This window comes from Sphingomonas sp. C3-2, assembly GCF_033025475.1.
Taxonomy (GTDB): Bacteria; Pseudomonadota; Alphaproteobacteria; order Sphingomonadales; family Sphingomonadaceae; genus Sphingobium_A.
In genome coordinates, this window is the sequence record NZ_CP130322.1 from 626,940 (window position 1) to 739,217 (window position 112,278).

General features: G+C 63.8%; 112 protein-coding genes and 4 tRNA genes (2 of these 116 running past the window's edge). 57 read left to right on the top strand and 59 right to left on the bottom strand.

Annotated elements, in window-relative coordinates; translation table 11 throughout:
- From QYC26_RS02995 to tkt, 5 genes are all read right to left on the bottom strand, one after another.
- Window positions 1-125, bottom strand: partial view of a class I fructose-bisphosphate aldolase gene (locus QYC26_RS02995; protein WP_317513919.1) — the 5' end (the start) only. 790 nt of this gene lie to the left of the window's left edge; the window shows 125 of its 915 coding nt (coding positions 1-125); its start codon is at window positions 123-125; its stop codon lies beyond the left edge, outside the window.
- Between the two features lie 133 nt (window positions 126-258).
- Window positions 259-681 (bottom strand): VOC family protein, encoded by a 423-nt coding sequence (locus QYC26_RS03000; RefSeq protein WP_317513920.1) that lies wholly within the window; start codon window positions 679-681, stop codon window positions 259-261.
- A gap of 1 nt (window position 682) precedes the next feature.
- Complete coding sequence (locus tag QYC26_RS03005; protein WP_317513921.1) at window positions 683-1,852, bottom strand: phosphoglycerate kinase; 1,170 nt, start codon at window positions 1,850-1,852, stop codon at window positions 683-685.
- 44 nt (window positions 1,853-1,896) lie between these two features.
- On the bottom strand, window positions 1,897-2,904 hold the full coding sequence (gene gap, locus QYC26_RS03010; protein ID WP_317513922.1) for a type I glyceraldehyde-3-phosphate dehydrogenase: 1,008 nt from the start codon (window positions 2,902-2,904) through the stop codon (window positions 1,897-1,899).
- 16 nt (window positions 2,905-2,920) lie between these two features.
- A complete protein-coding gene (gene tkt, locus QYC26_RS03015; RefSeq protein ID WP_317513923.1) occupies window positions 2,921-4,888 on the bottom strand; it encodes a transketolase in 1,968 nt (655 codons plus the stop codon).
- A gap of 156 nt (window positions 4,889-5,044) precedes the next feature.
- On the opposite strand from tkt, the gene QYC26_RS03020 reads away from it, so the two are divergent.
- The 4 genes from QYC26_RS03020 to QYC26_RS03035 all read left to right on the top strand — a co-directional run bounded on the left by QYC26_RS03020 (window position 5,045) and on the right by QYC26_RS03035 (window position 6,587).
- Entirely contained in the window at window positions 5,045-5,260 is a 216-nt protein-coding gene (locus QYC26_RS03020; protein ID WP_317513924.1) for a hypothetical protein, read from the top strand.
- A gap of 4 nt (window positions 5,261-5,264) precedes the next feature.
- Window positions 5,265-5,615 carry a cell division protein ZapA gene (locus QYC26_RS03025; protein WP_317513925.1) on the top strand — a complete coding sequence of 117 codons (351 nt, stop codon included), beginning with the start codon at window positions 5,265-5,267 and terminating at the stop codon, window positions 5,613-5,615.
- A 193-nt stretch (window positions 5,616-5,808) separates the two neighbouring features.
- Window positions 5,809-6,381 carry a 5-formyltetrahydrofolate cyclo-ligase gene (locus QYC26_RS03030; RefSeq protein WP_317513926.1) on the top strand — a complete coding sequence of 191 codons (573 nt, stop codon included), beginning with the start codon at window positions 5,809-5,811 and terminating at the stop codon, window positions 6,379-6,381.
- Window positions 6,378-6,587, top strand: coding sequence for a DUF2842 domain-containing protein (locus tag QYC26_RS03035; protein ID WP_317513927.1), 210 nt, complete (start codon window positions 6,378-6,380; stop codon window positions 6,585-6,587). The genes QYC26_RS03030 and QYC26_RS03035 overlap by 4 nt, the downstream gene beginning before the upstream one ends.
- On the opposite strand, the gene QYC26_RS03040 is transcribed toward QYC26_RS03035, so the two are convergent.
- The 11 genes from QYC26_RS03040 to QYC26_RS03090 all read right to left on the bottom strand — a co-directional run bounded on the left by QYC26_RS03040 (window position 6,576) and on the right by QYC26_RS03090 (window position 16,159).
- Window positions 6,576-6,652: transfer RNA gene (locus QYC26_RS03040), tRNA-Asp, on the bottom strand. The genes QYC26_RS03035 and QYC26_RS03040 overlap by 12 nt on opposite strands.
- A 106-nt stretch (window positions 6,653-6,758) precedes the next feature.
- Window positions 6,759-6,835 (bottom strand) — tRNA-Asp (locus tag QYC26_RS03045).
- A 125-nt stretch (window positions 6,836-6,960) separates the two neighbouring features.
- Window positions 6,961-8,370 (bottom strand): coniferyl aldehyde dehydrogenase, encoded by a 1,410-nt coding sequence (locus tag QYC26_RS03050; protein ID WP_317514986.1) that lies wholly within the window; start codon window positions 8,368-8,370, stop codon window positions 6,961-6,963.
- An 87-nt stretch (window positions 8,371-8,457) separates the two neighbouring features.
- Window positions 8,458-9,225: an A24 family peptidase gene (locus QYC26_RS03055; protein ID WP_317513928.1), complete on the bottom strand. Its 768-nt coding sequence runs from the start codon at window positions 9,223-9,225 to the stop codon at window positions 8,458-8,460.
- On the bottom strand, window positions 9,218-10,063 hold the full coding sequence (locus QYC26_RS03060) for a CoA ester lyase (protein ID WP_317513929.1): 846 nt from the start codon (window positions 10,061-10,063) through the stop codon (window positions 9,218-9,220). Before QYC26_RS03060 ends, QYC26_RS03055 begins: the two co-directional genes overlap by 8 nt.
- 1 nt (window position 10,064) lies before the next feature.
- Window positions 10,065-10,514 (bottom strand): MaoC family dehydratase, encoded by a 450-nt coding sequence (locus tag QYC26_RS03065; protein WP_317513930.1) that lies wholly within the window; start codon window positions 10,512-10,514, stop codon window positions 10,065-10,067.
- Window positions 10,515-11,297 (bottom strand): SDR family oxidoreductase, encoded by a 783-nt coding sequence (locus tag QYC26_RS03070; RefSeq protein WP_317513931.1) that lies wholly within the window; start codon window positions 11,295-11,297, stop codon window positions 10,515-10,517.
- The gene (locus tag QYC26_RS03075; RefSeq protein ID WP_317513932.1) at window positions 11,294-13,150 is read right to left on the bottom strand and encodes an acetyl/propionyl/methylcrotonyl-CoA carboxylase subunit alpha; all 1,857 of its coding nucleotides are present in this window, start codon (window positions 13,148-13,150) and stop codon (window positions 11,294-11,296) included. The genes QYC26_RS03070 and QYC26_RS03075 overlap by 4 nt, the downstream gene beginning before the upstream one ends.
- Before the next feature lie 5 nt (window positions 13,151-13,155).
- The gene (locus QYC26_RS03080; RefSeq protein ID WP_317513933.1) at window positions 13,156-14,757 is read right to left on the bottom strand and encodes a carboxyl transferase domain-containing protein; all 1,602 of its coding nucleotides are present in this window, start codon (window positions 14,755-14,757) and stop codon (window positions 13,156-13,158) included.
- Window positions 14,757-15,002, bottom strand: coding sequence for a hypothetical protein (locus tag QYC26_RS03085; protein ID WP_317513934.1), 246 nt, complete (start codon window positions 15,000-15,002; stop codon window positions 14,757-14,759). The genes QYC26_RS03080 and QYC26_RS03085 overlap by 1 nt, the downstream gene beginning before the upstream one ends.
- Entirely contained in the window at window positions 14,999-16,159 is a 1,161-nt protein-coding gene (locus QYC26_RS03090) for an isovaleryl-CoA dehydrogenase (protein WP_317513935.1), read from the bottom strand. The genes QYC26_RS03085 and QYC26_RS03090 overlap by 4 nt, the downstream gene beginning before the upstream one ends.
- 88 nt (window positions 16,160-16,247) lie before the next feature.
- On the opposite strand from QYC26_RS03090, the gene QYC26_RS03095 reads away from it, so the two are divergent.
- Window positions 16,248-17,141 carry a LysR family transcriptional regulator gene (locus tag QYC26_RS03095; RefSeq protein ID WP_317513936.1) on the top strand — a complete coding sequence of 298 codons (894 nt, stop codon included), beginning with the start codon at window positions 16,248-16,250 and terminating at the stop codon, window positions 17,139-17,141.
- 45 nt (window positions 17,142-17,186) lie between these two features.
- Window positions 17,187-18,374: an acetyl-CoA C-acyltransferase gene (locus QYC26_RS03100; protein WP_317513937.1), complete on the top strand. Its 1,188-nt coding sequence runs from the start codon at window positions 17,187-17,189 to the stop codon at window positions 18,372-18,374.
- Window positions 18,375-18,430: 56 nt separating this feature from the next.
- On the opposite strand, the gene QYC26_RS03105 is transcribed toward QYC26_RS03100, so the two are convergent.
- Window positions 18,431-18,916, bottom strand: a complete 486-nt coding sequence (locus QYC26_RS03105; protein ID WP_317513938.1) for an SH3 domain-containing protein — start codon at window positions 18,914-18,916, stop codon at window positions 18,431-18,433.
- 116 nt (window positions 18,917-19,032) lie between these two features.
- Between QYC26_RS03105 and QYC26_RS03110 the strand changes: the two genes are divergently transcribed.
- Complete coding sequence (locus QYC26_RS03110; protein WP_317513939.1) at window positions 19,033-20,031, top strand: D-glycerate dehydrogenase; 999 nt, start codon at window positions 19,033-19,035, stop codon at window positions 20,029-20,031.
- Window positions 20,032-20,090: 59 nt separating this feature from the next.
- Here the strand turns inward: QYC26_RS03110 and QYC26_RS03115 are convergent, their stop codons facing one another.
- The 4 genes from QYC26_RS03115 to QYC26_RS03130 all read right to left on the bottom strand — a co-directional run bounded on the left by QYC26_RS03115 (window position 20,091) and on the right by QYC26_RS03130 (window position 24,667).
- Window positions 20,091-20,591: a hypothetical protein gene (locus QYC26_RS03115; RefSeq protein WP_317513940.1), complete on the bottom strand. Its 501-nt coding sequence runs from the start codon at window positions 20,589-20,591 to the stop codon at window positions 20,091-20,093.
- A 31-nt stretch (window positions 20,592-20,622) separates the two neighbouring features.
- On the bottom strand, window positions 20,623-21,471 hold the full coding sequence (locus QYC26_RS03120; RefSeq protein ID WP_411197620.1) for an HpcH/HpaI aldolase/citrate lyase family protein: 849 nt from the start codon (window positions 21,469-21,471) through the stop codon (window positions 20,623-20,625).
- Between the two features lie 130 nt (window positions 21,472-21,601).
- Window positions 21,602-23,044, bottom strand: a complete 1,443-nt coding sequence (locus tag QYC26_RS03125; protein ID WP_317513942.1) for a globin-coupled sensor protein — start codon at window positions 23,042-23,044, stop codon at window positions 21,602-21,604.
- A 102-nt stretch (window positions 23,045-23,146) separates the two neighbouring features.
- On the bottom strand, window positions 23,147-24,667 hold the full coding sequence (locus QYC26_RS03130) for a flavin-containing monooxygenase (RefSeq protein ID WP_411197621.1): 1,521 nt from the start codon (window positions 24,665-24,667) through the stop codon (window positions 23,147-23,149).
- Between the two features lie 313 nt (window positions 24,668-24,980).
- On the opposite strand from QYC26_RS03130, the gene QYC26_RS03135 reads away from it, so the two are divergent.
- A complete protein-coding gene (locus tag QYC26_RS03135) occupies window positions 24,981-25,256 on the top strand; it encodes an HU family DNA-binding protein (protein ID WP_317513944.1) in 276 nt (91 codons plus the stop codon).
- A 156-nt stretch (window positions 25,257-25,412) separates the two neighbouring features.
- Here QYC26_RS03135 and QYC26_RS03140 read toward each other — a convergent pair whose 3' ends face one another.
- The 3 genes from QYC26_RS03140 to QYC26_RS03150 form a co-directional block, all read right to left on the bottom strand.
- Window positions 25,413-26,594 carry a GGDEF domain-containing protein gene (locus QYC26_RS03140; RefSeq protein ID WP_317513945.1) on the bottom strand — a complete coding sequence of 394 codons (1,182 nt, stop codon included), beginning with the start codon at window positions 26,592-26,594 and terminating at the stop codon, window positions 25,413-25,415.
- A gap of 90 nt (window positions 26,595-26,684) precedes the next feature.
- A complete protein-coding gene (locus QYC26_RS03145) occupies window positions 26,685-27,539 on the bottom strand; it encodes an SDR family oxidoreductase (protein ID WP_317513946.1) in 855 nt (284 codons plus the stop codon).
- A gap of 28 nt (window positions 27,540-27,567) precedes the next feature.
- The gene (locus QYC26_RS03150; protein WP_317513947.1) at window positions 27,568-27,987 is read right to left on the bottom strand and encodes a nuclear transport factor 2 family protein; all 420 of its coding nucleotides are present in this window, start codon (window positions 27,985-27,987) and stop codon (window positions 27,568-27,570) included.
- A gap of 169 nt (window positions 27,988-28,156) precedes the next feature.
- Between QYC26_RS03150 and QYC26_RS03155 the strand changes: the two genes are divergently transcribed.
- On the top strand, window positions 28,157-28,546 hold the full coding sequence (locus QYC26_RS03155; protein ID WP_317513948.1) for a VOC family protein: 390 nt from the start codon (window positions 28,157-28,159) through the stop codon (window positions 28,544-28,546).
- Window positions 28,547-28,576: 30 nt separating this feature from the next.
- Here QYC26_RS03155 and QYC26_RS03160 read toward each other — a convergent pair whose 3' ends face one another.
- On the bottom strand, window positions 28,577-30,316 hold the full coding sequence (locus QYC26_RS03160; RefSeq protein WP_317513949.1) for an N-acyl-D-amino-acid deacylase family protein: 1,740 nt from the start codon (window positions 30,314-30,316) through the stop codon (window positions 28,577-28,579).
- A gap of 169 nt (window positions 30,317-30,485) precedes the next feature.
- On the opposite strand from QYC26_RS03160, the gene QYC26_RS03165 reads away from it, so the two are divergent.
- On the top strand, window positions 30,486-31,244 hold the full coding sequence (locus QYC26_RS03165) for an XRE family transcriptional regulator (RefSeq protein WP_317513950.1): 759 nt from the start codon (window positions 30,486-30,488) through the stop codon (window positions 31,242-31,244).
- Window positions 31,245-31,304: 60 nt separating this feature from the next.
- Here QYC26_RS03165 and QYC26_RS03170 read toward each other — a convergent pair whose 3' ends face one another.
- From QYC26_RS03170 to QYC26_RS03185, 4 genes are all read right to left on the bottom strand, one after another.
- A complete protein-coding gene (locus QYC26_RS03170) occupies window positions 31,305-33,659 on the bottom strand; it encodes a TonB-dependent receptor (RefSeq protein ID WP_317513951.1) in 2,355 nt (784 codons plus the stop codon).
- 273 nt (window positions 33,660-33,932) lie between these two features.
- The gene (locus QYC26_RS03175) at window positions 33,933-34,694 is read right to left on the bottom strand and encodes an SDR family NAD(P)-dependent oxidoreductase (RefSeq protein ID WP_317513952.1); all 762 of its coding nucleotides are present in this window, start codon (window positions 34,692-34,694) and stop codon (window positions 33,933-33,935) included.
- 52 nt (window positions 34,695-34,746) lie between these two features.
- Window positions 34,747-36,198, bottom strand: a complete 1,452-nt coding sequence (locus QYC26_RS03180; protein WP_317513953.1) for an aldehyde dehydrogenase family protein — start codon at window positions 36,196-36,198, stop codon at window positions 34,747-34,749.
- Window positions 36,195-37,451, bottom strand: a complete 1,257-nt coding sequence (locus QYC26_RS03185; RefSeq protein ID WP_317513954.1) for a CaiB/BaiF CoA-transferase family protein — start codon at window positions 37,449-37,451, stop codon at window positions 36,195-36,197. The genes QYC26_RS03180 and QYC26_RS03185 overlap by 4 nt, the downstream gene beginning before the upstream one ends.
- Window positions 37,452-37,661: 210 nt before the next feature.
- On the opposite strand from QYC26_RS03185, the gene QYC26_RS03190 reads away from it, so the two are divergent.
- From QYC26_RS03190 to QYC26_RS03215, 6 genes are all read left to right on the top strand, one after another.
- The gene (locus QYC26_RS03190; protein WP_317513955.1) at window positions 37,662-38,432 is read left to right on the top strand and encodes a helix-turn-helix domain-containing protein; all 771 of its coding nucleotides are present in this window, start codon (window positions 37,662-37,664) and stop codon (window positions 38,430-38,432) included.
- Window positions 38,433-38,905: 473 nt separating this feature from the next.
- A complete protein-coding gene (locus QYC26_RS03195; RefSeq protein ID WP_317513956.1) occupies window positions 38,906-41,263 on the top strand; it encodes a TonB-dependent receptor in 2,358 nt (785 codons plus the stop codon).
- Window positions 41,264-41,270: 7 nt separating this feature from the next.
- Window positions 41,271-42,692, top strand: a complete 1,422-nt coding sequence (locus tag QYC26_RS03200; RefSeq protein WP_317513957.1) for an MFS transporter — start codon at window positions 41,271-41,273, stop codon at window positions 42,690-42,692.
- A 13-nt stretch (window positions 42,693-42,705) separates the two neighbouring features.
- Window positions 42,706-43,581 (top strand): TauD/TfdA dioxygenase family protein, encoded by an 876-nt coding sequence (locus QYC26_RS03205; protein ID WP_317513958.1) that lies wholly within the window; start codon window positions 42,706-42,708, stop codon window positions 43,579-43,581.
- A gap of 25 nt (window positions 43,582-43,606) precedes the next feature.
- The gene (locus QYC26_RS03210) at window positions 43,607-44,548 is read left to right on the top strand and encodes a TauD/TfdA family dioxygenase (protein ID WP_317513959.1); all 942 of its coding nucleotides are present in this window, start codon (window positions 43,607-43,609) and stop codon (window positions 44,546-44,548) included.
- Between the two features lie 148 nt (window positions 44,549-44,696).
- On the top strand, window positions 44,697-46,790 hold the full coding sequence (locus QYC26_RS03215; RefSeq protein WP_317513960.1) for a PQQ-dependent dehydrogenase, methanol/ethanol family: 2,094 nt from the start codon (window positions 44,697-44,699) through the stop codon (window positions 46,788-46,790).
- 19 nt (window positions 46,791-46,809) lie between these two features.
- Here the strand turns inward: QYC26_RS03215 and QYC26_RS03220 are convergent, their stop codons facing one another.
- Window positions 46,810-46,992 (bottom strand): YbdD/YjiX family protein, encoded by a 183-nt coding sequence (locus QYC26_RS03220; RefSeq protein ID WP_317513961.1) that lies wholly within the window; start codon window positions 46,990-46,992, stop codon window positions 46,810-46,812.
- Window positions 46,992-49,040: a carbon starvation CstA family protein gene (locus QYC26_RS03225; RefSeq protein ID WP_317513962.1), complete on the bottom strand. Its 2,049-nt coding sequence runs from the start codon at window positions 49,038-49,040 to the stop codon at window positions 46,992-46,994. The genes QYC26_RS03220 and QYC26_RS03225 overlap by 1 nt, the downstream gene beginning before the upstream one ends.
- Window positions 49,041-49,162: 122 nt before the next feature.
- On the opposite strand from QYC26_RS03225, the gene QYC26_RS03230 reads away from it, so the two are divergent.
- The 7 genes from QYC26_RS03230 to QYC26_RS03260 all read left to right on the top strand — a co-directional run bounded on the left by QYC26_RS03230 (window position 49,163) and on the right by QYC26_RS03260 (window position 55,290).
- A complete protein-coding gene (locus tag QYC26_RS03230; protein ID WP_317513963.1) occupies window positions 49,163-49,393 on the top strand; it encodes a hypothetical protein in 231 nt (76 codons plus the stop codon).
- Window positions 49,394-49,761: 368 nt separating this feature from the next.
- Window positions 49,762-52,044 (top strand): TonB-dependent hemoglobin/transferrin/lactoferrin family receptor, encoded by a 2,283-nt coding sequence (locus tag QYC26_RS03235; RefSeq protein WP_317513964.1) that lies wholly within the window; start codon window positions 49,762-49,764, stop codon window positions 52,042-52,044.
- Between the two features lie 21 nt (window positions 52,045-52,065).
- Window positions 52,066-53,043: a DUF6607 family protein gene (locus QYC26_RS03240; RefSeq protein WP_317513965.1), complete on the top strand. Its 978-nt coding sequence runs from the start codon at window positions 52,066-52,068 to the stop codon at window positions 53,041-53,043.
- Window positions 53,044-53,153: 110 nt separating this feature from the next.
- On the top strand, window positions 53,154-53,333 hold the full coding sequence (locus QYC26_RS03245) for a hypothetical protein (RefSeq protein ID WP_317513966.1): 180 nt from the start codon (window positions 53,154-53,156) through the stop codon (window positions 53,331-53,333).
- A 106-nt stretch (window positions 53,334-53,439) separates the two neighbouring features.
- A complete protein-coding gene (locus QYC26_RS03250) occupies window positions 53,440-54,402 on the top strand; it encodes a patatin-like phospholipase family protein (protein ID WP_317513967.1) in 963 nt (320 codons plus the stop codon).
- Between the two features lie 156 nt (window positions 54,403-54,558).
- Complete coding sequence (locus QYC26_RS03255) at window positions 54,559-54,927, top strand: hypothetical protein (protein WP_317513968.1); 369 nt, start codon at window positions 54,559-54,561, stop codon at window positions 54,925-54,927.
- A gap of 9 nt (window positions 54,928-54,936) precedes the next feature.
- Entirely contained in the window at window positions 54,937-55,290 is a 354-nt protein-coding gene (locus QYC26_RS03260; protein ID WP_317513969.1) for a DUF2200 domain-containing protein, read from the top strand.
- 69 nt (window positions 55,291-55,359) lie between these two features.
- Here the strand turns inward: QYC26_RS03260 and QYC26_RS03265 are convergent, their stop codons facing one another.
- From QYC26_RS03265 to QYC26_RS03295, 7 genes are all read right to left on the bottom strand, one after another.
- On the bottom strand, window positions 55,360-56,235 hold the full coding sequence (locus QYC26_RS03265) for a hypothetical protein (RefSeq protein WP_317513970.1): 876 nt from the start codon (window positions 56,233-56,235) through the stop codon (window positions 55,360-55,362).
- A 102-nt stretch (window positions 56,236-56,337) separates the two neighbouring features.
- Entirely contained in the window at window positions 56,338-57,531 is a 1,194-nt protein-coding gene (locus tag QYC26_RS03270) for an aromatic ring-hydroxylating dioxygenase subunit alpha (protein WP_317513971.1), read from the bottom strand.
- 129 nt (window positions 57,532-57,660) lie between these two features.
- Window positions 57,661-58,260: a TetR/AcrR family transcriptional regulator gene (locus QYC26_RS03275; protein WP_317513972.1), complete on the bottom strand. Its 600-nt coding sequence runs from the start codon at window positions 58,258-58,260 to the stop codon at window positions 57,661-57,663.
- 276 nt (window positions 58,261-58,536) lie between these two features.
- Window positions 58,537-60,273: an amidohydrolase gene (locus tag QYC26_RS03280; protein ID WP_317513973.1), complete on the bottom strand. Its 1,737-nt coding sequence runs from the start codon at window positions 60,271-60,273 to the stop codon at window positions 58,537-58,539.
- Window positions 60,274-60,332: 59 nt separating this feature from the next.
- The gene (locus tag QYC26_RS03285; RefSeq protein ID WP_317513974.1) at window positions 60,333-61,103 is read right to left on the bottom strand and encodes a class II aldolase/adducin family protein; all 771 of its coding nucleotides are present in this window, start codon (window positions 61,101-61,103) and stop codon (window positions 60,333-60,335) included.
- 19 nt (window positions 61,104-61,122) lie between these two features.
- Window positions 61,123-61,929 (bottom strand): hypothetical protein, encoded by an 807-nt coding sequence (locus tag QYC26_RS03290; RefSeq protein WP_317513975.1) that lies wholly within the window; start codon window positions 61,927-61,929, stop codon window positions 61,123-61,125.
- Window positions 61,922-63,739, bottom strand: a complete 1,818-nt coding sequence (locus QYC26_RS03295; protein ID WP_317513976.1) for an acyclic terpene utilization AtuA family protein — start codon at window positions 63,737-63,739, stop codon at window positions 61,922-61,924. Before QYC26_RS03295 ends, QYC26_RS03290 begins: the two co-directional genes overlap by 8 nt.
- Before the next feature lie 108 nt (window positions 63,740-63,847).
- Between QYC26_RS03295 and QYC26_RS03300 the strand changes: the two genes are divergently transcribed.
- On the top strand, window positions 63,848-64,546 hold the full coding sequence (locus QYC26_RS03300) for a Crp/Fnr family transcriptional regulator (protein WP_317513977.1): 699 nt from the start codon (window positions 63,848-63,850) through the stop codon (window positions 64,544-64,546).
- A 30-nt stretch (window positions 64,547-64,576) separates the two neighbouring features.
- Here QYC26_RS03300 and QYC26_RS03305 read toward each other — a convergent pair whose 3' ends face one another.
- The 3 genes from QYC26_RS03305 to QYC26_RS03315 all read right to left on the bottom strand — a co-directional run bounded on the left by QYC26_RS03305 (window position 64,577) and on the right by QYC26_RS03315 (window position 67,088).
- Window positions 64,577-65,158, bottom strand: a complete 582-nt coding sequence (locus tag QYC26_RS03305; RefSeq protein ID WP_317513978.1) for a cupin domain-containing protein — start codon at window positions 65,156-65,158, stop codon at window positions 64,577-64,579.
- Between the two features lie 259 nt (window positions 65,159-65,417).
- Window positions 65,418-65,502 (bottom strand) — tRNA-Leu (locus QYC26_RS03310).
- Between the two features lie 77 nt (window positions 65,503-65,579).
- Window positions 65,580-67,088, bottom strand: coding sequence for a YifB family Mg chelatase-like AAA ATPase (locus QYC26_RS03315; RefSeq protein WP_317513979.1), 1,509 nt, complete (start codon window positions 67,086-67,088; stop codon window positions 65,580-65,582).
- Window positions 67,089-67,210: 122 nt separating this feature from the next.
- Here QYC26_RS03315 and QYC26_RS03320 point away from each other — a divergent pair, with 122 nt between their 5' ends.
- From QYC26_RS03320 to QYC26_RS03350, 7 genes are all read left to right on the top strand, one after another.
- Window positions 67,211-67,519, top strand: a complete 309-nt coding sequence (locus QYC26_RS03320; RefSeq protein ID WP_317513980.1) for a hypothetical protein — start codon at window positions 67,211-67,213, stop codon at window positions 67,517-67,519.
- 90 nt (window positions 67,520-67,609) lie between these two features.
- A complete protein-coding gene (gene rpmH, locus QYC26_RS03325) occupies window positions 67,610-67,744 on the top strand; it encodes a 50S ribosomal protein L34 (protein ID WP_119763803.1) in 135 nt (44 codons plus the stop codon).
- Entirely contained in the window at window positions 67,744-68,067 is a 324-nt protein-coding gene (rnpA, locus tag QYC26_RS03330; RefSeq protein ID WP_317514987.1) for a ribonuclease P protein component, read from the top strand. The genes rpmH and rnpA overlap by 1 nt, the downstream gene beginning before the upstream one ends.
- Window positions 68,064-68,276: a membrane protein insertion efficiency factor YidD gene (gene yidD, locus QYC26_RS03335; RefSeq protein ID WP_317513981.1), complete on the top strand. Its 213-nt coding sequence runs from the start codon at window positions 68,064-68,066 to the stop codon at window positions 68,274-68,276. The genes rnpA and yidD overlap by 4 nt, the downstream gene beginning before the upstream one ends.
- A gap of 52 nt (window positions 68,277-68,328) precedes the next feature.
- The gene (gene yidC / locus QYC26_RS03340) at window positions 68,329-70,038 is read left to right on the top strand and encodes a membrane protein insertase YidC (protein WP_317514988.1); all 1,710 of its coding nucleotides are present in this window, start codon (window positions 68,329-68,331) and stop codon (window positions 70,036-70,038) included.
- 23 nt (window positions 70,039-70,061) lie between these two features.
- Window positions 70,062-70,679 (top strand): ribosome biogenesis GTP-binding protein YihA/YsxC, encoded by a 618-nt coding sequence (gene yihA, locus QYC26_RS03345; protein WP_317514989.1) that lies wholly within the window; start codon window positions 70,062-70,064, stop codon window positions 70,677-70,679.
- 120 nt (window positions 70,680-70,799) lie between these two features.
- Window positions 70,800-71,477, top strand: a complete 678-nt coding sequence (locus tag QYC26_RS03350; protein WP_317513982.1) for a glutathione S-transferase family protein — start codon at window positions 70,800-70,802, stop codon at window positions 71,475-71,477.
- Window positions 71,478-71,525: 48 nt separating this feature from the next.
- On the opposite strand, the gene QYC26_RS03355 is transcribed toward QYC26_RS03350, so the two are convergent.
- Both QYC26_RS03355 and QYC26_RS03360 read right to left on the bottom strand, forming a co-directional pair.
- Entirely contained in the window at window positions 71,526-72,233 is a 708-nt protein-coding gene (locus tag QYC26_RS03355; protein WP_317513983.1) for a response regulator transcription factor, read from the bottom strand.
- Window positions 72,234-72,365: 132 nt separating this feature from the next.
- Window positions 72,366-72,815 (bottom strand): cupin domain-containing protein, encoded by a 450-nt coding sequence (locus QYC26_RS03360; RefSeq protein ID WP_317513984.1) that lies wholly within the window; start codon window positions 72,813-72,815, stop codon window positions 72,366-72,368.
- A 155-nt stretch (window positions 72,816-72,970) separates the two neighbouring features.
- Here QYC26_RS03360 and dapE point away from each other — a divergent pair, with 155 nt between their 5' ends.
- Window positions 72,971-74,107 (top strand): succinyl-diaminopimelate desuccinylase, encoded by a 1,137-nt coding sequence (gene dapE / locus QYC26_RS03365; RefSeq protein ID WP_317513985.1) that lies wholly within the window; start codon window positions 72,971-72,973, stop codon window positions 74,105-74,107.
- A gap of 127 nt (window positions 74,108-74,234) precedes the next feature.
- Window positions 74,235-74,435, top strand: coding sequence for a hypothetical protein (locus tag QYC26_RS03370; protein WP_317513986.1), 201 nt, complete (start codon window positions 74,235-74,237; stop codon window positions 74,433-74,435).
- A gap of 81 nt (window positions 74,436-74,516) precedes the next feature.
- Here QYC26_RS03370 and QYC26_RS03375 read toward each other — a convergent pair whose 3' ends face one another.
- The 3 genes from QYC26_RS03375 to QYC26_RS03385 are packed head-to-tail and all read right to left on the bottom strand — an operon-like array spanning window position 74,517 to window position 76,937.
- Window positions 74,517-75,077: a Smr/MutS family protein gene (locus tag QYC26_RS03375; protein ID WP_317513987.1), complete on the bottom strand. Its 561-nt coding sequence runs from the start codon at window positions 75,075-75,077 to the stop codon at window positions 74,517-74,519.
- Window positions 75,052-76,281 (bottom strand): murein transglycosylase A, encoded by a 1,230-nt coding sequence (locus tag QYC26_RS03380; RefSeq protein WP_317513988.1) that lies wholly within the window; start codon window positions 76,279-76,281, stop codon window positions 75,052-75,054. The genes QYC26_RS03375 and QYC26_RS03380 overlap by 26 nt, the downstream gene beginning before the upstream one ends.
- Before the next feature lie 2 nt (window positions 76,282-76,283).
- A complete protein-coding gene (locus QYC26_RS03385; protein WP_317513989.1) occupies window positions 76,284-76,937 on the bottom strand; it encodes a Tim44/TimA family putative adaptor protein in 654 nt (217 codons plus the stop codon).
- A gap of 203 nt (window positions 76,938-77,140) precedes the next feature.
- Between QYC26_RS03385 and secB the strand changes: the two genes are divergently transcribed.
- From secB to QYC26_RS03405, 4 genes are all read left to right on the top strand, one after another.
- Window positions 77,141-77,647 carry a protein-export chaperone SecB gene (gene secB, locus QYC26_RS03390; RefSeq protein WP_317513990.1) on the top strand — a complete coding sequence of 169 codons (507 nt, stop codon included), beginning with the start codon at window positions 77,141-77,143 and terminating at the stop codon, window positions 77,645-77,647.
- A gap of 35 nt (window positions 77,648-77,682) precedes the next feature.
- Window positions 77,683-79,239, top strand: a complete 1,557-nt coding sequence (gene murJ / locus QYC26_RS03395) for a murein biosynthesis integral membrane protein MurJ (protein ID WP_317513991.1) — start codon at window positions 77,683-77,685, stop codon at window positions 79,237-79,239.
- Entirely contained in the window at window positions 79,239-80,249 is a 1,011-nt protein-coding gene (trpS, locus tag QYC26_RS03400) for a tryptophan--tRNA ligase (RefSeq protein ID WP_317513992.1), read from the top strand. Before murJ ends, trpS begins: the two co-directional genes overlap by 1 nt.
- 83 nt (window positions 80,250-80,332) lie before the next feature.
- Complete coding sequence (locus QYC26_RS03405) at window positions 80,333-80,986, top strand: DUF4136 domain-containing protein (protein WP_317513993.1); 654 nt, start codon at window positions 80,333-80,335, stop codon at window positions 80,984-80,986.
- A 96-nt stretch (window positions 80,987-81,082) separates the two neighbouring features.
- On the opposite strand, the gene dnaA is transcribed toward QYC26_RS03405, so the two are convergent.
- From dnaA to mutM, 3 genes are all read right to left on the bottom strand, one after another.
- Window positions 81,083-82,492: a chromosomal replication initiator protein DnaA gene (gene dnaA / locus QYC26_RS03410; protein ID WP_317513994.1), complete on the bottom strand. Its 1,410-nt coding sequence runs from the start codon at window positions 82,490-82,492 to the stop codon at window positions 81,083-81,085.
- Between the two features lie 416 nt (window positions 82,493-82,908).
- A complete protein-coding gene (rpsT, locus tag QYC26_RS03415; protein ID WP_317513995.1) occupies window positions 82,909-83,172 on the bottom strand; it encodes a 30S ribosomal protein S20 in 264 nt (87 codons plus the stop codon).
- Between the two features lie 96 nt (window positions 83,173-83,268).
- Entirely contained in the window at window positions 83,269-84,084 is an 816-nt protein-coding gene (gene mutM / locus QYC26_RS03420) for a bifunctional DNA-formamidopyrimidine glycosylase/DNA-(apurinic or apyrimidinic site) lyase (RefSeq protein ID WP_317513996.1), read from the bottom strand.
- Between the two features lie 147 nt (window positions 84,085-84,231).
- On the opposite strand from mutM, the gene QYC26_RS03425 reads away from it, so the two are divergent.
- The 6 genes from QYC26_RS03425 (at window position 84,232) to QYC26_RS03450 (ending at window position 89,360) form a co-directional block, all read left to right on the top strand.
- Window positions 84,232-84,963, top strand: coding sequence for a class I SAM-dependent methyltransferase (locus QYC26_RS03425; RefSeq protein ID WP_317513997.1), 732 nt, complete (start codon window positions 84,232-84,234; stop codon window positions 84,961-84,963).
- Window positions 84,960-86,492, top strand: coding sequence for a 2-polyprenylphenol 6-hydroxylase (gene ubiB, locus QYC26_RS03430; RefSeq protein WP_317513998.1), 1,533 nt, complete (start codon window positions 84,960-84,962; stop codon window positions 86,490-86,492). The genes QYC26_RS03425 and ubiB overlap by 4 nt, the downstream gene beginning before the upstream one ends.
- Window positions 86,493-86,496: 4 nt before the next feature.
- On the top strand, window positions 86,497-87,714 hold the full coding sequence (gene coaBC / locus QYC26_RS03435) for a bifunctional phosphopantothenoylcysteine decarboxylase/phosphopantothenate--cysteine ligase CoaBC (RefSeq protein WP_317513999.1): 1,218 nt from the start codon (window positions 86,497-86,499) through the stop codon (window positions 87,712-87,714).
- A 69-nt stretch (window positions 87,715-87,783) separates the two neighbouring features.
- On the top strand, window positions 87,784-88,233 hold the full coding sequence (dut, locus tag QYC26_RS03440; RefSeq protein ID WP_317514000.1) for a dUTP diphosphatase: 450 nt from the start codon (window positions 87,784-87,786) through the stop codon (window positions 88,231-88,233).
- A 9-nt stretch (window positions 88,234-88,242) separates the two neighbouring features.
- Complete coding sequence (locus tag QYC26_RS03445; protein ID WP_317514001.1) at window positions 88,243-88,998, top strand: HesA/MoeB/ThiF family protein; 756 nt, start codon at window positions 88,243-88,245, stop codon at window positions 88,996-88,998.
- Window positions 88,998-89,360, top strand: coding sequence for a DsrE family protein (locus QYC26_RS03450; RefSeq protein WP_317514002.1), 363 nt, complete (start codon window positions 88,998-89,000; stop codon window positions 89,358-89,360). Before QYC26_RS03445 ends, QYC26_RS03450 begins: the two co-directional genes overlap by 1 nt.
- A 124-nt stretch (window positions 89,361-89,484) precedes the next feature.
- Here the strand turns inward: QYC26_RS03450 and topA are convergent, their stop codons facing one another.
- From topA to plsY, 3 genes are all read right to left on the bottom strand, one after another.
- Window positions 89,485-92,133 (bottom strand): type I DNA topoisomerase, encoded by a 2,649-nt coding sequence (topA, locus tag QYC26_RS03455; protein ID WP_317514003.1) that lies wholly within the window; start codon window positions 92,131-92,133, stop codon window positions 89,485-89,487.
- A gap of 78 nt (window positions 92,134-92,211) precedes the next feature.
- Window positions 92,212-93,339: a DNA-processing protein DprA gene (dprA, locus tag QYC26_RS03460; RefSeq protein ID WP_317514004.1), complete on the bottom strand. Its 1,128-nt coding sequence runs from the start codon at window positions 93,337-93,339 to the stop codon at window positions 92,212-92,214.
- Entirely contained in the window at window positions 93,332-93,991 is a 660-nt protein-coding gene (plsY, locus tag QYC26_RS03465; protein ID WP_411197622.1) for a glycerol-3-phosphate 1-O-acyltransferase PlsY, read from the bottom strand. Before plsY ends, dprA begins: the two co-directional genes overlap by 8 nt.
- 110 nt (window positions 93,992-94,101) lie before the next feature.
- Between plsY and murI the strand changes: the two genes are divergently transcribed.
- The 4 genes from murI to QYC26_RS03485 all read left to right on the top strand — a co-directional run bounded on the left by murI (window position 94,102) and on the right by QYC26_RS03485 (window position 98,703).
- Window positions 94,102-94,899, top strand: coding sequence for a glutamate racemase (gene murI, locus QYC26_RS03470; RefSeq protein WP_317514990.1), 798 nt, complete (start codon window positions 94,102-94,104; stop codon window positions 94,897-94,899).
- A 137-nt stretch (window positions 94,900-95,036) separates the two neighbouring features.
- Window positions 95,037-96,251, top strand: coding sequence for a 5-aminolevulinate synthase (hemA, locus tag QYC26_RS03475; RefSeq protein WP_317514006.1), 1,215 nt, complete (start codon window positions 95,037-95,039; stop codon window positions 96,249-96,251).
- A gap of 230 nt (window positions 96,252-96,481) precedes the next feature.
- The gene (locus QYC26_RS03480; protein ID WP_317514007.1) at window positions 96,482-98,014 is read left to right on the top strand and encodes a catalase; all 1,533 of its coding nucleotides are present in this window, start codon (window positions 96,482-96,484) and stop codon (window positions 98,012-98,014) included.
- Between the two features lie 125 nt (window positions 98,015-98,139).
- Window positions 98,140-98,703, top strand: coding sequence for an ankyrin repeat domain-containing protein (locus QYC26_RS03485; RefSeq protein WP_317514008.1), 564 nt, complete (start codon window positions 98,140-98,142; stop codon window positions 98,701-98,703).
- Window positions 98,704-98,759: 56 nt separating this feature from the next.
- Here the strand turns inward: QYC26_RS03485 and QYC26_RS03490 are convergent, their stop codons facing one another.
- Both QYC26_RS03490 and QYC26_RS03495 read right to left on the bottom strand, forming a co-directional pair.
- Entirely contained in the window at window positions 98,760-99,986 is a 1,227-nt protein-coding gene (locus QYC26_RS03490; RefSeq protein ID WP_317514009.1) for an NAD(P)/FAD-dependent oxidoreductase, read from the bottom strand.
- A gap of 124 nt (window positions 99,987-100,110) precedes the next feature.
- Window positions 100,111-100,569, bottom strand: coding sequence for a hypothetical protein (locus QYC26_RS03495; RefSeq protein ID WP_317514010.1), 459 nt, complete (start codon window positions 100,567-100,569; stop codon window positions 100,111-100,113).
- A 169-nt stretch (window positions 100,570-100,738) separates the two neighbouring features.
- Between QYC26_RS03495 and QYC26_RS03500 the strand changes: the two genes are divergently transcribed.
- Genes QYC26_RS03500 through QYC26_RS03515 form a run of 4 tightly spaced genes read left to right on the top strand, consistent with a single transcriptional unit; the run spans window position 100,739 to window position 103,703 of the window.
- Complete coding sequence (locus QYC26_RS03500) at window positions 100,739-101,191, top strand: RpiB/LacA/LacB family sugar-phosphate isomerase (protein WP_317514011.1); 453 nt, start codon at window positions 100,739-100,741, stop codon at window positions 101,189-101,191.
- Window positions 101,188-102,501 (top strand): serine hydroxymethyltransferase, encoded by a 1,314-nt coding sequence (gene glyA, locus QYC26_RS03505; RefSeq protein ID WP_317514012.1) that lies wholly within the window; start codon window positions 101,188-101,190, stop codon window positions 102,499-102,501. The genes QYC26_RS03500 and glyA overlap by 4 nt, the downstream gene beginning before the upstream one ends.
- 3 nt (window positions 102,502-102,504) lie before the next feature.
- A complete protein-coding gene (gene nrdR / locus QYC26_RS03510) occupies window positions 102,505-102,966 on the top strand; it encodes a transcriptional regulator NrdR (protein WP_317514013.1) in 462 nt (153 codons plus the stop codon).
- Between the two features lie 2 nt (window positions 102,967-102,968).
- Window positions 102,969-103,703: an RNA methyltransferase gene (locus QYC26_RS03515; protein WP_317514014.1), complete on the top strand. Its 735-nt coding sequence runs from the start codon at window positions 102,969-102,971 to the stop codon at window positions 103,701-103,703.
- Here the strand turns inward: QYC26_RS03515 and QYC26_RS03520 are convergent.
- Both QYC26_RS03520 and QYC26_RS03525 read right to left on the bottom strand, forming a co-directional pair.
- On the bottom strand, window positions 103,700-103,843 hold the full coding sequence (locus QYC26_RS03520; RefSeq protein WP_317514015.1) for a hypothetical protein: 144 nt from the start codon (window positions 103,841-103,843) through the stop codon (window positions 103,700-103,702). The genes QYC26_RS03515 and QYC26_RS03520 overlap by 4 nt on opposite strands.
- Window positions 103,830-104,138, bottom strand: a complete 309-nt coding sequence (locus QYC26_RS03525) for a chorismate mutase (protein WP_317514016.1) — start codon at window positions 104,136-104,138, stop codon at window positions 103,830-103,832. The genes QYC26_RS03520 and QYC26_RS03525 overlap by 14 nt, the downstream gene beginning before the upstream one ends.
- A gap of 180 nt (window positions 104,139-104,318) precedes the next feature.
- Here QYC26_RS03525 and rpsD point away from each other — a divergent pair, with 180 nt between their 5' ends.
- The 4 genes from rpsD to QYC26_RS03545 all read left to right on the top strand — a co-directional run bounded on the left by rpsD (window position 104,319) and on the right by QYC26_RS03545 (window position 107,333).
- On the top strand, window positions 104,319-104,933 hold the full coding sequence (rpsD, locus tag QYC26_RS03530) for a 30S ribosomal protein S4 (protein ID WP_317514017.1): 615 nt from the start codon (window positions 104,319-104,321) through the stop codon (window positions 104,931-104,933).
- Window positions 104,934-105,130: 197 nt separating this feature from the next.
- Window positions 105,131-106,111, top strand: a complete 981-nt coding sequence (locus tag QYC26_RS03535; protein WP_317514018.1) for an agmatine deiminase family protein — start codon at window positions 105,131-105,133, stop codon at window positions 106,109-106,111.
- On the top strand, window positions 106,108-106,956 hold the full coding sequence (aguB, locus tag QYC26_RS03540) for an N-carbamoylputrescine amidase (protein ID WP_317514019.1): 849 nt from the start codon (window positions 106,108-106,110) through the stop codon (window positions 106,954-106,956). The genes QYC26_RS03535 and aguB overlap by 4 nt, the downstream gene beginning before the upstream one ends.
- A gap of 83 nt (window positions 106,957-107,039) precedes the next feature.
- On the top strand, window positions 107,040-107,333 hold the full coding sequence (locus QYC26_RS03545) for an antibiotic biosynthesis monooxygenase family protein (RefSeq protein WP_317514020.1): 294 nt from the start codon (window positions 107,040-107,042) through the stop codon (window positions 107,331-107,333).
- On the opposite strand, the gene QYC26_RS03550 is transcribed toward QYC26_RS03545, so the two are convergent.
- Window positions 107,320-107,979 (bottom strand): uracil-DNA glycosylase, encoded by a 660-nt coding sequence (locus QYC26_RS03550; RefSeq protein ID WP_411197623.1) that lies wholly within the window; start codon window positions 107,977-107,979, stop codon window positions 107,320-107,322. The two genes, QYC26_RS03545 and QYC26_RS03550, sit on opposite strands and share 14 nt — an antisense overlap.
- 14 nt (window positions 107,980-107,993) lie before the next feature.
- On the opposite strand from QYC26_RS03550, the gene folK reads away from it, so the two are divergent.
- Window positions 107,994-108,509 (top strand): 2-amino-4-hydroxy-6-hydroxymethyldihydropteridine diphosphokinase, encoded by a 516-nt coding sequence (gene folK / locus QYC26_RS03555; protein ID WP_317514021.1) that lies wholly within the window; start codon window positions 107,994-107,996, stop codon window positions 108,507-108,509.
- Between the two features lie 18 nt (window positions 108,510-108,527).
- Window positions 108,528-108,603, top strand: a tRNA-Lys gene (locus tag QYC26_RS03560).
- A 486-nt stretch (window positions 108,604-109,089) separates the two neighbouring features.
- Here QYC26_RS03560 and QYC26_RS03565 read toward each other — a convergent pair.
- Entirely contained in the window at window positions 109,090-110,700 is a 1,611-nt protein-coding gene (locus QYC26_RS03565) for an NAD(P)/FAD-dependent oxidoreductase (RefSeq protein WP_317514022.1), read from the bottom strand.
- A gap of 226 nt (window positions 110,701-110,926) precedes the next feature.
- Window positions 110,927-112,278: the 3' portion of an arylsulfatase gene (locus tag QYC26_RS03570; RefSeq protein ID WP_317514023.1), read on the bottom strand. Its footprint extends 991 nt past the window's final position; the window shows 1,352 of its 2,343 coding nt (coding positions 992-2,343); its start codon lies beyond the right edge, outside the window — the gene reads right to left on this strand; the stop codon is at window positions 110,927-110,929.

The window sequence follows — 112,278 nt, forward strand, 5'->3', positions numbered from 1 at the left end:
ATGATGAGCTTGCCCGTGCCGCCGAGGCGGCCCTGCATCAGGATGCGGGCCAGATTGGCCTTCACACCCGGATTGTCGCTTTCATATTTCGACAGAATGTCCCGTACGACAGGCGTCATGCTCATTTTTCCTCCAATCGGATGATAGCCTTGTTTCTCGCGCGCGCTGTTAGGCCAAGGACGTTCCAAGGGCAACTCTTGCGCGGCGGGAAGTGGATGCAAATCGGTCAAGCGCCGCGGCGGTTTTTACGCAAGTGTTTCAAACCGCGCGGCTGGGCGGCCATGGCGGGCCTTTCAGCTCCAGATGATTTCCCTCCGGGTCGGTCAGATAGATGCTCGGCCCCTCGCCTTCCGCGCCGTAGCGCGAAACAATCTCGACCTCGGTTATACCGTGGCGGGCAAGATGCGCGCGGATCGCCTGCTCGTCCCAGGGCAGTACGCGAAAACAGACATGGTCGATATTATGGCCTTCGCGGCCCGGCGCCGCGCCGCCCATCCGGCCAAGCTTGCCGGAAACGGGGATAAGGTCGATCAGCGCATTGCCGATGCGCAGCTGATACAGATCGACCGCTTCCTGATATTTCTCGAAACGCGCGCCCAACACATCGGTGTAGAAGCGCGCCATCGTCTCGAGATCATGGACCCGGAACACGACATGATCGATGTCCCGGATCGTGATCATCTTACTTCTCCAGCGCCGTCACGCCGGGCAGTTCCTTGCCTTCCATCCATTCAAGGAAGGCGCCGCCCGCGGTGGAGACAAAGGTGAAATCCCCCGCAACACCCGCATGGTTGAGCGCGGCCACGGTATCGCCGCCGCCTGCGACGGAAACCAGCGAACCTTCTTTGGTGAGCGCAGCCGCCGTCTTGGCCAGCGCCACGGTCGCCGCATCGAAGGGCTCGATTTCGAAGGCGCCCATCGGGCCGTTCCACACCAGCGTGCGGCAGGTCTTGAGCACATCGCCCAGTGCTTCGGCCGCCGCCGGGCCGACGTCGAGGATCATCTCGTCGGCGGCCACCTCGTGGACGTTCACGGTGCGCGTCGGCGGGTTCGCGGCGAATTCCTTCGAAACCACGACGTCATAGGGAAGGTGCACGGTGCAATCCGCCGCATCGGCCGCGTCCAGAATGGCTTCGGCGGTATCCTTCAGATCATGCTCGCACAGCGACTTGCCCACATCCACTCCGCGCGCGGCAAGGAAAGTGTTGGCCATGCCGCCGCCGATGATCAGGTGATCGACCTTGGCCACCATCTGCTTCAGCACGTCGAGCTTGGTCGATACCTTGGCGCCGCCAACCACGGCCGCAACCGGGCTCTCGGGCGTGCCCAGCGCCTTTTCCAGCGCATCCAGCTCGGCCTGCATCGAGCGGCCGGCAAAGGCGGGCAGACGATGCGCGAGGCCTTCGGTCGACACATGCGCGCGGTGCGCAGCCGAGAAGGCATCGTTCACATACAGATCGCCCAGCTTCGCCATCGCATCGGCAAGCGCGGGGTCGTTCTTTTCCTCACCCGCATGGAAACGGGTATTTTCGAGGATGGCGATATCGCCGCCCTTGAGGGCGGCAACCGCCGCCTCGGCCTCAGCCCCCTGGCAGTCCGCAATGAACTGCACCGGGCGGCCGAGAACCGCGGCATAGGGTTCGGTGAGCATCGCGAGCGACATGTCGTCGCGACGTTCCCCCTTCGGTCGTCCGAAATGCGCGAGGATCAGGACGATCGCGCCCTTGTCCGCAAGTTCGGTGACGGTGGCGAGCGTGGCACGCAGCCGCGTATCGTCGGTCACCTTGCCATCGGCCATCGGTACATTGAGATCCTCGCGAACAAGCACGCGCTTGCCGGCGATGTCACCCATGTCGTCGAGAGTCCTGAAATTCCTCACGCTTTATCCTCCGACGCTCAGATCAGCTTGCCGATTGCGCCGGCCGTGTCGACCATGCGGTTCGAGAAGCCCCATTCGTTGTCGTACCACGAAACCACGCGGACGAGCTTGCCTTCGAGAACAGCGGTTTCAAGGCTGTCCACGGTCGACGACGCCGGGTTGTGGTTGAGGTCGATCGAAACCAGCGGCTCGTCGGTATAGGCGAGCACGCCCTTGAGCGCGCCTTCCGAAGCGGCCTTCAGGAGCTGGTTGACTTCTTCCTTCGTGGTGTCGCGCTTCGGCGTGAAGGTCAGGTCGACGAGCGAGACGTTCGGGGTCGGCACGCGGATGGCTGAACCATCGAGCTTGCCCTTCAGTTCGGGAAGCACTTCGCCAACCGCACGGGCGGCACCGGTGGTCGTCGGGATCATCGACATGCCGGCAGCGCGCGCGCGGCGCGGATCGCTGTGGATCTGGTCGAGGATCTTCTGATCGTTGGTGTAAGCGTGCACGGTGGTCATCAGGCCGCGTTCGATGCCGATCGCGTCGTTCAGAACCTTGGCAACCGGTGCAAGGCAGTTAGTGGTGCACGACGCGTTCGAAACGATCGTGTGCTCGGCGGTCAGCTTGTCATGGTTGACGCCGTACACGACGGTCAGGTCGACACCCTTGGCCGGTGCCGAAATCAGGACGCGCTTCGCGCCTGCGTCGAGATGCTTCTGCGCCGAGTCACGGTCGGTGAAGAAACCGGTGCATTCCAGAGCGATGTCAACGCCCAGATCCTTGTGCGGCAGCTTCGCGGGATCGCGTTCTGCGGTCACACGGATGCGCTTGCCGTCAACCAGGATGTCGTTGCCGTCGACTTCGACGGTGCCGGGATAGGCGCCGTGGATCGAGTCGCGCTTGAACAGCATCGCGTTGAAGTTTGCGTCGGCCAGATCGTTGATCGCGACCAGCTCGAGGCCGCTATCGGCGCGCTCGAGGATCGCGCGTGCCACCAGACGGCCAATGCGGCCAAAACCGTTGATCGCGACTTTCACTGCCATGTGCGTAGCTCCTTGCTTATTTGCCGAGTGCCGCAACGATCTGCGGCGTGATCTTGTCGGCGGTCAGACCGAAATGGTCGTAAAGTTGTTCTGCGGGGGCCGACGCGCCAAAGCCCGTCATGCCGAAATTCAGGCCCTTGCGGCCGGTATAGCGTTCCCAGCCCATGGTCGTGCCGGCTTCGATCGAAACCAGCAGCGCGTCGTCGGGCATGATGTCCGCCTGATAGGCGTCGGACTGCGCGTCGAACAGCGACCAGCAGGGCATCGAGACGACATCGGCACCAATGCCCTGGGCTTCCAGTGTGTCGGCCACGCCCAGCGCAATCTCGACTTCCGAACCGCTGGCCATCAGCACGACCTTGCGGCCGCCCTGTGCGGCGCGCAGGCGGTAAGCGCCCTTGGCCGACAGGTTTTCACCCGCATCGGCGCGAACCTGCGGCAGGTTCTGACGGGTCAGCGCCAGCAGCGACGGGCCGTCCGCACGGCGGAGCGCCAGTTCCCAGCACTCGGCCGTTTCGATCGTGTCGGCGGGGCGATAGGTGTCGAGCCCAGGGATCAGGCGCAGCGACATCACATGCTCGATCGGCTGGTGGGTCGGGCCATCTTCGCCAAGCCCGATCGAATCGTGCGTCATGACATAGACGGCGCGCGTCTGCTGCAGCGCCGACAGGCGGATCGCGGCGCGGCAATAGTCGGAGAAGACAAGGAAGGTGCCGCCATAAGGAATGACGCCGCCGTGCAGCGCCATGCCGTTCATCGCAGCCGCCATGCCGAACTCGCGAATGCCGTAATAGACATAACGGCCCGAATAATCGGCGCTGGTGAGCGGGCCGGTGGCCTTGGTCTTGGTGTTGTTCGAACCGGTAAGGTCGGCCGAACCGCCAATGGTTTCGGGAAGCTGATCGTTGATCGCTTCCAGCACCATTTCCGATGCCTTGCGCGTCGCCACCTTCTTGGGGTCGGCGATCAGCGCGGCCTTATAAGCGTCGAGCGAGAAATCGGCGGGCAGGTCGCCGGCCATGCGGCGATTGAATTCGGCGCCCTTGTCGCTTGCAGCAACGCGCGCAGCCCAGGCGGCGTGCGTTTCGGCACCGCGCGCACCGGCCTTTTCCCATTCGGCGCGGATATCGGCGGGCACGTCGAAGGGGGCGTGCGTCCAGCCAAGCTCGGCGCGGGCGGCGGCGATTTCGTCGGCGCCCAGCGGGCTGCCATGCGTGGCCGAGGTGCCCTGCTTGTTGGGCGCCCCCTTGCCGATGATCGTGCGGCACGCAACGAGCGTCGGACGCGTATCGGCAACGGCTTCATCAAGCGCGCGGGCGATGTCGGCAAAGTCATGGCCGTCGCACGAAACGACATGCCAGCCAGTGGCTGCATAACGCGCCTTCACGTCTTCGCTGGTCGACAGATCGGTCGCGCCGTCGATGGTGATGCGGTTGTCGTCCCACAGAACGATCAGGCGGCCGAGGCCCAGATGGCCGGCCAGGCCGATCGCTTCGTGGTTGATGCCTTCCATGAGGCAGCCGTCACCGGCAATCACCCAGGTGCGGTGGTCGACGATATCGTCACCGAACACGGCGTTCAGGTGACGCTCGGCAACCGCCATGCCCACTGCGGTGGCAAGCCCCTGCCCCAGCGGACCGGTGGTGGTTTCAATGCCGGCCAGTTCGAAATTCTCGGGGTGCCCGGCGCAGGGGCTGCCCAGCTGACGGAAGTTGCGAATGTCTTCCATCGTCGGGCGCTCATAACCGGTCAGGTTGAGCAGCGCATAAATCAGCATCGAGCCATGGCCGGCCGACAGCACAAACCGGTCGCGGTCGTGCCACTTCGGCGCCTTTGCGTCGAACTTCAGATAGTTGGTGAAAAGGACGGTCGCCACATCGGCCATGCCCATCGGCATGCCGGGGTGTCCCGAGTTCGCAGCCTGAACGGCATCCATCGACAGCGCCCGAATGGCGTTGGCGAGATCATTGGGCGTTACGGTCATCGTTTTCCCCGGTAGTACGGCAATATTCGGCAAGCGCGAACGCGAGTCGCGAACGCGCGCGTTCCTTTGTCCCGTGGGGGACATAACGTCAACCTTGGCGGGGAAAACCACCGCTTCGGGGTTGCCCGCCGCGCCATCCATGCTATTCCGCCCCTTATGTCAGAAGAGGGACTTGTCCTCGCCATCGAGCGGCTTGAACGCGCCTTGTCGAGAGTGGAAGCAGCAGCCGATCGCCCCGCGCCAGTGACAGACAACAATGGCGCGCACGCAGCGGAAGAAGCACTGCTTTCGCTCCAGCATCGTCACGACCATCTTAAACAACAGGTGGATAACGTGATCGGCGCGCTGGACCGGCTGATCGAAAAGGGCTGAAACCATGGCGGAAGTAACCATCCAAATCGCAGGGCGCGATCATACGGTGTGGTGCCGCGATGGCGGCGAAGAGCATCTGCGCGATATTGCTCGCCTGGTCGATGCCAAGGCGCAGGACGTCCAGCGCGCCGTGGGCGGCGTCAACGAAACGCGCCAGTTCCTGCTGGCCGCAATCCTGCTGGCTGACGAACTGAACGACCTCAAGAAAAAAGCCGCCGCCGCCGAGGCCCCGCCCCAGGAGAGCGGCATTACGCATCAGGCGCTGCTCGAGGAATTGCCCCCGATCATCGAAAAACTCGCCGAACGGCTCGAATCCGTCGCTGAAAGGCTTGAGCAGGACGCGCCGAGCGCCTAAATTGTGTCTCGACGGGCACTGCCCGGTGCGAGCCGCATGAACATCCCTGAGGCTTTCATCATCCAAGGGGGCTGTCCCTGGTTGGGCTCTGGCCTGACACACATGGTCCCCACCTGACGTTACCGGCGTCAGAGGATATTCCGGCAAACGGCCATGGCGGTCCCGTCACCGCCGCATGAACAGAGCGGCACCCATGGACAAGAAGGCCCTGCGCAGCGAACTCAAAGCCCGGCGGGGCGCGTTCGCCGCCGCGCAGCCGGCCTTTCTACCCGCCGCAGCGCCCTTCGCCCTTCCCGCCCAATTCGCGGCATGGCTCGAAACCGCGCGCTGCATCGCCGGCTATATTCCGATCCAGAATGAGGCAGACCCCTTGCCGCTGCTCGCCTGCGCCGCAGCACAGGGGCACGCGACCGCCCTGCCCCATATCACCACGCGCACCGCCCCGATGCGCTTCCTATATTGGAAACCCGGAACCGCGCTTGCCACCGGCCCAATGGGGCTCAGCCAACCCGCAGAAGGTACGGCCGAGACTGCGCCCGACATCATCATCACCCCGCTCGTCGGATTCGACCGGCGCCTCCACAGAATCGGGTACGGCGCCGGTTTCTACGACCGCGCCTTTGCAGAATTTCCGCACGCGAAGCGGATCGGGCTTGCATGGTCGGTTCAGGAAGTGGATGCGGTGCCCAACGATCCCTGGGACATGCAGCTCGATGCGGTGTGGACCGAAAGGGAATGGATCTACAACGGAGACGGAAAAGCATGACGCCCAGTTGGCGCAAACCCTTCGGTACTTTCATGATGCTCGCGCTGATCGCGCTCTGGGCTGTGCTGATCGCCAGCCTGTCAGGCTGGATCGGCAAGGCACATATTCTGGTGCAAGCCGTTTTCTACATGATCGCTGGGATTGCCTGGATATTTCCGGTGCGGCCACTCCTGCAGTGGATGGAAACAGGAAAGTGGCGCGAGTGACGGGGCTCGAACCCGCGACCTCCGGCGTGACAGGCCGGCGCTCTAACCAACTGAGCTACACCCGCGTATAGCGGTGATGCGATCAACAACAGGCACCGGAAAGAGCATGTTGTCAAACAATCCACAGATCGTTTGTGCGACCAACTTTCCCACTGCATCGAGGCAGGAAAGTGGCGCGAGTGACGGGGCTCGAACCCGCGACCTCCGGCGTGACAGGCCGGCGCTCTAACCAACTGAGCTACACCCGCGTTCTGCGGTGAAGCGGGCTCCTAAGGTAGGGTCGGAGCACTGTCAAGCGATGGAGAAGAGGTTTTTGCAACTTATTCCGCCCCACCCCCTCTAAACCCAGAAAAATGGCACTTTTCTGCGCGCTTCATGATTTCAGATCCCGGGCGATCGCCTTGCGCGTCGCGGCACCATAAGGCGGTTTGAATCCCGCCAGCTTCGCCACATCTATCTTTGGCTGCCGATAAACCGCCTTGGCGTGGCTGAATGTGCGAAATCCATCGAATCCGTGATAGCTTCCCATCCCCGACGGCCCGATCCCGCCAAAGGGCAGGTCCTCCATGGAAACATGGAACACCACGTCATTGACCGTCACCCCACCCGAGATGGTCCGATCCAGCACCATCCGCTCCTCCGCCGGATCGGTGCCGAAATAATATAGGCCAAGTGGCCGGTCATGCGCGTTCACATGCTCGACTACATCGTCGATGCGCGCATAACGCTTCACCGGCAGCAGCGGCCCGAAAATCTCCTCCTGCATCACCCGCATGTCGTCGGTGACGTTCCGGAGGATATGGAGCGGCATCTTCCGCCCGTTATAGCTCCCGAAATCCTCCCCCGCCGGATTGACGATCGTCACCTCCGCCCCCTTGGCGCGCGCATCGTCGAGATAAGCGTTCAGCCGCGCGAGATGGCGGTCGTTCACAACCGATGTGTAATCGGGATTGTCGATGATCGATGGGTACAGCGCCGAGGCCGCGCCCGTCAGTTCGCGGACGACGTCGGCCTCCTTCTCCTCGGGAACCATCAGATAATCAGGCGCGAGGCAGATCTGCCCCGCATTCAGCATCTTTCCCAATGCGATTCGCTCGGATGCCTGGGCAAGGTTCGCACTGCGCCCGATGATCGTCGGCGATTTGCCACCCAGTTCCAGCGTCACCGGCGTCAGATTATCCGCCGCCGCATGCAGGATATGCCGCCCGATCGCGGTGGCGCCGGTGAAAAGCAGATGATCGAAGGGCAGCTCGGAAAACGCCTTGCCCGCTTCCGCGCCTCCGCTGAAACAGGCCAGCTCGCTCGCATCGAAATAGCGGGGCGTCACGGTTTCGAACAAGGTCGATACGCTGGGCGTATATTCGGATGATTTCACCATCACGCGGTTGCCCGCCGCAAAGGCGCCCGCCACAGGCCCCATTGTCAGCTGCACGGGAAAATTCCACGGCACGATCACGCCCACCACGCCCTTGGGCTGATATTCCACGGCCGCCCGGGCCCCCAGCAACCCCAGCGGAAAATCCAGCCGCCGCTTTTCGGGGCGAGCCCAGTGCTCGACCTGCTTCAGCGTCGATTTGAGCGTCCGGATCGATGCGGTGATGTCGGTCATCATCGATTGTTCGCGGCTGCGGTGGCCAAAATCCTCGGACATCGCGTCGCAAAAGGCCTCGGCATTGTCGACAAGCATCGCGACCGCGCGTTTCAGCCGGTCCTTGCGGATCGAGGTTCCAACGGGCAGCTCCGCCATGAAGGCGGCGCGCTGCGTCTCCAGCACCGTCCGCATGTCCAAAAGGCTCGCATCCGTCACTGCGCCGTCTCCCGCAATTCGCTTTGCGGCGAAACCTATCCGTAATGATCGCGGCTTGTCGACTCAGATGTAAGCAAGGCCGATCACGCCGCCTGCCGACAATATCCAGAGCGGCCAGGCCGCAACAGCCATCATCGCGCCCAGCGGCACCTGCGCGTCGGCCGCAAGCGCCACCCCGCGCGCGCGGGTGGCCAGCGCGTATAACAGCCCGATCAGGCTCGCGACGAGGAGCACCATGGGCAGCAATTGCCAACCCAGCCATGCGCCAATGGCGCCCAGCATCTTGGGATCGCCGCCCCCCAGCCCTTCGCGTCCGCGCAGGCGCCTATAGGCCCATGCAAGAAGCGCCAGCACGCCATAGCCGGCCGCAGCCCCGATCACACTGTCGGCTAGCGCAGGGCCATGCCCCATCAGCGCGACGAGGAGCCCCACGGCCAGCAGCGGCAGGGTCAGCAAATCCGGCACCCAGAAATGGCGCATGTCGAGCGCCGCGAGTGCAATCAGGACAAGGCCAAACGCCATGCCCGCCACCCCGCCCCATCCGGGAACCACAAAAAGCGCCGTGGCGCCGACCAGCGTGGCCGCCAACTCAATCAGGAAATGCGCGGGGTCGATGGCCGTGCTGCAACGGCGGCACCGGCCGCGCTGGACGATGAAGCTCATGAGCGGTACCAGCTCACCCACGCCCAAAATATGGCCGCACTGCTCGCAGACCGAGCGCCCCCTGACAACCGACCGCCCCTGCGGCCAGCGCATCACCAGATTGGCGACGAAGCTTCCCAACACCGCGCCCGCCCCTGCGCCCAGAAGCGGGAGGATCAGCTCATTCACCGGCGCTCGCCAGTATCCGTTCTGCCTGTTTCACATGCGGCCGGTCGATCATCTTGCCGTCCAATGACAGCGCCCCGGCATCAGGATTTTCGGCAAAGGCCGCGATCACCGCACGGGCATGTGCGATCTCGTCCGCGCTCGGGGTAAAGGCCGTGTTGATCACCGGCACCTGCGCCGGATGGATCGCCATCATGCCGGTAAATCCATCCCGGCGCGCCCGGGCGGCATAAGCGCCCAGTCCCTCCAGATCGCGAAACGCCGGATAGACCGTTTCGATCGGTGCCACGCCCGCCGCCGCCGCGCCGAATAACGTGAGCGACCGCGCCAGCGCATAGGGCGCGGTATAGCTGCCATCTTCCTCGCGCGAGGTCGCGGCGCCGATCGCCGCAGGCAGATCCTCCGCACCCCAGGTCAGCCCGATCAGCCGGTTGGTCACGCCGCCATAGGTGCCAAGCTGGAACATCGCTGCGGGCGTTTCGGTGGCGATGGGCAGGATGCCCGTATCCCTTGCCCCCGCCCAGTCGAGCTTCGCATCGAGCGCTTTGAGCGATGCCCTCCCTTCCGCCTTGGGCAGCATGATCGCATCGGGAAGCCCCGGCAGCACCGCCGCCAGATCCTCGTCGATCATCCCGCTGTCGAGCGGATTGACGCGCACGACCAAAGGCACCTCGCGGGGCTGCGTCAGAAAATCGGCCACAGCGCTGCGCGCCCCCGCCTTTTGCGACAGCGCAACCGCATCCTCAAGGTCGAGGATCAACGCATCAGCACCTGTCGTCAGCGCCTTTGCCATGCGATCGGGGCGATCGCCGGGGACGAACAACAGTGAACGCAACCGCATCTCAGGGCCTTTTCTTCAACAGCGCCATGCGCAGGCACGAACAGACATCCTGATCGCGCTGGTTGCGCATCACATGGCGGAAGGTGACGATGCCCGCATCGGGCCGCGACCGGCTTTCGCGCAGTTCGACGATCTCGGTCTCGGCGCGCAGCGTGTCGCCGATGAAGACTGGGTTGGGCATCACCGTCTTGTCGTAGCCAAGATTGGCAATGAGCGTCCCCAGCGTCGTATCCCCCACCGAAATGCCGATCATCAGCGAAAAGGTGAAGGTGCCATTGACGAGGATACGGCCGAATTCGCTGGCCTTCGCGGCCTCCGCATCCAGGTGCAGCGGCTGCGGATTATGCGTCATCGTCGAGAACAGCAGATTGTCCGTCTCGGTAACGGTGCGCCGCAGTTCATGCTCGATCCGGTCGCCCAACCGCCATTCGTCGAAAAACCGCCCTGCCATTTACCCAAGCCCTCCGAAACCACGGCCCACCGTCCAGCCGCCATCGGCGGGCAGGACGACGCCTGACACATAACGCGCCGCATCCGACGCCAGGAAAAGGCACACATCGGCCACATCGTCCACCGTGCCCAGCCGCCCCAGCGGCACCGCCCGGGCGGATCGCGCCTTGTCCTCGGGCGTGGGTGCCAGCCGTTCCATCCCCTCGGTCCCGTCGATCGGGCCGGGCGATACCGAATTGACGCGCACACCTTCCGCCCCCCATTCCATCGCAAGCGTCCTGGTCAGCATGTCGACGCCGGCCTTCGCCGCGCAGACATGCGCCTGAAACGCCATCGGGATAAAGGCTTGGGGCGCCGAAATATTGATCACCGACGCTCCGGGCTTTGCCAGCGCCTCATGCGCCGCGCGCATCACGTGAAAGGTACCGATACAGTCGATATCGACCACCGATTTGAAGCCATTGGGGCTGAGCGCGGCCGCTGCCGCGGGGAAATTGCCCGCCGCCCCCGATATCAGCACATCGATCTTGCCGCGCTTCGTAACATGGTCATCCACCGCCGCCTTCACCGCGTCGAAATCACGCACGTCGAGCACATAGCCCAGCGCCTCATGGGTATGGGACAAGGCAGACCGCGCCGCCTCTACCTTTTCGGGTTTCCGGCTGGCCACCGCCAGTTGCGCCCCGCACCGGGCAAAGGCGTGCGCGATGCCCAGATTGATCCCGCTCGTCCCGCCAAAGACGAAGACATTCTTTCCCGAGAAATCGAAAACCGGCATCGTCATCGCGTCTCTCCCTGTTCGGCCCGCGCGATGCGCACGAGCAGCGCGCCTTCGGACACCTGCCCGCCGGACACGGCGTTCAGTTCCTCGACGATGCCATCAAATGGGGCGACGAGGCTATGCTCCATCTTCATCGCCTCGAGCGTGACGAGCTTCTGCCCCTTGGTCACACTCGCCCCTGCCGCAACATCCACGGCGATGATACGGCCGGGCATGGGGGACAATATCGTGCCATCGGCCACGCCGCCTGCTCCCGCGCCATCGGCGCGGAATGGCCGCAACTGCCACACCGTGCCGCTCTCGGCGAACAGCATTGAGGAAACCGGCGCATCCGCGCCAACACCTTCCAGCGTAACCTCCACCGCGTTCCCATCAAGCAGAAACGCCGCCTGCCGCCGCGCTGGCGCGTTGAGACGGAAACCGGAGAAGGGCGAACGGGGCACGATCTGCATCGCCGCGCGCGTCAACGCCTCTCCCGAAGGCTGCGGCGCAACCGTCATCTCATCGCCCTCGCGCGCGATCAGCCCGGTGTCGACGGTCCCGGCCGCGAAATCAGGGTGTGCCAGCGCCTGGATCAGAAACGCGGCGTTGGTGCGTACGGGCCACACCGCGCTATCCTCCAGCATATCCGACAGCAGTTCGCGCGCCTCGTCGCGGTTATCGCCATGCGCGATCAGCTTGGCGATCATCGGATCGTAAAAGGGCGAAACCTCGGCGCCCTCATACACGCCGGTATCGATCCGCCCGCCCAGCCCTTCACCCAGCTGGAACAGCTCGAGCCGGCCGATGCTCGGCAGGAACCCCTTGGCCGGATCTTCGGCATAAAGCCGCGCTTCCATCGCCCAGCCCTCGATCGAAAGCTCGTCCTGCTGGCAGGGAAGCGGTTCGCCAGCGGCCACGCGCAGCTGCCATTCAACCAGATCCTGCCCGGTGATTTCCTCGGTCACGGGATGCTCGACCTGAAGCCGCGTGTTCATTTCCATGAACCAGATGCGGTCGGCCCGCAGCCCGTCCGACGCATCCGCGATGAACTCGATCGTCCCCGCACCGACATAGTCGACGGCTTTCGCCGCGCGGACGGCCGCCGCGCAGATCGCCTGCCGCGTCGCCTCATCCATGCCCGGCGCGGGCGCCTCCTCGATCACCTTCTGGTGGCGCCGCTGGAGCGAGCAATCCCGCTCGAACAGGTGGGCGATATTGCCGTGCGTATCGCCGAAAACCTGCACCTCGATATGGCGCGGGCTGAGGATGTATTTCTCGATCAGCACGCGGTCATCGCCAAAGGACGAAGCCGCCTCGCGCTTGCAGGAGATGAGCGCGTCCGCAAAATCCTCGGGCGCATCCACGCGGCGCATGCCCTTGCCGCCGCCGCCCGCCACCGCCTTGATCAGCACGGGATAGCCGATCGCATCGGCTTCGGTCTTCAGTCGCTCGGGGTTCTGGTCCTCGCCCAGATAGCCGGGGGTCACCGGAACGCCGGCATCCGCCATCAGCTTCTTGGCCGCGTCCTTCAGCCCCATCGCGGTGATGCTCGACGGCTTGGGGCCAACCCAGATCAGGCCGGCGTCGATCACCGCCTGCGCGAATGTCGCATTTTCCGACAGGAAACCGTAACCGGGGTGGATCGCCTCGGCGCCGGTCGCCTTGGCGGCGGCAATGATGTTTTCGCCGATCAGATAGGATTCGCGCGCCGGCGACGGGCCGATATGCACGGCCTCATCGGCTTCACGGACATGGAGCGCCCTCGCGTCGGCGTCCGAATAAACCGCAACCGTACGGATACCCATGTCGCGGGCGGTACGAATGATGCGGCAGGCGATCTCGCCACGATTGGCGATGAGGAGGGATTGGATCATCGCAATTACATCCTGAATACGCCGAACGCCGGGCGTTCGGAGATCGGGGCTTCAAGCGTGGCGGCAAAGGCAAGGCCAAGGACGTCGCGGGTCTGTGCGGGGTCGATGATGCCATCGTCCCAAAGCCGCGCGGTCGCATGCCAGGGATTACCCTCATCCTCATAACGTTGGCGGATCGGCGCCTTGAAATGCTCGGCCTCTTCGGGCGTCCATTTCTCGGCATCGCGGTGCACGGTCGCCAGCACCGACGCAGCCTGCTCCCCGCCCATCACCGAAATGCGGCTATTGGGCCAGCTGAACAGGAAGCGGGGGCTATAGGCGCGGCCACACATGCCGTAATTGCCCGCGCCAAAGCTGCCGCCGATCAGTACCGTCACCTTGGGCACGGTCGCGGTGGCAACCGCCGTCACCAGCTTGGCGCCGTGCTTGGCGATCCCCTCGGCCTCATATTTGCCGCCGACCATGAAGCCCGAGATGTTCTGGAGGAACAAGAGCGGAATGCGGCGCTGGCAGGCGAGTTCGATGAAATGTGCGCCCTTCACCGCGCTCTCGCTGAACAGCACGCCGTTATTGGCAAGGATCGCCACCGGCATGCCCCAGATATGCGCAAAGCCGCAGACGAGCGTGGTGCCATAGAGCGCCTTGAACTCGTGAAATTCACTACCGTCGACAATCCGCGCGATCACTTCGCGCACGTCATAGGGGGCACGCACATCCTGCGGGATGATGCCGTAAAGTTCCTGCGGATCATATTTGGGCGGGCGTGGATCGATGCGCTTCACGCCCGGATCATGCGGATCGTTGAGCGTCGAGATGATGTCGCGCACGATGGTGAGCGCATGCTCATCATTCTCGGCGACATGATCGACTACGCCCGATTTGCGGCCATGCAGATCGCCGCCCCCCAGATCCTCGGCAGAGATCACCTCGCCCGTCGCCGCCTTCACCAGCGGCGGGCCGGCAAGGAAGATCGTGCCCTGATTGCGTACGATCACCGTCTCGTCGGACATGGCGGGCACATAGGCGCCGCCTGCGGTGCAACTGCCCATCACACAGGCAATTTGCGGGATGCCCTTTGCCGACATGTTGGCCTGGTTGAAAAATATCCGCCCGAAATGTTCGCGGTCAGGAAACACTTCGGCCTGATGCGGCAGGTTCGCGCCACCGGAATCGACCAGATAGATGCAGGGCAGATGGTTCTGCTCGGCAATCTCCTGCGCGCGGAGATGCTTCTTCACCGTCATCGGGTAATAGGTGCCGCCCTTCACCGTTGCGTCATTCGCCACGATCATGCACTGGCGCCCCGAAACGCGCCCGATACCCGCGATCATGCCCGCGCCCGGCACTTCGCCATGATACATGTCGCACGCGGCCAGTTGCCCCATCTCGAGGAAGGGCGACCCCGGATCGAGCAGATGCTCAACCCGGTCGCGCGGCAACAACTTGCCGCGCGCCACATGCTTGGCGCGCGCCGCCTCGCTGCCGCCCAGCGCGGCCGTCGCAACATCGGTATAAAGCTTGTCGACCAGCGCGCGATTATGATCGGCATTGGCGCGAAAGGCCTCGCTCTCGGGAGAGACCTTGGTGTCAAGAACAGGAGCGCTCATTAAGCCTCGGCTTTCTTGCGGATGAGATAGCGATAAACGCCGAACAGATTGATCGCGAGCAGGACAAGGTTCTGCACCGCAAGCGGCGGGGTGCCGTTGACGACACCCGAAATGATCCACGCACAGGATGCGAAAACGAACAGTACGAAGCCCCAGCCGGTAACCCGGCGGCTATGATCCCAGGCGATCATCATCGCCGCGATCATGCCGCTGATGCTTGCGAACCATTCGATCGCGCCGTTCATGCGCCGATCAGTTCCCGGCCGATCAGCATACGGCGAATTTCATTGGTGCCGGCGCCGATGTCGAGCAGCTTGGCATCGCGCAGATAGCGTTCGACCGGCCAGTCCTTGGTGTAGCCCGCACCGCCCAGCGCCTGAATCGCCTCGAGCGCGGCCTTCACCGCATTCTCGCTGGCCAGCAGGATCGCGCCCGCCGCGTCAAACCGCGTCGTCCGGCCGGCATCGCACGCCTTCGCCACCGCATAGACATAGGCCCGCGCCGATTGCAGCGCGACATACATGTCCGCCACCTTGGCCTGCATCAGCTGGAACGAACCGATCGCCTTGCCGAACTGCTTGCGCTCGCGAACATAGGGAATGACGACGTCGAGACAGGCCTGCATGATCCCGAGCTGGACGCCCGAAAGCACCGCGCGTTCGTAATCCAGCCCCGACATCAGCACGCCGACGCCACCGTGCAGCGGCCCCATCACCGCGCTTTCGGGCAAGAAACAATCGTCGAACACCAGTTCGGCGGTCGGGCTGCCGCGCATCCCCATCTTGTCGATCTTCTGACCGATTGAAAAACCGGGCATGTCCTTTTCGATGAGGAATGCGGTGATCGCCTTCGATCCCTCCCCGCCGGTCTTGGCATAGACGACCAGCGTGTCGGCATAGGCCGCGTTGGTGATCCAGAATTTGGTGCCATTGAGCACATAGCCGCCGTCACGCGGCTCGGCGCGCAGCTTCATCCCCACCACGTCCGATCCGGCACCCGTTTCCGACATGGCGAGCGAACCGACATGCTCGCCGGAAATCAGCCCGGGAAGATATTTCGCCTTCTGCTCGGCCGTGCCCCAGCGGCGGATCTGGTTCACGCACAGGTTGGAATGCGCGCCGTAGGAAAGGCCGATCGATGCCGATGCGCGGCTGACTTCCTCCACCGCGAGGACATGTTCGAGATAGCCAAGGCCAAGCCCGCCATCCTCTGGCTCGACAGTGATTCCGTGCAGGCCAAGCGCCCCCATTTCGGGCCACAGGTCGCGCGGAAACCAGTCTTCGGCGTCGATCTTCGCGGCCAGCGGGGCAATGCGGTCATCGGCGAAGCGGCGCGTCGTATCGCGGATCATTTCCGCATTTTCGCCCAGCGCAAAATCAAAATCGGGGGTGGCTATGACCATGTCTCGTCTCTCCTTGGGACAAAGGCATAACGCCGTTTCAGCCATCGCAAAAATTGAAATCCATCCAATTTATCCATAGATTTTACCTATGATAAACCGGACGCACCTTCGTCAGTTCCTTGCCGTTGTCGATACAGGCAATTTCACCCGTGCCGCCAATCGCATCCATGTCGCCCAGCCCACTTTGTCCGCCGGCATCAGCGAACTGGAAAAACGCTTGGGCGCGAAATTGTTCACCCGCAGCAATCGGCGTGTCCAATTGACCGAGGCCGGAAACCGGCTGCTCGCCCATGCAAGATCGATCGAGCGTGAATTTCAATTGGCCGAACAGGGCATCACCGGAATTGCGGCGCCCCGCCGCCCGATCAAGCTGGGTCTGCTCGCCTCGCTCCCCACCGAAATGATCGCACATACAGTGCAGGCCTATCACGCCCCCGATCCGCTCGAGCTGATGGAGGGCAGCGAACGCGAACTGGCCACCGCGCTTTCCGCCGGCCGGATCGATATCGCCCTCACCTTGCTCCGTCCCGGCGACACCAGGCTGACGCGCGAGCATCTGTTCGACGAAGGCTATCGCCTCGCGCTCTCCGATCGCCACCCGCTGGCCGGGCGGGCCGAGATCGACCCGGCGGAGGTCGCGGGCGAAACGATGATCGCGCGGCGCGCGTGCGAGATGCTGGCCGACACCAGCCGCTTCTTCACCGAACGCGGCGTCCGTCCGCCCTTCGCCATGCGCACCGCGAATGACGACCGCGCACTGGCGATGGTCCGCGCCGGGCTTGGCATCACCGTCACCCCGGAATCGCTGGCGCGCGAGGGCATCATCCTGTCGCGGCTCACCGGTTTCGACGGCCGGCGCGAAATCGGGCTTGTGTTCGGCCCGCATTGGACCGAGCATTATGGGCAGGACCATGCGCTGATCGCCGCGATCCGCAGCGGCATTGCCGTTCGCACGGAAAGCGAGGCGCACAGGGTTGATTAGGGATGCCCCGGATCGGCCTGAACTGAACAACAAGGATATCGTAATATGACCGCAGATCCCGTCGTCATCATTTCCTATGCGCGCACCCCGATGGGCAGTTTCCAGGGCAGCCTGGCGGGTGCCAGCGCCACCGAACTCGGCGCCGCGGCGGTGAAGGCAGCCGTCGAGCGCGCCGGGGTTTCGGGCGACAAGGTGGAACGGATCTATATGGGCTGCGTGCTTCCCGCCGGGCTCGGCCAGGCGCCCGCGCGGCAAGCCGCGATCAAGGCGGGCCTGCCGAAGTCTGTCGAGGCGACCACCGTCAACAAGATGTGCGGTTCGGGCATGCAGGCCGCGATCATGGCGGCGGACGCGCTGGCCGCCGGATCGGTCGACCTGCTCATCGCCGGGGGCATGGAAAGCATGACCAATGCCCCCTATCTGCTCCAGAAGCATCGCGGCGGCGCCCGCCTCGGGCATGACCGGGTATTCGATCACATGTTCCTCGACGGGCTTGAAGACGCCTATGAACCCGGCCGCGCGATGGGCAGCTTTGCCGAGGAAACGGCGACCGAATATCAGTTCACCCGCGCCGCGCAGGACGATTTCGCAATCGCCTCGCTCACCCGCGCACAGACCGCCCAGCAAAGCGGCGCGTTCGACCGCGAAATTGTCGCCGTCGAGATTTCAGGGCGCAAGGGCACGGTCACCGTCGACAAGGACGAACAGCCTTTGAAGGGCGATGCGTCGAAGATCCCCAATCTGAAGCCCGCTTTCGCCAAGGACGGCACGATCACCGCCGCCAACGCCTCGTCGATCTCGGACGGCGCAGCCGCCCTGGTGATGACGCGTCAAAGCGTGGCCGATGCGCTTGGGCTGAAGCCGGTAGCCCGCGTCGTTTCCACCGCCGCGCATGCCCATGAACCCGCGCGCTTCACCACCGCCCCCGTCGGCGCAATGCAAAAGGCGCTCGACAAGGCCGGCTGGGCGGTCGGCGATGTTGATCTGTTCGAGGTGAACGAAGCCTTTGCCTGCGTTTCGATGATCGCGATGCACGATCTCGGCATCCCGCACGACAAGGTGAACGTGAACGGTGGCGCTACCGCGCTGGGTCATCCCATCGGCGCGTCGGGCGCACGGATCATGGCCACGCTCATTGCCGCGCTTCAGAACCGCGGCGGCAAGAAGGGGCTCGCCTCGCTCTGCATCGGCGGCGGCGAAGCCACGGCCGTCGCGCTCGAACTCATCGACTGAAAATGAAAAAGGGGAGCCGCAAGGTTCCCCTTTTCAATCCATACAGTGCTGCCGGTTCAGTTGCCGGGGTCTTCGTCACCCCAGATATGACTGGTCTCGATATAGCCAGCCTTGCCGCCCACGCGCAGCAGGCACCAGCCATTGGCGCATTCCTCGATCTTGCCGATCACGCCCGGTTCCGCTCGCCAGCTCACCTTGGCTGAGCCATCGGGGGATGCCCGCATCGGCCGCACGCCGCCCTGCACGATTGCGCTGCGCTCCTCGCTCAGCAGGTTGGCCTGCATCCAGCCGGTAGCACCCTCAGGGTCCTGCACCTTGCGCCAGTTCGGAAAGGTCTCGACCACCTTCACGGGTAGGCCGGCGCGCTGGTACAGCCAGCTTGCCGGGAATTGCCGTCCGGGTCCGGTGCGCGTGCGCGCCTTGCCCGCCGAAATCGAGGCCCAATAGGGCGGCGCCTTCTGGGCTTGGGCCGGGGCACCGGCTCCCGAAGCAACCATAACCGCCATAGCCAGCACAACGGCCAGCGACTTTCCTGCGCGCATGATTCCCCCCATGGTCGAAACAGTTACCCTTTTCGCAAATGCAGCAGGCACCTTCAAGCCGCTCCGGCATCGCTTCGTCTTGACGGATCGCCCCCGCCGCGCCTAGCGCAGGGGACATGACACGGATCGAACGCCCCCAGCAGCCGAAAATCGTGGTCACGCGCCGCCTCCCCGCGCCCATCGAGGCGCGGATGACGGAGCTGTTCGATACCACGCTGAACCCCGGTGATACGCAGATGGGGCGCAGCGATCTGATTCGCGCCGTCGCCGAATGCGATGTGCTGGTCCCCACGCTCACCGACGCGATCGATGCAGAGGTAATCAATGCCGCAGGCCCGCGCCTCAAACTGATCGCGAATTTCGGCAACGGCATCGATCATATCGATCTCAAAGCCGCGCGCGCACGCGGCATCATCGTCACCAACACCCCCGGCGTGCTGACCGAGGATGCCGCCGACATGGCAATGGCGCTGCTGCTCTCGGTTCCGCGCAGGCTGGCCGAGGGCGAACGGCTCGTACGCTCGGATCGCTGGACCGGCTGGACCCCCACCGGCATGCTCGGCCGCCGGATCAACGGCAAGACGCTGGGCATTGTCGGCATGGGGCGGATCGGTCAGGCGATCGCGCTGCGCGCGCGCGGCTTTGGGCTGTCGATCATCTATCATAATCGCCGCCGCCTGCCCGATGTGGTGGAACGCGCCGTCGGTGCCCGCTGGCATGCCGAACTGGACGAGATGCTGGCCGAGGCGGATTTCGTCTCGATCAACTGTCCGCACAATGCGGAAACGACCAAATTGATCGATGCCCGGCGCATCGCGCTGATGCGCCCCGATGCCGCGCTCATCAACATCGCCCGCGGAGAGATCGTCGACGAAGCCGCGCTGATCGACGCACTCGAAAGCGGCCGGATCGGCGGCGCGGGGCTGGACGTCTTCACCAACGAACCCGGCATTTCCCCGCGCCTGCGCGCGCTCGATAATGTCGTGCTACTGCCGCACATGGCGTCCGCTACGATCGAGGCGCGCGAGGACACCGGCAACAAGGTGATCGCCAACATCCGCATGTGGGCCGACGGGCACCGTCCGCCCGATCAGGTGCTCGAAGGCTGGGCCTGACCGGATTCAGCCTCTGGTCAGCGGGTGCACGGCGCTCAAACGCCCGCACAATAGCGCGCTCAATTCCAGCTGCTCCGCGCAAGCCAGGTCGTCAGCTTGCGCTTGAGGCTGCGGATCACCAGCCCGATATGCAGCGCATAAATCGCGGCAAAGCCGCCAGCCCATGGCAGCCAGCTGCTCCGGTCGAATAGCGCCAGCTTGGCGCAGACCAGCAGCACCAGCCAGAAGATGATGATAACGCGCATGTTGAGCGTGAAGCGGATCGCGCGATACCCCGCCGGCAGAACGACAATATTGTCGGCGGGTTCATCCAGCTCGGCGGTGCTGGCGCGCAACCGCTCCACCGTTCCGCCGTCGACATAGCCAAAGGCGTCCCAGCGCTCGAGGCGCGTATACCCCTCGCCGCGCCGAAAGGCGAAACCATCGGGGGACAGCCATTCCACCTCGTAATGCGTGCCAAACCCCGAGACGATCCGACGAAACCGCTCATCGTCCAGCGCCGGCCACGGCATTTCATAGCTCAGCGTCCCATCCGCCAGCCGCCGCCAGTCAATTTCCACACCGCCGCGAATCTTCGCCTGTCTCCGCAGATCAGCGCGCGGCAATGGCCGCGGCAACCGCCACGGCCTGCTCGGCCTGCACCAGATGAAGCCGCTCGGTCATCTTGCCATTCACACGGATCGCGCCCTTGCCCGCGTTTTCGGGATCGGCAAAGGCCGCTATGATCGCCTGTGCCTCAGCCAGTTCGGCTTCGCTCGGGGCAAAGGCGGCATTGGCAATCGCGATCTGCGCCGGGTGGATCAGCGTCTTGCCGTCAAAGCCAAAGGCGACTCCTTCCGCGCACGCTGCCTGCAATTGCGCCACATCCTCGATCGCGTTGCACACACCGTCGAGCACCGCGATCCCTGCCATGCGCGCCGCCGCAACCGACATTGACAGAAAGGGGTGAAAGGGCGTGCGATCGGCCGTGAGGCGGATCCGCATTTCCTTGGCGAGATCGTTGGTCCCCATCACGAAGCATTCAAGCCTGGCGGCGCGTGCGGCAGAGGCAATCGGCGCCAGCTGGAACATGGCAGCGCACGTCTCGATCATCGCCCAGAGCGGCTTGCCACCCAGCCCGGCAGCATAGCGTGCCACATCCTCGGCGGAGCTGACCTTGGGGGCAAGCACGGCATCCGCATTCGAATGCGCCACGGCGGCAAGGTCATCCCGCCCCCATTCGGTATCGAGCCCGTTCACGCGGATCACCAGTTCGCGGTTTCCAAAACCGCCTTCGCGCGCGGCCGCCACCGCAGCATCGCGCGCCGCCAGCTTCATTTCCGGCGCCACCGCATCTTCCAGATCGAGGATGACGACGTCGGCATCAAGCGTGCGCGCCTTTTCAATCGCGCGGGCGTTGGAAGCGGGCAGATACAGGGCGCTGCGGCGGGGGCGGATCATGGTCATGGATCGCTAAAAGCCCGAATTGGCGCGCGGTGACAATGAAAATGTCTCCCGCCCCACCGAATAAAAAAACCGCCCGGGCATTGCCCGGGCGGTGCAGTTTTCCCTCCACAGGGCAAAAGGTTGATCAGGCTGCCCTGCGTGCGCGAATTGCGGCAGCTTGCTCGTCCGTACGGAACTGGTTGGTCTGCGATGCCAGTACGCTCACCTCATCGGAAAGGTTGCGCGCGGCGGCCGAAGTTTCTTCCACCATCGCCGCGTTCTGCTGGGTCGAACGATCCATCACGCCGATCGTCTCGGTGATTTCGGAAATCGCGTTGGACTGGGCGGTATTGTCGCTCGACATCTGGCCCAAAAGCCCGTGCACCTTGCCCACTTCGGACGAAATCCCCTCAAGCGCGCGGTCGACCCGCGTCACCGCATCCACCGCCGAAGCGATCTCGGCCTGGGTTGCCGTCAGGCCACCGCGCGCACGACGAGCTTCCTCTTCCGAACGCATGGCAAGCGAGCTGACCAGATCGGCTACCACGGCGAAACCGCGCCCGGCCTCACCTGCACGGCCCGCCTCGACTGCCGCGTTCATGGCCAGAACCCGCGTCTGGAACGCGATCTTGTCGACACCCTCGATCACCTGATCGATCCCGCGTGCGCTTTCGCTCACCCGCGCCATTGCCTGCACTGCGGTTTCCGCGATCGAACGGCCTTCCTCCACGGCATTGATCGCAAGATCGGCGCCCTCGGCGGTCGAGCGCGCATTGGCGGCAGTCACCTTCACCCGCTCCTCAACCTGAACCAGCGTCGCGCTCGCCTGCTCAAGGCTCGCGGCGTTGCTTTCGGTGCGGCGCGCCAGATCTTCCGATGCCTGCGCAATCTCGCGCGATCCCGTCTGGATGCCCTCGGCGCTGCGCGACACCGTGTGGATCGTCTGGCGCAGCTTGGCGATCGCATCGTTATAAGATGCCGAAAGTGCCGCGAAATTGGTCGGCAGCCCGTCCAGCGCATCGACAAGATTACCGTCAGCAAGACCGGCAAGCGCCCGCCCCGCGCGGCTGATTGCCTCCTGCCGCTCATTGTCCGCAACCTCGAAATAGATCGAGATCGACAGTTCCATATCGAGCAGCGCCGCCTTGACGACGGCGGCCGCCACAGTCGCCGGACCGGGGCCACGCCCCAGCCGGAAAAGCTGGCGCAGCGGCGAATAGCCCCGCTCGATCCCCTTGATCAATTCCTCGACGATCAGCGAATATCCACCAATATACCAGCGCGGCGACAAGCCGATGCGCGCATGGACCGATCCGATGCGGCGCACGCTCTCATAATATTCCTCGTCGAAGCGGCCGCTCAGAATCGTCTGCCAATGTCCCACCTGCGCCGATTTGGCGCGGCTCATATGATTGTGGTCCTTGAAGAACTTCGCAGTTTCTGGCGTCCGTGCGGCGCGCGCATAGAAACGATCGAGCGCCGGACCGATGCATTTTTCCAGTACCGGCTTCGCAGTCGCCAGAATGGCACGCTGGCCCTCGCCCATTTCGCAAAATTCAAGGCGATCGGCCACTTCCCGCGTGCTCATAACATTCCTTTCATAAGCCACACCCTCAGCCTCAGCGAGGGAATACTACTGCGCTTATTCTAGGAATTTTTTCCCGCTGATCCGTAATTTCCCGAGGTTTTTTTACTGTGCGACAAGGTTCACCGGCTCGCCGGTGCTCAGGGTGCGAACAGCCCCCTTTCTTACATCGGCGTCGCGGTTGGAAAACACCATCGTGCCGTCATCCACCTTGCCCCATTTGAGCGCGAACACATCGAGCACATAATTCTGGTACAGCTTCCACGGCTTTTTCGATCCCTGCCGCGGGAATTTCTCGAGCGCGCGCTGGACATAGCCCGAGGTGAAATCGAGGAACGGCTCCTCGGTCACGCTCGGATCATCAAGCATCGGCGTGCATTGCCGCCAGCCGCTGCGATCCATGTGCTGGAGCAAGCGGCAGACATAAAGCGCGGTCAGATCCGCCTTCAACGTCCAGGACGCATTGGTATAGCCAAAAGTCGATGCCAGATTGGGAATACCGCTGAACATCATTCCTTTGTAGTTCAATGCCTTCGACGCATCGACCGGCTTGCCGTCGACGCTCAGCGCGATATCGCTCATCAACTGAAGGCTCAGCCCCGTCGCGGTCACGACAAGGTCAGCGGGCAATTCTTTTCCCGATTCCAGCAGGATACCATTTTCGGTAAAACGCGCGATCCGATCGGTCACCACCGATGCCTGACCGTCGCGAATGGCGTGAAACAGATCGCCATCGGGAACCAGGCAGACACGCTGGTCCCACGGGTTGTAGCGCGGCGTGAAATGCGTCTCGACATCGTAATCGGGCCCAAGCGCACCGCGCGCGGCCTCGACGATCTTGCCCTTCACCTTTTCGGGCCGCGACCGCGCCAATTTGTAAAGCGCCATGCCCAGCAGCACATTCTTCCAGCGGGTTATGCCATATGCCAGCTTCGCCGGAAGGTGCCGCCTCAGGCTGTTTGCGATCTTGTCCTCGGCCGGGCGCGAAACGACATAGGTGGGCGATCGCTGCAGCATCGTGACATGCCCGGCCTGTTTGGCCATTTCGGGTACCAGCGTCACCGCCGTCGCGCCGCTGCCGATCACGACGACGCGCTTGCCCGAATAATCGATATCGTCGGTCCATTTCTGGGGATGGACGATCCGCCCGCGAAACGCCTCCACACCTTCGAATTCGGGCGTATAGCCCGCCTCGTAATTATAATATCCGCTGCACATGAAAAGGAAGTTGCAGGTCACCCGCTCGACGGCGCCGGTATCGCGGCAGGCGATCTCCACCGTCCAGCGCGCCTCGGCGGTGGACCAACTCGCGGCCTTGGCCTGCCGCTGGTAACGAATATGCGGCGCAAGGCCATTTTCATCAACGGTTTCATGCAGATAGTTGAGGATCGCTGGCCCATCGGCAATCGCCTTGGCGTTGGTCCATGGTTTGAACGCATAGCCAAGCGTGTACATGTCGGAATCCGAACGGATGCCGGGATAGCGGAACAGATCCCAGGTCCCCCCCAGATTGGGCCGGCCTTCAAGGATCAGGAAACTCTTGTCGGGGCAGTTCGCGCGCAGGTGGCAGGCGGCGCCAATACCGGAAATGCCGGCGCCGACGATCAGGACGTCGAAATGCTCCACAGGCTTCATCCTTTCCCGAACCAAGGCTCTCACCGCGCCTATTATTTACACATGTGTAAATATAATATCCCTTGCCCCAATGCAATCGAGCGTGGCGCGTCGGTCATGCTGAAGCGTTATTCCGGCGCGATCAAGGCCATCGCCGCCCCCTGTCCCCCGTCACAACGCCTGCTAACATGGTAAAATTCATGGTCAAATGCGCTGGATCGCGATCAAAGGCGCAAAAATCCGGCATTCGGGGCTTCGTAGAGGCTGGACCAGCGCCCCGACACACCGCTAGAGAGCGCCCACAATTAATGAGAAAGGACCTTTCGTGAACAACAGCGACCTCGCCGAGAAAATTGCAGCCGACAACGGCCTGACCAAGGCTGATGCCCGCAAGGTTGTCGACGCTGTCTTCGCCGCGATCACCGATGCAGCTGCCGCTGGCGAAGAAATCGCCATCAACGGCTTCGGCAAGTTCAAGGTCAAGGAAAGCGCCGCCCGCGAAGGCCGCAATCCCGCGACCGGCGAAACCATCCAGATCGCCGCTTCGAAGAAGCTGGGCTTCACGGCTGCCAAGGCCGTCAAGGACAAGCTGAACGGCTGATCCCGTCCGGGTCGGATCGGGCTTCCTGAACGCAGGGGGCCCGCCGATACCCGCAGATAGTATTGCCAAATAGATTGCGCGGCATCGGCCGCCATCCGGCCCACCGGCCTTTTCGCGCCACCCGAACGGGCAGTGCGCGCCCCGAAAAACGGATCGTCAGGCCGCGCGTGAGGCGAGGTGCGGATCATGCTCAAAGGTGCGGTTGCGCCCTTGGGCCTTGCCGCGGTAAAGCGCGAGATCGGCATGGCGGACGAGCTTGTCTAGCGTCATACCCGGCTCGTGCACGGCGATCCCAAGCGTCACCGATACGCGAATTCCGCTCCTGTCACCCCAGCAGCCATGCGTCGCAACCCGTTGCCGCACCCGCTCCGCCAGCGCGCGCGCGCTGGCACGGTCGCTTGCGCGCAGCAGGATCGCGAATTCATCGCCGCCCAGCCGCCAGAAATAGTCAGGCTCGTCTAGTTCCGCCGCGATGATGGCAACCAGCCCGATCAGCAACTGGTCTCCCGCCTCATGGCCGTGCCGGTCGTTCACCGCCTTGAACCCGTCCACATCGAGCAACAGCAACACTACGGGCGCAGCCTTCTCATCCGCCAATATCGCGGGGGCGACGCTGTTGAAATCGCGCCGGTTGGCAATGCCGGTCAGCGCGTCGGTCGCCGCCAGCCGCCGTGCGGCAAGCCCCGCGCGCTCGCGCGCCATCGCAAAGACGAGCATCGCGAGCGCGCCTGCGAACAGGATCGCCTCGAACGCCATGATCGCGCCCCACAGGCTCAGCGCATTCTCGTTCCACCTTATGCCCAGCCCGAAATGCGGGCCGAAAAGCGCGCGGCCGATATAAAAGCCGCCATGCGCCAGGCACAGCCACATCGCGACGCGACGCGCAGGCTCATCGGGGTCCGCTCCCCGACGGAATTCCGCCGCGATCCCGAATGCGTAAAGCGCGATGATCGCGGATGCGATCGGCATGCGCAGCGCCGGATCGATATCAATGCCCCAGCTCAGCACGGCCCAGATCACGCCACCCGCAACCGCAACGCCGGGCTGCGGTGCCCGTCCCGCCATACGCCGCGCGGCGGCATGCCCCATGCCATAAGCCAGCAGAAAAAGGATGTTGGAACAGACCCGCCCAATCGCCCGCGATTCCGCCGGCGCCACCAGCAACAGCACAAAGCCGAGCGCGGCCAGCAGGAACGTCCCGCTCCACAAGAGATGGTCGATCAGCCGGCGATCGCGCATCCGCGCGACAATGCTCACCAGCGCAAACATCAGCAGCGCGCCCGCAGCCGCCGTCAGCAAGGTGGCAGGATCGAACTGCATTGCCTGCAATATCGGCACGGGGGAACTCATACGCCGGACAATAAGGCGTCAGGGTTAAGAATTCTCAAAACCCTGACGCAGTTTGATCAGTTGACCGACGGTAACGGCTTATTGCGCGTCGGGCGACTGACCCGCCAGAACCTGTTTGAAAGCGTCTTCGCCGAACACATGCGCGACCATGGGGCTCAGGTCGGGATTGCGGCGCAGTTCATGCCCGCCATCGACGGCAAAGCTCTGCCCGGTCATCCAGCCCGATTCCGGGCCTGCCAGGAAACGCACCGCCTGCCCGATGTCAGACGGTACGCCCGTGCGCTGAAGCGGGATCTGCTCGATAAAGCCGTCAATCACGTCCTTGGCGTCGAACATGCCCGCCGTCGCGTTGCTCTTGGTCATGCCCGGCCGCACGGCATTCACGCGGATGCCCGCATAGGAAAGCTCGTCCGCAGCGGTGCGGATCAGCCCCTCAAGCCCGGCCTTGCCCGCGCAATAGGCCGAAAGCCACGGGAATGCGGTAACCCCGGCGGTCGACGAAATGCACACGATGCTCCCGCCGCGCGGCATGTGCGGCGCGCTGTAGCGCATCGCGATGAATGCCGAGGTGATGTTGAGGTCCAGTTCGTTTCGCAGGCCATCCACGTCCTGCATCAACAGCGGCTTGAAACCACCGCCGCCAATGGTGCTGACGACGATATCGATCGTCCCCGTGATGCCGCGCGCAACGTCCACCGCCCGTTCGAAATCGGGCACGCTCAGCGCATCGCCCGTCACCATTTCCACCCGAGCACCGGGAACGGCGGCTTCCAGCCCGGCCTTCGCCCTGGCCAGCGCATCCGCCGTTCGCCCCATCAGCACAACGGCAGCGCCGTCGCGCACCAGTTCCAGGGCCGACGCCTCACCGATACCATGGCTGGCGCCCGTGACGAGCGCGACCTTGCCTGCAAGCTTTGCGGATTTTTCCGTCATCTGTGCATCCTCTCCTATGAATCGCGCCTTAGAGCGCGCGTTTTTCCTCCCAGTCGACAATCAGTTCGCGGCGGCTGAAGCGCCACGCCCCGTCCACCTTGCGCCACTGATCCTGATAGCGGATCGACCAGCAAAGCAGTTCACCCTTGCCGTCGGTGATGGTGAGGTGATCGGCGGTGCTATAGGTTTCGCCCGTCGCGCTATCGCCATCGATCGACACGATCTGGTTGTGCACGCGGTGCTGCGTCTTGGCATAGAATTGCGCGAGATAGTCGAGGCTCTTCAGCACATCCTCGATCCCCTTCGAGCCGAAGCCGGGACCGGTAATCTCGATATCGTCGGTCAGCACCTGCGACCAGATCGCCTTGTCGCGGCGATCCGCGCCAACCGCATAAAGCTCGGCGGTCTGCCGCAGCGCGAGATGATCGGCGACTTCATTGGGAGACATTGGCATCCTCTTCCGTTCCCTGGTTTCGTTTCGTGACCTTGGTGCGATAAGCGACCACCCGATGCAATCAGGCACTTGCGGGTGTGGAGGGCACTTTAAGGAAACCTCTGTGCACTCGCCCGCGTTCCGGGGCAGGATGGATACCGACCCTGCTCGAAAGGAAATCGATATGCCGGTCTTGGGAATAGGTGGCCTGTTCTTCCGCGCCCGCGATCCAAAGGCGCTGGCGGCCTGGTACCGCGAACATCTGGGCGTCGGTGGCGGTTGCGTTGCTGAGGGTTCGGATGGCGAAGCCAATGAATGGATCTGGCAGACGCTGGGCGGCCCGGTGGTCTTCTCCCCCTTCCCGCACAACTCCGATTATTTCGCCGCGGACAAGCCGTTCATGGTCAATTTTCGTGTGTCGGGGCTTGATGCGATGCTGACGGCGCTGAACGCGGCGGGGATCGAAGCGATCACCAAACCCGAATGGGACGATCCCGTCGTCGGCCGCTTTGCGCGGATCCACGATCCGGAGGGTAATGCGATCGAGCTATGGGAACAGGCCGGGCAGTCCTGAACCACCCGGCCCCGATCCTCGAACCGCGCCTTATTCGGCGGCGATCCGCATCGCTTCGTCTTCGGCGGCCGGGGAAAGGAACTCGCCTGCCATCGCGCCGGTGAAGCGGCCATCGATAAAGGTAGGCACACCGTTCACCATCGTCATCCGCATGGGCGCGGCGTCGCGGGTGTAGCGCCAGCTGACCTTGTAATCGCCCATCGGCACATCGAACCGCTTATATTCCTCGCGGCGGTCGATTTCATCGAGGTGGAAGACGGTGATGTCGGCGCGCTTGCCCACCGCGATCACGCCGCGATCGGCAAGGCCGAAGAAATTGGCGAGCTTGCCCGTCATCACATGGATCGCCTGCTCCAGCGAAATGCGGCCCTCGGCCACATATTTCGTCAGCAGCAGGATATTCTCGCCCGCACCACAGAACATCTGGAGATGCGCGCCCGCGTCGGAGATATTGCCCACCGTCTGCGGATGGTTGAGCAACGCAACGGTCACATCCTCGTCCTTGGCGAACGGCGCCATGTGCACGGTCGATCCGAGCCCGTTGTTGAGGATCCATTCGGCCATCGCGTCCGATGCATGCAGCCCACGGCTCGCGGCATATGCCTCAAGCGTCAGGTTGATCGGGCCATAGCCGTTTTCCGAGTTGCGCAGGTGCAGCGACTGCGGATTCGCGAAGGGCGAATGCTTCCACACTTCATTGTCCCAGCTTACCCGGGCCCGCGCGCGCCAGTCGGCATCGTTCAGCAAACGGGTCTTTTCGGCCGGATCCTTGGCCAGCACCACTTCATGCCAGACATAGTCGTTCGACTGGGCAAAGATCAGCGAACGGTCGATCGAGATCGTCTGCGTGGGCGACACGTGCGAGTAACCGGGCCAGATGTCATAGCCTTCGGCCTGCAGGCGATCGACCTGCGCCTGCATGACGGGCAGCACATCCTTCTGGAATTCGAGCGTCGGGATCGCGCCGGCCACCTGCATGCGGATCTTGCGGCCCTTGGTCAGGCGGGCCAGGCGGTCGATCGATTCCGGGCCGGTCTTGCGCATGAAGATGTCGACGATCACCTGGTAGGTGGTGCCGGGATAGCGCTCGATCACCTCGAACAGCGCCTCGAACTCGGCGTCGTCGGCCACCAGCGTCGGGATCGGTCGGCCTTCGCCGTCATAATCGAGCAGATTGTCCGACAGCCCCAGCGCACCGGCGGCCAGCGCGTCATCGAGCAGCTCGGCCATCTTGGCAATTTCGTCGGGCGTGGCCACGCGTTCCCAGGCATCGAGCCCCATCACCGCCAGGCGGATTGCGATATGACCGACAAAGGCCGCGTAATTGGCCGGAACGCGGACATGCTTCTGCATCGACTGCTTATATTCAGACCATTTGCGCCAGTCCCAGGGCATGTTCTTGATGAACAGCTGCTCGGGGATATCCTCGAAGAACGAGAAGATCTTGATCATTTCCAGCTGGGCGGCCTGGTCGTTGGAGATCGGCGCCGGGCTAAAGCCGCAATTGCCCAGGATCACGGTCGTCGCGCCATAGCTCGGCAATGGCTCAAGGTCGGGTTGCCACCACATGGTGCCGTCATAATGGGTGTGGCTTTCGATGAAGCCGGGGGTGACCTGGCACCCATCGGCCTCGATCACGCGGTTGCCATTTACATCGAGATTGGCGCCGATTTCGGCGATCAGGCCGTCAACCACGCGGACATCGGCCTTATAGGCCGGCGCGCCGGTGCCATCGACCACGGTTCCGTTGCGAATAAGAATGGACGGCATTTCGCTCTCCTCTTCACTGGGGTTTCACAGTGCGCCGCCGTTCAACCGGCCGGCGCCTGCCCTTCGCCGTCAAATTTACCAGCGGCGCTTGACCGAACAATCGAGGCCATGGGAACAAGGCTGCCAGACGGGCCACAGAAGCCCGCAGTACGGACCAATGGAGATTTGCATGAGCGCCCGCCAGAAACGCCAGCTTCCTGCCCTGCTTTCGCAGCTGAAAAGCGATCTGAAGGTGGCGGGCCACGGAATACGCTCGATCGCGCAAGCGCTGGATGTCGGCGAAACCAGCGTCAAGCGCTGGCTCGCGGGCGACGGGCTGTCCGCTGACCGGCTGGAGGATCTCTGCCTGCTGGCCGGCACCAGCCTCAGCGAGCTTGCCGAACGCGCCTGCCGTCCCCCTGCCGATCTGTCCGAACAGCTTACGCTCGCACAGGAACAGGCGCTCACCGAAGATGCCTTCCTGTCCTTCATCTTCTTCCACATATTGGGTGGCGGCGCGCCCGAGGATGCGATTGTCGATTTCGGCATCCCGCGCCGGGCGGTCGAGGAAAAGCTCGAACGGCTCGAACGGCTCGCCCTCATCGATCGGCTGCCGAGCGGACGCACCCGCGCGCTCATCCATCGCCAGGCGGCATGGCGGCGCGGCCCGATGCGCGCGCATTTCGACCGCCATCTGAAACGGCAGTTCGTCGAGATGGACTATATTTCGGCCGATGCGATGTACACGTCGAACACCTTCAAGCTGTCCCCGGTCGGCCTGTCGCGGCTCGACGAGCTGATGGAATATGTCCGGCTCGAACTCTTGGCGCTGGTCGAAGAGGATCGTCCCAATTCACGCCTTTCGGGCAAATGGTACACCAGCCTGTTCGCCGCGCGCGAAATGGATACCAGCCCGCTGCGCAACATCGCCCGGCCGCGAACGACATAAAAAAGGCCGGAAGCGGAACCGAACTCCGCTCCCGGCCGATTTGACCACCCTTCCGAAGGGTTAGAAGGCGGCGGTCAATTCAATTCCATAGCTGCGGTCGCGGTCGTAAATGCCGGTCAGGCCGATCGCGGGCGCGCCAAAAGAATAATATTTCTTGTTGAACAGGTTCTGCCCGAATGCGGATACATCGACCTTGATGTTGCCGAGCGGGATGGACGAAACCCCAACGCGCCCATCGACCAGCCAATAGGCCTTGGTGATCGCAATATCGGCAAGCACCGGATCGGCGGGCAGCGGGTTGACGAGCCGCGAGTCCGAGCGCCATTTCGCATCGATGCGTGCAAACGGGCTGGCACCGCCGTCCATCTCGGGCAGCGTCACCTGGCCGTAAAGCCGGGTGGTCCATTTCGACAGGTAAACCGGCTTGGAAATATCGGCGATATCCACGCCGCCGATCACATATTCCTTATATTTGAAGTCGGCATAGCCGACGCTGGCACCGACCGAGAGCCATTCCGTGGGCAGTGCATCCAGTTCCATTTCAAACCCGGGGATCTCCGCCTTGCCTGCATTCAGGAGCGACTGGACACCATCGATGAAGTTCGTAACCTGGATATCCTTGTAATCACTGTAGAAGAACGCCGCATTGGCGCGCAGGCGATTGTTCAGCCACTGCGATTTCACGCCGACTTCATAGGACGTTACCGATTCCGGGCCGAATGGGATCGCGTTCATGATGCCACCCGCCGCATAGGCCGTCGAAACACGCCCATAGGCGGTCAGCGCGTCGTTCGGCTTCCAGGTCAGGATCGCGGCATAGTTCAGCCGCTGATACGAACTCTTATAAGTGCCCGGCTTGAGGTTTCCGCCCTGTGCGCCCGACACCGAAATCAGGTTGGTCTGGCGATCGTCGGTGGTGAAGCGAAGGCCCGCAGCGAAGTCGAGCGTATCGCTGAGATGCAGCGTGCCTTGCCCATAAAAAGCGAGCGAATCGTTGATCGCCACGGTGCGTGTCGTGCCGCTTCCAAACGCCATGTCCAACCCGGCATTGGGGATCACGACACCATCGGTGACCGGCTGAAAAACACCAAGAACGTCCACCGCCGGCGCTTTCTCATGGAAATAAAATGCGCCCGCCACCAGGTCGAACGCTTCCTGCGTCACCACGAACTGCAGTTCCTGCGTGAACTGCTTCTGCGAGGCCGAACGCCCGGTCAGCAGCGAATAGAAGGTATCATCCTCGCCAACCGGAAGCCCGGCAATCGCGCCGACCTGTCCGCCCAGCAGCGCTCCCCACTGCGCCGCCGAAAAACGCAACCCACCGGTTGCCGCCAGATCGTGCATCACCGGGCGCTGCTTGAACTTGCGGAACGCGGTGATGCTCTTCACGCTCACCGCATCGCTCTGATCCCAGGTGACTGTGAGGTTATGGCCCTGCACCGTCAGATGATCGACGCTGGTACCGTTGGCGACTGCATCAAGGCGATCATGCGACAGGTTGGTGGTGCCGCCGGTGATGGGCTGAAACCCCAGAACAGCATCGTGCAGCGCTTTCGTGGTCCCCATCGTGCCGAACAGCTGCACCGCGCGGCCACTGGTGCGGGAATCGGTATAATCGTAATTATAATCGATGGTCACATTATCCGCCGCCTTCAGCCGTGCGGCAACCTGCAGCGCGTCGGTGTTCTTGGCGCCCAGCGTATCGGCAAAGCGCAGCGTTCCGAATTCCGGCGCGCGCAGGCTGAGATCGATGGTCTTGCCGCCGATCAGGTTCTTCACATCGCCGTCGATCTCGTCGTGCAGATAGGCGATCTTGAGGCTCAGCGCGCCCAGTTCGGGCAGGTTCAGCACCGTGCGGGCGCGGAACGCATTGTCGTTGCCGTAAGATACAAGCTGCTTCACGCCGAATTCGCCGGTCGGCGGCGCAGTGACGATGCTGATCGCGCCTGCGGTCGCGTTGCGGCCGAACAGCGTGCCCTGCGGACCGCGCAGCACTTCGACGCGCTCGATATCCGCGAGGTCGAAAATCGCACCCACCGAACGGCCGACATAGACGCCGTTCAGATACATGCCCGCCTTCGGGTCGACCGAGTTGGTGGATGATCCCGAGGTGATGCCGCGAATGCTGATCAGCGGAATCGTCTGCTGGCCCTGCGCGGTCACCTGCAAATTGGGGGCGATACTTGCTAGGTTGCGGACGTTGGTGACGCGCAGCGTGTCGAGCGTGTCCGCCGAAAGCGCGGTCACCGCGACGGGAACCGACTGCAGCCCTTCTTCACGCCGCTGCGCGGTCACAACGATATCCTCGAAACCGACCGAAGACGCATTGTCCTGCCCTTCGACCTCCTGCGCCAGAACCGGCATGGTCCAGGCAAGCGCCGTCGTGGCAAGAACGAACTTGCATACATTCTTCACTGAAAATCCCCTCACAACTTTTTGTTTTAAATTATGTTTTTAATTGGCGTTGACGCTCCGAGTGCCTCGTCACCGAGGCACTCGGGTAAAATCTATCCGCCACGCCAGAGCAGACAATCGAATTCATGGAGGAAAGGCCGCGATGCGGACCATGAAGGCCCATGTGACGGCCCATCAAGGAATTGAAACGCGCCTGACTACCGCAGGAACGAACAATTAATTCAATGCAGTAGATGCGTTTCCGTCATCCTCCCCAGCCTTTCCCCTCATGGCTTATTTGCAGGTAAACCCGCCATCCACCGGCAAGGCGACACCGGTGATGTACGATGCCTCGTCGGACACGAGGAACAGCGCGGCATTCGCCACCTCGATCGCCTCGCCGGGGCGCGCCAGCGGGATCGATTCCAGATAACGGCGCTGGAATGCGGCGGCCTCTTCGGCATTGCCGCGCGACGAGAAGAAATGCGGCATCATCGGCGTGGCGGTGATGCCGGGGCACACCGCGTTGACGCGAATATTGTCCGCCGCCACGCGCTGCGCCATACCCTTGGTATAGCCGACGATCGCGAATTTCTGGGCCGAATAGAGCGGGCTCCCCATCGAACCGACAAGCCCTGCGGTCGATGCCGTGAACAGGATCGAACCGCCGCCGCGCTTGCGGATATATTCGGTCGCCTCGGCCGCGATCAGGATGCTCGACGTCATGTTGAGCTCGATCGTCTTGTCATAGGCATCAAGGTTGATCTGCTCGACCGCGCCGGGCGCGGGCATGCCTGCGTGGCTCCACAGGATATCGATCCCGCCCAGCATTTCGGCTGCCTTGTGGACAAGGTCTATGCACTGCTGGCGGTCGGTCAGGTCGGCGGTGATCGTCTGCACGGCGGGGCCGACAGAGGCCGCGAGATCGGCCAGCGCCGCCTCATCGATATCGACGGCGACGACGCGCGCGCCCTCGCGCACGAAGACCTCTACTCCCGCACGCCCCATGCCCGAGGCGGCGGCGGTCACCACCACCAGCTTGTCCTTCAATCGCATCGCATCGTCCCCTTCATCTGTTCAATATCTTGCAGGGAGGTCGAACGGCCGTTCAGCGGCCCAGCCCGATCACCCCGTGGTTGAGATAGGTCGTCTTCATTTCGGTGAAGAATTCGGCGGCGCCCGTGCCCTGCTCGCGCCCGCCATAGCCAGACGGGCGGCGCCCGCCGAAGGGCGCGTGATAATCGACCCCGGCGGTCGGCGCGTTGATCATCACCATGCCTGCGGGCGATGCGCGGCGGAACCGCTCGGCAGACCCCAAATTCTGCGTGCAGATGCCCGAAGACAGCGCCAGTTCGCAGTCAGATGCCACCGCAATCGCCTCGTCCAGATCGGCCACGCGGATCACCGAGGCGACCGGCCCGAACACTTCCTCGCGGTTGATGTGCATCGCATTGTGCGTGCCGGCGAACAGCACGGGCGCCATGTAATTGCCTTCATGCGCCCAGTCGGTCGCATCCTGACCGGTCAGCGCCTCGGCCCCTTCCGCCTTGGCGGACTGTACGAAACCCTGATTGCGCGTCAGCTGCGCTGCGGTTGCCACCGGCCCCATCTGCGACTGCGGATCAAGCGAATGGCCAACGCGCAGCGCGCGCACCTTCGCGGCAAGCCCCTCGACAAAGGCGTCATGGATGCCCTCGGCCACGATCAACCGGCTCGAGGCGGTGCAACGCTGGCCGGTCTGGGCAAAGGCCCCTTGCAACGCAACGTCGATCGCCAGATCGAGATCGGCGTCATCGAGCACGACAAGCGGGTTCTTGCCGCCCAGCTCAAGCTGCACCTTGGTCATGTACGGCGCCGCCTGCTGCAACAGGATCTGCCCGACAGTGGTCGAGCCGGTAAAGCTCAGCGCGTCGACATCCTTCACCAGCGGTTCGGCCATCACGCGGCCATCGCCGACGATCAGGTTGAACACGCCCTCGGGCACGCCCGCCTCGGCCAGAATTTCGGCCAGCAGCACACCGCATCCCGGAACGGCTTCGGAAACCTTCAGCACAACCGTATTGCCATAAGCCAGCGCCGCCGCCGTCTTCCACGCCGGGATTGCGATCGGGAAATTCCACGGCGTGATCAGCGAGACAACGCCCACCGGCTCATAGCTCACCGTCACGTCCATGCCGTCGCGCACGCTCGGCAGCCATTGTCCCGGATGGCGCAACACCTCGCCCGCATAATAATGGAAGGACTGTGCCGCGCGCACGGCCTCGCCAATGCCCTCGGAAAGCAGCTTGCCTTCCTCGCGCGCCAGCAGCGTGCCGATCTCGGTGGACCGCGCCAGCAGCGCATCGCCTGCGCGGCGAATGATATCGGATCGCTTCTGGATGTTGCCGCCCGCCCAGTCACCAAAGGCCTTGCGTGCGGCGGCTACGGCCTCTTCCGCGTCGGCGCGGCTGGCGTTCACATATTCGCCCACCACATCGTTGCGGTCGGCCGGGCTGCGGGTCTCGAACCTGTCCGCGCCGTCGCGCCACTGCCCCGCGATGAAATTCGTTCCGCGCTTCACGATGCCTTCTCCACCTGCGATCCTCCAATCACGCCCGCTTGCCGCAGGCTTTCCATATCCCCGGCGCCAAGCCCCAGCCGCTCGGCAAGCACCGTCTCGGTATCCGCGCCCAGCCGCGGCGGCGCGGTGCGGTAGCTTGCCGGCGAAGCCGACAAGCGCGGCGGAAAACCTGGCACCTGCACGCGCACGCCGGTATCGCGCGTCATCGTCTGCACCACGCCGCGCGCGGCGATCTGCGGGTCGGCGAATATCTGCGGAATGGTGTTCACCGGGCCACCCGGCAGCCCCTCCGCCTCCATCGCGGCGATGAGCTCGGCCGAGGTCCAGTGAACAATCGTCTCTTCAAGCGCGGCCATCAGCGCGGGGCGGTTCGCCGCGCGCGCCGCATTGCTGCCAAAGCGGGCATCCTCCGCCAGATCGTCGCGGCCGATCAGCTTGCAGAAGCGGAAAAACTGCCGGTCATTGCCCAGCGCCACCAGCACATTGCCATCGGCGGTCCGGAAATCGCGGTACGGGATCACATTGGGATGGTCGTTGCCCAGCCGCCCGGGCGTGACGCCGCCGTTCAGCCAGTTCGACGCCTGATTGGCGAGCATCGCCACCTGGCTGTCAAGCAGCGCGCAATCGATATGCTGCCCCTGCCCCGTCGCGTCGCGGTGCCGCAGCGCCGCGAGGATCGCGATCGTCGCGTTCAAGCCGGTGAACAGATCCGCCACCGGAACGCCCACTTTCATCGGCCCCGCACCCGGCTCGCCGTCCGGCCGTCCGGTCACGCTCATCAACCCGCTCATCCCCTGAACAAGGAAGTCGTAACCGCCGCGGTCCGCATAGGGCCCGTCCTGCCCAAATCCGGTGACCGAACAATAGATGAGGTCGGGCTTCAGCCGCGCAAGGCTGGCATAATCCAGCCCATATTTGGCCAGCCCACCAACGCGGAAATTCTCGACGACGATGTCGCTTTCCAGCGCCAGCTTGCGGATGATCTCGGCGCCTTCGGGCTTGGCGATATCGATTTCCAGCGAGCGCTTGTTGCGGTTGATCGCCAGATAATAGGCCGCATCGCCCGAGCCATCGTCCAGAAAGGGCGGGCCCCAATGGCGCGTATCGTCGCCCTTGCCCGGCTGCTCGATCTTGAGCACTTCCGCCCCCAGATCGCCCAGCACCTGCGTCGCCCATGGGCCCGCGAGCACGCGCGACAGGTCGAGCACGCGAATACCGGCCAGCGGTCCGCAAGCACCAACCGATTCGTTCATCCGATCACCATTGTCTGAGAGCCTTTGAAACGGGGCGCCGATTCATGGGGATTGAGTGGAGCCCGGTAGGAAGGCCCCAATTTCTCCCGATTTTCGACGAGGCGGCAATCCATCACCTAAAAGACCGTTTCATCTGTTGAAATCTTATTTCATTTGTTATGGAGCAATTGACGGGCTTGTCCATCGCTAATTTCGAAACGGGGTTCCCAAATGCCATCCTATCAGCCGGTTGAAGCGTTTCTGCGGGGGCTTTCGGTGCTTCGGCACATAAGCATGAACGGTCCGTGCTCCGTTGGAGACGTTCACCGCGCGCTGGGGCTGAACAAGGCGACGATCGTGCGGATGCTCGAAACACTGGTCGCAGCCGGCTATGTCGTGCGCGACGAGCGCAGCGTCAGCTATGCAGTCACCGGCAAGGTGCTCGAGCTCAGTTCCGGCTACAGCGCGACGCGGGCGATGGAACGCGTCGCCGCCCCGATCTTGGCGACGCTGCAAAAACAGATCGGCTGGCCGTCCGATGTTGCCGTGCTCGACGGCTGCGACATGATCGTCGCGGTCACCAGCCGCGGCCAGGGCCAGTTGTTCTTCAACCGCAAGCCCGGTTACCGCGCGCCTTTGATGGGCACATCGCTTGGCCGCGCCTATCTCGCCTTCGCCCGCCCCGCCGAACGGACCCGGCTGCTCCAACAGGTGTCCGATCTCTCCGAAAGCTGGAACCAGCCCGCGCGCGACGGGCGCGGTGAAGAGGTTCTGGCACAGGTTCGCGCCCAGCATTTCGCAACGATCGACCCTGCCTATGCCGGCCGCGAATATGACAATACCGTCGCAACACTCGGCGTTCCGATAGTGAAGGACGGCCACTCGATCGGCGCGCTCAACGTGATGTATCTGCGCGATGCGATGGAGCAGGACGAGGCCGTCACCCGGCTATTGCCTCCATTACGCGATGCCGCAGATCGGATCGCAGACGCGCTGCGCTAACCCCAAAAAGCGCGTATCCCCCTACCCCTTCTTTGCCCCGGTTTAGCAAAACTTGGATTGACCGACTCATTCTCTACCATTTAAGTTGATTATATCGAGAGACGGTCTGGCCGGCCGTCCTGCAAAGGGCTTTCAGCCCCCAATCCGGCCCGCGGCTTTTGAAGGGATGCAGCTTGCTCCGCGTCATCAACGGCTAAAGCGCGATGCAGGGTCAGCGTGACACCCGGCTTCGTGATCCCCCCAGAAACAAGGGGCAAGGACGAATGCAGAACAGCGTTTGCACAACAGACTGACGAACCGGCCCGTCTTGCGGGGCTGAACGACGCACCTTCGCACTGAAGGGCGCGCGTCCCCGCACGCCTGCCGACATTCAAACGACATTTTCGACGGCGCGAAACGCGTCGGCGTCCGGGCCACGCATGCCCGACGATGGGGGATTTTGACCGACAATGACCAGGAAAAGTAGAGGGTTCGTGATCTGGCGTACGGGCACCGCGCTCGCCACAGCACTTCTTGCAGGGACCGCGCAGGCGGAAACGCCTGCCCCCGCCCCGGCCGAAGCGGCGGTGGATTCCGCCGATGCGGCGGAAATCACCGTCACCGCGCGCCGCCGAGAGGAAAGCGCACAGGATGTACCGATCGCGCTCAGCGTGGTCGACGCCGCCACGCTCGAGGCGACGGGCAATTTCTCGATCGGCCATATCCAGCAGCTGGTGCCCAGCCTTCAGGTGTTCAGCTTCAATCCGCGCAACACCAACATCAACATTCGCGGGCTCGGCTCGAACGTCGCGCTCACCAATGACGGGCTCGAAAACGGCGTCGGCGTCTATGTCGACAATGTCTATTACGGCCGCGTCGGCCAGTCGCAGTTCGATCTCGTCGATCTGCAGCAGATCGAGGTGCTGCGCGGGCCCCAGGGCACGCTCTTCGGCAAGAACACGACCGCCGGCGCCATCAATATCAGTTCGCGCGCGCCCAGCTTCGAACCCGAATTTTCGGGCGAGGCGACGATCGGCGACTATGGCTACCACCAGCTGCGCGGCTCGGTCTCCGCCCCGCTGATCGGCGACAGCGTCGCCTTTCGCCTCAGCCTTGCCGACACGCACCGCGACGGCTTCCTCACCAACATCACCACCGGCGCCAAGGCGCAGGATTACGACAATTTCACCGCGCGCGGCCAGTTGCTGATCGTGCCCGATGATCGGGTCACGGTCCGGCTGATCGGCGATTACTCCCGGCAGAAACAGCACCATGTGCTCAATATCTTCGCCAATTATTTCGGCACCTACGAAAACGGCGCGCCGATCGCGAACAACTTCTACGATCGCGCGGCCCGCGCCGGATATACGCCGCCCGCCATCGATCCCTTTGCGCGGATCGGCGATTCCGACGCGCATTATCAGGCCGAGATGCAGGGCTACGGCGTCTCGGGCCAGCTCGACTGGGATTTCGGGGGCGCTGCGCTGACCGCGATCACCGCCTACCGCTGGTGGGATTGGGATCCCGCCAATGACGGGGACTCGACCGCGCTTCCCATCGTCACCAAGGCCGAACAGGCGAACCGCCAACGCCAGTTCAGCCAGGAAATCCGCCTGGGCTCCACCGGTGCAAACCATTTCGACTATGTCGTCGGCGCCTATTATTTCTGGCAGCGCGTCCGCGGCTATGGCACCACGGCCTACGGCGCAGCCGCGGCAGACTGGAACCTGCCGACCGTCCCCGCGGCCATCGGCAATGCCGCGCTCAACGGGTTCGAGGCGGATTCGATCTCGACCCCCGAAACCAAAAGCTACGCACTGTTCGGGCAGACCGACTGGAAGATCAGCGACGCCCTGAAACTCACCACCGGGCTGCGATTTACGCATGAGGTGAAATCGGGCGCGTACAGCCAGTTCCATGTCGCGGGTGTCGATCTGTCGACGCTGGCACCGGCACAGGCCGCCATCGCCGCCGCGATCCGCAACCAGTTCAACCCGGTGACCGATTATCGCACGCGTTTCAGCGACGACAGTCTCTCCGGGCTGATCAGCCTTTCCTACAAGGCCGCCGATAGCGCGCTCCTCTACGCCACCTATTCGCGCGGCAGCAAATCGGGCGGGCTCAACCTCGCCGCATTGCCCGCGGGCGTCGCTCCCGATGTGAAGCCCGAAAAGGTCGATCATTTCGAACTGGGGCTGAAATCCAATCCGTTCGACGGGTTCACCGCCAACCTTGTCGGCTATTGGACCGAGGTCAGCGACTATCAGACGGCGGTCACCGAACAGGTCGAAAACACCGTCAGCTACCGCCAATATATCGCCAACATCCCCAAGGTGCGTTCACGCGGGTTCGAGGCGGATCTCGTCTATGCGCCCAGCCGCCAGATCAGCCTGTCGGCATCGGCCGCCTATAACGACGCCACCTATCGCAGCTATGCGAACGCCCCGCAGGCGCCCGAGCGCGCAAATATCGGCGGCGTGCAGGATCTGTCGGGCGCCCAGCTCGCCGGTGCCCCCAAATTCACCTACACGCTGGGCGCCGATCTCTCCCAGCCCGTGGGCGACTGGGACGGCCGCGGGGTCGAGATCTATGGCCACGGCGATTTCGCGCATCGCTCCTCGTTCAATTCCTCGTCCAGCAATTCGGCCTATGCGCAGGTCCCCGCTTACGGCGTGCTCAATATTCGCTTCGGGCTGCGCACCGACGATGGCCGCTGGGACCTCTCGGTCTGGGCCCGCAACCTCACCGACGAACAGTATTTCCAGACGCTCAGCCCCGGCAACACCGGGCTCGTCACCGGCCTGATCGGCGACCCGCGCACCGTCGGTGCAACCCTCCGGACCAAATTGTGAGGCGCTCATGGCAACCGTGATCCCCATCCACAGCCCCCTGCCCGCCCCTGCCGAACCGGCGCGGGCCCGGCCGGCCGAACAACCCGCTCGGCTGAGCGGCTGGCGGCTCGCGGCCTTTTCCTCCTTCGCGGTTCCGGTGGCGGCCGCCCAGATGCCGGTCGGTGTCTATCTGCCCGCCATCTATGCCCAGCATTACGGCATTCCGCTCGCCACGCTCGGGCTGCTTTTCCTCGCCGAACGGCTGTGGGGGGCGGCCGCCGATCCGGTGATCGGGATCCTGAGCGATCGTACGCGTAGCCGCTTCGGCCGACGCCGCCCCTGGATCGCGGCGGGCGGGCTCCTTTTCGGGCTTTCGGCGATCGCCCTCTTCTTTCCCGGCGACGCCGTCTCCGCCTGGTCGCTCGGGCTCACGCTCTTCGTCTTCTATCTCGGCTGGTCGATGATGCAGATCCCCTATCTCGCCTGGAGCGGGGAGATTTCGGGCCAGTATCACGAGCGCACCCGCATCGCGACCTATGGCACGGTCGCCGGCTCCTCCGCGCTGCTCCTCGTCCTCATCCTCCCCACAATCGCCGACCAGCTGCGCCCCGGCGACGGCCCGCTGAAACTGGCGGCCATGGGCACGGTCGTGCTCGTCACGCTCGCCATCGCGCTTGTGCTCACGCTGCGCGCCTTTCCCGAAGCGCCCGCCCCGGCAACGGCGCCCCGGCCCGTTCCCTTTGCAGAGGCGCTCCGCGTCATCCTGCGCGATCGGCTGTTGCTGCGCGTCATGGGATCTGACTTCGCCGTCACCTTCGGCCAGCTCGTCCGCAGCACGCTCTTCGTCTTCTTCGTCAGCAGCTATATGGGCCTGCAGCACTGGGCGAGCGGCCTCTTCCTGCTCCAGTTCGTCTTCGGCATCGCGGCGGGTCCGATCTGGATGAAGGTGGCGCTCAAATTCGGCAAGCACCGCACCGCCGTGCTGGGCGAGGGGCTTCAGGTCGCGATCAACCTCGGGCTGCTGCTCGTCACCCCCAGCGCCTTTCCCCTGCTGATCGCGCTCACCGTGGCGCAGGGACTGGCGCAGGGATCGGGCAATCTCATGCTCCGCGCCATCGTCGCCGATGTCGCCGACCAGCACCGGCTCGATACCGGCGTCGATCGCACTGCGCTCTTCTTCTCGGTGTTCAGCCTCACCACCAAGGCCGGGATGGCCGCCGCCGTCGGCGTCGCCCTGCCGCTCGTCGCCTGGCTCGGCTTCAACCCGCAAGGACACAATACGCCCGAAGCCCTGACCGGCCTCCTCCTCGTCTTCGCGCTTGGCCCGGCCATCGCCCATGCAGTGTCCGCCTGGCTGATCCACGGCTTTCCGATCGACGAGGCACGCCACGCCGAAATCCGCCGTGCGCTCCATGCGCGCGACGCCGCCCCCTCATCCCCCGCAGAATGAATGGAGACCAGCCATGACCGCCTATGACCGTCATCTTGAAATTGACGACACCCTGTTCGACATCACCCCGCTCCAGCCCAGCCTCGGCGCGCTGATCACCGGGATCGATCTCACCCAGCCGCTCAGCGATGCGCAGCGCAACGCGCTTCACGCCACGCTCCTCAACTACCGGGTGCTCTTCTTCCGCGATCAGCATCTCAGCCGCGAACAGCATGTCGCCCTCGGCCGCGCCTTCGGGGATCTGGAGGTGCACCCCGTCTTCTCGCATCCCGATCATCCGGAAATCCTGCCGCTCGTCGCCCGCGACCTTGCCGAACGCTATCGCCGCACCACCGACAGCAACTGGCATGCCGACACCACCTTCCGCGAGGAACCGTCCGCCGCCTCGATCCTGCTCGCGCACGTCTCTCCGTCGCTGGGCGGTGACACGGTCTTCGCCAATGCCGTCGCGGCCTATGAAACGCTCGACGAAGACACCAAAAACCAGATCGACGGGCTGACCGCGATCCATGATCCCAGCGTCTTCATCCAGTTCCTCAATACCGAGGAAAAGAAGGAAGCGCTGCTCGCCCAATACCCCCCGGTCGAACATCCGGTGGTGCGCATCCATCCCGAAACCGGCGAAAAGCTACTCTACGTCAATTCGGTCTTCACGCGGCGGATCGTCGGGTTCGATGCCGCCGAAAGCGATGCCCTGCTCGCGCGGCTCTTCGATCAGGTGAAGCGCCCCGAATTCCAGGTGCGCTGGAGCTGGCGCCCCGGCTCGATCGCCTTCTGGGATAACCGCGCCACCCAGCACTACGCCGTGCCCGACTTCAACGAACCCCGCCACATGGAACGCGTCACCGTCATCGGCGACCGCCCGTTCGGCCCTGCCTCCGTCAACTGAACCTCAAGCGCAAAAGGAAAACGCCATGACTGCACTCAATCAGCACTTCGTGAATGCCCGTGATCCCCAAAGCCCGCTCGATATCGTTCCCGTGGGCGGCCGCATCGGCGCCGAGATCCGCGGCGTCGCGCTGTCGGGCGATCTTGACGACGCAACCATCGCCGCCATCCGCGCCGCCGTCGTCCGCCACAAGGTCGTCTTCTTCCGCGATCAGGACACGCTCGACGACGCCCGGCAGGAAGGCTTTGCCGAACGCTTCGGCAAGCCCGTCGCGCACCCGACCGTGCCCGTCGCATCCGGCTCCAAATATCTGCTCGAGCTGGACTCGCGCGAAGGCTATGCCGCCGCCAGCTGGCACACCGACGTCACCTTCGTCGATGCCTATCCCGAGGCCTCGATCCTGCGCGCAATCACCATTCCCGAAGCGGGCGGCGACACGCTCTGGGCCAACGGCGTCACCGCCTATGAAGAACTGCCCGACGCGCTGAAGACATTGGTCGACGGGCTCTGGGCGCTCCACACCAACGCCTATGACTATGCCGCCACCTTCTCGGGCGTCAGCCGCGCCCAGCTGGATCAGCACCGCAATGTCTTTGCCTCCACCGTCTATGAAACCGAGCATCCGGTCGTCCGCGTCCATCCCGAAAGCGGCGAACGCGCGCTGCTCGTCGGCCATTTCGTCAAGCAGTTCGTCGGCCTGAACGGGCAGGATTCGCAGCGCCTCTTCGCGATCCTGCAGGATCACATCACCAGGCCGGAAAACACCGTGCGCTGGCGCTGGCGCGCGGGCGACGTCGCGATCTGGGACAACCGCTCGACCCAGCACCGCGCCATCGCCGATTTCGGTTTGCAGCGCCGCACGCTGCGCCGCGCCACCATCGCGGGTGATGTGCCGATCGCGATCGACGGCACCCGCAGCCGCGTGATCAAGCCCGAACCGGCCCCGCTGCTCGAAGCCGCCGAATAACGTCTCGTCCCGCATTCTCTCCGCGGGCCAAACTCGACCACGCCCCTGTTCCTCCGGGGGGCGTGGTCGCTTTTCGTTCGACTTTTCGCTTTTCGGCCCCGGCCAAAAGATTATCGTCCTGCCCAAATTATAAGATTTGGGGAGAAGGATGGGGGCAAGGTTTCCGGGCGCAGGATCGTTTCGCGCCATCATTCTGGCGGCCGGCTGCGGGTTGCTGCTGGCCAGTTGCTCGAACAACGCCAACCCGGCGGCGCACGACGCCACCGCATCGGACAATCCGGATAATTGGACCGGCTATGGCCGCACTGCGGGCGAACAGCATTTCAGCCCGCTTACCGATATCAACGACGGCAATGTCGGTCGATTGGGGCTTGCCTGGTCCTTCGATCTCGATCCCGGCAACGCCGTCTCCGCCCCCGTCGCGGCGGATGGCATCCTCTATATCGCCACCGGCTACAGCGTCGTGCGCGCGTTCGAGGCGGCCACCGGCAAGCTGCTCTGGGAACATGATCCCAAGGCCGCGCGCGCGGCGGGGCGCAAGCTGCGTCAGGGCTGGGGCATTCGCGGCCTCGCCTATTCCGACGGCGCGGTCTTTGTCGGCACGCATGACGGCCGCCTGCTCGCGCTCGACGCCAAAACCGGCAAGGAACGCTGGAGCGCGATGACCGTCAGCGCCGATGATGGGCGCTATATCACTGGCGCACCGCGCGTCTTCGATGGCAAGGTCATTATCGGCCACGGCGGCGCCGACGTCGCCGATATTCGCGGTTATGTCACCGCCTATGACGCGCGCACCGGGCGCCAGCTCTGGCGCTTCCACACCGTGCCCGGAAACCCCGCCGACGGGTTCGAGAACAAGGCCATGGAAATGGCCGCCAAGACATGGTCCGGCGACTGGTGGAAATATGGCGGCGGCGGCACCGTCTGGAACGCCATGACCTATGATCCGGGGCAAAAGCTCATCATTCTGGGCACCGGCAACGGCGCGCCGTGGAACCACAAGATCCGCAGCAAGGGCGAAGGCGACAACCTCTTCCTCGCCTCGATCGTCGCGCTCGATGCCGCCACCGGCGCATATCGCTGGCATTATCAGGTCAATCCGGGCGAAAGCTGGGATTATAACGCAGCGATGGACATGCAGCTCGCCGATCTCGAAATCGGCGGCGCACGGCGCCAGGTGCTGATGACCGCGCCCAAGAACGGCTTTTTCTATGTCATCGACCGGACGAACGGAAAGCTGATCTCGGCCGAGCCTTATGCCCATGTCAGCTGGGCCAGCCGGATCGACACCAAGACCGGCCGTCCCGTCGAAACGCCGGGCGCGCGCTATCCCGATGGCCAGCGTTTCACCATGTGGCCCGGCCCGATTGGCGCGCACAGCTGGCTGCCCATGGCGTTCAGCCCGCGCGCCGGGCTTGCCTTTATCCCCGCCATCGAAATGGGCGCCACCTATAGCGATGCCGGGATCGAAAAAATCGACTGGAAACGCACCCCCGGCATGGTGATGGACGGCGGCACCTTTCCCGATTTCGCGGTCAACGATCCCGCCCGCCGCCACGGCAGCAGCGAGTTGGTGGCCTGGGATCCCGTCCGCCAAAAGGCCGTCTGGAAGGTCCGCACGCTTGGCCCATGGGGCGGCGGCGTGATGGCAACGGGGGGCAATCTCGTCTTCCAGGGGCAGATCGACGGCAAGTTCACCGCCTATGCGGCTGACAGCGGCAAGCCGCTGTGGCGCTTCGACGCGCAGGCCCCCGTCCTCGCCCCGCCGATCAGCTACCGCTCAAAGGGCCGGCAATATGTCACCGTGCTGACCGGTCTCGGCACCAGCGGCGCCTCCTACGGCGCACTCATTCCGGTCCGCGCGGATTACCGCACACAGGCGCGCCGCGTGCTGACCTTCGTGATCGACGGCACGGCCAAGCTGCCGCCCGCCGAAAAGGCCGATCTCACGCCGTTCGACGATCCCGATTTCCGCGCCGATCCGGCGCTTGCGCAGTTCGGCGCGCTCCAGTTCGCCAATCATTGCGGCATCTGCCATGGCGGCGGCGCGGTGGGCGCGGGTCAGGCGCCCGATCTGCGGATGTCGGCCATCGTGCCGGTGGGCGAAGCCTTCACCGATATCGTGCGGGGCGGCGCGCTGGTCGATAACGGCATGCCCCGGTTCGAGGAACTGGACGACCGCACGATCGAAGCCATCCGCCACTATGTTCGCAGCGAGGCCGCGGTCGCGCGCGGCAAATAATCAGGATGCGCGGACGCGCCTAGCAGCAGCGCCCGCCATTCTTCCCGCCATAACGGGCTTCCTGCCGGTTGCGGAAAAACTCGGTCCGATCCATCGGGCGCGCATCGGGATGATGCTCGCCCATATGCTTCAGATAGGCGTCATAACTGGGCAGGCCGACCATCAGCCCGCCCATTTCGCGCAGCTTTGCCCAGACGCCCATCACTCGGCCGCCACCAGTTCGGCAGGCGTCTCGCTCACCGTGGGGTGACTGATCTTGCGCGCGGCGAGGCAGCTACGCACCGCAAAGACGAAGATCGAGATCACGACGAACAGGAACAGGCCGCACAGCGCCGCATCGATGCGGTCGTTGAAGATGATCTGCTCCATCTCCGCCATCGATTTGGCGGGCGCCAAGATCTCGCCCCGTGCCTCGGCAGCGGCGAACTTGCTTGCATGCGCAAGGAAGCCGATCGCCGGATCGGGCGAAAACAGCTTCAACCAGCCCGCGCTCACCGTGCAGACGAGCAACCAGGCGGTGGGCAGCATCGTCACCCAGGCAAAGCGATCACGCTTCATGCGGAACAGCACGACCGTTGCCAGCATCAGCGCGATCGCGGCGAGCATCTGGTTCGAAATGCCAAAGATCGGCCAGAGCGTGTTCACCCCGCCCAGCGGATCGGTCACGCCCTGATAAAGGAAGAACCCCCAGGCCGAAACGCACAGCGCCGTCGCGATGAACCCCGGCAGAAATGATGCCGTGTCGCGGAATTTGGGCACCGCAAGGCCCAGCAGATCCTGCAGCATGAAGCGCCCGGCCCGCGTGCCCGCATCCACCGCCGTCAGGATGAACAGCGCCTCGAACAGGATCGCGAAGTGATACCAGAAGGCCTTCATCGCCGGTCCGCCCAGCACATGGCTGAAGATTTCGGCCATGGCGACGGCCAGTGTCGGCGCGCCGCCGGTACGCGAGATGATGCTCGCCTCGCCCACATCCTTTGCCGTCTGCGTCAGCAATTCGGGCGTCACGGGAAAGCCCATGGCGGTCACTGCCGCCGCCGCGCTCGCCGGGTCGGTCCCCAGCACCGCCGCCGGGCTGTTCATCGCGAAATAGATGCCGGGATCGAGGATCGAGGCACCCACCAGCGCCATGATCGCAACGAACGCTTCCATCAGCATCGCGCCGTAACCAATCAGCGGCGCGTCCCCCTCGCTGGCGATCAGCTTGGGCGTGGTGCCGCTGGCGATCAGCGCGTGGAAACCCGAAACCGCACCGCATGCGATGGTGATGAACAGGAAGGGGAAAAGCCCGCCCGACCACACCGGTCCGCCGCCGTCCACGAACTGGGTGAGCGCGGGCATCTTGAGCGGCGGCGCCATGATGACGATGCCGATCGCCAGCGCCATGATCGCGCCGATCTTGAGGAAGGTCGAAAGATAGTCGCGCGGCGCCAGCAGCAGCCACACCGGCAGGATGGAGGCCACCCCGCCATACAGGATCAGGATCCAGCAAAGCTGTTCGGGCGTCAGCGTAAAGATCGGGCCCCATACCGCCGATTCAGCGATATTCTGGCCATAGACGATCGCCAGCAGCAACCCGATCAGCCCAAGGATGGAAACCTCCCCCACCCGTCCCGGTCGGATCCAGCGCGAATAGGCGCCCATCACCATGGCAAGCGGTATCGTCGCGGCCACGGTGAACAGCCCCCATGGGCTTTCCGCGAGCGCGCGCACCACGATGAGCGCGAGCACGGCCAGGATGATCACCATGATCATGAACGCGCCGAAAAGCGCGATCGTCCCGGCCACCGCGCCCATTTCCATGCGCACAAGTTCGCCCAGCGAGCGCCCGTCGCGCCGCATGGAAATGAACAGCACCATGAAGTCCTGCACCGCGCCCGCCAGCACAACGCCCGCAAGTATCCAGAGCGTTCCGGGCAGATACCCCATCTGCGCTGCCAGAACCGGGCCCACGAGCGGCCCTGCACCCGCAATCGCGGCGAAGTGATGGCCGAACAGCACGGTCCGGTCGGTCGCCACATAATCCAGCCCGTCGGCGCGGCGCACTGCGGGCGTCGCGCGGCGCGGGTCCAGCCCCATCACCTGCCGCGCGATGAACAGCGCGTAAAACCGGTAAGCGACCAGGAAAATGCAGACCGCCGCGATGACGATCCACAAGGCGTTGATCGGCTCGCCGCGCGCCGTGGCGATGACGCCAAGCGCCAGTGCGCCCACCGCGCTGAAGCCGGCCCAGGGTAGATATTTTGTCATGCATCCTCCGGTCTCGTGGCCAATCCCGGCCCGGACTATCGCGGTCCTTGCTAATCCCGGCGGCTCCCCTCCTGCAAGTCGGGAAACTTGCGAAAATCGCAAAGGCACGCAAAAGGCGGTGCATGACGTCAAGCGAACTGCAGGAACTGATCATCGCCACGCTGCTGCGCGAACGCGGCGGCACCCGGCGGCGCTGGCGCACGGCGCTGGGCGCGGTGCGCGTCTATTCGGTGTCCACCCACCCGCATTGCAACTGGACGGTCACGCCCTCGGGCAGCGCGCATGACATGGCGGTGATCGAGGAAATGCTCGATACGATGCGCGCACGCCACCCGCTCGTGTCGGGGCGCTGACCCGCGACGCCTCTGCCAACGCTCAGGCGCGCCAGCGGCAATATGTCCAGCACTGCCGTCACCCCGAGCATCGACGCCGTATCGAACCATTTGGCGATCTGACGCTTCGCCCATCGCACGCATATAGTTCCCCCAGTCCCGTCGGCTAGGCGCCCATTCTCTCTGGCCATCCGTTCCGCTCCCCCCGCTCTGGGGACGCCATCCCCTGCGCTGCACGGATCGCCCTGATCGAAAGTGGCCACGCGGCACCTCCCCTATCGCTTCCGCTCCGGTTTCACCCCTGTCTCGCGTCAACCCTGTTGACCTTCCCGCTAGTCCGCATGATACTCGCTACTGAGAATCAGTCGCATGATCAAAAGGGGGTTTTAATGAGTGATGGCATAAGGTGCGGATCGACGGTCGGGATCCGCCCTGCAATACAAAGCGCAGGCGGGCCGGAGGGCGTACGCAACAGGGCGCGGCGTCATGCCCGCCCCGCCTGCGCGTCGCTCGCGCTCGCCTTCGCGCTGCTGCCCGTGGCGGGCCATGCGCAGGATAATGACGGCCAGTTCTGGCTCGAACGGAAGAACCAGATCGTCGTCTCGGCCACGCGCACCCCGCTCAAGGTGGAGGATGTTCCGCTCACCATCTCGGTGAAAACCGCCGAAGATATCGCCGACGAACTGGTGACCGACATCCGTGATCTCGTACGCTTCGAACCCGGCGTCAGCGTCCAGCGCCAGCCCGCGCGCTTCAACGCGGCGGGCAGCGGCACGGGCCGCGCGGGCAATGAAGGCTTCAACATCCGCGGTATCGGCGGCAACCGCGTCCTCATCCAGGTAGACGGCGTGCGCGTTCCCGACGGCTTCAGCTTTGGCGCACAGGCGGTCGGGCGCGGCGACTATGTCGATCTCGGGCTGGTCAAATCGGTCGAGATCCTGCGCGGCCCGGCCTCGGCGCTCTATGGCAGCGACGGCCTTTCGGGCGCGGTCAGCTTCGTCACCGCCGACCCGGCGGACTTCCTCGAAGGCGGCAAGAATTTCGGCGGCCTCGTCCGCGCCGGCTATGCCAGCGCCGACAATGAATTCAGCGAAACCGCCATCCTCGCCGGGCGCAGCGGCGATTGGTCGGCCATGCTCGCCTATACGCGGCGCGATCATGAGGAACTGGACAATAAGGGCGATGTTGGCGGTCTCGGCGCGGAACGGACGAAACCCAACCCGCAAGACGGCCGTTCGAACGCCGTGCTTGGCCGCATCGTCTATGAGCCCGCCGGTGGCCACAAGTTGCGGCTGACCGGCGAATATCTCGACACGCGCCTGTCCACCGAGGGGCTCACCGGGCGTAGCGCAACCGTCGAGTTGCTCGAAGCAGTCGATACCGGCGAACGCAAGCGCCTTGGTCTCGACTGGAGCTGGGAAGGCAATGGCACGATCGATTTCGCGCGGGCCGCCATCTATTGGCAGAACGGCGAAGACGTCCAGTTTACCGATGAGGATCGTACCCCTGCGGTCGACCGTGAACGGCTCAACACCTTTGAAAACCGCGTATTCGGCGCCGCCGCCGATGCGCGGGCCGATTTCATCACCGGCGCGATCGGCCACCGCCTCGTCTTTGGCGCCGATGCCAGCATCACACGTCAACGGGGCCTGCGCGACGGCACCGTGCCACCGATGGGCGAGGTCTTCCCCACCCGCGCCTTCCCCTCCACCGATTTCACCCGCGCGGGCGCTTTCGTGGCCGACGAGATCAGCATCGCGGGCGGGCAATTGATGCTCTACCCCGCGCTCCGCTTCGATTATTACAAGCTGTCGCCCGATAATGATCCCCTGCTCCCCGCCTTTTCCGGCGCGGGTCAGGATGGATCGCGCGTCTCGCCCAAAATGGGCGTGGTGTGGAAAATCAACGACACCATCCGCCTGTTCGGCAATTACGCCACCGGCTTCAAGGCGCCCGAACCCGGCCAGGTGAACCAGTTCTTCGAAAACCTCGCCTTTGGCTACACCTCGGCGCCCAATCCCGATCTCGGCCCCGAACGCAGCGAAAGCTTCGAGGGCGGCATCCGCATCGCCTCGAACGCGGTCAGCCTCGAAATGACCGCCTTCACCTCGCGCTACAAGGATTTCATCAGCCAGGAAGTCGTTGGCGGCTCGTTCACCCCGGCCGATCCCGCGATCTACCAGTTCGTCAACCTCGATCGCGTCCGCGTGAAAGGCGCCGAAGCCCGGTTCGAAGCGCGCGCCGACAATGGCCTCTCGGGTACGCTCGCGCTTTCCTATGCGAAGGGCAACGAGATCGATCCGGACGGCAATCGTCGCCCGCTCTCGACGGTCGATCCGCTCAAGCTGGTCATGGGCGTCGGCTACCGGGATCGCGCCGGCCGGTTTGGCGGCCAGCTGATCGCGACGCACAGCGCGCAAAAGGAACTCGGCCGCACCACGGGTATCTGCACCCCGGCCTGCTACCGCCCCGGCGCGTTCACCATCCTCGATGCCACCGCCTTTCTGAAACTCGACAAGGCGCTCACGCTGCGCGCGGGCATCTTCAACATTCTCGACAAGAAATATGCGTGGTGGAGCGACGTTCGCGGCCTCTCCAGCACCTCCACTGTCACCGATGCCTATACCCAGCCCGGCCGCAACGCGAGCGTGTCCGCCAGCTATCGCTTCTGACGTATTCAAGGGAAACCCATCATGAAATCCATTCACACGCTGTTTTCCGCCGGGCTCTTGGCACTGGCGATGACGATGTCCCCCGCCCTCGCCCACCCGCCGATTTCGGCGACAAAGGCCGCCGCCGGGTTCGAGCAGGATCGCGCCGACATTCTCGCCATGGCGGGCAATTACCGCGTCCATTTCGACATGCAGGAAACCACGCGCTGGGATCCGGCCTATACCCCGCTCGAAAAAAAGCGTTCGGGCGGCAATGAAGTCGTCCGCGTGATCGAGGATACCGGCAAAAAGATCGCGCTCCAGCATATGCTCGTGATCGAGGGAGACGACGGCAAGGCGCATATCATCAAGCATTGGCGTCAGGATTGGGAATATGAGCCTGCCCGCGTGCTCGTCTTTGCCGATCGCAACAGCTGGAAATGGGAAGATGTGCCCGAAAAGATGCGCACCGGCCGCTGGTCGCAAACCGTCTATCAGGTCGACGATTCCCCGCGCTATGGCGGCTGGGGCCAGTTCGAAACGCAGGGCGGCGTCCGCCGCTGGCGCTCCAACTGGACCTGGCGTCCGCTCGCCCGCCGCGATGCCGTGCGCAACCCCGTCTATGACCGCTATCTCGGCATCAACCGCCACCAGAACGGTCCCGATGGCTGGGTCCACTGGCAGGACAATACCAAGATGGGCACCAAGGACGGCAAGCTCGTTCCCATCGTCCAGGAATATGTCCTCAACAGCTATACCCGCTACGATGATTACGACGTGAAGGCGGCCGACGCCTATTGGGATGCCACCAGCCGTTACTGGGCCGCCGTCCGCACCGCATGGGACCGCGTCGCCGCCACCAAGAACGGCATCGGTATCACCGAAAATGCCGAGACGGGAACCGTCATCAGCGCCCGCCTGCTCGAACTCGCCGACGAGATCATGGAGGGCAAGGTCAAGGAAGCGCAGGCCATCGCCGAAGCGCGCAAGCTGATCGATACCAACACCCGCCCGCTCTGACGCTCCTGCACCACGATCGGGGATAGGCGCCCCGCGCCCTTTCCCCGATCGTGGATGCTGCCTGAACGAAGCCTCGTCACCAGAGCGCCAATGCGCTAAAGGCTAGCGCCATGGCAGAACGATTTGAACGACACCGGCAGCCTTGGACCTCCGCCGAAATCCAGAAGCTGCATACGCTGGCGAAGAAGGGGATGGCGCTCAAGGCGATCGCCAAAGCGCTCACCCGCAGCGAGGAATCGGTGAAGGACCGTGCCAAGGCTGACGGACTGACCATCGCAAAGCTGCGCTAAAACAGGCGCCCAGCCGCGCGAGATCATGCCATTGGGCATAGCCGCATGCGCATCTGACTCACTGCCTAAGTCTTCGTAAAATCTCTCCTTCTGAAGGAGGAATGATATGGCAGGCGGGTTAGCCATGGTGTTGAGCGGCGGCGGCGCCAAGGGCGCCTTTCAGGTCGGCGTTGTCCACGAACTTGTCGTCAATCGCGGCGTCCGGATCGACATCGTCGCTGGCGTTTCAACGGGCGCAATCCAGGCACTGGGCGTCGCGCAAGACGATGTTCCCGGCCTGCTGGATGCATGGCTCGGCCTCAAGGGCAACGGCTCGATCTACAAGGAACGCCCGCTGGGTGTCGTCGGCGGGATTCTCGGCGAGGATGCGATCTACGACGCTGCCCCGCTCAAGCGACTGCTCAAGGGCTTCGCCAATGAAGAGAAGCTCATGAGCAGCGGCCGCAAGCTGCGGCTGGGCGTCGTCAATCTTGGCACTGGAGCCTATCGCAGCATCGACGAAAGCGTGCCTGGTATTCACAATTGGGTTTATGCCAGCTGTGCCATGCCGCTCTTCTTCGATCCCCTAAAGACGCGCGCCCGCGACGGGGTCGAGGAACAATGGGTCGATGGCGGCGTACGCGACGTGACGCCGCTTGGCGCCGCGCTCGACCTGAACCCGCGCGGCGTGATCGCCGTGCGTGCGTCCCCCGCCCCACAACTCGGCCGGGTGCGAACCTATGGCAATCTGATCAAGATCGGGTTGCGCGCGGTCGACATCCTGCAGTCCGAAGTATCGGTCAACGATCTGGCCGGCGCGGCGCTGATCAACGATATGATCGCCGCCCGCGAGGCGCAGCTTTGGGCGCTGCAAGCCGAAGGCATTGGCGGCACGCAAGCCGCAAGGATCCTTCGGCCGCTCGACGTGCAGATCGCCCGCTATCGTTTCGCGCCGATCCGGATCATCGAGCCCGAACAGGAATATTCCGAAACGCTTGAATTCGATCCTGCGAAAATCCGCACGGCGATCGACGCCGGACGCCGCGCCGTCGAGCATGAATGGGACGCGCTCGAACCGCTGCTCAGCTGAGGTGCGTTGGTCGTCGGGGCAAGCTACATCGTCTGCAAGACCGTCATTTACCCGCGCTTCCCACGGCTCCATATTAAACTGCCGCTCCAATGGCCCGGCGCGCAACCCGCCCGGGGACCAATTGAGCGCACCTTCCTGTTGAGCGGAGGCATATGAATGAGCGCGAATGACAAGTATCTCGCGGTTTTCACCAGCAACAAGGCCAGCGCGCGATGGCAGGCCTGGTATGCGATGTCAGACGCAGAACGCGACGCCCGCGACGAGGCCGGGCTTGCCGCGCTCAAAGCCTGGGACGAGACGCACAGGGATGCCATCGTTTATGCAGGCGGACCGCTCGGCCCAACCAAACGGACATCGCCGGATGGCGTGGCGGACGTCGTCAATGAACTGACCGTTTTCGTCGTCGTGCGCGCGCCCTCGCACGAGGCTGCGGCAAAGCTGTTCGAAGGCCATCCGCACTTCACCATCTTCCCGTGCGATTCTGTCGACGTGATGCCGCTTCTCGGCCCCGAACCGGGTGCATGAGGGGCGATCATGACACAGCATCGTATCTTTTCCATGAGCTTCGCCAGCGTCTATCCGCACTATGTCGCCAAGGCGGAAAAGAAAGGCCGCACCAGGGCCGAGGTTGACGAGATCATCCGCTGGCTGACGGGTTACACCCAAAAGGGGCTTGAGGCCGAGCTGGAAAAGAAATCCAGCTTCGAGGATTTTCTGAGGCGGGCGCCCCGGCCAAACCCTTCACGCAATCTGATCACCGGGCTAGTCTGCGGTGTCCGCGTCGAGGATATCGAAGACCCGCTGATGCAGGACATCCGCTATCTCGACAAACTGATCGACGAACTCGCTAGGGGCAAGGCTATGGAGAAAATCCTGCGTGCCCATTAAAGCCATTTAGCCGGTAGGCGCGCGCGCGACGCACCAGTCCACACCGCGACGCGCGCCATATTCAAAGTGTTATTCGGCCGCTTCGGCCTGAACCAGCTGCGCCGACTGCGCGCCTTCGCTCCACACATCCGACGCGGCAGTGGTGTCGACTTCCTCGACCCCTTTCATCCCGATATAGGCCCGCGCATCCGCCTTGGTCATCCCCAGGATCGGCTCCATCTTGCGCAGGAACCAGGGGTCGGATTCGCGGCCCACGCGCATGCCGTTGGTGATGTGACGCGACATCGCCGGCCAGGTCGACGGGTAATGGATGATCGTGCGCATCAGCGTGGGCAGCGCCATGATCGCCAGCAGCGTGCTGAGCTCACCTGCCAGTTCCGGATCGTCGAAATAGGCGAAATAGCCTTCGATCCGCATGAACAGCGGCGTCGTTTCGCCAAGGAAATCGAACCCTGCACCTCCCAGAAGGTGATCGAAGTCATGCGTCTGGCCTGTGCGCAGATCCCAATAATCAAGCATGGTCTGCGGCTGCCAACCGGGGTTCATCTCGATGCGCGGGTCGAGCACGATCTCGAAATTGTTCGCGGTCAGATAGTGGTAATATTCCCCGCCCGCAGTGTCCGGCGCATAGGCCTTCAGGTCTTCGCGGGTGTAGGTCGAAATGAAGCGTTCCTCGAAATAGTCGCCCAGTTCGGTCTTGGTCTTGCACTGATCGGCCAGCATCTCGTTGATCCGCTTTTCATCGCGGATTTCATAAAGCGCCTGGAACAGCCGCGGCAGCGCATAGGTCATCGGCATATCGCGGCCGTTCCGCCGCAGCGATTCCTGCATCACATATTCACGGACCACGGGGTGGTTGAGGAATTTCGACGAGCTGACGAGGCGCGACGATTCCGTCGGAATCTCCTGCAGCCCGCGCATGAAATAGGGAACATTATCGTTCATTTCAGACCTCTCCATTCTACGCTTTAACTGTGCCCCGGGGACTTTCCTGTTCGGGTTTTTGGAAAAAGGCGCCGGGGCCCAGCGCCTTTTTCGTCCCGGTCCTTATTCGGCCGCCTGCGGCAGCGTGCGCCCCCGCTCCGCCGCCAGCGCGGCTTCAACATCATGGCCGATCAGGCGATCATAATTGCGGTGCATCCGCGAGACATTCTGTTCGCGGCGGCCAAAGAGCAGCGACGGCACCGCCCCCGCTTCCATCATGACCTGCGAATTGGATTGCACCTTCATATCCTCGTCCATCGCCACGCGGATGAGCAGGTCGGCGACATAATCATCGCGCTGGCGCTCTTCCTCGGTCGGGTTGTGCCCCCAGCCATAGACGCGGAAGATGTAGTCGCATTCGCCCGGTTCGTTGCCCGGATCGCTGCGCTGGAAGAAGGCGATCATCTCGCCCACGCCAACCACGGTGTTGGGGAAGATCGCGTTGGTGGTCGAGAAATTGCAATATTCCGGCCACTCGTCTTCCGGCAGGTCCTTCAGCTTCACGATATCGGGCTGGGTCGTGATCAGCGTGTGGTGCAGCCCGCAATCGAGATGGAGGAATTGCGGCAGCGTCATCGGCCCCACCGTTTTCGGGTGCAGGAACGGGACGTGATAGCCTTCCACCCCGCCATCAACCGCGTGTTTCCAGTTGATCCGGGCCTTGGTGCGGAATTCCTTGATGAAGCGCAGGTTCTCATAATGATACCCCGCCATCACATCCTTCATCGGCCCCATGAATGCGTCGAAATCGAGCGCGCCATCGGGCTGTGGATGGATGAGGATCAGGCCGATTTCCTCGTGCACCGGCAGCGCGACCAGCCCGCGATCGTTCAGCACGCCTTCGAACGCGTCGCGGCTCGGCACCCCGATCAGGTCGCCATGCGAATTGAAGGTCCAGGCGTGATAGGGACAGGTAAAGGTGTGGCCATGGCCGCAGCCTTCGGCCAGTTGCACCCCGCGGTGCCGGCAGGCGTTGAGAAACGCCCGCGCCTTGCCGTCCTTGCCGCGCGTCAACAGGATCGGCTTGCCCGCCAGTTCCGTCGCGTAATAATCGCCATTATTGGGGATGTCCGCCGTGTACGCGATGACTTGCGGGCGGTTATGAAAGAACTCTTCCTTTTCCTTCAGGAAACGCGCCTTGTCGGTGAAGCGGCCGATATCCGCTTCCCAGGCCGGCTCTTCGCCATATTCGGTTACATCCCGGTCAATCATGTCGAGCAATTGCTTCGCTATCGCGATCCGCCGCGCACGTTCCATGGCATCCTCTCCTCCGGACAGCGCGATTCTTGTCGGCGCTTGCCTCTGCCCGCCATTATCCCGGCGGGACGCGCAGCGGTCAATAATTTATACCATAGAATAATTCAAAAATGCCGAAAACACGGGCTTTCACGGCCGTTTTGCAATCGCCCTAAGCGCGTCGAGCAAGCGCTCGACATGATAGGCAAAGAAACTGTCGAAATGGTCGGGCTGCTCGGCGAGCATGAGCATGTCGCGCACCGGCTTGTGCAGCCGCGGATCAAGGCTTTCAACCTGCGCCGGGCTCAGGCTGTGCGGGGCCGTTCGGTTGCGGATCTCTTCGCTGATCGCGCCCATCACCGAAGTCCATATCCAGATAATCGCGCGCGAAAGCTCCGCGTCCTTGAACCCCAATTCCTGCAACGCTTCGATCAGCACCACCGAACGATCGAACCAGGCGACCGATGTGTTGCCGCCTTCCCAGGTCAACAGGCCAAGCAGTTGCGGATATCCCAGGAAAAACCGCCGCGCCGCAAAGCACCAGGCCTCGACCCGCCGGATCGCCGGCATATCCCCGTCCACCACAGTGACGAAACCGCTGAGCAGCCTTTCAGTCAGCGCCTGAAGCAGATCATCGCGGCTGCCGAAATAGGTATAGAGCGCCATCGGCGTCACCTTCAGCGCGCGCGCCAGCCCGTTCAGCGAAAAGGCAAGGTCCGGCTCGCGCTCCAGCATATCGAGCGCGGCCATCAGGATCGCGTCCCGCGAAAGGCGCGGCGGGCGCCCCCGGCGCACTTCTTTTCCAACTAGCGTCATCGTCGCGCGGCCCCGGCGCTTGCATTACCGACCTCACACCTCATCAAGGACCACCCTCGCCACGCCGCCCGCAGAATCCCCTGATACCCCGCAGCGACGAAATTACCATGCTCAGGGTGCGCTCGGCGTTTCGCGCTCATACTCATCGGTCGCCGGCGCCCCCGGCGTCATCCCGGACAGCGCCCCCGTAAGGACAGGGGCGCTCCATTTTCAATGTGTTGCGGTGTAAATTTCTGTGCCGTCGCTAATCGTGCGATCGATCTTGATGCCGTCCAGATTCTTTACGCTTATCTTTAACGGATCCGCGTCGAGTACGACGAGATCGGCCTGTTTACCGACAGCGATCGTCCCCTTTTCCTTCTCCTCGTGGATTTGCCAGGCGGCATTGCGCGTCGCCATCAGCACGGCCTCATACGGCGTGGCCGCCTCGGCTGCTCCAAGCGTAACGCCCGACCGCGTCGTCCGCGTGACCGCCGCCCAGATCAGGCGCATCATGTCCGGTGGCACCACGGGCGCGTCGTTGTGTATCGATGGCACAAGCCCGCGGTCGATTGCGTCGCGCATCGGTGAAATCTGGGCCGCGCGGGTTTCACCAAGTGTCACATCACGGTGCCAGTCCCCCCAGTAAAAGGCGTGGGTCGCAAAAAAGCTCGGCTGGATATCGAGGTCTTTCATCCGCGCCAGCTGCCCTGCCCCAACCACCTGGCTGTGGATCGCGATCGTGCGCTCTACCGGCTTTGGCCGCGCGGCATCAGCAGCAGCCGTCACATCGATCAGCTGCTGCATCGCCGCGTCACCGTTGACGTGTGCGAAGAGCTGCCAGCGATGATCCGCCGCACGGTCGATCCAGCCGCGAAGCTCGGCATCCTCTATCTGGCGATAGCCGTGATAATCAGCCGCAAGGCCATCCGGAACGCGATGATAGGGCTCCTTCAGCCAGGCCGTCCGTCCTTGCGGCGATCCGTCGAGCATCAGCTTGATGCCCAGAATCCGCAAGCGCGCCTGCGTCTGCCGTGGCGCGCCGATGGGCATGGCCTCAAGGTTCTGCCAGGGCGCTCGGAAAAACAGCAACGCCCCCACGTCGATCTTAAGCGCGCCCCGTTCGTCTGCCGCCTTGAGCAAGGCATAGTCATCCGGCGAAGCGGCGCCATCCTGCGCGGTCGTGATACCGTAGCGGGCATACACGTCCTGCGCCTTCTTCAGGGCAGCCAGACGCTGCTCAAAGGTCAGTTTCGGCAGCAAGGCCATCAGCCGGTACATCCCGGCTTCTTCCAAAACGCCGGATGCGGTTTTTCCGTCCGCCTCGCGCCGGATCACGCCCCCGGCCGGGTTCGGCGCGTCGCGCAGCAGGCCCGCCAGTTCGAGCGCGCGGGTATTGGCCGCCGCGATATGACCAGATGCATGCAGCAGCATGATCGGCCGATCGCTTGAAACGGCATCGAGTTCCTGGCGGGTCGGATGACGCCGCTCGGAAAGCACGGCATCGTCATAGCCAAAGCCCTGCACCCATTGCCCCGCAGGAATTTTTCGCTGGGCGATGTAACCCCGCAGGGTCGACTGGAGCGAGGCGATATCGCGGACGCCAGCAACCGGCGGCGGCGACAAATTAGCAAAATCGATCATCCCCGCCAGCATCGAAAGATGCCCATGCGCGTCGATGAAGCCCGGAAGCATCGTCTTGCCCTTGAGATCGACGATGCGGGTTCCCGATCCACGGTGCGCGAGCACCGCCTGCGTCGGCCCGACCGCCACGATCCGCCCCTGTCGGATCGCCACCGCCTGAGCAACATCCTCCGGCGCTTCCATCGTTCGGATCACGCCATTGGTGTAGATCGCATCCGCAACCTGTGCGAGCGCGGGTGCCGCCGATGTCAGCAGCATGGCCGTGACGGCGCCCATACCCAGCCATCGTAGCCGATTTTCCGAAGCAGCCTTTGGTGCGAACATAATGTTCTTTCCCTTGATCAGAGCACGCACACAGGAACGGCCTTACCGCCGTGAACTGGTCAGTCGAGCACCGACGGATCCAGGCGAATCTCGCGCCGTGCCATCGCCTCCCACAGGAACGGAAACCCCATCGGATCAGACATTTGGACGACGCGCAAGGCCTCCGGATTGGTGATCGGCTGCCCTCCCCCCAGCATCTCGACCTGCCAGGCCAGACGGCAACGATGCTCCAGCGTGATCGCGCGCAAATGCGCCTGGCGGATATTGTCGGCGACAATGAACACGCCGTGATTTTTCAGCAGCGCCCATTTTCCCTGGCCAAGCGCATCGGCGGCGGCCTGCGCCTCTTCGGCGCCATCGACGGTCCCGGCATATTCATCGTACAATACCGGATCCTCATCGACCTGACCGGATGTCTGGTCATAGACCGGCGGCACCCGCCCGGATGCCGCCCAGACCGACCCCAAGCGCGAATGATTGTGGATCACGACGCGCAGACTATGGCGACGCTGGTGCACGGCCAGATGGAGCCCGATGGCCGGCGTCACGTTCCATGCGCCTTCAATAACCCGCCCACTGGCATCCACGCGGATGATGTCGGATGCGGTCAGTTCGTCCCAGGCGAGTTCCCAGGGATTGACCAGAAAGCTGCCATCCGGCTCGGCCAGCGTGATGTGCCCGGCAATATGATCGTCATAGCCTTCGCGGTGCAGCGCGCGGCATAGCAAGGCCACTTCCTGACGGGGCGTCAGATCCGGGATCAGCGGGTAACGGCCCGGCATCGGCGCCAGTTCTTCAAGTGTCGGGATGCGCCGCTTCGACATTTCCATTTCACCCTCTCCTAAACGCTTAACACCACTGGGCCGATGCCGCAGCCGTATCGGCAAGCTGGACGCCCTTGATGCCCAGTGCTTCGCGCGCGGCTTCGGGGGTTAGCCCAAGCACGTCTTCGTAACGCATCATGTATAGCGGTGCCGATTCACGACCCACCTTCGCACCGCGCTCGACGGCGTTCTGGGTGATCAGCCAGGTCTGCGGGTAATGCAGCACCGCGCGCGTGATGATCCGCGTCGATCCGAGGATGGAAAAAGCCGACAGCTCGCCCGCCAGCTCAGGGCTCATATGGACGAACAAATTGGTCAGCCGCATATAATAGGGCACGAGTTCGCCGATGAAATCGAACCCGCCGCCGCCAAGGATATGCTCCAGATCATGCGTCTGCCCGGCGCGCAGCTGGAAATATTCATAATCGTTGCGCGGCGTGAACGGCGGGACGATATCGACCTGCAGATCATTGTCGGTCAGCTGCGCGTAGAAGATGCCCCCAACCGTCTCGGGGCCGTACCCCTTCAGGTCATCAAGGCCGAAGGTTGAGATAAAGCCTTCCTTGAACCACGCGTCGAGCGCGGGATTCTGTTGGCGCTCGGCTGCGAACAGCGCGTTGATATGGTCGATGTCCTGCACCTCGCGCAGGATCTGGACGAGCTGGATCGAATCCGATGGCGTCGGAATATCGGGGCCGTTCCGGCGCAACAAATGCGTGGCCACCCAATCGCGCACCCGCGCGTCATTCAAATAGCGGGATGAACTGACCAGCACGCTGCTGTCGGTCGAAACCGTCTCGATGCCTTTCATCAGGTACGAATAATCAGCCATGTCCATTTCCTTTGTCGGATGAAGCGGCAGCGCCCAGTTCGGCGGCCAGTGCAGCGGGAACAGGTATTGGGAAGCGCAGCAGCATCTGCGCCATCCCCTTGGCGGCAGGGTCGAGCCGCGTGCTCGCATTGATCCCGCCGGCAAGCGCGTCGCGGACCACGAAGTTGAGCGCGTGAAAACCGGGCACGTCATAGCGATCGACACGCGGACGCTGCCCGTCCGGCCCGAGATGGCGATACCATTCGGCCACCGCCTCCGGCGTCAGCGCGGCGCGCAGATAGGGCAGATATTCGGGCTGACGCGCGATGACGGCGACGTTGAACAAATGGCCCTTGTCGCCGCTGCGCGCCCAGGCCAGCCGGACCAGATCGACAGCAACACTGCCCGGTTCGGCCGGGGTCATCGGTGCCCGCTCCGCGGCCGGGGCACCTGTCGCAATCGGCACGCCCGCTGCCACCGCCACATCCTGCGTGACGCCCGCAAAGGTCATGCGCGAGGGCACGGTCTGCTTGTCCAGAAGGAACAGGAAAGTCCCCGTCATCGGCAACACATGCGTGGCCAGATTGATCGAAGTGCCGACCGACATCCCCGAAATCCCCGCCCATTGTTCGCGCGCGAAGATTTGCGCCCCCTGCTGGTCGGGATGGTCCACCACCAGCTTGCAGATCAGTTCGCGCGTCTGCCCTTGTTGGCCGTGCGCGCCAAAGCTGGCTTCGCCACCGATCATCACCGTGTCGGTCAACGAAAAGTCGGGCAGGTTGCGCGCGCGCAGCAAAGCCCGCCCGCGCGCAAACAGCGCCTCGGCCTGGCGCGCCGCCTTTTCGGCCGCATCCTCGCCGATGATCGGCTGATAGGCGATGCTGCGCCAGCCCCCGTCAAAGGTGACGCAGACCTTGTAGCTGTCGGTCGGTGCCCGCCCGCGCGCACCGGTCACGCGCACCCGGTCCTTGCCGATCTGCTCCAGCTTCACGTCGCTGAAGTCGCAGCGCACGTCGGCGACGATATAATCGGCAGGGTCGCTGACTTCGTAAAGCAGCTGCTCGGCCACCGTGCCGACCGACACCAGGCCACCCGTGCCTTCGGGCTTGGTGATCACCACGCTGCCATCGGCATGGCATTCGCCGATCGGGAAACCGATATTCGCCCAGTCAGGCACATCGCGCCAATCGGTAAACGTCCCGCCGCTAACCTGCGCGCCACATTCGAGCAGATGGCCGGCCAGTGTCCCGGCCGCCAGCAGGTCGAGATCATCAGGCCCCCAGCCGAATTCATGCACCAGCGGCCCCAGCACCACCGCGCTGTCGACCACCCGTCCGGTGACGACGATATCCGCGCCCCTGGCCAGCGCCGCTGCGATCGGGAATGCACCGAGATAGGCGTTGGCGCTGATGATGTTTTCGGGAAAGGGCGCGTCCGTGAACATGTCGCGGTGGCCGGCCGCGCGCAGTTCCTCCAGCCTTGGGCGCAGGTCGTCCCCGTCGACATAGGCCACGGTGAGCGACAAGCCCGCTTCAGCGATCATCCGCTCGAGCGCCGCCGCCAGCCCGGCCGGATTGACGCCCCCGGCATTGGCAACGACCTTCAGGCCCTGCGCCGCAATCTCATTGAGATAGGGGCCGACATGCACGGTCAGAAAATCGGTCCCATAGCCTGCTGCGGGATCGGCGGCCTGCATCCGGCCGAATATCCCCATCGACCCTTCGGCGAGATAGTCGAAGATCAGATAATCAAGCCGTCCATCAGCCAATAATTGGGGTACCGAGAGCGCAGTGTCGGAAAAAGATGCCGTCGCCCCACCAATACGTATCACCCTGCCTTCGCCAGCAGCTGCCATGTCCCATCCGCTCCCATATTTTATATGGCGCTATGGGTAACAATTTTGCTGGCGGCAGACTGTCACACAAGTTACAATCCAAGCATGAAAAAAGAAGAGCGAGCCTTGGCCCTTCATGTGCTGCGACAGGTTGGATGGCTAAAGGATTACTCCTCCGCGCTCGCTGAGAATTTAGTCGCAGAAGGCAGCCTCGTGCGGCTCAACACCGGGGAATGGGCCCAAGCCGAAGGAGACGACCGGAGCGGCCTGTTCGTGGTGATCGAAGGCGTGCTCCATTCCTATTGCGCGGCACCAGGCGACAAGGAGGTCATGATCGGCCTTGCCGGGGCGGGATCGGTGCTCGGTCATGCCACGCGCTTCAGTGGCGGCCCCCGCCTTGTCACAGCCGTTTGTGTGGAACCCTGCATCCTCTTGGAAATATCGGAAGCGGCGCTCGAACGGGTTGCCGAATGCCAGCCCGAAATCTGGCGCGCCATCGCCGGCTTCGCCTACGCCAATATGCGCAGCGCCGTCCGCATGGCGGCGGAAGTGATTTCGCTGCGCCCACGCGAACGCATCGCCGCGCGCCTGCTGGCCGCCGCCGACGGCCATCGCGCAACAGTCATGGAGCCGACCCCGATTATCCGCCTTAGCCAGGAATTGCTGGGCGAAATGACCGGCCTCACCCGCAAGACGGTGAATGTCCATCTGTCGGCATTCGAACGGGATGGGCTGATCGAGGTCGGCTATGGCCAGATCAGCCTGTGCGATTTGGAACGCTTGCGCGCCGTCGCCAACGGTTAGATTCCGCAAGCAAAATACCGAGACCGGCGATTAGCGCTGCGACGGTGGTCTCTCGTTTTCCCATTGCGGCATATGCCGGGCATAGGATTGGGAAACCTTCTCCCAATGCGCCGCGTCATTGCCCTTGAAATGGATGTTAAACTGCGCCGCATTGCGGAATTCCAGCAGTTCACATCCCTCATTGCCGACTTCCAGGACATAGGCTTGCTCGGCCGGGACATATATCCCGTCACCCGGGCCGAGACGCGCTGCGCCAAAGCGGGCTTCGCCTGCCAATATATAATAAATGCAATCGGCATTGTGGCTGTGGCGCGGCGATATGAAACCGGTTTTGAACCAGGCATGGCTCAGGCTGACACCCTCCTCACCTCCCGATTGGAAGAGGATTGTCGTGTGCGAGGCATCGGCTGCTCTCGGCCCTGAACCCATGATCCGCGCCAGACCGGCCATGGTTTCCGGATCGACACCATCAAAAGGCATTGTTTCGTGATCGAGAGCGACACCCTCGCCCGCACGGAACAAGGTCATACGCTTGCGGGCGGACACAGGCGCGCCAAGGGGCGTCTCGTTGTTCATCGCTTGCACGCCTCGATTCCTCTCTCCGATGGTCATGTAGAGTGGAAAATAGCGCAATCCATTGCCGATGAATGTAACCAGAGTTACTTTGCACGAAGGAAATGCATCGCGCAGGCCGGAATCACATCTCCGCTCGCTACAGCGAAATCGGCCTGCCTGGAAACGGCATAACGGCAGGGAACGCGTTCGATGCCAGGCTGAAAGAGGGCATATGACGCCGCCCCAACCGGGCACGCCAAAATCCTTTATTTACATACCGGTTACGGACGCAAGCGGACGTCCCCGGAAAGATCTCTGGTGCCCCTGGCCGGACTCGAACCAGCATGCCTTGCGGCGTTCGATTTTGAGTCGAATGCGTCTACCAATTTCGCCACAGGGGCAGCGATTTTTTGGCCACTAGCGGACACACAGCGCCACCGCAACTCCCTGTTTCACAAACGCCTGCGAAATAATCTGCTCAATTGCGCGGCGGTTGACGGCGATAGCCCAGCGCCTCGGCGATATGCGCTCTGCCCACCCCCTCGGCCCCGCTCAGGTCGGCGATGGTGCGCGCGACCCGCAATATCCGGCCATAGCCACGCGCCGAAAGCCGCATCGCTTCGGCCGCCTGCGCGAGCAGCGCCCGCCCCGCCTCGTCGGGCAGGGCATGGCGTTCGAGCACCTCGCCATCGGCCTCAGCATTGGTACGGATGCCGTGTGCGGCATAGCGCTCGGCCTGCACACCGCGCGCCCGCGCCACGCGCGCGGCCACCTCGGCCGAGCCCTCCGCCGGCGGCGGGAGCATGAGGTCGGCCGCACTCACGCCTTGCACCTCGACATGCAGGTCGATGCGGTCGAGCAGCGGCCCCGAAATCCGCGTCTGATAATCCGCCGCACAACGCGGCGCGCGCGCGCAGGCGAGCGCGGCATCGCCCAGATGCCCGCAGCGGCACGGGTTCATCGCGGCAACGAGTTGCACGCGCGCCGGAAAGGTCACATGCGCATTGGCGCGCGCCACGCTCACCCGCCCGGTCTCGATCGGCTGGCGCAGCGAATCGAGCACCGCGCGCTGAAATTCAGGGAGCTCGTCGAGGAAAAGCACGCCGTGATGCGCCAGGCTCACCTCGCCCGGCCGCACACGAAGCCCCCCGCCCACCAGCGCCGCCATCGACGCCGAATGGTGCGGCGCGCGGAAAGGCCGGGTCCGCAAGAGCCGCCCGTCGGTGAGTTCCCCCGCCACCGAGGCGACCATCGACACCTCAAGCGCCTCCCCCGCATCGAGCGGCGGCAATATCCCCGGCAGGCACGCCGCCATTAATGATTTCCCCGCCCCTGGCGGGCCGATCATGAGCAGATTATGAGACCCAGCTGCCGCGATCTCAAGCGCGCGCTTGGCGCTTTCCTGTCCCTTCACCTGGCGCAGATCAGGGCCCTTATACCCGGTTTCGACCTCGCCCGGCACGGGGGCGGCAAGCGGGCCGGTGCCGCGAAAATGGTTGAGCAGCGCCAACAGGTCGGGCGCGGCGAGCACCTCTATCTCCCCCGCCCATGCCGCCTCGGCCCCTTGCGGCGCGGGGCAGATCAGCCCCATCCCCTTTTCCATCGCGTGGAGCGCGGCGAGCAGCACGCCTTGTGCACCCGCAACCCGTCCGTCGAGCGCCAGTTCGCCGACGACGACATAGGATGCCAGCGTCTCGGCATCGATCACCCCCATCGCCCCCAAAAGCGCGAGCGCGATCGGCAAATCGTAATGCGATCCTTCCTTGGGCAGATCTGCTGGGGAGAGGTTTACCGTGATCCGCTTGGGCGGCAGCGACAGCCCCATCGCCGCGATCGCCGCGCGTACGCGTTCGCGGCTTTCGGCCACCGCCTTGTCGGGAAGCCCGACGACAATGAAGCTGGGAACCCCCGGCGCCAGCTGCACCTGTGTTTCGACCGCGCGAGCCTCCAGCCCGAGATAGGCCACCGTCGAGACGATCGATACCATTCCCCACCCCCTTTGTCGGGGCCCCCACCCCGTCAGTGCGGCGGATAGTGGCGCGGCTTCGTTGCCTTGTCGACACGATTGCAACGCCTTGCAGATCCCACCGCCCTTCCCACATGGGGACGATGAGTTGGAAGGAACGCCTTGCCGCCTTCGGGAATGATCCGCGCGTGCGCTATGCGCTGTTCCTCATCGGCCTCGCCTGTATCCTGCTCTCGCCGCTGCTCGGCGTCGTGCCCGGCCCGGGCGGGCTGGTGCTGTTCGCGGTGGGCGCCGGGCTTGCGCTCAAGAATTCGCACTGGGCCAAGAAGCGCTATGTTGCGTTCAAGCGGCGCTGGCCCAAATATGGGCGCTGGGCCGATCACAGCCTGCGCCGGCCCAGCGCACGCCGCCGCGCGGCCATTCGCCGCGCCGAAACGGCCAAAGACGATTGACTCGGGCCATGGATTTCAATATCCGCCCCTCGCGTACCGGTCGCCCGCGTTGGCGGCCATTTTCTGTTTTGACGTTTGAGGTAATGAGCGATGAAGCGCACCTTCCAGCCGAGCAATCTCGTTCGCGCACGCCGTCACGGCTTCCGTGCACGCATGGCCACCCCCGGTGGTCGCAATGTGATCCGTGCCCGCCGTGCACGCGGCCGCAAGGTGCTTTCGGCCTGATCACCCTTAGCCGCCGGGCCGACTTTCTGGCGGCAAACGGCGGCAAGCGCGTGCCGATGCCGGGATTCGTCCTGCTCATTCGGCCGCGCGAGGATGGCGAATCGATGATTCGCATCGGCTATACCGTGACGAAAAAGATAGGCGGCGCTGTTGTCCGGAACCGGATGAAGCGCCGTTTTCGTGCGCTTGCTCGCGAAATTCTGCCCGAACAGGGCATTGCGGGCGCCGATCATGTGTTGATCGGTCGCGCAGGCGGAATCGAACGCGATTTCGACGTCCTGCGCCGCGATCTTGCAAAGGCACTGGCAAAGGCAAGGCGGTGATCGCCCGTTTGCTCATCCTGATCGCCCGTTTGTGGCAGATCGGCCCTTCCGCCATATTGCCGCCAAGCTGCCGCTTCGCGCCGAGCTGTTCGGCCTATGCAATCACCGCCATCAGCCGCTATGGCGCCTTGAAGGGCTCCTGGCTTGCCGCCAGGCGCATCGCCCGTTGCCACCCATGGGGCGGCTCCGGCTACGACCCTGTACCTTGACCTGGAATCTGTATCATGACCGGGACTGAATCGATGATTTGGGGGAATGACGTTGGATAATAATCGCAACATGATCCTGGCGATCGTGCTGTCTGCGCTCGTATTGTTCGGATGGAGCTTCGCCTCCGAGCGCTGGTTTCCAACCGCAAACCCGCCCGCGACTCAGGTGGTCGACGGCAAGCAGGTTCCGGTTGCCAATCCTGAAACGGGCAGCCCGCTGCCCAACACGCCCGCCATCATGCGCGACCGCGCCGTTGTGCTGGGCGAAAGCGCGCGCGTCGCGATCGACACCCCCGAACTGAAGGGGTCGATCAACCTCAAGGGCGCGCGGATCGACGATCTCACCCTCACCGCCTATAACGAAACCATCGCGAAAAATTCGCCGCCGGTGCGCCTGCTGTCGCCCGCTGGCGCCAAGCACAGCTATTTCGCGGGCTTCGGCTGGGCCGGTCAGGGCACAGCGCTCCCCAATGCGGACACCGTCTGGACGCCCAGCGCCGCGACGCTTACGCCCGCCGCCCCCGTCACGCTCAGCTGGGACAATGGCCAGGGCCTGCGCTTCGAAATCGAGGTCGCGGTCGACAAGGACTATATGTTCACGGTCAAGCAGAAGGTGTCGAACACCGGCCAGGGCGCCGTCGCCACCCAGGCTTATGGCTATGTCAGCCGCGACGGCGTTTCCGCCGATCCCGACAGCTGGACCATCCACACCGGCCCGATCGGCGTGTTCAACGCCAAGGCGAACTACAGCATCAACTTCAAGGACGTGGACGAAGCCGGCAATAACGGCGTCCAGAACGCGTCCAAGGGCGGCTGGCTCGGCTTCACCGACAAATATTGGCTGACCGCGCTCGTCCCCGATCAGAACGCCAACATGACCGGCACCTTCCGCGTCGGTACCGACAAGAATTATCAGGCAGACTTCACCAACGAAGCCGCCATTGTCGCACCCGGCAAGGCCGTCACCACCACCAGCCGTTTCTTCGCCGGCGCCAAGGAAGTCGGCGTGCTCAACAAGCACCAGGAAGCCGGCGTTCCGCTGTTCAGCTATTCGATCGACTGGGGCTGGTTCTGGTTCTTCGAAAAGCCGTTCTTCGGCCTGCTCGACTGGCTGTTCAAGCTGTTCGGCAATTTCGGCGTCGCGATCATCTGCCTCACGCTCATCATCCGCGTGCTGATGTTCCCGATCGCGCAGAAGCAGTTCAAGTCGATGGCCGGCATGCGCGTCATCCAGCCCAAGATGAAGGCGCTGCAGGAACGCTACAAGGACGACAAGCAGAAGCTGCAGCAGGAAATGCTGGCGCTCTATCAGAAGGAAAAGATCAACCCGCTGGCAGGCTGCCTTCCGATCCTGCTGCAGATCCCGATCTTCTACGCGCTCTACAAGGTGCTGATGCTGACGATCGAAATGCGTCACCAGCCCTTCGTGCTGTGGATCAAGGATCTGTCCGCGCCCGATCCGCTGACCCCGGTCAACCTGTTCGGCCTGCTTGATTTCACGCCGCCCAGCTTCCTTGCGCTCGGCGTGCTCCCGATCCTGCTCGGCATCTCGATGTACCTGCAGTTCAAGCTCAACCCGGCACCCGCCGATCCGATCCAGCAACAGGTGTTCGGCATCATGCCCTGGGTGTTCATGTTCATCATGGCGCCGTTCGCGGCGGGTCTGCAGCTTTACTGGCTGACCAACAACATCCTTTCGATCGCCCAGCAAAAGTGGCTCTACAGCCGCCATCCGGCGATGCAGGAGGCTGCGTCCAAGTGAGCACCGAAGAACGCACTCCGGAAATGATCGAGGCCGCGCGAAAGGTTTTCGCCGGCCCGGTCACCTTCCTGAAATCGGCCCCTGCCCTCAAGTTCCTGCCCGATATGGACGCGCCCGAAGTCGCGTTTGCCGGGCGGTCCAATGTCGGCAAGTCGTCGCTGCTCAACGCGCTCACCAACCGCAACAGCCTGGCGCGCACCTCGAACACGCCGGGCCGCACGCAGGAACTCAACTTCTTCGACATCGGCGATCCGCTCATTTTCCGGCTCGTCGACATGCCCGGCTATGGCTTTGCCAAGGCGCCGAAGGATCTGGTCAAGCAGTGGCGGTTCCTCGTGAACGACTTTCTGCGCGGCCGCACCACGCTGAAGCGCACGCTGGTGCTGATCGACAGCCGCCACGGCATCAAGGATGTCGATCGCGACATCATGAAGATGCTCGACGACGCCGCCGTCAGCTACCGCCTCGTCCTCACCAAGGCGGACAAGATAAAGCCCACCGAGCTGGCCACCACGATCGAAAAGACCGCGGCCGAGGCCCGCACGCGCCCCGCCGCGCACCCCGAGATCATCGCCACGTCGAGCGAAACCGGCTTCGGCATGGCCGAACTGCGCTCGGCCGTCCTCGAATCCCTCACCTGATCCTCAGGCAACAGGGGCTTGCCCTTTCCCGGCTTTCCCGCAAAAGCGGAAAAAAGCCGGGATAAGGGCGGACACTTCTCCGCACCCCGGCCGTTAACCGGCAAAGCGTCAAGGGGTGCGATGATCAAGCTCTTCATCGGAAACAAGGCCTATTCCAGCTGGTCGCTGCGCGGCTGGCTCGCGGTCCGCCAATCGGGCCTTGCGTTCGAGGAAAACGTCGTCCCGCTTTACGATCAGGATTGGGACAAGCGCCGCGAGGGGGACGAGTTCGCGCCCTCCTCGGGCAAGGTGCCGATCCTGTGGGATGACGAGATCGTCGTGTGGGACAGCCTCGCGATCGTCGAATATCTCGCCGAAAAGACCGATCCCCGCCTCTTCTGGCCCGAAGACCCCGCCGCACGCGCGATGGCGCGGTCGATGAGCGCCGAAATGCATTCGAGCTTCGCCGCGCTCCGGCGCGAGCACAGCATGAACATCCGCCAGATCTACGAACCCGTCCCGCCGTCCGACGCGGTGATGCAGGATATCGTCCGGATCATGCAGCTCTGGGCAGAGGCGCGCGCGCGCTTTGGCGGCACGGGCGATTTCCTGTTCGGCCAGTTCGGCGCGGCGGACATCATGTTCGCGCCCGTCGTCACGCGCTTCATCACCTATCAGCTTCCCGTCGCGCGCTTCGCCCAGCCCTATATGCAGGCGATCATCGACCATCCCTTCATGCAGGACTGGATCGCCGGCGCGCAGGAGGAGGAATGGGTGATCGAGCGTTTCGAGCAACTGCCCCCGCCCAAGGGGGCCTGAGGACCGCACCGGTCCGATACGGGCGGCCAGTTGGCCGCCCTTTTTCGTTCAGGCCGCCTTGGCCACCGGTTTCAGCACCGCGCGCAGGCGATAGCCCATGCCGTGCACCGTCAGCAGATATTTGGGCGTCTTGGGATCGGTTTCGATCTTCTCCCGCACCTTGTGGATCAGGACGCGCAGATGGCGCTGGGCGGCGGCATCGGCCTTGTCCCACAGCGCGTTCAGTATCTCGTCGGCCTCCACCGCCCGGTCCCCGCCCTTGGCGAGGATGGTGAGCAGCCGGTGTTCGTTCGCCGAGAAATAGACCAGTTCGCCGCCCACGATCGCGCACGGCTTTTCGGGGTCCAGGTCGATCATCTCGCTGCTGCCCTCGGGGCCGGGCGCCACCGGCGCGCCGGTGCGGCGCAGCGCCGCGCGGATACGCGCCAGCAATTCGCCGGGCAGGAAGGGCTTGGGCACGAAATCATCGGCGCCGCGGTCGAGCGCGGCGATCCGGTCCTTTTCGGAATCGAAGCCCGAGACGACGAGGATCGGCACCGGCGAATGCGCCCGCATGCGCGAGAGCAGCGCTTCCCCGTCCTGATCGGGCAACCCCATGTCGAGCAGCACGGCGTCGAACCCACCGCCTTCGAACAGGGCCAGCGCTTCACGGCCGGTCTGCGCGGTCGTGCTTACGAAACCGCCAAATTCCAGTGTCGCCTCAAGCACATGCTGCAAGGCGGGATCGTCTTCGACGATGAGGACACGGGTATTCATAAAAAATATGATTCCTGAAGGGATTAATCTTTATATCACATTCAAACCAAAAATACGCATCCCCGTTGGGAATCCTCCCAATGGAAATGACCATTTTCCGAAACGCACTCGTCACGAAAAAGTCGCACCCTTTCAGAATTCTGTCCCGTTTTTTCGCCGTTGCCGTCCGGTTCGCGCGTCAAGGTGCATGTCGATATCGGGGTAATGGCAGTCGCTCGCGGACGGTCGGCCGACCGCCACGAACACGCAATCGCATTCGCTTTCGTTAACAATCACATGGCCATTGCCGTCCATCTTGGGAAAGGCGGCCACATCGCCCGCGCGCAGCATATGCCGCCCGAAATCGTCGATCAGCACCGCCTCCCCCAAAAGCATGACCACCAATTCGTCCTCGCCCTCATGCCAATGGCGCTGCGCAGACCACGCCCCCGGCTTCAACGTGACATGGCTCGCCCCGAAATCCGTAAGCCCCGTCACCGGCGCCAGCCGCCGATACCAGCGCCCCTCAACCACCCCCGCATATTCGGGCGGATAGCCCGTGGCATTGGTCTGCGGGATCGCATCGAGATCGATCTTGGGCACGGCACCTCTCCTGCTCCGGGGGCGCCCAGGCTACGCCCTTTTCGTAAGCGCGTTAATCGGGCACCACGGCACGCGAAGCCGCGCTCGGCTCGGCCTGCGTGTACGCCTGTGTGTTTGCGCTAGGCAAAGCGGGCAGCCCAAGCTAGTCGGCGGGCATGACCGCCAGCATCGATCCCGTCGCCCTCGCCGCGCAGCTCATTGCCTGCCACAGCGTCACCCCCGCCACGGGAAGCTCGTTCGACATATTGGAAGCCGCGCTGCACCAGGCCGGTTTCTCCACCCACCGCTTCATCGCGGGTGAGGCGCCCGACGGGCCGGTCGAAAATCTCTTCGCCATCCGCGGCACCGGCGCGCCGCATTTCGCCTATGCCGGGCATCTCGATGTCGTGCCGCCGGGCGAAGGCTGGAGCAGCGATCCCTTCACCCCCGAAATCCGCGGCGACATGCTCTATGGGCGCGGCGCGGTCGACATGAAGGGCTCGATCGCCGCATTCGTCGCCGCCGCCGCGCGCAAGCCGCAGCATGACGGCACGGTGAGCCTGATCATCACCGGCGATGAGGAAGGCTCCGCCGTCTACGGCACCGTCGCGCTCATGGACTGGATGGCCGAAAACGGCCACCGCCCCGATATGTGCCTCGTCGGCGAGCCCACCTCGGTCAACCGGCTTGGCGACATGATGAAGATCGGCCGGCGGGGTTCGGTCAATATGTGGATCGAGGTCGCGGGCACGCAGGGCCATGTCGCCTATCCGCATCTGGCCGATAATCCCATTCCCGCGCTGGTGCGCATCCTGTCGCGGATCGAGGCGATCACGCTCGATACCGGCAATGACTGGTTCCAGCCCTCGAATATCGAGATCACCGATATCCATGTCGGCAATCCCGCCACCAACGTCATCCCCGCCAGCGCCAAGGCGCGGATCAGCATCCGCTTCAACGACGAGCATAACGGCGCGGCGCTGATCGCGCGGATCGAGGCGATCTGCACCGAGGAATCGGCGCGGGCCGCGCTGGTCGGCAAGATTTCGGGCGAGGCGTTCCTGACCGCGCCGGGTCCTCTCTCAAGCCTCGTCTCCGACGCGATCGTCGCCGTCACCGGCGTCACCCCCGAACTGTCGACCACGGGCGGCACCTCGGATGCGCGCTTCCTGTCGCGGCTGTGCCCGGTCGTCGAATTCGGCCTGCCCAACGCGACGATGCACAAGCTCGACGAAGCCGCCTCGGTCGAGGATATTCGCGCCCTTGCCGATATCTTCGAAAAGGTGATCGACGCGGCCCTCACCCCCGCCTGATCGGCGCTCGGGGGGAACGGCCGGAACCCGGATACGGCAATGACCGACCATCGACGGCTCTCACCAAAACCTGACTGTCCGGGCTCGCCGACATTGCGGACTTTCAGCATCACGATAAGGTGAGCGGATGCAGCGCCGCATCACCAATCTCACGCTCAAAATCGGCTTGCCCGTGCTGACCGGACAGTTTTTATTTGACTGGTTGAGCAGCGACTTATGGTCGGCAACGGATCATCTTCCCGAGCGAGCCATCCTTATTTTTGCTGTGTTGCTATTATGGGCAGTGTTCCGGGAACGCCGCGACCGCAAGAACCAGACCTTTTGCTAACCTGACTTTCCGGACGTCCCGCCCCTTCATGCTTTCGCCTAAAACCGGACGGTCACAAGTTCCGAAACCCCTCCACGCCGCCTAGCTCCGATCCCGCCGGAAGATGATATACAGCGCGCCCGAGCCGCCGTGGCGCGGGTGCGCGCCGCGTACCGCCGCGATCTGCGCGGCGAAGCGCGATGCCCCCAGCCAGTCGCCCACCGCCGCGCGGATCGCGCCGCGCCGGTTGCCGCCATCGCCCCGCTCGCGCGGCGGCTTGCCGGTGATCAGCAGCACGACGCGCGCACCGCTGCGCACCGCGCGGTCAAGGCTGGCGTCGAGCAGGCGGTAAGCGGAATCGAGCGTATGGCCGTGCAGGTCGACCGCGAAATCGGGCATCACATTGCCGCGCGTCAGCCTTTTGTCCCATCCGCCATCGAGCGTCTCGCCGATCGACGGGCGCGGTGCCGGGGGCGCCATTTGCGGTTGCGGTGCCGGCGGCACGCGCCCTTTCACCCGGCGCAGCGGCTGGCCCGCCGCTGGCTCGGGCGCGGGCGGGCGCGCATCCTCGATCGCGGGTGGGCGATGAACGAGCGGGGTTACCGATGCGATCACGCGCTCCCAGAGCGCGCGTTCCTCAGCGTTTAGCTGCCGGGCCGCCATCGGCACTGCCCCCGGCCTGTGGCCCCTGTTTCAACCGCGCCAGCACGCCGCGCGGCAACAGCACCAGCGCCTTGCCCTTGGCGGTCATGCTGCCCGCAATTTGGCTGGCCTCGGCGCCGGCACCCCAGAATGTATCGAAGCGATTGGCGCCCTTGATCGCGCCGCCGGTATCCTGCGCCACCCACAGCCCGTTCGCCTCGGCCCGGTCCATGGTCAGGAACACCGGCGCGCCCAGCGGCACAAAGGCGGGGTCCGCCGCCACGCTCGCCCGCGGGGTCACCGCCACGCCCAGCGCGCCCAGCGGGCCCGCCCCGGTCAGTTCGCGGAAAAAGACATAGCTCTTGTTCTCGCGCATCAGCGCGACGCCCTTTTCAGGGTTGGCGCGCAGCCAGGCGACGATCTCGGCCATCCCCGCCTTGCCCGCTTCCAGCTCGCCGCGTTCGCGAAGGAGCTTGCCGATCGCGGTGTAATCACGGCCATTTTGCGCATCATAACCGATCCGCATCACGCCGCCGCCGGGCAGCTTCAGCCGCCCCGATCCCTGGATCTGCAAGAAGAAGAAGTCGATTGCATCGGCCGCCCAGCCAATCTCCAGCCCCTGCCCCGAAAGCGCGCCCGTCTCGATCGCGGTGCGATCATGATAGGGCACCAGCGCGCCCTGCTCCACACGGCCGCGCACGCGGCGCCCCTTCAGCTTGTCGCTGAACGTGCCAAGATCAACCTCAACCAGATCCTGCGGCCGCTTGTAGACGGGCACGGCATAGTCCGCCGACGGCGTCCGCGCACCGGCAATCTCGGGCTCGTAATAGCCCGTGGCAAAGCCCGCACCGTCGCCAATCACGGCGCTCTCGAAATGGTCGCGGAAAAACGCGGTCGCACCGTTTGCGGGCATGCTGGCCGCGGCTGCGCATGCGGGTTGCCAGTCGGCCCCGGTGGTCAGGCCCGATCGGTCGGTGCGCTTCAACAGCACGGGGCAGCTCAGGCGAAACGCCTCCAGCGCGCGCGCCGCGCCCGGTTCGGAAATCGCCAGCCCCCCGATATCGGGGCCAGCAACAAAGCCCGCGGCCAGCGCATTGGCGGGCGCTACGGGCTTGTCCTGCGGCTTTTCAGCAGTCGGGGTTTGGGGCCGGGTTGTTGCCACCTGCGCTGCGCAGGCCGAAAGAACCAGCGCCCCCAGCGCCGGCCACGCCATGCGCAGCATCATGTTCAGGCAGCCTCGTCGGTTTCTACCAGCAGCCAGTTGGGATCGTCGGAACGGACATGGCGGCTGAACGTCCAGACATCGTGCGTCGGCACGGCATCGGTCAGCGAGCCGGCAATCACATTGCCCTCGGTGTCGCGGGTAACCGCGGCGATATCCGCGTCGAAACGCACGGTCACGCGCGCCATCTGGCCGTCGAGCTGCGCTTCGGAAATCACCGCGCGCTCGATGCTGACCAGACGGTTGTCGAGCACTTCGCCCGCGTCGCGGCGATCGGCGATCGCTTCGGAAAAGGCGGTGCGCACTTCGTCGCCCGCCAGCTCGGCCAGCTGCGCCTCGTCGCCCTGCCAATAGGCTTCAAGCACCATGCGGTACGCGGCCTTCGCGCCTTCGACGAAGCGTGCGGGCTCAAAGCTCGCATCGGCCGCCGCAATCGCCTTTACCCCGCGCTCGGCGGTCGGGCCCACAATGGGGTCGGCTTCCAGCTTTGCTTCGGGGGCGATGTCGGCCATCTGGCCACCAATCGGTGCGGCACCCACGCGTTCCTCGGCGGTGCGCGGCATGGGCTGCTGCTCATGACCTGTGCGCTTGCCGAGCACTGCATAGAGCCGCAGGGCAAGAAACACCGTAATCAGCGCAAGGACAACAACCGTAACCACGAGACCTCCGTCAGAGCAGCAGAACCCAACATAGGCGCTCCGCCCCCTAGTTTCAAATGGCGCCATAGCTGCGCTTCCATATAAAAGCGAGCGAAACCGCGCAGCCGCGCATTGCTCTCGATCTTTCCGGCTGCTACTCGCCCCGCACGCTGCGCGTATTGCGCGGCATCGGATCACCCCAATAACGACCAAGGCAGGAAAAGATGTCCGAAGAAGAAGGCGTAGCTGGCGCACCGCTCGCAAATGGCGAGGATTCGCTTCCCCAGGTTGGTATCATTTCGCAATATGTTAAGGATCTGTCGTTCGAAAATCCGAACGCGCCGGCCGTGTACCAGTGGCAGGGCCAGCCCCAGATCGACGTCCAGTTCAACATCGGTTCGAACAAGGTCGGCGACGATGTCTATGAAGTCGTCCTGAAGATCGACGTGCGCGCCACCTCGGCCGACAAGGTCGCCTTCCAGGTCGAGCTCGCTTATGGTGGTCTTTTCGGCCTGCGCAACGTGCCCGAAGACCAGCTTCAGCCCTTCATGCTCGCCGAAGCGCCGCGCATCATCTTCCCCTTCGCCCGCCGCGTCCTTGCCGATGCCGTGCGCGATGGCGGCTTCCCGCCGCTGATGCTCGAACCCATCGATTTCGCCGCGCTTTATGTCGGCCAGCTGCAGCAGCAGGAACAGGCGCTGCAGAACGCGGACGTGGCCGGCCAGGCCTGATCCCGGATCGAAACTGAGGCAAAGAGGCCGAACGCGTGAACCTCATCAAGTCCATGGGCACGATCGGCGGCCTGACGATGGTCAGCCGCGTTTTCGGCTTTGCGCGCGAAATGCTGATGTCGCGCATCATGGGGGCTTCGGGGGCGGCAGACGCCTTCCTCGTCGCGTTCCGCCTCCCCAACACCTTTCGCCGTCTGTTCGGCGAAGGCGCCTTTTCCGCCGGGTTCGTGCCGCTGTTCAGCCAGCGTTTTCACGGCCCCGGCGGAATGGCCGAAGCCAAGCGCTTCTCCGAAGAGGTTCTCGCCTTCTTCATCCCGACGCTGCTGCTCTTCACGCTGCTGTTCGAAGTGGCGATGCCGCTGTTCGTCTGGGCCATCGCGTCCGGCTATGCCGATGAGCCCGAAAAATTCGCGCTCACCGTGTTCCTCAGCCGGATCACCTTTCCCTATCTCCTGCTGATCAGCCTGGTGTCCTTCTTCTCGGGCATCATGAATTCGTTGACCAAGTTCGCCGCGGCCGCCTTTGCGCCTGCGCTGCTGAACGTCGCGATGCTGATCGCGCTCCTCATCGTCCCCACGGGCGGCGTGGCCAGCGCCACCGCGCTCGCCGTCGGCGTCACCGCGGGCGGCGTGCTCCAGCTGGTCTTGCTCTGGCACACCGCGCGGCGCGAGGGGGTTTCGCTGAAACTGCGCCGTCCGCGCATGACGCCGGGGGTGAAACAGTTCTTCATCGTCGTCATCCCGGCGACGCTGGGTGCGGGCGTCTATCAGATCAGCCAGCTGATCGACACCTTCTTCGCCACGCGCCTGCCCGAAGGCTCGATGTCGTATCTCAACTATTCGGATCGCCTCAACCAGCTGCCGCTCTCGGTGATCGGCACCGCGCTCGGCACCGCGATCCTGCCGCATATCAGCCGCTTCATCGCCAAGGGCGAACCCGAAGAGGCCGCGCGCGTCCAGGCGCAGGCGGTCGATCTCTCGATGCTGCTGTGCCTCCCCGCCGCGCTCGCGCTGGCGGTGGTCGCCGGCCCGCTCGTCTCGGCGATGTTCCAGGGCGGCCGCTTCACCGCAGAGGATGCGCTGATCACCGGCCATGTCCTCGCGATCGTCGCCTCGGGCCTGCCCGCCTATGTGCTGGTCAAGGTCATCACCCCGGGCTTTTATGCGCGGGAGGACACCAAGACGCCGGTCAAGACCGCCGGGATCGTGCTCCTCGCCAATATCGTGCTCAATTTCGCGCTGATCCCGCTCTTCGGCATTTACGGCCTCGCCGCCGTGATCAGCTTCTGCTCGTGGCTCAACGCCGCGATGCTCTATGTCATCCTCAACCGCCGCGGTCATTTCCGCATCGAAGCGTGGCTCTGGGGCCGTATCGCGCGCCAGTTCGTCGCAGCGCTCGCCATGGCCGGCGCGCTCTTCGTCGTGCGTGAGATGCTCGCCGGCTGGTTCGACGGTTCGGTCGTCGAACGTCTCGCCGGCGTGGTCGCGCTGGTCGGCGTCGGCGGCGCGGTTTATTTCATCGTTGCGTTCCTTGTCGGTGGCATGGATCGCAACGCCATTCTCGTCCTCATGCGAAAGAAAAAGGCAGTCTGATGCGCGTCCTCTCCGGAATCCAGACCACGGGTAATCTCCACCTCGGCAATTATCTGGGCGCGATCAAGAATTGGGTGAAGATGCAGGATGAGGCCGAATGCCTCTATTTCCTTGCCGATCTTCACGCGATCACCGTCCATAACGACCCCGCCGAGCTGCGCCGCAACACGCGCGAAATGGCCGCCGCGCTGATCGCCGCGGGCATCGATCCCGAACGCTCGACCCTGTTCAATCAGGCGCAGGTTCCTGCGCATGCCGAGCTTGCCTGGTTGCTCAACGGCACCGCGCGGATCGGCTGGATGAACCGCATGACGCAGTTCAAGGAAAAATCGGGCAAGAACCGCGAAGCCGCCAGCGTCGGCCTTTACGTCTATCCCGTGCTGATGGCAGCCGACATCCTGCTCTATCAGGCCACCCACGTCCCCGTGGGCGACGATCAGCGCCAGCATCTCGAACTGACGCGTGACATCGCGGTCAAGTTCAACGCCGATTTCGGGCGCGAGGTGTTCACCATGCCCCAGCCCTATTTCGGCGCCACCGCCACGCGCGTCATGTCGCTGCGCGATGGCAGCGCCAAGATGTCCAAGTCCGATCCGTCGGACATGAGCCGGATCAACCTCTCCGACGACAGCGATTCCGTCGCGCAGAAGGTCCGCAAAGCCAAGACCGATCCCGAGCCCCTGCCCGATACCGTCGAGGCGCTCGAGGCGCGGCCCGAGGCCCGCAACCTCGTCAACATCTATGCCAGCCTCTCCGATCAGACGCTCGAACAGGTGCTCGGCCAATATGCGGGCCAGGGCTTCGGCCAGTTCAAGCCTGCGCTCGCCGATCTGCTCGTCGAAACGCTGCGCCCGATCACGGCCCGCTTCAACGAGCTGCGCGGCGAAGGCGCCGAACTCGATGCGATCCTGCAGCGCGGCGCCGAAAAGGCACGCGCCCTTGCACAACCGACACTCGACGCGGCATATCAGGCACTTGGCCTGGTCCACGCGACCAGCCGTGCAACCTGATCGACAGGCCGTGCGTTCAACGCCTATTCAGCCATAATCGGCTAAGGAATGGACGTATCGGTCTGAAAGGCAAGGATTTGGATATGACCACCCGTCGCAATTTCCTCGCGCTGGCGGCTCCCGCAGCGCTTCTCATATTGGGCGGGTGCGCCACGGGCTTCAAGGCCGATGTCGCGCGCTTTCAGGCAATGCCTGCCCCCGCCGGGCAAAGCTTCACCGTAAAGCCTGAGGATCCGAAGCTCGACGGCAGCCTCGAATTTGCGCGCTACGCCTCGCTCGTCAGCGACAACCTCGTCGAACAGGGCTATCAGCCCGCCCCCGCGCCCGACAGCGCCACGCTCGTCGTGAAGCTCGATTACGGCGTCGACAAGGGCCGCGAAAAGATCCGCAGCTCGCCCTCCACCTATGGGCCGGGCTGGTATGGTGATCCCTTCTATTGGGGCCCGTATCGCCGCTGGGGCCGCCATGGTTATATCCACGGCTTCTACGATCCCTTCATGTTCGGCGGCGGCTATAACGACGTCCAGAGCTATACCGTCTATACCGGCGGCCTCAGCATGATCATCGAACGCAAGGCCGACGGCCAGCGCGTGTTCGAAGGCAAGGCCGAAGCGATCTCGAGCAGCAACAAGCTCACCTATCTCGTCCCGAACCTGATCGAGGCGATGTTCACCAACTTCCCCGGCAATTCGGGCGAAACGGTGAAGATCACGGTGCCGCCGCCAGCCAAGGACTGAGCCGGCACAGCCGCTTTTCAGCCAACAAAAAAGCCCCGGTTTCCCGGGGCTTTTTTTTATCTTTCCTGCGACCGGAAAGGCCGATGCTCTGGCGTGTCAGCCTTCGAGCATCCGGAGCAATGTGCGCACGTCATTGTCGATCTCGGTATCGGCTGCGCGCAGCTTCTCGATCTGGCGGACGGCGTGAATGACGGTGGTGTGGTCGCGCCCGCCAAACTTGCGGCCGATTTCGGGCAGCGAGCGCGGCGTGAGCCGCTTGGCAAGGTACATGGCAATCTGGCGCGGACGCGCAATTGCCCGCGAACGGCGCGCCGACAGCAGGTCGTTGTGGCGCACGTCGAAATGGGTGCAGACGCGGCGCTGGATATCGTCGATCGTCACGCGCCGCTGGCTGGCCTGCAACACCTCGGCCAGCACTTCCTGGACGAAGGGCAGCTCGATCGCGCGCGCGTTGAGCATCGAATAGGCGATGACGCGGTTCAGCGCGCCTTCCAGCTCGCGGATATTGGTGGTGATCTTCTGCGCAAGGAACTGGACGACATCCTCGGGGATCTCGGCGCTCGACGCCGCCACGCGGCGCTGCAGGATCTCAAGGCGCAGCGCATGGTCGGCGGGCTTGATATCGGCCACCAGGCCCATCGCCAGACGCGACAGGATACGCCCCTCGACGCCGTCCAGCGCCTGTGGGCTGCGATCCGCACCAATGACGAGGCGACGGCCGCTGGCCATGATCTCGTTCACGGTGTGGAGGAATTCCTCCTGCGTCGATCCCTTGCCGGCAATGAACTGCACGTCGTCGATCATCAGCAGGTCAGCCGAGCGCAGACGCGTCTTGAAGCCCAGCGTGTCGCGCGCGCGCATGGCGGAGACGAACTCGACCATGAACTTCTCGGCCGACATATAGACGACATTGGCCTTGGGGTGGCGCGCCTTGAAGGCATGGCCAATCGCATGCATCAGGTGGGTCTTGCCCTGCCCGGTGCCGCCATGGATGAACAGCGGGTTGAAGGTGACATCGCCTTCCGAAAGCGTCCGCGCGGCCCGGCATGCGAGCGCGTTGGATTCGCCGATGACGAAATTCTCGAAGGTGAAGCGCGGGTCGAGCGTGCTCGCCTCGGTCGCTGCAACGCTGTCCTCGATCGCGGGCGCAATGTCGGCGTCGGCATCCGACCGCGCTTCCATCTCGGCCGAATAGACGGCGGGCGAATCCGAATCGGCGGCAACGATCTCGACGGCGCGCACTTCGGGCGCGTGCGTGCGCCACGCAAGCGCCAGGCGCTCGGCAAAGTGCGATTCGACCCAGCGCGCCATGAACGGCGACGGCAGCACCATTTCCACGGTGCGGTCTTCGGCGCGGTAGCGGCCGAGCATGATCGGCTTCAGCCAGTGGTCGAAGGTACGGGCGCCGCAATCCCGCCGAAGCCCGGCGCGCACGGCGGACCAGGCGTCAACCAGCGCGTTCGCCACGCCGTCGCTCTCACCGCCTTGCATTTCGGGTTCCGCCATCAGGTACACGCCTTGTTCCTTGCCCCCAGAGTGCGCTTTTGCGCGTTTCCAACACACAACACGGCCCTGCAGCCGAAACACTGGATTTCAGCTGAAAAACTCTTTGATTACCGCTGCCCCCCGCGAACGATTCGGCTCATCGGGGACCTGTTTTCTAGGAAGGGAACCGGCTCCCGATCAAGGGCGGGACTGACAAATAAATGAAATAAACCGGCTTGACTCCGGAAACGCTGGACTTGCCGCCAAATCCAGGAAAACCGCCATTTTTCAGCATGTTCCGAATCATTCTGCACATTGATGTAAATTGCGAATCGCGGGATTTCCTAGACCGCCGATCGTCATCGTTCGGACACGAAAAAATACCCGCCGTTCCGCTTGGAACGACGGGTATTCATTTTGTTCTCGAAACGGTCGAATCAGCCGAGGGCTGCAACCCGCTTCGTGAGGCGCGAGAACTTGCGCGCCGCAGTGTTCTTGTGAAGCACACCCTTGGCAACGCCACGGGCCAGTTCGGGCTGCACGCCGGCCAGAGCCGTGACTGCCTCGTCCTTGTTGCCCGATGCCAGCGCGCTCTCGACCTTCTTCACGAAGGTGCGGATGCGGCCGACGCGGTTGCCGTTAATTTCGGCGCGACGGGTGTTCCGCCGGATGCGCTTCTTTGCCTGCGGCGTATTCGCCATTCGTCCTGCCTCATTTATACGAAAAGAGAAGGCGCGGATTCGCCCGCACCCGGAAAGCCGCCCCAATAGCGTTCGATCGAAAGACCGTCAACGCCCTTAACGCTGGCACTTCCTGCAATAAAAGGTCGATCGGCCGGAGTCGACCCTGCGCAGCACCGGGCCGCCGCAACCGGGGCAATTTTCGCCCTCGCGCCCGTAAACGCGCCATTGTTTGAAAAAATAGCCCAGCTCACCATCGGGCCGGGCATAGTCTCTGAGCGTCGATCCCCCCGCCGCGATCGCCGCGTCCAGCACCTCGCGGATCGCTACCACAAGCGAATCGAGTCGCTTGCGGCTGATCGTTCCGGCCGCCCGCGTCGGCGAAATCCCCGCCATGTGCAGCGCCTCGCACACATAGATATTGCCGAGCCCCGCGACGATCTTCTGATCGAGCAGCATCGCCTTTACCGGCGCCTGCCGCCCTGCAAAGGCGCGGTGGAGATGCGCGCCGCCAAACGCCGCGCCCAGCGGCTCAGGGCCCATCGCGGCAAAGGGCGCGAACTGCGCCACCGCCGCGGTCTCCATCAGGTCGAGCGATCCGAATCGCCGCGGGTCGTTGAGCGCGAGCATCCGTCCACTCGCCGTCTCGATCACCAGATGGTCATGCGTGCCGATATCCTCGGGGTCGATCCGCCAGCGGCCGGACATGCCAAGGTGAAACACCAGCGTGTCCCCCCGGTCGGTGTCGATCAGTCCATATTTAGCGCGTCTCGACAGCCCGATCACGCGCGCGCCGGTCAGCCGCTGGCGCAGGTCGACGGGGATCGGGCGCCTCAGATCGGCGCGGCGTGGCTCCACGCGCACCAGCTGCTCGTCCTGCAGAACCGTGGCCAGGCCGCGCACGGTGGTTTCGACTTCGGGTAACTCGGGCATGGGAAACAGCTAGAGCGATTTCGGGCCGGGTGGAACCACCCCGCGTCCCCGAAATCACGCCATGACGCATCCGGGACGGGTTTTCGCATCGAAATCAGTCGAGTCAGCGTTTGCTCCCGCACCCGGCGTTGGTTAGAGGAGTGCGCCATGAGCGAGACCGTATCCTTCGGCTATGAAGACATCGATGCGAACGAGAAGACCGGCCGGGTCCGGCAGGTATTCTCGAGCGTGGCCCGCAATTATGACGTGATGAACGATGCCATGTCGGGGGGCATGCACCGGCTGTGGAAGGATCGTTTCGTCCGCCGTGTAAAGCCCCGGCCCGGCGAGATGATTCTCGACATGGCGGGCGGCACCGGCGACATCGCGTTCCGCATGCACCGTCACGGCGCGCAGATCACGGTGTCCGACATCAATCCCGAAATGCTCGGCGTCGGCATGGAACGCGCGGCCAAGCGCGGGCTTGAGGGCCTGGTCTGGTCCGAACAAAATGCCGAAACGCTCAGCTTCGATGGCAATCGCTTCGATGCGTACACGATCGCCTTCGGCATCCGGAACGTCACCCATATCCAGCAGGCGCTGGGCGAGGCGCACCGTGTGCTGAAGCGCGGCGGCCGCTTCTTCTGCCTCGAATTTTCGACGACGCTCTGGCCCGGCTTTTCGGACGTCTACGACGCCTATTCGCACAAGCTCGTCCCCAAGCTCGGCAAGCTCCTCGCCAAGGATGAGGAAAGCTATCGTTATCTGATCGAATCGATCCGCCGCTTTCCCGACATGCCCACCTTCGAGGGGATGATCAAAAAGGCCGGTTTCGTGCAAACCAAGGTCGAGCCGCTTCTGGGCGGGCTCGTCGCCATTCATAGCGGCTGGAAGATTTGACCCAACCGATCGTACACACTTGGCGGCTGCTCAAATGGGGCCGCACGCTCGCTCGCCACGGCGCGCTCAAGGGGATCGAGCATGATCCGCTAACCCCGCCGCGCGTCCGCCGGCTGGTCAAGCTCGCCCGCTTTGGCGCGCGCGTGCCCGAGCATCCGCAATATTCCGAAGCCTTCCAGGCGCTCGGCCCCGCCGCGATCAAGCTCGGCCAGTCGCTCGCCACCCGCCCCGATCTCGTTGGCGAGGTCGCGGTGCAGGATCTGCTCAGGCTGCAGGACGCGCTTCCCCCCGCCCCGTTCGAACAGATCCGGGCGAGCATCGAGGAATCGCTCGGCAAGCCGCTCGAAGAGGTTTTCACCTCGATCGAGGAAACCCCCGTGGGCGCCGCCTCGATCGCGCAGGTCCACAAGGCCGTCACCACCGATGGCCGTACCGTCGCGGTCAAGGTGCTGCGCCCGGGCGTCGAGGAAGACTTCGCCGCCGCGATCGAGACCTATGAATGGGCCGCCGCCCAGGCAGAGGCGATCGGCGGCGAGCTGAAGCGGCTGCGCCCCCGGCTCGTCATCGAAACCTTCCGCCAATGGACGATGCGCGAGCTCGATCTGCGGCGCGAGGCGGCCTCCGCCTCCGAACTCGCCGAGGCGATGGAGGCCGAGCCCGGCTATCATATTCCCGAGATCGACTGGCAGCGCACCGCGCGCCGGGTGATGACGCTCGAATGGCTCGAAGGCATCAAGCTGTCGCGCCGCGACGATCTGATCGCCGCAGGCCATGATCCCAAGGAACTGGCCGCGCGCCTCGTCCGCGCCTTTCTGCGGCAGGCGATCTCCGAGGGTTTTTTCCACGCCGATCTGCATCAGGGCAATCTCTTCGTCCTGCCCAATGGCGATATCGCCGCGATCGATTTCGGCATCATGGGCCGGATCAACCGCCAGGCGCGCGTCTGGCTGGCCGAGATCCTCTATGGCCTCCTCACCGGCAATTATCGCCGCGTGGCCGAGATCCATTTCGAGGCGGGCTATGTCCCCTCGCACCACAGCGTCGATGAATTCACCACCGCGCTGCGCGCCGTGGGCGAACCCATTCGCGGCCTGTCGGTAAAGGACGTCTCGATCGGCCAGATGCTCGACGGGCTGTTCGGCATCACCCGCGATTTCGACATGCAGACCCAGCCGCACCTGCTGCTCCTGCAAAAGACGATGGTGATGGTCGAGGGCGTCGCGCATTCGCTCGATCCCGATATCAATATGTGGGAAACTTCCGGTCCCTTCGTTCAGGACTGGATGCGCACCGAGCTTGGCCCGGAATCGGCGATTGCAGACCGGCTGATCCGCGATTTCCGTACGCTGCGCGATCTGCCCGATCTCGTTCGCCGCATCTCCGCGCATTTCCCGGCGCCGGGCGCAGCCCCGCCCGCGCCGCCGCTCAAGGAAATTCAGGTGGTCCGCATCGGCGGGGGCTGGCGTTATGCGGCAATTGCCGCCGCGTCCGCGCTGGCGGGGGCCGCGGCCATGTTCGTCCTGGGGTAAGCTTATGTCCGGCAAGCGCATTCTTCTGATCGTGGGCGGCGGGATCGCGGCCTATAAGGCGTGCGAACTCATTCGCCTCATCCGCAAGGCGGGGATGGCGGTACGCTGCGTCCTCACCGATGGCGGCTCGCAGTTCATCACGCCGATGACGCTCGCCGCGCTTTCCGAGCAGCCGGTGCACACCAGCCTCTGGGATCTGAAGAACGAAGCCGAAATGGGGCATATCCGCCTCAGCCGCGAGGCTGATCTGGTCGTGGTCTGCCCGGCCACCGCCGATCTCATGGCCAAGATGGCGAACGGCATTTCGGATAGCCTGGCCACCACGCTGCTGCTCGCCACCGACAAGCCGGTGATGGCCGTCCCCGCGATGAACGTGCGCATGTGGCAGCACGCCGCCACCCAGCGCAACGTCCAGCGCCTGCGCGATGACGGGGTGATCGTTCTCGATCCCGATCAGGGCGCCATGGCCTGCGGCGAATATGGCCCCGGCCGCCTGCCCGAACCCGAAGCGATCATGCGCGCCATCCTCGCGCAGTTCGACGGCGGCCATGCCGCTGCCGCCCCGCGCGCCGATCTCCCGCTTGCCGGGCGTCATGTCCTCGTCACCGCCGGGCCGACGCACGAACCGATCGATCCGGTGCGCTACATCGCCAACCGCTCCTCGGGCAAACAGGGCTATGCGATTGCCGGCGCGCTCGCCATGCTCGGCGCACGCGTCACGCTCGTCTCGGGGCCGGTCACGCTCTCCACCCCGGTCGGGGTCACCCGCGTCGATGTCGAAAGCGCGCGTGAAATGGCGGCTGCGGTCGATGCCGCCCTTCCCGCCGACGCCGCGGTCATGGTCGCCGCCGTCGCCGATTGGCGCACCGACAGCGCCGCCGCCACCAAGATCAAGAAAACCGGGGACGGCGTTCCGCCCACCCTCAGCCTTGCCGAGAACCCTGATATTCTCGCCACGCTCTGCCGGTCGGACAAGCGCCCCGGCCTCGTCATCGGCTTTGCCGCCGAAACCAACGACGTGATCGCCCATGCCGAGGCGAAGCGCCTGCGCAAGGGCCCCGACTGGATCATCGCCAACGATGTGTCGGGCGATGTCATGGGCGGTGATCGCAACAGCGTCCATATCGTCACCGCAGCGGGTGTCGAAAGCTGGGACGATCAGCCCAAGGACGTCGTCGCGATGAAGATCGCCGAACGGATCGCCGCCGCGCTCGCATCCTGATCGCGCTTAGCGCCCTTGGGGGATCGGGCGCGGGGCGCTATGTAGCGCTACGATTCTCGAAAGGCGAAAATGACCATCTCCATTTCCATGAAGCGCCTCCCCCATGGTGAGGGGCTGCCGCTTCCCAGCTACGCCACCGAACATGCCGCCGGCCTCGATGTCGTCTCGGCCGAAGACGTCACGCTCGCCCCCGGCCAGCGCCACCCGGTCGAAACCGGCTTCGCCATCGCGATTCCCGATGGCTATGAAGTGCAGGTCCGCCCCCGTTCGGGCCTCGCGCTCAAGCACGGCATCACGCTGCCCAATTCGCCCGGCACGATCGACGCCGATTATCGCGGCGAACTCAAGGTGCTGCTCGTCAATCTCGGCAACGAAACCTTCGAGATCCGGCGCGGCGATCGCATCGCCCAGCTCATCCCCGCCAAGGTCCAGCGCGCAGTGTTCGCCGAGGTCGAGGAACTGGGTGACACCGTTCGCGGCGATCGCGGCTTCGGCTCCACCGGCGTCGCAGCGCTCTAAGGCCCGGTCATGACGCTCAGCGACGATCAGCTTGATCGCTATGCCCGCCATATCATCCTGAAAGAGATTGGCGGGCGGGGCCAGATGAAGCTGCTCGGCGCGCATGTCGCGGTCATCGGTGCGGGCGGGATCGGCTCGCCCGCGATCCAGTATCTCGCCGCCGCCGGCATCGGGCAGTTGACGGTAATCGACGACGATGTCGTCGCGCTGTCCAACCTTCAGCGGCAGACGATCTTTGCCACCGCCGATATCGGCCGCCCGAAAGCAAATGTCGCGGCGGAGGCGGTCGCCCGCCTCACGCCCGATACGCAGGTAACGGCCACCGCGCGGCGGATTGATGCCGAAAACGCGCCCGAACTGCTCGCGGGCGTCGATGTCGTGCTCGACGGCTGCGACAATTTCGGCACGCGCCTCGCGGTTGCCGACGCCTGTCTTGCACTGCGCATCCCGCTCGTCTCCGCCGCGGTCGGCCAGTTCGAGGGCCAGCTCGCCACCTATCGCGGCTGGGAAGCGGACAAGCCCTGCTATCGTTGTTTTGTTGGAAACGATCCCGACCGCCCCGATATCAGCTGCGCCGATCAGGGCGTGCTCGGCGCGCTCACCGGCGTCATGGGCAGCCTCGCCGCGCTTGAGGTCGTCCGCGCCGTCACCGGTCTGGGGGAGGACAGCGCGGGCAAGCTCCTTCTCGCCGATCTCCTCCGCCTTTCCTTCCGCACGCTAAAGCTGCCCAAGGATCCCGGCTGCCCCGCCTGCGGGGCCGCCTGATGCGCGGCCTCACCCTCCTCATCGCCACCGCCGATGCCGATCGCTTCCACGCCGCGCTTTCGGTCGGGCTGGCCAGCGCCGCCACCGGCGCGCGCACGCGGGTCTATCTCCACGGCGATGCCGTTGCGCTCGCCGCCCCGCCGCACCACGCACCTGGCGATGCCCGCTACGCCACCGCCGGCCTTCCCACGCTCGCCCAGCTTCTGGACGAAGCCCGCGCGCTCGATATGCAACTGATCTTTTGCCAATCGGGCCTTGCGCTCGCCGGGCTCGAAGCCGATGCGCTCGCCCCCGATTTCGAGGCGGGCGGGCTTGTCGGCCTCATGGCCGGGCTCGGCGAGGATCGCCTGCTCGCCTTCTGAGGCTATTCACCAAAGGCGACACTGGACACGACCGCACGTCGCCCATGTCGCGTAAAGCACCCATGAAAAACGCCCGGCCTCCTCTGCGGAAACCGGGCGTTTTTTTCGTGCACTGCGTGCGCGATCAGCCTTCGGCGTCGGCTGCCTTTTTCTTGGCAGGGGCCTTCTTGGCCGCAGGTTTCTTGGCTGCAGGCTTTTTCGCCGCGGGCTTCTCGCCCTCGGCCTCGCCATCCGCCTTTTTGGCCGCAGCTTTCTTGGCCGGCGCCTTTTTCGCGGGCGCTTTCTTGGCGGGTGCCTTTTTCTTGCCCTTGGCCGGGCCCTTCGCCGCCTTGTCGTCGATCAGCTGCACCGCCTGTTCGAGCGTCAGCGCATCCTTGTCCATCGTCTTGGGCAGCGTCGCGTTGGTCGTGCCGTCGGTGACATAGGGGCCAAAGCGCCCTTCCATCAGCTTGATCTCGCCCTCGGTCTGCGGGTGCTTGCCGAACACCTTCAAGGGCTCGCGCGATCCGCGTGCCCCGCGCCCGCCGCCGGCGGCCGCCTCGGCCAGCTTGACGACGGCGGCGTTCATGCCGGTCTCGAACACGTCCATGGTCGATTGCAGCCGCGCATATTTGCCGTCATGCGCCAGATAGGGGCCGAACCGCCCGATCGACGCCGTGATCGGCTTGCCGCTTTCGGGATGGTCGCCGATCGTGCGCGGCAGCGACAAGAGCTTGAGCGCCCAGTCGAGGTTAAAATCCTCGCGCGGCACGTCCTTGGGGATCGACGAACGCTTGGCGTCCTTGCCGTCGCCCATCTGGACATAGGGTCCAAAGCGGCCCGAACGCTGGGTCACCTTCTCGCCCGTCACCGGATCCTCGCCCAGTTCAACCGGGCCGGTATCCTCGCCCGCCTCGCCGCCGCCCGGCTGGGCAAAGCGCCGCGTGAACTTGCACTCGGGATAGTTCGAACAGGCGACGAACGCACCGAACCGCCCGCCGCGCAGCGCCAGCCGGCCTTCGCCGCACGCCGGGCACATGCGCGGATCGCTGCCATCGCCCTTGTCGGGGAACAGATAGGGCTCAAGGAACTGGTCGAGCTCGGCGGTAATGTCCGACGGCTTCTGCTCCATCACCTGCGCGGTCTTGGGCTTGAAGTCGCGCCAGAACGCTTCGAGCACCGCCTGCCACTGCGCCCGCCCGCCCGAAATCTCGTCCAGCTCGTCCTCGAGCCCGGCGGTGAAGTCATACGAGACATAGCGTTCGAAAAAGCGTTCGAGGAACGCCGTCACCAGCCGCCCGCTCTCCTCGGCGAAGAAACGGTTCTTCTCGATGCGCACATAGGCGCGGTCCTTCAGCGTCTGCAGGATCGAGGCATAGGTCGACGGACGACCGATCCCCAGTTCCTCCATCCGCTTGACTAGGCTCGCTTCCGAAAAGCGCGGCGGCGGCTGGGTGAAATGCTGCTCGGCATGAACTGCCTTCTTGGCCGGCGCATCGCCCTCGTTCATGCGCGGCAGGCGGCGGCTGTCCTCGTCTTCCTGGTCGTCGCGGCCTTCCTCATAGAGCGCGAGGAAACCGGGGAAGAGCACCACCTGCCCCGTCGCGCGCAGCGCGGTCTGGCCGGTGCCATCGGTCAGCTCGACGACGGTGCGCTCCAGCCGGGCGGATGCCATCTGGCTCGCCAGCGCGCGCTTCCAGATCAGGTCATACAACCGCGCATGATCGCCGCTTCCCACCCGGTCCTTCGAAAAATCGGTCGGGCGGATCGCTTCGTGCGCTTCCTGCGCGTTCTTCGCCTTGGTCTGATACTGGCGCGGCTTGTCGGGTACATAGCCGCCGTCATAACGGTCGGCGATGGCCTTGCGCGCGGCGGAAATGGCGCTGCCGTCCATCTGCACGCCGTCGGTACGCATATAGGTGATCGCCCCGTCCTCATAGAGGTTCTGGGCCACCCGCATCGTATGGCTCGCCGAAAAACCGAGCTTGCGCGCGGCTTCCTGCTGCAGGGTAGAGGTCGTGAACGGCGCGGGCGGATTGCGGCTGAGCGGCTTGGTCTCGACCGAAGCGACGCTGAAGCGCCCGGCCTCGACCGCGGCCTTGGCCTTTTCGGCATCGCCCTGATTGCCCAGCGACAGCTTCTCGACCTTCTCGCCGTTCAGCTTGACGAGGCGCGCCAGGAACCCCTGCCCGTCCTGCTCCATATCGGCATAGACCGACCAATATTCCTGCGGCTTGAACGCCTCGATCTCGCGCTCGCGGTCAACGACAAGGCGCAGCGCCACCGACTGGACTCGCCCGGCCGATTTCGCGCCGGGCAGCTTGCGCCACAGCACGGGGGACAGCGTGAAGCCGACAAGATAGTCGAGCGCGCGGCGCGCGCGGTACGCATCGATCAGATCCTCGTCCAGCGCGCGCGGCGCCTTCATCGCATCGGTAACCGCCGCCTTGGTGATCGCGTTGAAGGTCACGCGCTCCACATCCTTGGGCAGCACCTTCTTGGCGCGCAGCACCTCCTGCACGTGCCACGAAATCGCCTCACCTTCGCGATCAGGGTCAGTCGCGAGGATCAGTCGGTCGGCCTTCTTCGCCTCATCGGCGATGGCTTTCAGTTGCTTGCCCTTGTCGGCATAATTTTCCCACTCCATGGCAAAGCCCTGGTCGGGGTCCACCGACCCGTCCTTGGGCGGCAGGTCGCGGATATGGCCGTAAGACGCGAGAACGCGAAAATCGCTACCAAGATATTTTTCGATGGTCTTCGCCTTGGCGGGCGATTCGACGATGACAAGCTGCATGGAAACTCGTTCTGGTCCTGTTACACGTATACGCGTGAAGCTGATGACTGCGGGCCCCTGCCGTCAAGGGCCTTTCTTCTAGCCCGTTCGGCTTACCTTGCCACCGGCATGTCGTTCAAGCCGTCCCGCAAGCTCCAGCTCAAGCAATATCGTCTGCACGATCGCCGCCGGCACGCCCGACTGGCGAATGATCTCATCCACCGCCACGCCCACCGTGCCAAGCAATCCGGTCACCACGCGCCGGGCCTCGTCATCGGCCTCCACGGGTACGGGTACGGGTGCCGGTTCGCGCAGCACCGGCGCGGTGGTCGGCGCCAACCGCGCAAGGCCCTGCCCCATCGGCCCGATCGCCTCGATCACATCGGCGGCGGACTGGATCAGCGTCGCGCCCTCGCGGATCAGCCCGTTGCAGCCTTGCGCACGCGGATCGAGCGGAAAGCCCGGCACCGCCATCACCTCGCGCCCCGCCTCATTGGCCAGCCGCGCGGTGATCAGCGATCCCGATCGCGGCGCGGCCTCGACGACGACGGTCCCCGCCGTCATTCCCGCGATGATCCGGTTGCGCCGTGGAAAATGGCGCGCCAGCGGCTCGCGCCCCGGCGGCTGTTCGGCGATCAGTACGCCCTCGCCCGCAATCGCGTCCTGCAATCCGGCATTTTCGGGCGGAAAGGCGATGTCGATCCCGCTCGCGATCACCCCCACCGTCCCGGTCTTGAGCGATCCGTTATGCGCCGCGGTATCGATGCCGCGCGCCAGCCCCGAAACGACCAGCATCCCCGCCTCACCCAGCGCCTGCGCCAGCTCGCGGGCGAACTTGCACGCCGCCGCCGAGGCATTGCGCGCGCCGACGATCGCCACCGCCGGCCGCTCCAGCAGCGCCAGATTGCCGCGCACGATGATCGCGGGCGGCGCATCCTCCAGTTCATTGAGCAAACGCGGATAGAGCCCCGTCCCGCAGAACAGATAGCGCGCACCCAGCGTGCGCACCGCATCCACCTCGGCCTCGATCGCGGCTATCTCGGCCAGCCGCGGCGCACGGCCGCCGCCCCGCGCCGCCAGTCGGGGCAGTTCCTCGATCGCGGCCTGCGCGGTGCCGAACCGCGCGAGCAGCTGGCGATAGGTGATGGGGCCGATATTGGCGGATCGGATCAGGCGCAGCCGGGCCAGGCCGTCATCAGCCGAAACCCGGGCCGGGCCATCAGCCATGCGTTGGCGTGTCCTTGCCCGCAGCCTTGCCCGCGCCGATGCGCGGTTCGGTCCCGGCCAGCAGCCGGCCGATATTCTCGCGGTGCTTCCACAGCACCATCAGCGTGAAGATAAGGAACAGGATCACCAGGTCGAACCGCCCGATCGCAGCCGCCGCCACGGGGAGCACGATCGCCGCCGTCATCCCGCCCAGCGACGAAATGCGCGTCACCGCGATCGTCCCGATCCACGCCACGGCGAACACCAGCCCGCAAATCCAGTTACAGGCCACCGCGATGCCGAACAATGTCGCCACGCCCTTGCCGCCGCGAAAACCCAGCCATGCCGGGTAAAGGTGCCCGAAAAAAGCGCCAACCGCCGCCAGCGGGCCGCCGCCGTCGAACAGCGCAGCACCGATCAGCACGGCCACCGCGCCCTTTACCGCGTCAAGGATCAGCGTCGCCGCGGCCAGCCCCTTGCGGCCGGTGCGCAGCACATTGGTGGCCCCGATATTGCCCGACCCTATCTTGCGCAGGTCGCCCGCTCCAGTCAGGCGCGTCAGCACCAGCCCGAAGGGAATGGATCCAAGAAGATAGCCGGTCAGCAGCGCCGTTGCCGGCGCGATCCAGGGTGCCACGAAACCTCCATTATTTGGCAGTAGGCCGCAAAACATAGAGGATTATGGCGGTCCCGCAACATAATCACGCGCGCACCGTCATGGGCGCGGACCGGCGCCTGCGCTCCTCGATTGCGCGGCCTTCCAAGCCCCCTTATGTGACGGGCATGACCGACAGCCGCCCGATCCTATTCTTCGACTCCGGTGTTGGGGGGCTTTCGGTGCTCGCGCCGACCCGGCTTCTGCTGCCGCAGGCCCCCTTCGTCTATGTCGCGGACAATGCGGGCTTTCCCTACGGCATCAAGACCGAGGCCGAGATTGCGGCGCGCGTGCCCGCGCTCCTTGGCCGGCTGGCCGAACGCTATGATCCGCGCATCATCGTCATCGCGTGCAACACCGCCTCCACCATCGCGCTCGCCCATGTCCGCCATGCGCTCGAGCTGCCGATCGTGGGCACGGTGCCGGCCATCAAGCCGGCGGCGCAAAGCTCGAAATCGCGCGTCATCGGCGTACTCGGCACCGACGCCACCGTCCGCCAGCCCTATGTCGATCGACTCTCGGCCGAATTCGCGTCCGATTGCACCGTGCTGCGCCACGGCTCGGCCGATCTCGTCCAGGCCGCCGAGGCGCGGCTGCGCGGCGAAGCGCCCGATCCTCGGATTTTCGCGCGTGCCATGGCGGGGCTTACCGATCAGCCCGGCGGCGATCGGCTCGATACCGTCGTTCTTGCCTGCACGCATTTCCCGCTGGTCGAGGCCGAACTGCGCGCCGCTGCCCCGCACCCCATTGATTTCGTTGACGGCAGCGCCGGGATCGCCCGGCGCACCGCCTATCTGACGCAGGGCCAGTCCTGGCCCGATGTCCCCGGTGACGGGCTCGCAGTCTTCACCGCCCCGCTCCCCGGCGCCGATGCGCTGGCCCCGGCCCTTGCAGCCTACGGATTATCCCGTATCGTCACGCCCTGATCGTTCTGCTCTTTCGCTGTAATCGCGATTATCGCACAATTTGCGAAGCGTTCGCGCTGGAAATACCCGCCATGGAAGGGTAAAGCCGGCCGGACGACAGCCAGAGGCAGACACGAACGGGTCTGAAGGGCAGAACATTGGATTATCAGCGCGTATTTTCCCAGGCGATCGATCGGCTCCATGCCGAGGGGCGTTACCGGGTTTTTATCGACATCCTGCGCAACAAGGGCATGTTCCCCAATGCGCGGTGCTTTGCGGGGCATAACGGGCCCAAGCCGATCACCGTCTGGTGCTCGAACGACTATCTCTCGATGGGCCAGCACCCCAAGGTCATCGCCGCGATGGAAGAGGCGCTGCACGATGTCGGCGCCGGCTCGGGCGGCACCCGCAATATCGGCGGCAATACGCACTATCATATCGATCTCGAATCCGAACTTGCCGATCTGCACGGCAAACAAGGCGCGCTGATCTTCACCTCGGGCTATGTCTCGAACGAGGCGACGCTCGCCACGCTCGGCAAGATCCTGCCCGGCTGCATCATCTTTTCGGACGAACTCAACCACGCCTCGATGATCGCGGGCATCCGCAATTCGGGCTGTGAAAAGCAGATCTTCCGCCACAATGATCTCGCGCATCTCGAAGAACTGCTGGCCGCCGCCGATCCCGAGGCGCCCAAGCTCATCGCCTTCGAAAGCGTCTATTCGATGGATGCAGACGTCGCGCCCATCGCCGAGATCTGCGACCTTGCCGACAAATATAACGCGATCACCTATCTCGACGAGGTTCATGCCGTCGGCATGTACGGCGCGCGCGGCGGCGGCATTTCGGAACGCGACAATGTCGCCCATCGCCTGACGATCATCGAAGGCACGCTGGGCAAGGCCTTTGGCGTGATGGGCGGCTATATCGCGGCCGACAAGACGATCATCGACGTCATCCGCTCCTATGCGCCGGGTTTCATCTTCACCACCTCGCTGTCGCCGGTGCTGGTCGCAGGCGTGCTCGCCTCGGTCCGCCACCTCAAACAGTCAAGCGTCGAGCGGGATGCCCAGCAGGCATCGGCGCAGATGCTCAAGGACATGTTCGCCGAGGCCGGTCTCCCGGTCATGCCGTCGACCACGCATATCGTGCCGCTGATGGTGGGCGATCCGGTCAAGGCAAAGCGGATCACCGATATCCTGCTCGCCGAATACGGCGTCTATGTGCAGCCGATCAATTATCCCACCGTACCGCGCGGCACCGAACGCCTGCGCTTCACCCCCGGCCCCTCGCATGACGCGGCCATGATGCGCGAGTTGACCGATGCGCTGGTCGAAATCTGGGAACGGCTGGAGCTGCGCAAGGCCGCCTGATCGCATCCCTTCGATACGCTTCCACTATGGCGGTCCCTGGCACAGGGGCCGCCATAGTGCGTTTGGGCGCCCGCCCGCAGCACTCATCGGAAATATTTCAGAAACAAAATGAATTGATCGATCGGCTCGATATCTGTCAGCCCGTCAATTCGTTTCTTTTTCGCGCCCCCATTTCTTAGGCCCTCCCTAGGGCGCTGATGCGCCTCGGCTTTTTTATCAGGGGAGACCGAATGTCCCGTTTCATCATCGCGGCACTGGCCGCCAGCGTTTCGACCGGCGCCATCGCTGCCGACCCGCAATTCACGCGCGACAATGGCGCGCCCATCGGTGAAAACCGCAACTCCAAAACCGCCGGCGATCACGGCCCGGTCCTGCTGGAGGATTCGCACCTCATCGAAAAGCTCGCGCGCTTCGACCGCGAACGCATTCCCGAACGCGTCGTCCATGCGCGCGGCACCGGTGCGCAGGGCAGCTTCAAGGCCACCGCAGACATTAGCGGCCTCACCCGCGCCTCGCTCTTCGCGCCGGGCAAGGAAACCCCGGTCTTCGTCCGTTTCTCGACCGTGATCCACGGCCTGCACAGCCCCGAAGGCATGCGCGATCCGCACGGCTTCGCGACGAAATTCTATACCGATGAAGGCAATTGGGATCTGGTCGGCAACAACCTGCCCATCTTCTTCATCCGCGATGCGATCCAGTTCCCCGACATGATCCATGCGCTCAAACCCTCGCCGATCACGAACAAGCAGGATCCCAACCGGGTCTTCGACTTCTTCTCGGCAACGCCCGAAGCCACCAACATGATCACCCATGTCTGGTCGAACCTCGGCACCCCGGCCTCGTACCGCACGATGGACGGCAACGGCGTCCACGCGTTCAAGCTCGTCAACGCCGAAGGCCAGACGATCTTCGCCAAGTTCCGCTGGATCAGCAAACAGGGCGTGAAAAACCTCAGCGGCGACGAAGCCGCCAAGGCGCCCTTCAACTATCTGACCGACGATCTCTACGGCGAGATCGCCAAGGGCAATTTCCCGAAATGGGATCTGATGGTCCAGACGATGAAGCCCGAAGAGTTCACGGATCTGAACTACAACCCGTTCGACGATACCAAGGAATGGCTGGGCAAGCCCTGGACCAAGATCGGCGAAATGACGCTCGACAAGATCCCGCCCAACTTCTTCGAATATACCGAACAGGTCGCGCTGGCGCCGTCGAACATGGTGCCGGGGATCGAGGCCTCGCCCGATCGCATGCTCCAGGGCCGCCTCTTCTCCTATGCGGATACGCAGCGTTATCGCCTCGGCGCCAATGCGCAGCTGCTGCCGGTGAACAAGCCCCGCGTCGCGGTCGTAAACAACAACCAGGACGGATCGCTGAGCAGCGCGGGCCGCAATGCGGAGGTGAATTATTTCCCCGCCGCCACCGCACCCAAGGCCACCGCGAACCAGTATCGCCAGTCGCCCTATGACGTGAACGCCACGGTCGATGCCAAGCCGATTTCAAAGACCAACAGCTTCGAACAGGCCGGCATTTTCTATCGCGGGCTTTCCGCCGACGACAAGGCGCACCTGATCAAGAACCTCACCGGCGATCTCTCGCAGGTGAAATCGGCCCGCACGCGCACGATCATGGTCAGCTATTTCTATCAGGCGGATGCCGATTACGGCACGCGCGTCGCCAAGGGCGTGAGCGTCCCGATGGCCGATGTGATGAAGGCCGTCGCCGAATATAAGGCTGCGAACCCGCAGGAATATTCGAACTAACCCCAGATTGCGCGGGAGGCACCATGCCCTCCCGCGCAAAGGCTCCGGCTGCCGGGCCCTCGCGCCTACCGCCTGGATCGCGGCATCCGGGGCCACCCCATCCTCTTTCGCGAAGGACGCCCTCCATGCTTGGTTTCATCATGGCCGCGCTGGCCGCTGCCTCTTCTCCCGCAGCCGAAGTCCAGCCGGTTGCGCTTCCCACCCCCGAACGGCGGCAGGAACTGCTGTTCGACGCCGCGCGCGAAGGGCGCGTGGACCTTATTCCGCTGCTCATCCGTGGCGGCGCCGATGCCAATGCGATGAACGCGCGCGGCTTCACCCCCGCGATCCTTGCCGCCTATAACGATCAGGTCGCAGCCCTCGACACGCTGATCGCGGCGGGCGCCGATGCCTGCCGCCCCGATCGCGGACAGGGCAATACCGCGCTGATGGGCGCGGCGTTCAAGGGCGCGGATGCGGTTGCTGCCCGGCTGCTCAAGGCCGGATGCGATGTGAACGCGCGCAACAAGGCGGGGCAGACCGCGCTGATGATGGCGGCGATGCTGGGGCGCGCCGAACAGGTCAGGATGCTGCTCGCCGCCGGTGCCGATGCCGGTCTTGTCGATTTCGAAGGGCGCACCGCCCGCGCGGTGGCGGCGGTTCAGGGCCATCAGGCCGTGATCGACCTGCTCGGCGAAACGGCCCGCTGAAACATGGACCGGGCCGGCGCTTCGCAGCGAAGCCACCGGCCCGTCATTTGGCTATATCAGGCAACAAGTTCCTTCAGCGGAACGCCCGCATCGGCCAGCTTGTCGCGGTCGGGCGAAATCCGGTCGATCACCAGCTTGCGGCCCTGCACATAATCCTTGGTCGCGTTGACGCAGTCGAGCGCGATCACCCGGCCCTGCTTCAGATAGACGACCGAGAAATTGCGGCTCGCCGGCTCGCCCCGCACGACGATATCGTCATGCCCGGTCGAAAGCCCCACGGTCTGCAGCTTCAGATCATATTGGTTCGACCAGAACCACGGCACCGCGTGATAGGGCTGGCGATCGCCCATGATGCCCTTCGCCACGCACGAGGCCTGGTCATTGGCGTTCTGCACCGATTCCAGGCGGATATGCTCACCGTCGCAGAAGTCGTTGGCATGCGCCGCGCAGTCGCCGATCGCATAGATGTCGGGCAGGCTGGTCTGGCAGAACTGGTCGACGTCAACGCCGTTGCCGCCAGTGGCGCCGGCTTCCAGCAGCGGGGCCACCGCCGGGATGATGCCGATGCCCACGATCGCCATCTGCGCGGGGATGATCTCGCCGTCTGCCATGCGCACGCCAGTGAGCGCGCCGGCTTCGCCGACAAAGCCCGCCATCTTGGCGTCCAGCCGCACGTCCACGCCGTGCGCGCGGTGCTCTTCTTCATAGAAACGCGACAGCGGCTCGCCCGCCACGCGCGCCAGAACGCGCGGCAACGCTTCCAGAACGGTCACCTTCTTGCCGAACTTGCTGAGCACCGCCGCCGCTTCCAGCCCGATATAGCCGCCGCCAACCACGACGACATCGGTCACATGGTCAAGCGCGTCCTTCATCGCATCGGCATCGGCGCGGGTGCGCACGACATGGATGCCCTTCAGATCGGCGCCCTCGCACGGCAGCATGCGCGGCGAACCACCGGCGGCCCAGATCAGCGTGCCATAACCGATCTGCTCGCCCCCGGCGATCGTCACGGTCTTGGCGGCGGGGTCGACCTGCGTCACGCGGCGCCCGGTCAGCATCTCGACCTTGCGCTCGCCCCAAAAGGTTGCGGGGCGGATGAGGATGCGTTCGAACGCTTTCTCGCCCGCCAGATAATCCTTGGACAGCGGCGGCCGCTCATAGGGGATTTCGGGTTCGTCGCCGACGATCGCCACCGTGCCTTCATAACCCTGCTGGCGCAGAACAACCGCTGCCTGCGCCCCGGCATGGCCGGCACCGACGATCAGGACGTCATAGGAAGTCATTGAATTTCAATCCCCTCTACCAACCGAAGGCAAATGCCGGCGATCGGCCGGCATGCCGCTTATGAATCTTCAGCGTCTTCTGGACCAGAAAACCCTATCGGTCTGCAACCGCCATTTGCGGTCCTCAGTCGCGGCAAAAGCCCTCGCCCGCCACAATCATCAGGCAATCCGCCTTGTCAGCAAGATATTTCAGCCCCGTTTCGGCGCCCTTGGCCCGCCGCACGCGTTCTTCATGCCCACCGCGCATGAAAGTGATCGTCTCGCCAGACGCCATGCCATTATACACGCTGGTACCGTCGAGCAGGCTGATCTTCAGGACATAATGGCCCGGCTTGTCGCCCTTCGCGATATCCAGCGCCAGCCCTTCGACGCCCACCCATTTGCCAACCCAGTCATCGGTTGGGAAACTTCCCTCCGCCGCATCGCCCGACATGTCATGGCCCGCCATGTTCGCCATATTGTGCGGCATCGCCTCCGCCGCGGCATTGCCGCTATCGGCCGCTGCCCCCGGCTGTTCGGTCTTTTGCTGGCACGCCGCGAGCAGCAACGAAGCGGCCAGCAGTGCATATCCATGACGGCGCATAACGGCTCTCCTTGCATCAGGGTATTTGATTGCCGCGCGAACAGACCAAAGCACGGCGCCCCTGTCCATATGCTTCGCTATGCGGCATTCTTAGCGGGTGGTGTTTCCGGCCCGGCTGGCCTAGAGAGCCCGCGTCCGACTCATCAGATTTCTTTGCAGGAGCGCAGCCATGCGTATCGCCCTCGCATCCGATCATGCCGCTGTCGAGCTGAAGACCCTCCTTGTGGAATGGGCTCGCGCGCAGGGGCATGAGGTTGCGGACCTCGGCCCTGAAACCGCCGATCGCGTCGACTATCCCGATTATGGTTACAAGCTGGCCGATCACATCGCCGCTGGCAAGGCCGATTTCGGCGTCGCGCTGTGCGGCTCGGGGATCGGCATCTCGATCGCCGTCAACCGCAACCCCGCCTGCCGCTGCGCATTGGTGTCGGACAATCTGTCCGCCCGCCTCGCGCGGGAGCACAACAACGCGAACGTGATCGCGATGGGCGCGCGGCTGATCGGCCCCGATACTGCCAAGGACTGCCTCGCCGCATTCCTCGCCACCAATTTCGAAGGCGGTCGTCATGGCGGCCGCGTTGACAAGCTTTCCAATCCCACCCTCGTGAAGGAGCCCGCATGAGCACCAATCCCGCCCCTTTGAGCGACGTACAGCCCGCAGGCTATTTCACCCGCACCCTCGCTGAATCCGATCCCGCGGTGTTCGCCGGCGTCCGGCACGAACTGGAGCGTGAACAGCACCAGATCGAACTGATCGCCTCGGAAAACATCGTCTCGCGCGCCGTTCTCGAAGCGCAGGGCTCGGTGTTCACCAACAAATATGCCGAAGGCTATCCGGGCAAGCGCTATTATCAGGGCTGCGCGCCGTCGGATGAAGTCGAAACGCTCGCCATCGAACGCGCGAAAAAGCTGTTCAACTGCGGCTTCGCCAACGTCCAGCCGCACTCGGGCGCGCAGGCGAACGGCGCGGTCATGCTCGCGCTCACCAAGCCCGGCGACACGATCATGGGCCTCTCGCTCGACGCTGGCGGCCACCTCACCCACGGCGCGCGTCCGGCGCTGTCGGGCAAGTGGTACAATGCCGTGCAATACGGCGTGCGCGCCGACGATCACCTGATCGATTTCGATCAGGTCGAAAAGCTGGCCAAGGAAAACAAGCCCGCGCTTATCATCGCTGGTGGTTCGGCCTATCCGCGCCACATCGATTTCGCGCGCTTCCGCGCGATTGCCGATGAAGTCGGCGCGCTGTTCATGGTCGATATGGCGCATTTCGCCGGCCTCGTCGCGGGCGGCGTCCACCCCAGCCCGTTCGAACATGCGCATGTCGTCACCACCACGACGCACAAGACGCTGCGTGGCCCGCGCGGCGGCATGATCATGACGAACGACGAAGCGATCTCGAAGAAGATCAATTCGGCGGTCTTCCCCGGCCTCCAGGGCGGCCCGCTGATGCACGTCATCGCGGCCAAGGCGGTTGCCTTCGGTGAAGCGCTGCAGCCCGACTTCAAGAACTACGCCGCAGCTGTCGTCGAAAACGCCAAGGTTCTGGCCGCGACGCTCAAGGAACGCGGTGCAGACCTCGTTTCGGGTGGCACCGACACGCACCTCGCGCTCGTCGATCTGCGTCCGCTCGGCGTCACCGGCAAGGATGCCGACGAAGCGCTCGAGCGTTCGGCCATCACCTGCAACAAGAACGGCATTCCGTTCGATCCGCTGCCGCCGACGAAGACCAGCGGCATCCGCGTCGGTTCGCCCGCCGGCACCACGCGCGGCTTCGGCACCGCCGAATTCCGCGAAATCGGCAACATGATCGCCGATGTGCTCGACGGTCTGAAGGCCAAGGGCGAGCATGGCGATCCGGCGGTCGAAGCCGACGTCAAGGCCCGCGTCCGCACGCTGTGCGATCGCTTCCCGATCTATCCGGGGGCGTAATCGTTGAAGTGTCCCTTCTGCAGTCATGATGACAGTCAGGTGAAGGACAGCCGCCCGACCGAGGACGGCGCCGCAATTCGTCGGCGCCGTCAGTGCGAGGGCTGCGGCGCGCGCTTCACCACCTTCGAGCGCATTCAGTTGCGCGAACTGACGGTGGTGAAGAGCGAGGGACGCCGCGAAGCGTTCGACCGCGACAAGCTCCAGCGGTCGCTCATGATCGCCTGCCGCAAGCGGGCGATCGATCCGTCGCGGCTCGAACGGCTCGTCTCCGCGATCCAGCGGCAGATCGAAACCAGCGGCGAGAGCGAGGTCAGCGCGGCCACGCTCGGCGGCATGGTGATGGATGGGCTGAAGGCGTTGGACAGCGTCGCCTATATCCGCTTCGCCTCGGTTTATAAGGATTTTACCGAGGCCAAGGATTTCGAAGATTTTGCCGGCAGCGTGAAAGACATAGGCAGCAAGTGACGATGACCGAGACTATATCGGCGGCCCCCGTGCCCGCAATCGTGCTCGTGCGCCCCCAGCTGGGCGAAAATATCGGCAAGGCCGCACGCGCCATGCTCAATTTCGGGCTCGCCGAAATGCGTCTCGTGTCGCCGCGCGATGGCTGGCCCAATCCCGCCGCTGGCCCCGCCGCCTCGGGCGCGGATATCGTGCTCGAAGGCGCCAAGGTCTATGAAAGCGTCGCCGACGCCGTGGCCGATTGCCAGAATGTCTACGCTACCACCGTGCGCAAGCGCGGGGTAACCAAGCCGGTGGTGACGCCCGAGGTCGCCGCGCGCGAGATCCGCGCCACCACGGGCAAGTCGGCGATCCTGTTCGGCCCCGAACGCTCGGGGCTCGAGACCGACGATGTCGCGCTTGCACGCACGATCATCACCGTTCCGATCAATCCCGAATTCGGCTCGCTCAACCTTGCCCAGGCGGTCATCCTGTGCGCCTATGAATGGTCGAAGGGCGAAGCGCTCGCCAGCCCGCCCAGCGTCGAACTGGATCCCCCTGCCCCGCAGGACGAACTTGAGGGCATGATCGGCCAGCTCGAAACCATGCTCGATGGTGCAGGCTATTTCTTCCCGCCCGATCGCATTCCCGCCACCAAGCGGACGCTGCGCACGCTGCTCACCAAGCCCGGCTGGAACAGCAACGAAGTGCGCACGCTGCGCGGGGTGCTCTCCAGCCTCGCCAATCCGCGCGCGCGCTAGGCTTCCTGCACCAGCCCCTTGGGGATGCACCAGCCCCAATCGGCATAGCATTTGCGGATCGCGTCGTGGAGGACATGCAGATTCTCCGAATCATCGTCCGCCCGGTCCACGCGCCCGTTTCTCCGGTCAGCTCCGTTCATCAAACCGGTCCATCTCATAAGCGATGGACGCTTCCACCAGTTCTTCCCACAACATGCCTGCAATTTCGGGCGGATAGCCGAGTTCGGCCGCGTGCGCGCGGACATTGGCGATCACCTGCGCCTTGCGCGGCTCGTCACGCACCATGCCGCGCTCGGGCTTGATGCGCGCGGCCGCCTGCATGAAGCGGAAACGTTCGGCCAGCAACTCGGACAGGTCCCGGTCAATCGAATCAACGCCGGCGCGGACCTCCGCCATCGTGGTGCATTCTTCGGCTGCTTTGCGAGTCTCGGTCATGCGCGTCTCTTAACGCGGGACACGCCCCTGTCCATCTTCCCCTGCCTATCTTGACGTCCCGAGGGGGATCGGCCATAGGCGCGGTTCGCAATTGGCCCCGCACCCCGGTGAAGCGGTGGCCCTACCCTTTGGGTAGCGCGGTTCCGGGGACATTTGAAACACGCAATTGAAGGACAGATCATGTCGAAGCGCAACAGCGCCAAGTACAAGCTCGACCGCCGCATGGGCGAAAACATCTGGGGTCGCCCGAAGAGCCCGGTCAACAAGCGCGAATACGGCCCCGGCCAGCACGGTCAGCGCCGCAAGGGCAAGATGTCGGACTTCGGCATTCAGCTCCGCGCCAAGCAGAAGCTCAAGGGCTACTACGGTGAAGTCACCGAAAAGCAGTTCAAGAAGGCCTATTTCGAAGCAGCCCGCATGAAGGGCGACACCGGTCAGAACCTGATCGGCCTGCTCGAACGCCGCCTTGACGCGATCGTCTACCGCGCAAAGTTCGCGCCGACGATCTTCTCGGCTCGCCAGCTCGTTTCGCACGGCCACATCTTTGTGAACGGCGTTCGCTGCAACATCGCTTCGCGTCAGGTTAAGCCCGGCGACGAAATCACCCTCGGCAAGAAGGCGCAGGAAATGGCGCTCGTTCTCGAAGCACAGAGCCTCGCAGAACGCGACATCCCTGACTACGTCGCTGTCGACGGCGCCGCAAAGGTCACCTTCACGCGCGTCCCGACGCTCGACGAAGTGCCCTATCCGGTGAAGATGGAACCGAACCTCGTCGTCGAATTCTATTCGCGCTGATCGGTTCTTCACAGAACAGAGAAAGGGCGGCCATTGGCCGCCCTTTTTTTGTGCGTCTCGCCGCGACACTCCCTTCATTCTCATGTCGCCTGTGTCCCAGCACCCATGCGCTTGCGACCGCGGCCACGGAATGCCATGAGGCGCTCAACATTTTCGGCTGAACGCCAGCCGCCTGCACATCTATTGGGATGAAATTCATGACGCTTCGCCAGCCGCCCGAATGGGCGCCGCATGACCGTGTTTGGATCGGCTTTCCAAGCCATGAAGAAGAATGGCCGGGCGTGATCGACGCCGCCCGCCGCGAAGTGGCTGCCTTCGCAAATGCGGTGCATGCCGGTGGTGCAGGCGAAACCGTTCACCTCGTGGCGGCGGATGCCCCATCGGCCGAGGCCGCACGCGCGCTTGTCGAAGACGGTGTCGTGGTTGAGCAAAAGCCCTTCGGCGACATCTGGTTGCGCGACACCGGCCCCATCATCATCGGCCAGGGCGCCGCGCGCCAGGCCCGTGATTTCGGCTTCAACTGCTGGGGCGGCAAGTTCGAGCTTCCGGGCGATAATGAAATCGGCGGGCTGCTGGCGAACAGCATCGGCATGCCCCCGCTGCGCTGCGATTGGGTGTTCGAAGGCGGCGCCATCGACACCGACGGCACGGGCCTTGTCGTGACCACCGAGCAATGCCTGCTCAACCCCAATCGCAACGCCGATCTCAGCCGCGCCGATATCGAAGCGCGACTGGCAGCCGAACTGGGGCTGGACCGGGTGCTCTGGCTGGGCGACGGGCTCGTGAACGATCACACCGACGGCCATGTGGATAACCTTGCCCGCTTCGTCGGCGAAAACCTGCTCGCACTCCCCGTTCCAGCAGGTGACGACGATCCGAACATCGCCATTTACGCCGATGCGCGCACACGCGCCGAAGCCTTTGGCGTGCAGGTGGTGGGCATCCCCTCCCCCGGTCGCCTCGAACGCGGTGGCGAGGTGATCCCGGCAAGCTATATGAACTTCTATATCGGCAACGCCGCCGTCGTCGTGCCGGTTTACGGCGCCCCCAATGACGATGCCGCTATCGCGGCCTTTGCAGAGCTGTTCCCGGGCAGAAAGGTTGTCGGCCAGCGTGCCGATCATATCTTGACCGGTGGTGGAAGCTTCCACTGCATCAGCCAGCAGGTGCCCGCATGACCGAGATGAAAGTTGCCGCGCTTCAATTGCCGCTGACCGATGATATCGACACCAACATCGCCGCCGTCTCCGCATTGGTGCGCGAAGCGGCCGCCAAGGGTGCCAATATCATCCTGCCGCCCGAATTGTTCGAAGGGCATTATTTCTGCCAGGTCGAGGACGAGGCCCTGTTTTCGCGCGCCCGGCCGACCGAGGAGCACCCGGCCGTGCTGGCGATGCAAAAGCTCGCCGCCGAACTGAAGATCTATATCCCCACCAGCTTCTTCGAAGCCGATGGCCCGCACCATTATAACAGCCTCGCCATGATCGACGACGAAGGCGCGATCATGGGCGTCTACCGCAAAAGCCACATTCCCGATGGCCCGGGCTATGAAGAAAAATATTATTTCCGCCCGGGCAACACCGGGTTCAAGGTGTGGAAAACCCGCTACGGCACCATTGGCGTCGGCATCTGCTGGGACCAATGGTATCCCGAATGCGCGCGGGCGATGATGCTGATGGGCGCAGAGGTACTCTTCTATCCCACCGCCATCGGCTCCGAGCCCTATGACGCCGATCTCGACACCAGCCGGATGTGGCAGCGCGCGATGATCGGCCACAGCGTATCGAACGTCGTCCCCGTCATCGCCTCCAACCGGATCGGCGATGAAAACGGCCAGAAATTCTACGGCCACAGCTTCATCACCAATGAATGGGGCGATTTCGAAGGCAATTTCGGTCCCGACGAAACCGGCGTTCTGGTCGCACGCATCGATCTGGAGCGCGCGCGCAAGCACCGCGCGGGCATGGGCTTTTTCCGTGATCGCCGCCCCGAACTCTATCACAGGCTGGCACAGGACATCTGAGCCCGGATTTTTTCGTGCTTTTCTAAATCGGTTGATCCATCCTGCAGGCAAATCATCGAAGAACCTGCAGGGAGGATCACCGAATGACCGTTGCCCGCCATTATATCATGCACGCCGCCGAAGGGCAGGATGCGATTCTGGAAACCGCGCTGCGCCAACTGGCCGATGTCGTCCGTGGCATTCCCGGAAATGAGGGCGTCGAACTGCTTCGCGACATCGGCAATGAACGCCGCTTCGTCTTCATCGAAAAATGGGAAAGCGTCGACGCGCACAAAGCCGCCGGCCAGCACGTTCCCAAGGAAACCTTCGCGCCGGTGATGGGCGCGCTCGATGGCCCGCCGGACGGCAGCTATCTGGATTATCTCAGCACGGTCTAAGGGCCATAGCCTGCTCGAACACGGCTTCGAACATCTCCGCCGTAAGCCGCCCGGTCCCCGTATTGAGGCGCGAGCAGTGATAGCTGTCGATCAGCCATTCCCCGCGCGGAAGGCGATGCACGGCGCCGTGTTCAAACCGCAACTTGGGCAGCTTGCCGCCCAGCATCTTGACCGTTGACTGGTGCGCGATCTGCCCCAGCGCGAGAAAAACCCGCGCCTTTGGCAAAGCTTCTCGCTCGGCCCGCAGGAATGTTCGGCAGGTCCGGATCTCCTCGGGCATCGGCTTGTTGTGCGGCGGCACGCACTTTACCGCATTCAACAACATAACGCCGTTAAGCCTGATAGCGTCCATCGGGTCCGCGCCATATTCGCCATCGACAAAACCGAATTTCGCCAAGGTCGCGAACAGCAATCTACCCGCCTCATCGCCCGTAAAGGCCCGGCCAGTTCGGTTCGCGCCGTGCAACCCGGGCGCAAGGCCAACAATGGTCAGCCATGCCTCCGGGTCGCCAAACGCTGGAACGGGGGCGTTCCACCATTTGGGTTGGGCAATGCGCTGCTCTTCCCGATACGCAGCAAGGCGGGGGCATAATGTGCAGTCCGGTGCAGGCTGGACCGCGTTCAGGGGGTTTTCTTCAATCATCATTCCGCGATAAGCGCATGGACGTGACCCTTACAAGCTATGCCATCGCGCTGGGATCGAACCGGGCCTTCAAAGGCTATCACAAGCCCCGCCACGTCCTCGCCGCAGCAATCGCAGCACTCCGCGGACAGGGCATTACGATCCTTGCCCTTTCACCGATCATGGAAACCGCTCCGATCGGCCCCTCCTCCCGCAAGTTCGCCAATGGGGCCGCACTTATCGAAACCCGCGACACTCCCGACGCGCTGCTCCGGCGCCTCAAGGCGCTTGAACGTTCCTTTGGTCGCCGCGCCGGCCAGCGCTGGGGCGCCCGCACGCTCGATCTCGACATCATTCTCTGGAGCGGCGGAGCCTGGCGCTCGCCAGGCCTTATAATTCCGCACCGCCTCTATGCCGAACGGCTGTTCGTGCTGGCCCCGCTGGCCCATGTTGCCCCACGCTGGCGCGATCCCCGCAACGGTCGGCACGTGCTGCAAAATTTTAAGCGCCTGGAGCGTAAAACCCCGGTTGACCGCAGCCGCCCATCCCCCTAGTGGAGACCGCCTTGGTGAGGGCCGTTAGCTCAGTCGGTAGAGCAACTGACTTTTAATCAGTAGGTCGCTGGTTCGAATCCAGCACGGCTCACCAAGGAAATCAACGAATTGAGCGATTTCACCCTAACCCCGACAATATCTAGCAACCACATAGCAACCACCGCAGGTAGTAAGGGAGAGCAATCCATCTTACCCTGTCGACAAAGGTTCGCGGGGCCTTGAAAAAGGAGTAAACTAGAGGTGTGGGGGCCGTAGGTTAGAATCCCTTCGCCCAGACCAATAAATCAATATTTTAGTGTGAAATTGTGCCGTCCATCTCTGCCCACATTTGACACCCTTCGCTCACATCGTCATTGCGAACTTCTGAGCCCCGAAGCTGATCAATCTGATCACGGCGCGAACCAATCCAACCCCATGCAGCCTCACAACAAAGCGAGAGTCAACGCGGCGCAAATTATTGCTGATACGCTCGCAATCCCTTGAATCCGTACAGGCGTTCACCGTGGATAAAGATTAACGCGCTCAGGCTGGCGCAAGGCGATGCTTTCTATTCTTGCCAGCGTCTCCAGCCCGGGCCTGATCACCTCGAACGCACGAAGCCTTCATAATTATTCTCGATCGCATCCGTACACGCGGCTGAATATTGTGGGAACCCACCAACATAGATCATGAACCCGCCCTTCTTTCCTTCGATATTTTTGCCATTATACCAAGATTCGGCGAGTCTATGCACAGTGCCCTCGGATATCTTATCGACATGGTCATGCCATCGATTTTCGGCCTCAAGAGTCGCCTCGATCCTCGCATAACCCTCCCTCCCCATATCGTCGATCACGCAGGCAGCCCAGTTGACCTGCCATTCACCCGTCGTGATCATCTGGGCCTGGGCTGCCGGAGTGGTCGGGCCATGGATCATGAAAAGATTGGGGAAACCGGCAATCATGGCACCAAGATAGGTAGTAGGCCCGTCGGACCATTTTTCCGCCAGCGTTAACCCTTCAACGCCTTCAATATCGATCCGCAACATGGCCCCGGTAATTGCGTCAAAGCCGGTGGCGGTAACGATTACATCGAGATCATACTCCGCTTTGGCCGTGCGCAGACCCAATGACGTATATGCGATGATCGGATCCGATTTCACGTCCACAAGCGTGACGTTGTCCCGGTTGTACATCTCATAATAGCCATTATCGACACAGAGCCGCTTGCCACCGATGGGATAGGTCGTAGGGCAAAGTAACTCAGCTGTGTGCGGAGACTTCACTGTCTCTCGAATCTTCTTGCGAACGAATTCGGACACGACTTCGTTCGCCGCCACATCAGTCATTACATCCTTGAACACCACGAGCAGTTGCATCGCCTTCTTCGAATTCCATGCCTGCTCCATCATCGCCTCCTGCTGCTCCGGCGTGCAGTCGTGCGCAGAAACATCGGAATATTCTACCAGGGAAGCGCCATAATAACCCAGCATCTGCTTTCGCCGCTCGGCATAGTCGCTCTTCCATTCCCTTTCATATTCCGTATCCAGCGGTCGGTTACCCGATGGCATGCTGAAGACGGGCGTGCGCTGGAAAACAAATAGATGCTCGGCCTGTTCCGCTATGAGGGGCGCGGCCTGAATGCCCGTCGAACCCGTACCGATCAGGCCGACGCGCTTGCCCGACAGATCCAGTCCTTCTCGCGGCCATTGCGTCGTGTGATAGATGTCACCGGTGAACGCCTCGCGTCCCGACCAGTTGGGGGTATTGGGGACGGTCAAGCTGCCGGTCGCCGCGATCACGTACCGACAAATAACCTCGTCCCCGTTGTCAGAATGAACATGCCAGCGGTTCGTCGCCACGTCGAACCGCATCTTCTTCACCATCGTGGAAAGCCGGATATGCTCGCGCAACCCAAAACGATCCGCGACATGGTTGGCGTACCGCTCGAGATCGGGCTGAGCGGAAAAATATTCCGGCCAGCGCCACTCCTGCTGCAAGGCCTCGTCAAAACTGTACGAATATTCGACGCTTTGAATATCTACCCGTGCGCCGGGGTAACGGTTCCAGTACCATGTGCCTCCTACACCATCGCCGGCTTCGAAACACAGGACATCATAATCCTTCCGCAGACGATGGACAGCATACATCCCCGAAAAGCCTGCACCGATGATAACAATATCGACATTCTTGACCGAAGCATTGTCTTGCACGTCTTCACTCCAGGGAATCTGACTATTTATTCGCGATGTACGACGGCGGCCTCATGCACCGACGCCTTCAGTTGTTCGTTACCATTTGAGCAGGCGTATTTTTCCAGCGTCCAAAAGCGCAGGCTACATCCTCCAGACGCCCCGTTTTCGCTTGAGCGCGATGGCACCCCTTATCGCCCGCGCCGGGAACAGTCGTGCGCTAAGGACCACTCAATGGAGGCTGCCATCAGCCCCTAGGGACGACTTCGAGTCTGTGGATTTCGCCCTTGAATGCGGCGTGACCTTCATATTCGCCCGTCACCAGCGTCCCGGAGTCCAGACCGACGTCAAAAGTGTCCGTCACTTCGGCTGGCATCACCAGCGCCCGTTCGATCCGGCCCGATGCGACTTCTCGGTCGTTGACGCTGATGCGCATCTGCCCGCCGCTCCCCGGCCCCTTGTCCGCCGCGAAATCATAGCGGACGATCGCCGTGCCCGCGGGAATGCGGTCACGCCCAGCGACGCGGAAGACGCGGTCGGCCTGGGTCGATCCGGCCATGGTGACGGTCGGCCGCCCGTCCTTCAGATAAAAGCTCCAGCCGCCGAAATGGCCGCCCAGCGCCGCCAGCACACCGTCCTGCGCGCCGCTTGCAGTCCGGATGTCGGCGGTCAGGGTGAAGCTGCCCGACAGACGCGGCGCGTAATCGCTGGGAATGCTTATATTCTTGCCCCAATAGACATAGCGGCTCTTGGGTTTAGCCGCGCCCATCACAGCCGCCGCGCGCTTGTTGACCTGATCGTCGACCGGGAAGACGTTGTTGCGTTCGGCTTCCGTCGCGAACAGCGCCTTCATCTCGGCCAGTTTCTGCGGATAGACACGGGCGAGATCGCGGCTCTGCGAGAAATCCTTGTCCAGATTATAAAGTTCCCACGGCCAGTCCGGGATCGGCGTGCCCTTGCGGTTATAGCCGATATTCTGCGGCGTGGTGCCGGCCCACCAGCCGTCATGATAGATGCCGCGATTGCCGATCAGCTCGAAATATTGCGTGTGCCGCTGCCCCGCCGCCCTGGCGTCGGCAAAGCTGTAGCCCATCGCCACGCCGTCCATCCGCCGTTGCCGCGCGCCGTTCACGACATCGGGCTGGGGCAAGCCCGCCGCCTCCAATATAGTCGGCGCGATGTCGACGACATGGTGGAATTGCGTGCGCAGCCCCCGTTCCTTGATATGGTCCGGCCAGGAGATGACCAGACCATTGCGGGCACCGCCCAGATGCGAGGCATAGGTCTTGGTCCATTGGAAGGGCGTCCCCATCGCCCAGGCCCAGCCCGCCGGATAATTTTCATTGGAGCGCGGCCCGCCCAACTCGTCCAGCCGCGCCAGCAGCTCCGGCTCGCTTTCCTTCGCGCCGTTGAAGAAGGTGCCGATCATGTTCACGTCGCCGTCGACGCCCGCTTCAGCCGAGCCGCCATTGTCGCCCTCGATGAAGATGACGAGGGTGTTGCCGAACTCGCCCATGCGTTCCAACTCATCGATGAGGCGGCCGAACTGCGCGTCCTGATAGGCGAGCATCCCCGCATAAACTTCCATCATCCTCGCGC

Bases quoted from the DNA above. Each gene is read 5' to 3' on its own strand.
- QYC26_RS03000 (WP_317513920.1), bottom strand. From the start codon at position 681: ATGATCACGATCCGGGACATCGATCATGTCGTGTTCCGGGTCCATGAT.
- QYC26_RS03005 (WP_317513921.1), bottom strand. From the start codon at position 1,852: ATGGGTGACATCGCCGGCAAGCGCGTGCTTGTTCGCGAGGATCTCAAT.
- gap (WP_317513922.1), bottom strand. From the start codon at position 2,904: ATGGCAGTGAAAGTCGCGATCAACGGTTTTGGCCGCATTGGCCGTCTG.
- tkt (WP_317513923.1), bottom strand. From the start codon at position 4,888: ATGACCGTAACGCCCAATGATCTCGCCAACGCCATTCGGGCGCTGTCG.
- QYC26_RS03020 (WP_317513924.1), top strand. From the start codon at position 5,045: ATGTCAGAAGAGGGACTTGTCCTCGCCATCGAGCGGCTTGAACGCGCC.
- QYC26_RS03025 (WP_317513925.1), top strand. From the start codon at position 5,265: ATGGCGGAAGTAACCATCCAAATCGCAGGGCGCGATCATACGGTGTGG.
- QYC26_RS03030 (WP_317513926.1), top strand. From the start codon at position 5,809: ATGGACAAGAAGGCCCTGCGCAGCGAACTCAAAGCCCGGCGGGGCGCG.
- QYC26_RS03035 (WP_317513927.1), top strand. From the start codon at position 6,378: ATGACGCCCAGTTGGCGCAAACCCTTCGGTACTTTCATGATGCTCGCG.
- QYC26_RS03050 (WP_317514986.1), bottom strand. From the start codon at position 8,370: ATGCGGACGGTGCTGGAGACGCAGCGCGCCGCCTTCATGGCGGAGCTG.
- QYC26_RS03060 (WP_317513929.1), bottom strand. From the start codon at position 10,063: ATGCGGTTGCGTTCACTGTTGTTCGTCCCCGGCGATCGCCCCGATCGC.
- QYC26_RS03065 (WP_317513930.1), bottom strand. From the start codon at position 10,514: ATGGCAGGGCGGTTTTTCGACGAATGGCGGTTGGGCGACCGGATCGAG.
- QYC26_RS03070 (WP_317513931.1), bottom strand. From the start codon at position 11,297: ATGACGATGCCGGTTTTCGATTTCTCGGGAAAGAATGTCTTCGTCTTT.
- QYC26_RS03075 (WP_317513932.1), bottom strand. From the start codon at position 13,150: ATGATCCAATCCCTCCTCATCGCCAATCGTGGCGAGATCGCCTGCCGC.
- QYC26_RS03080 (WP_317513933.1), bottom strand. From the start codon at position 14,757: ATGAGCGCTCCTGTTCTTGACACCAAGGTCTCTCCCGAGAGCGAGGCC.
- QYC26_RS03085 (WP_317513934.1), bottom strand. From the start codon at position 15,002: ATGAACGGCGCGATCGAATGGTTCGCAAGCATCAGCGGCATGATCGCG.
- QYC26_RS03090 (WP_317513935.1), bottom strand. From the start codon at position 16,159: ATGGTCATAGCCACCCCCGATTTTGATTTTGCGCTGGGCGAAAATGCG.
- QYC26_RS03095 (WP_317513936.1), top strand. From the start codon at position 16,248: ATGATAAACCGGACGCACCTTCGTCAGTTCCTTGCCGTTGTCGATACA.
- QYC26_RS03100 (WP_317513937.1), top strand. From the start codon at position 17,187: ATGACCGCAGATCCCGTCGTCATCATTTCCTATGCGCGCACCCCGATG.
- QYC26_RS03105 (WP_317513938.1), bottom strand. From the start codon at position 18,916: ATGCGCGCAGGAAAGTCGCTGGCCGTTGTGCTGGCTATGGCGGTTATG.
- QYC26_RS03110 (WP_317513939.1), top strand. From the start codon at position 19,033: ATGACACGGATCGAACGCCCCCAGCAGCCGAAAATCGTGGTCACGCGC.
- QYC26_RS03120 (WP_411197620.1), bottom strand. From the start codon at position 21,471: ATGATCCGCCCCCGCCGCAGCGCCCTGTATCTGCCCGCTTCCAACGCC.
- QYC26_RS03125 (WP_317513942.1), bottom strand. From the start codon at position 23,044: ATGAGCACGCGGGAAGTGGCCGATCGCCTTGAATTTTGCGAAATGGGC.
- QYC26_RS03145 (WP_317513946.1), bottom strand. From the start codon at position 27,539: ATGACGGAAAAATCCGCAAAGCTTGCAGGCAAGGTCGCGCTCGTCACG.
- QYC26_RS03150 (WP_317513947.1), bottom strand. From the start codon at position 27,987: ATGTCTCCCAATGAAGTCGCCGATCATCTCGCGCTGCGGCAGACCGCC.
- QYC26_RS03155 (WP_317513948.1), top strand. From the start codon at position 28,157: ATGCCGGTCTTGGGAATAGGTGGCCTGTTCTTCCGCGCCCGCGATCCA.
- QYC26_RS03160 (WP_317513949.1), bottom strand. From the start codon at position 30,316: ATGCCGTCCATTCTTATTCGCAACGGAACCGTGGTCGATGGCACCGGC.
- QYC26_RS03165 (WP_317513950.1), top strand. From the start codon at position 30,486: ATGAGCGCCCGCCAGAAACGCCAGCTTCCTGCCCTGCTTTCGCAGCTG.
- QYC26_RS03175 (WP_317513952.1), bottom strand. From the start codon at position 34,694: ATGCGATTGAAGGACAAGCTGGTGGTGGTGACCGCCGCCGCCTCGGGC.
- QYC26_RS03185 (WP_317513954.1), bottom strand. From the start codon at position 37,451: ATGAACGAATCGGTTGGTGCTTGCGGACCGCTGGCCGGTATTCGCGTG.
- QYC26_RS03190 (WP_317513955.1), top strand. From the start codon at position 37,662: ATGCCATCCTATCAGCCGGTTGAAGCGTTTCTGCGGGGGCTTTCGGTG.
- QYC26_RS03200 (WP_317513957.1), top strand. From the start codon at position 41,271: ATGGCAACCGTGATCCCCATCCACAGCCCCCTGCCCGCCCCTGCCGAA.
- QYC26_RS03205 (WP_317513958.1), top strand. From the start codon at position 42,706: ATGACCGCCTATGACCGTCATCTTGAAATTGACGACACCCTGTTCGAC.
- QYC26_RS03210 (WP_317513959.1), top strand. From the start codon at position 43,607: ATGACTGCACTCAATCAGCACTTCGTGAATGCCCGTGATCCCCAAAGC.
- QYC26_RS03215 (WP_317513960.1), top strand. From the start codon at position 44,697: ATGGGGGCAAGGTTTCCGGGCGCAGGATCGTTTCGCGCCATCATTCTG.
- QYC26_RS03220 (WP_317513961.1), bottom strand. From the start codon at position 46,992: ATGGGCGTCTGGGCAAAGCTGCGCGAAATGGGCGGGCTGATGGTCGGC.
- QYC26_RS03225 (WP_317513962.1), bottom strand. From the start codon at position 49,040: ATGACAAAATATCTACCCTGGGCCGGCTTCAGCGCGGTGGGCGCACTG.
- QYC26_RS03230 (WP_317513963.1), top strand. From the start codon at position 49,163: ATGACGTCAAGCGAACTGCAGGAACTGATCATCGCCACGCTGCTGCGC.
- QYC26_RS03235 (WP_317513964.1), top strand. From the start codon at position 49,762: ATGAGTGATGGCATAAGGTGCGGATCGACGGTCGGGATCCGCCCTGCA.
- QYC26_RS03240 (WP_317513965.1), top strand. From the start codon at position 52,066: ATGAAATCCATTCACACGCTGTTTTCCGCCGGGCTCTTGGCACTGGCG.
- QYC26_RS03245 (WP_317513966.1), top strand. From the start codon at position 53,154: ATGGCAGAACGATTTGAACGACACCGGCAGCCTTGGACCTCCGCCGAA.
- QYC26_RS03250 (WP_317513967.1), top strand. From the start codon at position 53,440: ATGGCAGGCGGGTTAGCCATGGTGTTGAGCGGCGGCGGCGCCAAGGGC.
- QYC26_RS03255 (WP_317513968.1), top strand. From the start codon at position 54,559: ATGAGCGCGAATGACAAGTATCTCGCGGTTTTCACCAGCAACAAGGCC.
- QYC26_RS03260 (WP_317513969.1), top strand. From the start codon at position 54,937: ATGACACAGCATCGTATCTTTTCCATGAGCTTCGCCAGCGTCTATCCG.
- QYC26_RS03265 (WP_317513970.1), bottom strand. From the start codon at position 56,235: ATGAACGATAATGTTCCCTATTTCATGCGCGGGCTGCAGGAGATTCCG.
- QYC26_RS03270 (WP_317513971.1), bottom strand. From the start codon at position 57,531: ATGGAACGTGCGCGGCGGATCGCGATAGCGAAGCAATTGCTCGACATG.
- QYC26_RS03275 (WP_317513972.1), bottom strand. From the start codon at position 58,260: ATGGCCGCGCTCGATATGCTGGAGCGCGAGCCGGACCTTGCCTTTTCG.
- QYC26_RS03280 (WP_317513973.1), bottom strand. From the start codon at position 60,273: ATGTTCGCACCAAAGGCTGCTTCGGAAAATCGGCTACGATGGCTGGGT.
- QYC26_RS03285 (WP_317513974.1), bottom strand. From the start codon at position 61,103: ATGGAAATGTCGAAGCGGCGCATCCCGACACTTGAAGAACTGGCGCCG.
- QYC26_RS03290 (WP_317513975.1), bottom strand. From the start codon at position 61,929: ATGGCTGATTATTCGTACCTGATGAAAGGCATCGAGACGGTTTCGACC.
- QYC26_RS03300 (WP_317513977.1), top strand. From the start codon at position 63,848: ATGAAAAAAGAAGAGCGAGCCTTGGCCCTTCATGTGCTGCGACAGGTT.
- QYC26_RS03305 (WP_317513978.1), bottom strand. From the start codon at position 65,158: ATGACCATCGGAGAGAGGAATCGAGGCGTGCAAGCGATGAACAACGAG.
- QYC26_RS03315 (WP_317513979.1), bottom strand. From the start codon at position 67,088: ATGGTATCGATCGTCTCGACGGTGGCCTATCTCGGGCTGGAGGCTCGC.
- QYC26_RS03320 (WP_317513980.1), top strand. From the start codon at position 67,211: ATGAGTTGGAAGGAACGCCTTGCCGCCTTCGGGAATGATCCGCGCGTG.
- rpmH (WP_119763803.1), top strand. From the start codon at position 67,610: ATGAAGCGCACCTTCCAGCCGAGCAATCTCGTTCGCGCACGCCGTCAC.
- yihA (WP_317514989.1), top strand. From the start codon at position 70,062: ATGATCGAGGCCGCGCGAAAGGTTTTCGCCGGCCCGGTCACCTTCCTG.
- QYC26_RS03350 (WP_317513982.1), top strand. From the start codon at position 70,800: ATGATCAAGCTCTTCATCGGAAACAAGGCCTATTCCAGCTGGTCGCTG.
- QYC26_RS03355 (WP_317513983.1), bottom strand. From the start codon at position 72,233: ATGAATACCCGTGTCCTCATCGTCGAAGACGATCCCGCCTTGCAGCAT.
- dapE (WP_317513985.1), top strand. From the start codon at position 72,971: ATGACCGCCAGCATCGATCCCGTCGCCCTCGCCGCGCAGCTCATTGCC.
- QYC26_RS03370 (WP_317513986.1), top strand. From the start codon at position 74,235: ATGCAGCGCCGCATCACCAATCTCACGCTCAAAATCGGCTTGCCCGTG.
- QYC26_RS03375 (WP_317513987.1), bottom strand. From the start codon at position 75,077: ATGGCGGCCCGGCAGCTAAACGCTGAGGAACGCGCGCTCTGGGAGCGC.
- QYC26_RS03380 (WP_317513988.1), bottom strand. From the start codon at position 76,281: ATGATGCTGCGCATGGCGTGGCCGGCGCTGGGGGCGCTGGTTCTTTCG.
- secB (WP_317513990.1), top strand. From the start codon at position 77,141: ATGTCCGAAGAAGAAGGCGTAGCTGGCGCACCGCTCGCAAATGGCGAG.
- trpS (WP_317513992.1), top strand. From the start codon at position 79,239: ATGCGCGTCCTCTCCGGAATCCAGACCACGGGTAATCTCCACCTCGGC.
- QYC26_RS03405 (WP_317513993.1), top strand. From the start codon at position 80,333: ATGACCACCCGTCGCAATTTCCTCGCGCTGGCGGCTCCCGCAGCGCTT.
- dnaA (WP_317513994.1), bottom strand. From the start codon at position 82,492: ATGGCGGAACCCGAAATGCAAGGCGGTGAGAGCGACGGCGTGGCGAAC.
- rpsT (WP_317513995.1), bottom strand. From the start codon at position 83,172: ATGGCGAATACGCCGCAGGCAAAGAAGCGCATCCGGCGGAACACCCGT.
- mutM (WP_317513996.1), bottom strand. From the start codon at position 84,084: ATGCCCGAGTTACCCGAAGTCGAAACCACCGTGCGCGGCCTGGCCACG.
- QYC26_RS03425 (WP_317513997.1), top strand. From the start codon at position 84,232: ATGAGCGAGACCGTATCCTTCGGCTATGAAGACATCGATGCGAACGAG.
- coaBC (WP_317513999.1), top strand. From the start codon at position 86,497: ATGTCCGGCAAGCGCATTCTTCTGATCGTGGGCGGCGGGATCGCGGCC.
- dut (WP_317514000.1), top strand. From the start codon at position 87,784: ATGACCATCTCCATTTCCATGAAGCGCCTCCCCCATGGTGAGGGGCTG.
- QYC26_RS03445 (WP_317514001.1), top strand. From the start codon at position 88,243: ATGACGCTCAGCGACGATCAGCTTGATCGCTATGCCCGCCATATCATC.
- QYC26_RS03450 (WP_317514002.1), top strand. From the start codon at position 88,998: ATGCGCGGCCTCACCCTCCTCATCGCCACCGCCGATGCCGATCGCTTC.
- topA (WP_317514003.1), bottom strand. From the start codon at position 92,133: ATGCAGCTTGTCATCGTCGAATCGCCCGCCAAGGCGAAGACCATCGAA.
- dprA (WP_317514004.1), bottom strand. From the start codon at position 93,339: ATGGCTGATGGCCCGGCCCGGGTTTCGGCTGATGACGGCCTGGCCCGG.
- plsY (WP_411197622.1), bottom strand. From the start codon at position 93,991: ATGTTTTGCGGCCTACTGCCAAATAATGGAGGTTTCGTGGCACCCTGG.
- murI (WP_317514990.1), top strand. From the start codon at position 94,102: ATGACCGACAGCCGCCCGATCCTATTCTTCGACTCCGGTGTTGGGGGG.
- QYC26_RS03480 (WP_317514007.1), top strand. From the start codon at position 96,482: ATGTCCCGTTTCATCATCGCGGCACTGGCCGCCAGCGTTTCGACCGGC.
- QYC26_RS03485 (WP_317514008.1), top strand. From the start codon at position 98,140: ATGCTTGGTTTCATCATGGCCGCGCTGGCCGCTGCCTCTTCTCCCGCA.
- QYC26_RS03490 (WP_317514009.1), bottom strand. From the start codon at position 99,986: ATGACTTCCTATGACGTCCTGATCGTCGGTGCCGGCCATGCCGGGGCG.
- QYC26_RS03495 (WP_317514010.1), bottom strand. From the start codon at position 100,569: ATGCGCCGTCATGGATATGCACTGCTGGCCGCTTCGTTGCTGCTCGCG.
- QYC26_RS03500 (WP_317514011.1), top strand. From the start codon at position 100,739: ATGCGTATCGCCCTCGCATCCGATCATGCCGCTGTCGAGCTGAAGACC.
- glyA (WP_317514012.1), top strand. From the start codon at position 101,188: ATGAGCACCAATCCCGCCCCTTTGAGCGACGTACAGCCCGCAGGCTAT.
- QYC26_RS03515 (WP_317514014.1), top strand. From the start codon at position 102,969: ATGACCGAGACTATATCGGCGGCCCCCGTGCCCGCAATCGTGCTCGTG.
- QYC26_RS03520 (WP_317514015.1), bottom strand. From the start codon at position 103,843: ATGAACGGAGCTGACCGGAGAAACGGGCGCGTGGACCGGGCGGACGAT.
- QYC26_RS03525 (WP_317514016.1), bottom strand. From the start codon at position 104,138: ATGACCGAGACTCGCAAAGCAGCCGAAGAATGCACCACGATGGCGGAG.
- rpsD (WP_317514017.1), top strand. From the start codon at position 104,319: ATGTCGAAGCGCAACAGCGCCAAGTACAAGCTCGACCGCCGCATGGGC.
- QYC26_RS03535 (WP_317514018.1), top strand. From the start codon at position 105,131: ATGACGCTTCGCCAGCCGCCCGAATGGGCGCCGCATGACCGTGTTTGG.
- aguB (WP_317514019.1), top strand. From the start codon at position 106,108: ATGACCGAGATGAAAGTTGCCGCGCTTCAATTGCCGCTGACCGATGAT.
- QYC26_RS03545 (WP_317514020.1), top strand. From the start codon at position 107,040: ATGACCGTTGCCCGCCATTATATCATGCACGCCGCCGAAGGGCAGGAT.
- QYC26_RS03550 (WP_411197623.1), bottom strand. From the start codon at position 107,979: ATGATGATTGAAGAAAACCCCCTGAACGCGGTCCAGCCTGCACCGGAC.
- folK (WP_317514021.1), top strand. From the start codon at position 107,994: ATGGACGTGACCCTTACAAGCTATGCCATCGCGCTGGGATCGAACCGG.